The following is a 91,772-nucleotide window of genomic DNA, read 5'->3' as shown; positions in this document are numbered from 1 at the left end:
CGGCGGCGGCGTCCTCGACCTCCGCGGGCGTCGCCGGTCGTCCGCCCAGGGCCCGGATGCGCGCCTCCAGCACGCGAGCGGCCCGTTCGGAGCGTTCGGCGTCGGCGCGCAGCACGGCCATGAGGGCGGTCTTGCGGCGGCTGAGCTGTTCGATGTCGGAGCGGCGGTCGGTCTGGCTCGAGTCGAGGGTCAGCAGCCGCTCGGACGACAGGACCGCCAGTCGGCGCACGCGGGCGATCTCCTCCTGCTGGGCGACGACGGCCCGGGCGCGCTTTTCCAGCTCCGGCGCCATGGCCCGCATCAGGATGGCCGCGCGCACCGTATCCACGGCCCGGTCGGCGGGGATCAGCAGGGGCGGCGGCGGATCCCGGCTCATCATCTGTAGCCCCGACAGCAGACGCCCCTGTTTAGCCCGGGCGCGCGACAGGACGGCGACCAGCTCGGCCTCGCGACGGCTGAGTTGGTCCAGACGCGCGCGCTGGGCGGCCACCTGGGCGTCATCGGCGCTCTGGGCCTGCTGCAGGCCCGCCAGCCGTCGGTTCAGCTCGGCCAGTTCGCCCGCAGCCTCCAGAGCGTCGGCCCGCAAGCGCCGCGCCCGCACCAGTTCGTCGCGATACTCGGCCTGAAGACCCGGCAGTTCGGCGTTCGGCGCGGGTGTTCTCTGGCCCACGGCCGGGGTGGCCGCGAGCGCTGCGACGCCGCACAGGATCAGGAGCCGTTTCATTCAGTCGCGATGATAGGGCGATCCGGCCAGGATGGTCACGGCCCGATAGACCTGTTCGGCCAGCATGGCCCGCGCCAGGGCGTGTGGCCAGGTCTGGGGTCCGAAGGCCAGGGTCGACCGGGCCGCGTCCAGCACCGACTGATCCAGCCCGTCCGCCCCGCCGATGACGAAGACAAGCTTGCGCTCGCCGCGATCTCTCAGGGTCGCGATGTGATCGGCGAAGGCCCGGCTGCCATAGGTCTTGCCCCGCTCGTCGCAGGCGATCAGGTGTGCGCCCTCGGCGGCGGCCAGCAGCAACTCGGCCTCCGGCGCCTTGCCGGTCTTGCGCGGCTCGAGGTCGATCAGCTCCAGCGGACCGAGGCCGAGCGACCGCCCGGCCAAGGTCGCGCGCGAGGCGTAGTCGGCCGCCAGCGTGGCCTCGGGCCCGCGCCCGGGCTTGCCGATAGCGGCCACGGCCAGCTTCATGGGATCAGACGGCGGAGGGGGTGCGGTGGGCGCTGTCCACGGCCCAGATCTTCTCGATGTTGTAGAAGACGCGGACCTCGGGGCGGAACAGGTGGATGATGACGTCGCCGGCGTCGATCAGAACCCAGTCGCAGTGCGGCAGGCCCTCGACCTTGACCTTGCCCAGGCCGTGATCCTTGAGCGTGCGCAGCAGGTGATCGGCCAAGGCGCCGACGTGGCGGTGCGAGCGGCCCGAAGCCACGATCATGGTGTCGGCCATCGGGGATTTACCCTTCAGGTCGATCAGGACCATGTCGAGGGCCTTGTCGTCGTCCAGCTTCTTCAGAATGGCGTTTTCGAGATCGGTGGCGCCGACCGGCAGCGGGTCACGCGGACCATCGAAACCAGCGTCAGACTCACCGTCCTCGTCATGGAGGGCGACATAGGCGTCCTCTTCGTGGGCCGAATTGGAAACGGCTTCGTCTTGCGCGTCATACGCGGTCGAGGGGGTCAGCGGAGGGCTCCGAGGTGGTTACTAAAGCCCGCCTGTAGCACGGATCGCGTCTCAGGTCACCCGGCGCCCGTGTTCACGACTTCGCGTGACGGCCCGCCGCCCGGAGCGCCGTGGAGGAACTGCGGTTCAGGGGCGCGGTCAGATAGGTCCAGGCCGGCGCGCTCATCAGGGGCAGAAGCCGCGCCTCGGCCTCCGACACCCGCCAGGGACCGAAGCGACGCGCGGCCGGGGCCGAGCGGCTTTCCAGCATGGACCCGGGCCGGGCGAACACCGCCACCGGCATCATCCGCATGATGTCGGTCCAGCCCCGCCAGCGGTGGAAGGTCGCCAGATTGTCCGACCCCATCAGCCAGACGAAACGCACCCCGGGATGGCGGGCCTTGATCGCCCTCAGGGTGTCGACGGTCCAGGCCGTACCCATCCGGGTCTCGACGTCCGAGACGATCATCGACGGACCGCGCGCCCAGTCCCGGGCCGAGGCCATTCGGGCGTCCAGGGGCGCGGTCTCCTGACGCCCCTTCAGCGGGTTCTGCGGCGAGACCAGCCAGACCACCCGATCCAGCCCCAGCCGGTTCAGGGCCGTCTCCGCCACATGCAGATGGCCGTCATGCGCCGGATTGAAGGAGCCGCCGAACAGACCGACCGTCATCCCCGGTGCCAGGTCCAGCCCATCCCTCAGCGCCCCCGAACGGGGACCGGAGGCCTTGGGCGCGGGACCGGCGTGGAAGAAGGACAAGGCGGAACGCGCTCTGGACGGCTTATGCTCAGGGGTGCGCTAACACGCCGGAACGGCCTTGTCCTGACAATATTGGCGACAGGAAAGGTCGGTCACGGCGTCCAGGCGCCGGCCTGGTCGACCACGCGGCCATCGCTGTCGATCTCGCCGCGCGTCTTCCTGACCTCGGCCCAGGCGGCGCGCAGCAGTTCCGGTACGCCTTCGCCCGAGACGCCGGAGACCAGCATGGGGCGACGGCCGGCGACGGCCTCCAGCTCGGCGGCCTTGGCCTCGCGCGTCTCGGGATCCAGCGCGTCGATCTTGTTCAGGGCCAGGATCTCGACCTTTTCCGCCAGACCCTCGCCATAGGCGTCCAGCTCGCCGCGAATGATGCGATAGGCCTCGGCGACGTCGTCTTGGGTGCCGTCAATCAGATGGATCAGGGAGGCCGAGCGTTCGACGTGGCCCAGGAACCGCGTGCCGAGACCCGCGCCTTCACTGGCGCCCTCGATCAGGCCGGGGATGTCGGCGATGACGAACCGCTCGGACGGCGACAGGTCCACCATGCCGAGGTTGGGCGCCAGGGTGGTGAAGGGATAGTCGGCGATCTTGGGTCGGGCGGCCGACGCCGCCGCCAGGAAGGTCGACTTGCCCGCATTGGGCAGGCCCGCCAGGCCGATGTCGGCGATCAGTTTCAGCCGCAGCCAGATCCAGCGCTCCTGACCGTCCTGGCCCGGATTGGCGAAACGGGGCGCCTGGTTGACCGGCCCCTTGAAGCGGACATTGCCCCAGCCGCCGTTGCCGCCGCGCAGCAGGCATTCGATCTTGCCCGCCTCGTCCATGTCCAGCAGGACCGTCTCCTTGTCCTCGTCCAGCACCTGGGTGCCGACCGGGACCTTCAGCACCACGTCCTCGCCCTTGGCGCCGTGCATCTGGCGGCCCTGGCCGTGGTGGCCGGTCTGGGCCTTGAAATGCTGCTGATAGCGATAGTCGATCAGGGTGTTCAGCCCCTCGACCGCCTCGATCCAGACCGAGCCGCCCGTGCCGCCGTCGCCGCCGTCCGGCCCGCCGTTGGGAATGAACTTCTCGCGCCGGAACGAGACGGAGCCCGCCCCGCCGTTGCCGGAGCGGATATAGATCTTGGCCTGGTCGAGAAATTTCATCGGAGACTTTGTCAGGGCGCTAACGCGCGGCTCGCGGAGCCGTGCTGCTTGAGCGCTGGGCCTATACCCCAAGAGAGCGGCGATTTACAGGCGGGGTCGAACCGGCGCCGTTTACCCGCGCCTAAGCCTGTCGGGCGTAGGCTGGCGACATGTCCCCCGTGGCCTCGACCTCCACCGCCGCCCTGACCGGTTTCGCCGCCGTCGCGGACGCGCGCGCCGAGGCTCTGGAGAAGCGGCGCGAGGCCAAGCAGAAAGAGGCCGAACAGGCCATCGAGACGCTGAAACAGGCGCGCACCGCGGCCAAGGACGTCCAGAAGGAGATGGCGCGGCGCAAGCTGGAGCAGATCAAGCAGCGCATCGCCATGCTGAAGATGACGGCCTCGATGGACCCGGAAGGGACCGCCCGCCAGATCGCCGCCCTGTCGCGCGAGCTGTCTGCGGCGGTTAAGGCCTATGCGGGCGCAGCGGGCTCCGGCGGCGGCGGGGTCAGCGTCGATGCGAGTGCGGCGGCGGGAGCCCAGACGCTTGGGGCCGGGGCCTCAGCCGACGCAGCCGCCGGAGCCGAAGACGCCGTTGCCGGGGGAGAGCCTGTTCCGGCCGCCGAACCCGCCGTCGCGACTGACGGGGCCGAGACGCAGGAAGGCGTCGGTCAGGACGACAAGCCCGACACGGCCGCCGCCCGGGCCGCCGAACTCTATCGCCAGATCCAGTCCTCGCCCGAAGCCCAGGCCCGCGAACGCGACCGTGAGGCGAGGAAGGCCGAGGCGGCCGACGCCGAGGATTTCCTCAAACAGGCGCGCGACCTGGCCAAGGCGCTCAAGGATATCCTGCAAAAGGTCGCCGAGGCCGCGAAGGCCAAGGGCGAGAAGGGCCGCGAGGATGTCGAGGACGCGGAGAAGGCTCTGGGCCAGTTGACCCAGGACATCAACTTCGCCGCCGGCTCGATGCCCGCCGCCCCGGTCGCCCTGGCGGCCTGACCGTCTTTCACCTCTTCATCGCCGAAGGGCGATGGGGAGGTGAGCGTCAATCCGGGACGTTGGCGTCCAGTTCGTCCAGCCACACGCGCGCGTTGCCGTCGGACGGCGCACGCCAGTCGCCGCGCGGCGACAGCGAGCCGCCGGTCACCACCTTGGGCCCGTTGGGCAGAGCCGAGCGCTTGAACTGGCTGGTCTGGAAGAAGCGGATCAGGAACTTCCGCAGCCAGAACTTGATCGTCGCCAGATCGTATTCGACCTTCTCGTCGTCCGGCGTGTTGGCGGGCCATTCGCCCCTGGACGCATCGCCCCAGGCCTGATGGGCGAGGAAGGCCACCTTGGACGGCCTCAGGCCAAACCGGCTGATGTAGAACAGGAAGAAGTCGTTCAGGGCATAGGGACCGACGGTCCCCTCGGTCGACTGGATCTTGCCGTCCGCGCCGGCCGGGACCAGCTCGGGCGAAATCTCCGTGTCCAGAATGGCGTGCAGCACATCGGCGGCGGCGCCGTCATGTTCCCTGCCCGCCACCCAGCGGATCAGGTGCCGGATCAGGGTCTTCGCCACCCCGCCGTTGACGTTGTAGTGGCTCATGTGGTCGCCGACGCCATAGGTGGCCCAGCCCAGAGCCAGTTCCGACAGGTCGCCGGTGCCCAGCACAAAGCCGCCGTTCTGGTTGGCCAGGCGGAACAGATAGTCGGTGCGCAGGCCCGCCTGGACGTTCTCGAAGGTGATGTCGTGGACCGGCTGGCCGTCCGCGAACGGATGGCCGATGTCCTTCAGCATCTGTTCGGCGGCGGGCCGGATGTCGAGCTCAGCGCCGGTCACGCCCAGCGCCTTCATCAGGGCCCAGGCGTTGGACTTGGTGCCCTCCGACGTCGCGAAGCCGGGCATTGTATAGGCCAGGATATCGGTCCTCGGCATCTCCAGCCGGTCGAAGGCGCGGCAGGCGACCAGCAGGGCCTGGGTCGAATCCAGCCCGCCGGAGACGCCGATGACGATCTTCTTCGAGCCCGTCGATTTCAGGCGCCGCATCAGACCCTGGACTTGGATGTTGAACGCCTCGTAGCAGTCCTGATCCAGCCGGGCGGGGTCGTCGGGGACGAAGGGGAAGCGGTCGAGGGGGCGGAGCAGGGCGCCGGTCGCGGCGGCGTCCCGCGCCTCGAACGGCACGACGGTCGCCGCCTCGCCCTCGTTGCGGACGCATTCGGAGAAGGTGCCGTTGCGCAGACGGTCCAGACCGATCCGGTCCACATCCACGTCGGCGACCGTCAGGTGCGAGGTCAGGGCGAACCGCTCGCCCTCCGCCAGTTTCGCGCCCAGCTCATGGATCGTCGCCTGACCGTCCCAGGCCAGGTCGGTGGTGCTCTCGCCCCAGCCCGAGGCGGTGAAGACATAGGCCGCGATGGCGCGCGACGACTGGCTGGCGCTCAGCATGGCCCGCTCGTCCGCCTTGCCGATGACGATGTTCGACGCCGACAGGTTCAGCAGGATGCGCGCGCCCGCCAGCGCGGCCCGGGTCGAGGGCGGCTGGGGCGCCCAGAAGTCCTCGCAGATCTCGACGGCGAAGACGAAGCCCGGCCGGTTCACGGCCTCGAAGATGAGGCCGGGCGCGAAATCCACCGTCTCGCCGTTGATGACGACGCTGTCCTCGGTGCGGGCCGGGGCGGGAGCGAACCACCGCTTCTCGTAATATTCGCGGTAGTTGGGCAGATAGGTCTTGGGAACCACGCCCAGCACCTCGCCGCCGCCGATCACCACGGCGCAGTTGAACAGGGCGTCGCCGCTGCGGATCGGGGCCCCGATCACCGCCACCACGCCGGTCTCCTCCGTCACCGCCGCCAGACGGTCGATCTGCGCCTCGACCTCCTCCAGCAGGGCCGCCTGCATGTGCAGGTCGTCGATGGCGTAGGCGCTCAGCGACAGTTCGGGGAAGACGATCAGATCGACGCCCTGTTCGCCCGCCTTACGGATCAGGGCCTCATGCTCGGCAGCGTTGGCCCTGGGGTCGGCGATGTGGACCACCGGCGTCGCGGCGGCCACGCGCACGAAGCCGTGGGTGTGAGGGCTGAAGAAGGCGTGGGTCTCGGACATCTGTTCTTCCGCTCTGAATGTGCGGATTAGCACAGACGACGTGACCTTTCACACTCTGGTGTCTAAAGCCTGATCCCATGAGCGATACGCCCAAAAAAGGTTGGTTCCAGCGGCTGAGCGACGGCCTTTCGAAGTCGTCCAGACAGATGACCGATCAGGTCGTCTCCACCTTCGTCAAGGAGCCCCTCGGCGAAGAGGCTCTGGAGCGGCTGGAGGAGCATCTGCTGGAGAGCGATCTCGGCCCGGCGGCGACCGACCGGATCGTGAACCGCTTCCGCGACCTGCGTTTCGGCAAGGGCGCCGACGAGCGCGAGGTCAAGGAGGCTCTGGCCGAGGCCGTGGCGGCCGAACTGGCCCACCGTCAGGCGAGCTTCGATCCGCTGGGGCCCGAGGGCGTGGCCGGGGGGATCAAGCCCTTCGTGGTGCTGTTCGTCGGGGTCAACGGTTCGGGCAAGACGACGACGCTCGGCAAGATCGCCGCCGACCTGACCGGCAAGGGCGCCAGGGTCATGATCGTGGCGGCCGACACCTTCCGCGCCGCCGCCCGCGAGCAGCTGAAGGTCTGGTCCGAGCGCGCGGGCGCCCATTTCGAGAGCCGTCGCGACGGGGCCGACGCCGCCGGTCTGGCCTTCGACGCCTACACCAAGGCCCGGGCCGAGGGCTTCGACGTCGTCCTGATCGACACGGCCGGCCGGCTGCAGAACAAGTCCGCCCTGATGGACGAACTGCTGAAGATCGTGCGGGTGCTGAAGAAGATCGATCCGGAGGCCCCGCACGAGACCCTGCTGGTGCTGGACGCCACGGTGGGCCGCAACGCCCTGGAGCAGGAAAAGATCTTCGGGCGCACCGCCTTCGTCACCGGGGTGGTGATGACCAAGCTGGACGGCACGGCGCGCGGCGGGGTGCTGGTTCCGGTGGCCCAGGCGTCCGACGCCCCCCTGAAACTGATCGGCGTCGGCGAAGGCGTCGAGGATCTGCAACCGTTCGACGCCCGCGCCTTCGCCCGGTCGCTGGTCGGGCTGGAGGACTGACGTCATGGCCGAAGCGAACCGCAAGGGCTCCAACATCCGTCAGGCCGTGGATTTCGGCGCCCTGGTCGCCTTCATGGCCGCCTATGCGGTCAACCGGTTCGCGCGCGGACTGGACGGTCAGGAGGCCCTGCTTCAGGCGACCTGGGTGCTGATCGGCGCCTCGGCCATCGCCCTGATCGTCGGCTATGTCGTCGAGCGGCGGCTGGCGCCCCTGCCCCTGCTGACCGGCGGCTTCGCCCTGATCTTCGGGGTGCTGACCCTGGTGTTCCACGACCCGAACCTCTTGAAGATCAAGCTGTCGATCCAGAACGGCCTCTTGGCCGCCGTGCTGCTGGGTTCGCTGCCGCTGGGCAAATATCCGTTCAAATATCTGCTGGGCGAGGCCATCAAGATCACCGACCGGGGCTGGCGCGGCCTGACCCTGAGATACGGCCTCTATTTCGCGGCCGTCTGCATCGTGAACGAGATCATCTGGCGCACCCAGTCGGACGACACCTGGGTCGCCTTCCGGGGCGGCCTCTGGATCGCCTCGGCCGCCTTCGGCATCTGGCAGGTCTTCTTCATCATGAAGCACCTCATCAAGGACGAGGAGCCGGAGCCGGTCTCGCCGGACACCGGGCTCTAGGCCCGCGCGGGAACCGGGGACGCCGCCATGATCAGCCCGCTGTTCGTCTGGTCCCTGACACTGACCCGCCCGGACGGGCGTACCGAAACGGTGGAGGCGTCGATCGGGGCGCCCGAGTGGAGCGCGGTCCTCCCCGACTGTTGGTCCTGTTCCATCCTCGTCAAAGGGCGGTTCCAGCAGCCTTTGCCTGTTTTCGGCGCCACGGCGATCCAGGCCCTCGGTCTGGCGGTCGACCTGGTCCGGCAGGAACTTGGCGCTCTAGCGGCTACAGGCGCACTGACCGACACCGTGTCCGGTCAGGCGATCCTCGCGGAAATGCTCGACGAGGCAAGCTTGAGGCCGCGGTCCGCCCGCGAAGGGCCGCCTGTCGTCAAACCGTAAAGCCGGACTGATAACCCTCCGCACACGGCCTGAAGGCTTGGGGGATGCGACATGGTGAAGTCCGGCAAGGCGAAGAAGACGGGGCCCCTGGCCCAGTCGCCCAGCCATCTGATGCATCGCGCCCTGCAGCTGGCGCTCGACATCTACGCCGAGGAGGCCGGTTCCGACGGGCCGACCCAGCGCCAGTTCGCCGTCATGGAGGCCGTGGCCGCCAGGGAGGGCCTGACCCAGACCGATCTGGTCCGGGCCACCGGCATCGACCGATCGACCCTCGCGGATCTGGTGGCGCGGATGACGACCAAGGGCCTGCTGGCGCGCGAACGCTCGACCATCGACGCCCGGGCCAAGGCCGTGCGCCTGTCCCCGGAAGGGCTGGCCCTGCTGGAAGCGGCCCGCCCCCGCGTCGCCGCCGCCGACAAGCGAATCATGGCCCTGCTGCCCAAGAACCGGCGCGAGGGCTTCCTGGAGATGCTTTCGGACCTGGCTGTCACGGCCGATGCGGCGCCGGAGGCCGCCCGCGCCGAGGCCAAGCTGGCCAAGAAGGCCGCCAAGGAGGCCCGCAAGGCCGAGAAGGCGGCGCGCAAGGGCGGCGACCTGCCCAAGAAGGTCGCCAAGCTCAAGAAGGCGAAGGCTCCGAAGGCCGGGTTGCCGAAGACCGAACCGGCCGCAGCCGTCGAGCCTGAAACCGTCGACTGATCAGCTCGCGTCGCAGGCGGCCGTCAGCGCCGCTCGCGCCACGTCCGGCATGACCATGGGGAAGAAGTGGTTCCCGCCCGCCACGGTCTCGACCGAGCGGCGACGGCGCGCATCAGGGCCGACGCGGCACGGCGATCCGGTTTCGGCCTTCAGCACCCGGAGAGGCCGGTCCAGCCGGTCCAGAACCCGCCAGGGGTCATGGCCCTGGGCGATGTAGTTGGACACCTCCCACTCGGGCGTACAGGCCAGAACCAGGCCGCCCTCGGCCGTCTCGACCAGACCGTCCTCCAGATAGTCGGCGATCATGGCGTCGGGCCAGCCCTTGAAGGCGCCGCGCCCGCGATAGGCCGTCAGGGCCTGCTCCCGGTCGTCGAAGGTCCGGCGTCGCCTGGTCGCCGCCTTGACCATGGGAATGCGGGACGGCAGGTCGCGCAGGATCGGGAAGCGGAAGGCGAAGGCGGCGCCCCGGCTCCAGATCACCGGATCGAACAGCACCAGCCGCGACACCCGATCCGGCCGCTTTCCGGTCGCCAGCAGGCTGGACGTCCCGCCCATGGAATGGCCGGCCAGAACTACGGGCGGCCCCTCGATCGTGTCCAGCAGGGCGGCGAGGTCGTCGCCGAGATCGTCCCAGCCGCGCCGCCCCGCCGTCTGCACGGGCAATCGCGTCCGGCCGTGGCCGCGCAGGTCGGGCATCAGGATGCGGAAGCGCTGGGCAAGCGGCGCCATGACGGTGCGATAGGTCCGCGCGTTGAAGCCGTTGGCGTGGACGAAGACCAGATCGACCGGCCGATCCGGATCCCCCATCTCGATCAGGGCCATCTCTCCGCCGCGCGCGGGCAACGACAGGGTGCATCGTCTCGGCGCCGTCACGTCCGTCGTGGCGAAATCCGTCATGAAGGTCGGGCTCAGCTCGCCGCGCGGCAGGCGGGGCAGCGGCCGTGCCCTTCGATGGTCGTGCGTTCGAGCGCATAGCCGGCGGCGTCGGCGGCCACAGCGAAGGTCTGGCCCACCGGGGCGACGACCTCCTCGGTCGCGCCGCAGCAGTCGCAGATCAGGAAGGCGGCCGCATGGCCCCGGGCCCCGGCGCCGTCGGCGGCGGTGCAGGCGACGTAGGCGCTGATCGAGGCGATCCGGTGCGCCATCCCCTTGCGCTCCAGAAACTCCAGGGCGCGATAGACGGTCGGGGGCTTGGCGGCCTGACCGTCCGGGCCATAGCGGGCGATCAGGTCATAGGCCTTGACCGGCTCGCCCGCCGTCAGCAGCAGCTCCAGCACGCGGCGGCGCGGCGCGGTCATCCGGTCGCCGTCGGTCAGACACCTTTGTTCGGCGACGTCCAACGCCCGGCCGACGGCTTCGACGCCGGGCGGATGCTGATGATGTTCGTGACCGCAGGCCGTTCCCATGCCCCACAGCTAAGGGCTCCGGTCCGTCGCCGCAACTCGCATCCGCGCCGCCGCGTTTGCCGCCGTCGTCTGCATCGGCTATGGACCCCGGCTTTCATTTTTCAGAGGTCCTCTTCACCGAGCCTCTCTCACAGAGCCACGCGTCATGACCGACACCCCCCTGCCTTCCGAGTCCCCGCTGACCGGCAACGTCCTGTTCTACAGCCAGCCCGAGCCGATCACGATCGAGGCTCATGGCGATCTGGGCGTCAACGCCACCGACAACCCCTACGCCTTCATCGCCCAGTCGCATCTGGTGCCTCTGACGGTGACAGAGTTCGCTCCGGCGGCCCTGTCCTATCCGGTGATCTTCCTGGGCGACACCAAACAACCCGTGGCCGTCATGGGTCTGGGCGAAGGCCAGAACCTCTTCATCGACGCCGCCGGCGCCCTGCGCGGCGACTGCTACATCCCCGCCTACGCTCGTCGCTATCCGTTCGTGTTCGCCAACGACCAGGAACAGAACCGCATGATCCTGTGCATCGACCGCGCCGCGCCCTTCGTCGCCAAGGGCGGCGAGGTGCCGCTGTTCGTCAACGGCGAGCCCAGCGACTACGTCAACGCCGCCATGGAGTTCTGCAACAACTTCGAGGGCGAGCGTCAGCGCACCGAGTCCTTCGTCGCCCTGCTGAACGAACTGGACCTGTTCGACACGCGTGAGGCCGTCTTCACCCCGCGCGACGAACAGGGCAACCCGGGCCAGCCCCAGAAACTGGCCGAGTACCAGGCCGTGTCGGAAGACAAGCTGAAGGCCCTGTCGCCCGAGAAGCTGGCCGAGCTGCGCGACAACGGCGCCCTGGGCCAGATCTACGCCCACCTGCCCTCCCTGCTGGGCTGGGACGGCCTGATCGCCCTGGCCGTCCAACGCTCGAACGCCCCGGCCGGCAACGCCTGACCGAGGTCACGCCCCAAGGAAAAGGCCCCGCCGGCGACGGCGGGGCCTTTTTGTTTCAGTCCGGCAAGGGCTCCGGCGGCCTATCGCCGGGTGAACAGGGCTCGGGTCAGGCAGGAGAAGACCAGACGTCCGCCTTCGTCCAGCAGGTCGTGCTGGGCGATGACGATGCCCTTCTCGTCGCCCACGGGATCCTTGCCCATCACCGTCATCCGGGCGCGCAGGAGCTCGCCGGGCGGGGGGTTGCGCAGGAAACGCAGGCCATCGACGGCCAGGACCTTGGTCTGGGCCCAACCGGCGGCCTTCTCGGTCGCGAGGCGAGACCAGAGGGCATAGATCATGGCGTCCGGCGCCCCGTAGGCCGGATCCCAGCCCGGGGCGAACCGTTCGGCGAAGGCCTCCACCCCGGCCTCGTCCACCGCAATGGCGCCGAGCTGCAGCACCTGGCCGTTGTCGATGTCCTCGAAATGGACGTGCAGCGGGTCGCTCATCGACGGAAATCCTGAAAGACGCTTCAGGGCTCTTCTGACACGCGGACCAGCAGCTTGCCATCGTGATCGCCGGTGAACAGGCGATTCAGCGAGGTCACCGCGCCTTCCAGCCCGTTGTCGACGTGGACCTTCCACTTGACCTTGCCCTCGGCCAGCCAGGGGCCGAGCTCGGCGACCATCTCCTTGGCGCGGGGCGAATAGTCCATGACCAGGAAGCCCTGCATCGTCATCCGGTGGGTGATCAGGCGGCTGAGGTCGGGCGACGGCGGGCGCTTGGTGGCGTTATAGGCCGAGACCATGCCGCAAACAGCCATCCGCGCGTGGATGTTCAGCCGGTTCCAGACCGCCACCATGATATCGCCGCCGACATTCTCGAAGTTCAGGTCCACGCCGTTGGGCGCCAGCCGGTCCAGGGCCTCGCCGACGTCCTCGTTCTTGTAGTCGATGGCGGCGTCGAAACCGAGCTCGTCGGTCAGCCAGGCGCATTTGGCCGGGCCGCCGGCGATGCCGATGACATGGGCGCCCTTCTGTTTGGCGATCTGGCCCGCGATGGAGCCGACGGCGCCGGCGGCCGCCGAGATGACCATGACCTGACCCGGCTCGGGCCGCAGCACGTCGGTGACGCCGAAATAGGCGGTCATGCCGGTCATGCCGAGCACCGACATATTGGCCGTCAGCGGCAGGCCGGGCGCGCGGTGCACGCGGCTGGCGGCGGCGGCGGGGATGGCCGCCCGGTCCGACCAGCCTCCGGCGGCGGTGGTGACCAGATCGCCCGGCTGGAACCGGTCCGAGTTCGACTGCTCGACCACGCCCAAGGTCAGGCCGCGCATCACGGCGCCGAGCGCCACCGGCGGCAGATAGCCCTGGGAATCGTTCATCCAGGTGCGGTTGGTCGGGTCGAGCGAGAGATAGATGGTTCTGACCAGGATCTCGTCCGCGCCGGGGACCGGGACCGGGGTCTCCACCAGTTCCAGGTCGCCGTCCTGGATCAGGCCCTGCGGCCTCTGTCTCAGCACCCACTGGCGGTTGGTCGCGGCCATGATCGTCTCCCTGATGTCGGCGGTCGGAGGGCGTCCGCCGCGCGTCTCTTTTGAGAACCCAATCTGGCGCGTCTCCCTGCCAGTGTCGAGGCCGCCGACCGCCTCGCCACAGCCTCTTGTGCGGGATTTATGTTTTCGCAGTGCAGCATCGTGTATGATCGCCGTTCGCACACCGATCCGTGCGCCAGAAAACGGACCCATCCCCGGATGACCATGCTCTACGCCCTGCATGAACTGGCCTATACCTCCGCCCAACCCTGGCGGCTCGGCGCCCAGGCGGCGCGCCAGTTCTGGACCTCCCCGCTCAATCCCATGGCCGACACCGCCATCGGCCGCACCGCCTACGCCTCGGCCGAACTGTTCGAGAGCGTGACCCGTCGCTACGGCAAGCCCGACTGGGGCCTGGAGGTCGTCACCGTGGACGGCAAGCCGGTGCGCACGACCCAGCAGGTCGTTTGGCAGAGCCCCTGGGTCAAGCTGATCCGCTTCGCCCGCAACGTCGGCGATCTGAAACGGGCCGGAAAGCCGGTGGCGGCGCCCTCGGTCATGATCGTGGCGCCCCTGTCGGGCCACTACGCCACCCTTCTGCGCGGCACGGTCGAGGCCTTTATCCAGGACCACGACGTCTATGTCACCGATTGGACCAACGCCCGGCAGGTGCCGATGCTGGAGGGCCGGTTCGACTTCTATGACTATATCGACCACGTCCGGGACATGCTGGCCGTGATCGGGCCGCGCGCCCACGTCGTGGCTGTCTGCCAGCCCGGACCGCCGGTGCTCGCCGCCGCCGCCGTGATGGCGGCCGAGAACGACCCCAACCGTCCGGCCTCCATGACCTTCATGGGCTCGCCGATCGACGCCCGCCTGTCGCCGACGGTGACCAATGAACTGGCCGAGGAGAAGCCCTTCGCCTGGTTCAAGTCGAACATGATCCACACCGTGCCCTGGCCCTATCCGGGCTTCGGCCGGCGGGTCTATCCGGGCTTCGTCCAGCTCTACAGCTTCATGTCGATGAACGAGGAGCGGCACCGCGACGCCCACTTCGACTACTTCCGCCACCTGGTCGCCGGCGACGGCGACGGAGTCGAGAAGCACGAGGAATTCTACAACGAGTATCTGTCGGTCCTGGACCTGACCGAGGAATTCTACCTCCAGACCATCGATCTGGTGTTCCAGCAGCACGCCCTGGCCAAGGGGGAGTTGGTCCATCACGGCAAACCCGTCGACCTGTCGGCCATCACCGACATCGCCCTGTGCACCGTCGAGGGCGAGAAGGACGACATCTCCGGCGTCGGCCAGACCCAGGCCGCCCATGGCCTGTGCCCCAACATCCCCGACGACCAGCGCCTGCTCTATGTGCAGCCGGGCGTCGGCCACTACGGCGTCTTCAACGGCCGCCGCTTCCGCGAGGAGATTTATCCCCGCGTCACCGACTTCATCGCCAGGAATGAAAAGTCTGCTGTCCAAGAGCCCCGCGTATCAGCACGGTCAAAGACTGCCGCTTGAAGCCCTTCTGCCGGGGACGAGGGGCTCTCTGCGTCTGACGGTCAATCCGCGCGCCCGCCGCATCTCGATCCGCATCGATGCGCGGGCCGGAGAGGCCGTGGCCGTGGCCCCGCGTGAACGGCTGCTGGCCGACGCCGTGGCCTTCGCCCGGTCGCGCGCCGTCTGGATCGCCGAACGACTGGCGGCCCGGCCCGAGGGCACGCCGCTGGAGCCCGGCGGGACCATTCCCGTTCACGGCGTCCCGACGCGGCTGGAAGCCACCGGCACGACCGGCGCCGCGCGCCTGACCGAGGATGCGGACGGCCCGGTCATCCGCTCGGGCGGCGAGGGCGAGGCTTTTTCCCGCCGCGTCGAGAACCTGTTGAAACGGCTGGCGCGTCAGGCCCTGCTGGAGCGGACCGAGACCCATTTGAAGGCGCTGGGTCAGAGGCCGGTCCGCGTCTCCATGGTCGACACCCGTTCGCGCTGGGGCTCGTGCAGCCCGCACAACCGGTCGATCCGCTATTCCTGGCGGGTGATCCTGGCCCCGCCCGCCGTGCTCGACTATCTGGCCGCGCATGAGGTGGCCCATCTGGTCCATGCCGATCACAGTCCGGCCTACTGGAGCGTGGTTCACCGGCTGGTCGGGGATCACCGGCCGTTCCGGGCCTGGCTGAGGGCCCATGGACAGGCGCTGCACGCCGTGGGGCGTTAGGTTCAGCCCAGGACGAAGTTCAGGACGACGGTCCGTTCGCCTTCCACGCCCGGGGTCGCCACGCCGCGCCGGACAGCCCGCAGCGCCGCCGCGCCGAAGCCGTAGCCCGCAGGCGTTTCCTCGACCACGACGCAGTCGAGCGGCATGGCCTGCTCGAACCGGCACTTCAGGGTGACCCGGCCCCGTCGGATGTCCTCACTGAGCGCCCGCTCGGGATATTCGATCGGCGGCCGCCGGCTCCACTCGACGGGCGGCGGAGCGGACGGCTGCTGGACGGCGAGAACGGCAAGGGCGGCGGACAGGATCAGCATGTCGCCGATCTATCCGCCGCCCTCATCGACAGCAAGCTGAGCCCTGGCCTGAAGCCGGTGAGATCAGCCCTTGGCCCAGACGCCGAACGGATCGCTCCACGACAGACCCATGGCCTCGGCCACGGCCGGATAGGTGATCTCGCCCTTGAGAACGTTCAGGCCGCGCGCGAGGTGCGGATCCTTCTTCAGCGCCTCCAGACCATGGTCGGCCAAGGCCAGACCGAACGGCAGGGTGGCGTTGTTCAGGGCCTCGGACGAGGTGCGCGGCGCGGCGCCCGGCATGTTGGCGACGCAGTAGTGGACGACGCCGTCGACCGTATAGGTCGGGTCCTCGTGGGTGGTGGCGTGGCTGGTCTCGAAACAGCCGCCCTGGTCGATGGCCACGTCGACCAGAACCGAGCCGGGCTTCATCTTCTTGAGCATGTCCTTCTTGATCAGCTTGGGCGCCTCGGCGCCCGGGACCAGGACCGCGCCGATGACCACGTCGGCCTTCAGGGCCTCCTCCTCGATGGCGCCGATGGAGGAATAGCGGGTGATGACCCGGCCGCCGGTCAGTTCGTCGATATAGGCCATGCGCGGGATGGACCGCTCCAGCACCACCACCTCGGCGCCCAGACCCATGGCCATGCGCGCGGCGTTCAGGCCCACGACCCCGCCGCCCAGCACCAGAACCCGCGCCGGAGCCACGCCGGGAACGCCGCAGAACAAGAGGCCCATGCCACCGTTGTGCTTCAGCAGGGTCTCGGCGGCCGAGAAGACGGCGATCCGGCCGGCGACCTCGGACATGGGCGCCAGCAGCGGCAGGCCGCCGCGCGCGTCGGTCACCGTTTCATAGGCGACGGCGGCGCATTTCGAGGCCAGCAGGCCTTTGGTCTGCTCGGGGTCGGGCGCGAGGTGCAGGTAGGTGTAGAGGATCTGGTCCTCGCGCAGCATCTTCCACTCGACCTTCTGGGGCTCCTTGACCTTCACGATCATGTCGTTGGCCGCGAAGATGGAGGCGGCGTCGGCGACGATCTCGGCGCCCGCCCGCTTGAAGTCCTCGTCGGTGAAGCCGGCGCCGAGGCCCGCGCCCGTCTGGACCTGGACCGTGTGGCCGTGGGCGACGTATTCGCGCACCGCCGTGGGGGTCAGGCCGACCCGGTGTTCGTTGGTCTTGATTTCCTTGGGAACGCCGACACGCATCAGAGGTCTCCGGGCAGGCCCGGGCGGGACGCCGACGGGCGAGATGGCTGTTGGATTCGACTTCTAGCGACGATCAGAATGCAGGTTCCTGTTCATTTCCGCGACTGATCGCCGTAAATGTGCAGAAACCACCGCTGGATTGCCGAATGAAGACCGTTTCCGCCGTCACCTTAGACGCGACCGACCGAAAGATGCTTCGTGCGCTTCAGGCGGACGGGCGGATGAGCAATGCGGACCTGGCCCGGGCGGTCAATCTGTCGGAGAGCGCGTCGCTCCGCCGCCTGCGGGCGCTGGAGACGGCGGGGGTGATCAGCCGCTACGCCGCCATCATCAACGAACGGGCCGTGGGCCTGCCGATCAGCGTTTTCGTCACGGTCACCCTGTCCAGCCAGGCCGAGAGCGCCCTGACCGCCTTCGAGACGGCCATCGCCACCGTGCCGGAGGTGGTGGAATGCTATCTGATGACCGGCGGGTCGGACTATCTGCTGCGGCTGGTGGTGCGCGACGTGGATGACCTGGAGCGGGTTCACTCCCGCGAGCTGACGCGCATCCCCGGCGTCACGCGCGTCTCCTCCAGCGTGGCCATGCGGACGGTGGTCAAGCGGGGGGCGTTGCCGGTCTAGGCCTCAGACGTACATCCCCTCGCGCAGGTTGAGGCCGTGCTCGACCCAGGCCTTGAGGGCCGCGAGCATCTGGGACCAGCCCATGCAGTTGCCGAAGGCGGCCTTGAGCCCCATCTCGGTTTCGCGCCAGCCGCTCTCCTCAATGGTGACAAGGGTGCGGCTGTCGCCGTCAAGCGGCTCGAAGGTCATGACCACCGTGGTCATATAGGCGGCGCCCGCTGACGCCGCGCCCTCCTCCGGCGGGCCGTCGTTGGCCTCCCATTTCAGGACGATGCGCCGGTCCGGTTCGACCTCGACCACCTCGACCGGAAAGGCGCCGGGGAAGTCGGCGAAGTCCCACTGGACGGTCTTGCCCATCTCCAGCCGGCCGACAGCGCCGCCGGTGGTGAAATAGCCGGACAGCTTCGCCGGATCGGCCACCGCCTCGAACACCTCATGGACCGGGCGGGCGACGCGGGCGGACACCTTAAACTTCAAATCCATCGGCCTGTGCTCCTTGTTCCGCAGGCATAATGTTATATTCTTATAACATGTCAAGCGAGGCGAATCAGGACCGGGTGTTCAAGGCCCTGTCGGCGGGGGTGCGCCGCGCCCTGCTGGACGCCCTGAAGGATGCGCCGAAGACCACCGGGGCCCTGTGCGCCCAGTTCCAGCCGCTGGATCGCTGCACGGTCATGCAGCATCTGAAGGTGCTGGAGGGGGCCGACCTGATCATCGTCCAGCGTCAGGGGCGGGAGCGGTGGAACCACCTGAACCCCCTGCCCATCAAACAGGTCCACGACCGCTGGATCGGCCCGCATGCGGCGCGGGCCGTCGATCTGCTGGACCGGCTGAAGACGGATCTGGAAGCGGCGGACTGACGCCTGTTTGAGCGCCCCTATTTCAGGGCCAGGGTCACCTGTTTCACATCGACATACTCATCGATGCCGTGGATCGAGCCCTCGCGGCCGTAGCCGGACGACTTGACCCCGCCGAAGGGGGCGACGGCGGTGGAGATCAGGCCGGTGTTGATGCCGATCATCCCCGCCTCGATGTGGCGGCCGATCCGCATGGCCCGGTCGAGGTCGCGGGTGAACAGATAGGAGGCCAGGCCGAACTCCGAGTCATTGGCCTTATCCATCACCTCGGCCTCGGTCTCGAACGGGAAGACGGGGATCAGGGGGCCGAAGGTCTCCTCGCGGCGGAACAGTTCATCGTCCCCGCCGAGGGTCACGGTCGGCTGGAAGAAGCGGCCGCCCAGTTCATGGCGCGCCCCGCCGGTCAGGACCTGGCCACCGTCGGCCTTCACCTGAGCCAGATGCTTCTCGACCTTGTCGATGGCCTTGTCCTCGATCAGGGGGCCGACCTTGACCCCGGGCTCGAACGCCGGGCCGACCGGGATCTTCGCCACCTCGGCGGCCAGTTTCGTCGCGTACTCCTCGGCCACCGACGCCTCGACATAGACGCGGTTGGGACAGACGCAGGTCTGGCCCGAGTTGCGGAACTTGCCCTTGATGGTCTCGGCCACGGCCACGTCGATGTCGGCGTCGGCGAAGACGATCAGGGGCGCCGCCCCGCCCAGCTCCATCGACACCCGTTTCAGCGTCCCGGCCGACTGTTCGGCCAGAAGCCGCCCGATCGGGGTCGAGCCGGTGAAGGACAGCTTACGGATCAGGGGCGAAGCCGTCAGGACGCCGCCGATGGTCGCGGCGTCGCCGGTGACGACGCTGAGGGCTCCCTTGGGCAGGCCGGCCGCATAGGCCAGTTCGGCCAGAGCGATGGCGGTGAAGGGCGTCTGGCTGGCCGGCTTGACCACGGCGGTGCAGCCGGCGGCGAAGGCGGGGCCGAGCTTCCTCGTCAGCATGGCCGCCGGGAAGTTCCAGGGGGTGATCAGGGCGCAGGGCCCGACCGCCTGTCTGAAGGTCAGGATGACATGGCCGAGCGGACTGTCCTGGGTCTCGCCGATCAGCCGCTCCGCCTCGCCCGCGAACCATTTCAGGAACGAGTTGGCATAGGCGACCTCGCCCTTGGCCTCCTCGAAGGGCTTGCCGTTCTCCAGAGCCATCAGGGCGCCCAGCCCCTCGGTGTTGTCGTCGATCAGACGAGCCCATTCGCGCAGGAAGGCCGCGCGCTTGTGCGGGTCGGAGCGCGACCAGTCAGGGAAGGCCTCATGCGCGGCCTGAATGGCGCGCTCGGTCTCGGCGACGCCGAGGTCAGGGATGTGGCCGAGGACCTCGCCGGTCGCCGGATCGTCGACGGCGATCCCCTTGCCGGAGACCGGCACAGCCTCTCCCGCGATGAAGGCGTGCTGGCGCAGCAGCTTTAGTCCGGCGTCGCGGGCGGCGGTGTTCATCACAGTCTCCAATCTCCCTCCCCCGGAGTGGGGAGGGACGGCGGAGCGAAGCGGAGCCAGGGTGGGGAAGTCCGGGGCGCGTGCGGCATCACACATCCCCACCCGGATCGCTGCGCGATCGTCCCTCCCCATGAAGGGGAGGGAGAACCATAACGCCCTGCCCCCGCGTCAGGTCACGCAGAAAAATCAGTCGCCGATCGTGTCGAGGTCCCGGCCCATCGTTTCCGGCAGGAAGACGATGGCGCTGACGGCGGCCACGGCGGTGAAGGCGATGGCGTACCAGAGGCCGAAGTAGATATTCCCGGACCAGGCCACCAGGGCGAAGGAGGCGGCGGGCAGGAGGCCGCCGACCCAGCCCGTGCCGATATTGTAGGGCAGGCTCATGGCCGTATAGCGCACCCGCGTCGGGAAGAGCTCGACCAGAGCCGCCGCCTGGGGTCCGTAGAGGGCCGTCGCGGCGATGATGAAGATCATCAGCACCCCGAAGGTCGCCCACCAGTTCAGCCGCGCCGGATCGGCCTTCAGCGGATAGCCGGCCTCCGCCAGGGCCGCCTTGATGGAGGTCTCGACCCCTGCACGCGCGGCCTTAAGCTCGGCGGGCGCCAGGCTGCGCCCCTCGACCGAATCCACCTCGGCGCCGCCGATGCGAACCAGGGCGACGGAGCCGGGCTCGGCCGGCCGGTTCTCGTAGGAGACCCCGGCGTTGGACAGGACCGACTTCACGATGTCGCAGGACGAGGCGAAGGCCGCCTTGCCGACCGGATCGAACTGGACGGCGCAGGCGGCCGGGTCGGCGATCACCACCACCGGGGCTCGGGCCTGGGCCTCGGCCAGGGCTGGGTTGGCGGCGCGGGTCAGGGCGTGGAAACCGGGGAAGAAGGCCACCAGGGCCAGCACCATGCCGCCGATCATGACGGGCTTCCTGCCGATCCGGTCCGACAGCCAGCCGAAGAAGACATAGAATCCGGCCGAGGCGATGGTCACCGCCAGGATCAACTGGTCCACCGTGCCGACGTCCACCTTCAGCACCCGCTCCATGAAGAAGCGGGTGTAGAAATAGCCCGCGTACCAGACGGCCCCCTGGGCGAACATGATGCAGACCAGGGCGATCAGGACGAAGCGGCCGTTCTTCCAGGTCAGGAAGGCCTCGCGGAACGGGGCGCGGCGACCGGCGCCCTCGGCCTCCATCCGCTTGAAGGCGGGGCTCTCGTGCAGCTTGAGCCGGATCCACAGGGAGATGGCCAGAAGGCCGCCCGAGAGGATGAAGGGAATGCGCCAGCCCCAGGCGTCGAAGGCCTCGACTCCGACGATGGCGCGTACGCCCAGAATGACCGCCAGCGCCCCGATCAGGCCCAGCGCCGCGGTGGTGTTGATCCAGCTCGTCAGATAGCCGCGCGTCTTCGGCGGGCTGTGTTCGGCGACATAGATGGCCGCCCCGCCGTATTCGCCGCCGAGCGCGAAACCCTGCAGGATGCGCATGAAGAGCAGCAGGATCGGCGCGACGATGCCGATCTGGCCGTAGTCGGGCAAGAGGCCGATGGCCACGGTGGCTGCGCCCATCAGGATGATGGTGGCCAGGAAGGTCGCCTTTCGCCCGGTCCGGTCGCCGAACCAACCGAACACCAGGGCGCCGAGCGGCCTGACGACGAAGCCGACGCCGAAGGTCAAAAGGGCCAAGATATAGCCGGTCGCCTCGCCGACGTCGGCGTAGAAGTGCCGGGCTATGATCGTGGTCAGCGACCCGAAGATGAAGAAGTCGTACCACTCGAAGGCGGTGCCGGCGGCCGAGGCGGCGACGACGGTCCTGAGGGGGGGAGCCTCACCCTTGCCCGCTGTGCTCGCCATGTCATTCGCCCCCTGGATCGTTCTGCATCGTTCGACCCGTCTGCGCGGGCGTCAGCCCACCCTAGCGAGGCCGCTCCGGCTGCGAAAGCGGCAAACCGGACGACAAAAAGCCCCGCCGGACGAACCGGCGGGGCTTGATGGTCAGGCCTTGAGGCCGGATCAGTTGCCGGCTTCGCGGGCCGCTTCGCTGACGGCCGAGCCGGCGGCCTGGGTGTCCTTGCCGACGCCTTCGACGGTGTTGCAGGCGGCGGTGGTCAGGGCGGCGGCGGCGAACAGGAAAACGAGGGTCTTGCGCATGGGAATGCTCCAGGTCTGGTGAGAGGTCTGCGGGGCCCGGCGCTCACCGTCCCGCTTGTCCGACTAACGCGACGGGCCGAAGGCGGTTCCTCGGCCTGACCGTTTCGGCAGCGCATTTCCGCAAAGCGTTCAGCCGCGCAGGATCACATCGCCTGGATCGTCGGGGATGACGGCCTCGGGGGTGGCGAAGACCATGCGCGCGATGGAGCCGCCGTTCGGGCCTGCAACCAGTTCCGCCTCGCCCCTCAGCTGTTTGGCGAAGGCGCCCATCAGGGTTCGACCCACCCCGCCGCGCGCCAGGTCTTCGTCCGGTCCGGGGCCGTCGTCCTGGACCTCCAGCACGCTGCGGTCGCCGGACACCTTGAAACGCACCTCCAGCTTGCCGCCCCGCCCGGCGAAGGCGTGTTTCTGGGCGTTGGAGACGGCCTCGACCAGCCACAAGGCCAGGGGCGCCAGCTTGTCCGGATCGACGACCAGGCTGTCGGCCTCGACCGAGCTGTCGACCACCGGACCTCGCCCCATGTCCCCGGCCACCAGCTGGCCGACCAGATCGGTCAGGAAGTCACGGGCGTCGGCGTAGCGGATGTTCTCGGACTGGTAGAGGGTTCGGTAGATCAGGGCCAGGGCGGTGATGCGCTGGCGGGTGTCGCCGAGCGCCGCCTTGGCCGGGCCGTCGGTCAGCGACCGCTGCTGCATCGACAGCATGGAGGAGATGATCTGGAGATTGTTCTTCACCCGATGGTGGATCTCCCGCATCAGGGCGTCCTTCTCGTCCAGCGAGGCCAGGATGGTGGCGTCGCGAACGGAGATGTTTTCGCCGAGCTCGTCGAGGGTGTCGGCCAGGTTGCGGATCTCGGCGGGGGCGTGTCGGGCCTGAACCGGCCGCACGGAATAGCGGCCCCGCGCATAGATGGACGCGATCCGTTCCAGATAGACCAGCCACCGCACCACGATCCGCTCGGACACCAGCATGACGGCGGCGAAGGCGGTGAACCAGGCGGCCAAGGGCAGCAACAGGGCGCCGATCGGGTTGAGGCGCGCCCAGGACAAGAGGCCGGGCGCGGGCGCCGACAACAGGACATAGACGTCGCGGCCGGCCAGGGCGGCGCCGGCGTAGACCCTGTGCTGGCCGTTCGCATCATCGGCCTCGAACAGGGCCGAATCGCCGGTCCGCGCCCGCTCGACCCAGCCCTCGACCGGCTCGCCCCGGACGACGCTGAAGGCCTTGGGGTCCGTCGCGGTCAGGATCCGGCCCTGGGGATCGGTCAGGGCGGCCTCGGACCCGGCAGGCAGGGCCGGGTCCTGGACATCGGGCCTCAGGCTGGACAGGGGAATGAGGGCGACCATGGCCCCGTCGAAGCGTCCCATCGGCCGCTCTGAACGGGTCGCCACCACCACAGCCGGCTCCCTGACCTGGGCCGAGACCGAACGCGTCACCACCGAATCCTCGCCGGACCGAAGGCGCTGGAACCAGGGCCGCGAGCGGACCGCAGCCGGGTCGGACGGGGGCGCAGTGGCGGGCCGGGAGGTGCACAGGGTGTTGCCGTCCGCCGACATGCGGACCAGGGCGTCATACCCCTCCAGCCGATCGACGAGGGCCATCAGCCTCGGCGCGCAATAGGGGCCGACGGCCTCGGGACTGAGGGCCTCCAGCAGGACCGACGTGCTGTCCAGACGGGCCTTGGCCGAGGCCGCCGCCCGGCTGGCGGCCAGTTGCAGATCGGACTGGCGATCCGCCGCCTGACGCTGGAACTGGCTCTGGGTCTGGACGGCGCCGAGAAACAGGATGGGCGCCAGGGCGATGGCCATGGCCACGCCCAGACGGAAGCGAATGCCCTGGACCCGACGTGACCGATTGCGGCCCCGGCCGAGACCGCGCGACAGACGACGCAGGAAGCCGCCGCCGAGGCCCGCGGCCAGCCGTCGGGCGACCGCCATCCTCAGCCTTGCCGCAGGCCGGCGCTCAGACGGTCCGCATCCGCGAGGATGGAACGCATGGCGTCGCCCGCCGCCCGGCCGTCACGGCCGTAACCGCCCTTTTCAAGGGTGGCCTGCAGGGCCCGGCGGGCGCGGCTGACGCGGCTCTTGACCGTGCCGACGGCGCATTGACAGATCTCGGCCGCCTCTTCGTAGGCGAACCCGCCGGCGCCGACGAGGATCAGGGCTTCGCGCTGTTCCTCGGGCAGGGTGTTCAGCGCCTGACGCAGTTCGTCCAGCGCCACCGGGGCCTCGGGGTCGTCGACGGCGACCAGGGTGCGCTCTGCGGCTTCTTGGTCCAGCTGCGACATTCGCCAGGACCGGCGCTTCTCCGAATAGAACTGGTTGCGCAGGATCATGAAGGTCCAGGCCTTCATGTTGGTGCCCATCTGATAGGAGGCCCGAGCGTCCCAGGCCTTCATCAGGGCGTCCTGGGCCAGGTCGTCGGCGGCGGTGGCGTCGCCGGTCAGGGTGCGGGCGAAGGCGCGCATGTGGGGAATGAGGACGACCAGCTCACGCTTGAAGCGCGCGTCATCGGTCGAATCCGGCTTGGGCGCCGTGGAGGCAGAGCGCATCAGTCCTTGCCTTCTGGCGCGGCCGACGCATCGGCGCGACGCAGGATTTCCAGAAACTCGTCCGGCACGGGTTCGTTGACGACCTCATCGAACATGTGCCGCAGCTTGACGCCGATCGCCTGTTGTCGAAGGCGCGCTTCCTCGCTTCCGGCGGCGGGCTCCTGTGAAGCCGGGTCGCGCCGGGACGTCGGACCAGTTGAATCAATCATGTAAGCAGCCGCCACCCGAATGACGCGGTTCGCGCCGGAGAGCTTCCGACGTGTCCGCTTGTATGGGCCCAGAACGTCGCCTGCCGCACCCCGGTTCCCGGGCCATCATCAAAATATGGCCAAGGTTGCAGATTCTTTGGGAACCCGGGCCGGAACGCGACGTTTCCGGAATGCCAGCGCTGCCGTTCGCAGCGCCAGAATGAATTGTCGGGGAAAGACATAACATGAGCCTTCTGGCCAGACTCGCGCCTCACCTGCCCTATGTCCGCCGCTATGCGCGGGCGCTCACCGGGGATCAGGCGACGGGCGACAACTATGTGCGTGTCGCACTGGAAGCCCTCGCCGCCGGCGAGCTTCAGCTGTCCAGCGAGATGACCCCGCGCGTGGCCCTCTATCAGGTCTTCCACGCCATCTGGTCCACCTCGGGCGCCCAGCTGGAAGACGCCAGCGGCGGCGAGATCGGCCGCAACGACGCCTCCAACCGCCTGCTGCGCATCGCCCCGCGCTCGCGCCAGGCCTTCCTCCTGACGGCCCTGGAAGGCTTCACCGCCTCCGAGGCCGCCCAGATCCTGTCCGCGCCCGTGTCCGAGGTCGAGCGCCTTCTGGCCTCGGCCCAGGCCGAGATCGACGCCGAACTGGCCACCGACGTTCTCATCATCGAGGACGAGGCCATCATCTCGGCGGATATCGAGAGCCTGGTCCGCGACCTGGGCCACAATGTCAGCGGCACGGCCACCACCCACGAAGAAGCCGTGGAGGCCGTGAAGCAGCATCGTCCCGGTCTCGTCCTGGCCGATATCCAGCTGGCCGACGGCTCCTCGGGTATCGACGCGGTCAAGGACATTCTCAAACAGTTCGACGTGCCGGTGATCTTCATCACCGCCTTCCCCGAGCGCCTGCTGACCGGCGAGCGTCCCGAGCCCACCTTCCTGATCACCAAGCCCTTCCAGCCGGAAACGGTGAAGGCGGCGATCAGCCAGGCCCTGTTCTTCCATCCGTCGCGCCAGAAGGAAGCCGCCTGAGCCGCGACACAAAAACTTCGCCTGTGGCGGGAACGCCCGTCATGCGACGACGTTATTCATCTGCGGAGGCGACGACGCCCCCCGACTGAGACGGGCCCCTCGGAAACGAAGGCCTGTCTGTCGCCTCCGCGCCTCATTCTCGATGATGCGACCTTCCGGCGGACCCTCACAGGTCCGCCGTTTTTCTTAGCCAGTGTTCGGGTTTGGTGTCGGCCGGGCTATCCCGCGCAGCGGGCTCCGGTCTGGCGCGTGGGTTCACCACAGCGAGCACAGCGATTTCACAGCGCGCACGACGGGCTGGTGCGGCCTCGTCGTGTTCGTCGTGGCCCGCTGTGGGCGTTGTGATGAGGAACATTCAAAGCCCTGAGGCCCGCTGACGCGGGAGAGCTCGACCAACACCAGGCCGGCCTCTTACGCCGGCCTGGCGCCCGCCGGAGCGGCCCGGGCTGTTGTCAGTCCGCCGGCGCGGGTTCGTCGTGCGGTCCAGAGGCGTGGCGGCTCTGGCGACGCTCGACCGCCCAGGACACAAGCCACAGGGCCATGGCCCAGGCGGCGCCCACGCTCCATCCCGCGAAGACGTCCGACGCCCAGTGGGCGCCCAGATAGATGCGCGTCAGTCCCACGGTCACCGTCAGGAGCACGCCGACGCCCAGGGCGTAGGCCTTCAGGCGCCGCTGCGGAAAGGCCCGGCTCAGCATGACGCCGAGGGTCAGGTAGAAGACCGCCGACAAGAGGGCGTGGCCGGACGGGAAACTGGCGTTGATGGTCTCCACCGCCTGATAAATGGCCGGCGGGCGTTCGCGCTCGAACAGGGCCTTCAGCCCCTCGCTGAGGGCCACGCCGCCGGCGAGGCCGATCACCAGCAGCAGGGCCGACAGGCGCTTGCGCTGCAGGATCAGGAAGACGATGGCGATCACGGCGAACAGGCCCAGGACCGAGATGCCGCCGAGCGAGGTCAGGTCGGCCGCCGCCTCCTTCATCCACCAGGGCCCCCACGCGCGGCCCGGATCCTCGGGATAGGGGCGGAGAAACTGCAGGACGCTCCAGTCGAAGGCCTGGCCGTCGGCTTCGGTCATGTCGTCGGCCACCTCGACGAAGGTCATCACGCCCAGCGCCACGATGAACAGGGCGGCCAGGGCGGCGATCTCAGTGCGCGCTGCCGCCAGCAGACGGGCGGCAAGGGGTCGGGGCGTCAAGGCAGGGGGTGTGACAGGAGACATCCGGCCCAAACGGTCAAGCTGTCGCCCCGTTCCGACCTGCGACGATTCACGCCATCGTGATCGGGCCCGGCCGCTATCGAAACCGCCTGTCGCCGGGGCGTCATCTCTCGTTTGCGCCGCCGTCACGGGATTCGCCCACAGGGCCATCCCCGGTCTTCTGAGCGATTCGGTCGGAAAGTGATCGTCATGCCCGTTGCCGCCTCATCAACCATCTGCGCCCTATATGTGGACCGAGGGGGCGGTTCGACCACTAGATGCTGTGGTCAGGTCGCAACGGTTCACTTGCGCTACTGTTCAGGACAAAGACGATATGGCTGGCCTTGAGGCGTTCAAAACCACGGAATTCACTTCGCTTTCGGGCGAGACGGCGGCGGCGCGTCCGCACTTGTCGGTGGTGCGATCGCTGGAGCTTGACCGGTCGCGCGACGACCTGCTGACCGACTTCGGCAAGAAGACCCTGGAGGACCGCTATCTCCTGCCGGGCGAGTCGTACCAGGACATGTTCGCCCGCGTCGCCACGGCCTTCGCCGACGACCATGACCACGCCCAGCGCGTCTATGACTATATGTCGAAACTGTGGTTCATGCCCTCGACGCCGGTGCTGTCGAACGGCGGCGCGGACCGCGGCCTGCCCATCTCCTGCTTCCTGAACGCGGTGGGCGATTCCCTGGAGGGGATCCAGTCGGTGTGGAACGAGAACGTGGCCCTGGCCTCGAACGGGGGCGGCATCGGCACCTACTGGGGCGGGGTCCGCTCCATCGGCGAGAAGGTCAAGGGCGCCGGCCAGACCTCGGGCATCATCCCCTTCATCCGCGTGATGGACAGCCTGACCCTGGCGATCTCCCAGGGGTCGCTGCGTCGCGGCTCGGCGGCCGTCTATCTGGACGTCTATCACCCGGAGATCGAAGAGTTCCTGGAGATCCGCAAGACCTCGGGCGACTTCAACCGCAAGTCCCTGAACCTGCACCACGGCATCAACATCACCGACGAGTTCATGGAGGCGGTGAAGGCGGGCGGCACGTTCGACCTGAAGTCGCCCAAGAGCGGCGAGGTCCGCAAGACCGTCAACGCCCGCGACCTGTGGACCAAGATCCTCGACATCCGCATGCAGACGGGCGAGCCCTATCTGATCTTCTCCGACACGGTGAACCGGCAGATGCCGCAGCACCAGCGGGACCTGGGCCTGAAGGTCAAGCAGTCGAACCTGTGCTCGGAAATCATGCTGCACACGGGCCGCGACCATCTGGGCATCGACCGTACGGCGGTGTGCTGCCTGTCGTCGGTCAACGCCGAGAAGTTCATGGAATGGCGCGAGGATCCGCGCTTCATCGAGGACCTGATGCGGTTCCTCGACAATGTGCTCGAGGACTTCATCACCCGCGCCCCGCCGGAGATGAAGGCGGCCGTCTATTCCGCCAAGCGCGAGCGTTCGGTGGGTCTGGGCCTGATGGGCTTCCATTCCTTCCTGCAGATGCAGGGCGTGGCCTTTGAATCGGCCATGGCCAAGAGCTGGAACATGCGTCTGTTCAAGCACCTGCGTCGCGAGGCCGACAAGGCCAGCCGCCTGCTGGCCGAAGAGAAGGGCGCCTGCGAGGACGCGGCCGAGCGCGGCGTCATGGAGCGGTTTAGCCACAAGCTGGCCATCGCCCCGACCGCCTCGATCTCGATCATCTGCGGCGGGACCAGCGCCGGCATCGAGCCGATCCCGGCCAATATCTACACCCACAAGACCCTGTCGGGCTCGTTCGCGGTCAAGAACCCCTTCCTCGAAGAACTGCTGGCCTCCAAGGGGATGAACACCGACGAGACCTGGAACTCCATCCTCGAGCACGAGGGCTCGATCCAGCACCTGGACGGTCTGACCGAGGACGAGAAGTCGATCTACAAGACCGCCTTCGAGCTGGACCAGCGCTGGGTCATCGAACTGGCCGCCGACCGTTCGCCGGAAATCTGCCAGGCCCAGTCGGTCAACCTGTTCATCCCGGGCGACGTCAACAAGTGGGACCTGCACATGCTGCACTGGTCCGCGTGGGAGCGGGGGGTGAAGTCCCTCTACTATCTGCGCTCCAAGTCGGTTCAGCGCGCCGCCTTCGCCGGCGCCGAGGACAAGGCCGGGCAGGAAGAGAAGGATCCCAACCAGCCGGACCTCTTCAACATCGCCCGCACCGACTATGACGAGTGCCTGGCCTGCCAGTAGGCTGACGCCTCATCCAAAGTTCGAACGGCCCGGATGTCCGCATCCGGGCCGTTGTCGTCTCGGGAACCCGATCCTCGGCCGGCGCATTCGGAATGCGTCTGAAAAATGTCGTTGGCGTCCAGGCCGTTTCCGAGTCACGGTGGGCCCACGTTGACGGACTGAGAGGGGACCGTTGCACTCACCTGCGAGACATGCCCGCGCTGCGGCTCCCGGCCTGATGGTTCTGGGGTTGGCGGTCGTGTCGACGCCGGCGACGGTCGCCATGGCCCAGACGCCATCCGCCCCGATGACCGCTGAATGGGCGCGGGCCCAGGAGATGAACGCTCTCGCCGCCCGACGCGCCGCAGCTCGCGCGCCCGAACGGAATCGGGCGCAAAGCGCGACGACGCGGCTGAACACATCGGGCATGGCCGCCGGCGCCCTGTCGGATCGGGCCGCCTATCCGGCGCCGGTCGCGGATCGAGACGGGGCCGCAGGACCCACCTATTCAGCCGTCGCGATCGAGCCGGAGGCGGCTTTCGGTCCCGCCCTTGATTTCCGGGACGATGCACGCGGTCAGCGCGGCTTCGAGCCGGGCGGACTGGGCGCGGTCGCGGTGGTCGAACGGCGCGACATTTGGCGCGAGAACGGAAGCGTGTCGGACCGCGTCCGCCTGACCACGCGCGGCGGCCTGCGACGGGCCGACGGGGCGCCGGTCCCGCCGACCGCCCTGGACGCCGCCGGGTTCGACGTCGCCAGCTACGACGTCTCCTACACCCGGGGCTGGGAGGCGGCGCGGACCACCACCCGCTCGGGCCTGGCGGTCAGCCTGACCCCCCACGCGGGCGTCGGTGTGGGCGACAGCGGCGGCACGGCCGAGGCGGGCGCCACCCTGAAGATCGGACCCGACACCCTGGCCCCCGACGGCGCCGAGCGGTTCGGCGAGCGGGCGCGCTGGTATGTCTATGCGGCCGGCTCCGGCCGGGCCGTTGGCTACAACTTCGCTCGAACGCGCGACGGCGACTATGCGCGATCGGGCATGAGCCACGACGCCGGTTCCTTCCTCGGCGACGCCTCCGTCGGGGTGGCCTACCGCCGCGGCGACATGCAGGGCTCGTTCGGCGTCGTCTATCGCGAGATCAAGGCCGAGGGCCTACGCGGCGGCGAAGGTTTCGACCGCGATGTCACCGAGGGTCTCGTGGCGTTTCAACTGTCGATCAAGCCGAGGCGGTAAGGCAGAGGGTTCGGGGTTTGGGGTGTGGGGTGTGGGCGCTTGAAGGCGGCCCAGATCACACCCCACACCCCACGCCCCCTCAGAGCCAGCCCTTCCTCCGGAACCAGATCAGAGGCGCGATGCCCGACACGGCCATGGCGACTAAGGCGGCCGGGTAACCCCAGGTCTTGGCCAGCTCCGGCATGTGCTCGAAATTCATGCCATAGATCGAGGCGATCAGGGTCGGCGGCAAGATGGCGGCGGAGGCCACCGAAACGATCTTGATGATCGACGACTGCTCGATGTTGATCAGGCCCAGCGCCGCCGAGAGCTGGAAATTGATCGTCGCGGCCACGGCCTGGTTGTGGGCGATCAGGCTGGAGGCGTCGCCCGAGAGGGACTTCAGGTGGTCGCGGGCGTCCGTCACCGTCTCGATCCGCTCGTCGGGCGCCACATAGGCGAAGATGCGCGCCAGGCCCGACAGGCTCTGTTCGATCCGGGCGTTGGCCATATGGGCGCGGCCCAGCTTGGTGATCAGCTTTTCGAAGCCGACCGTTCGGCCGGTGGCGAAGATGTGGGAGGCGACAGCCTCGGCCTTTGCGGCATTGAAGGACAGGATGTCCGAGGCCCGGTCGATCACCGCCTCCATCAGGTGCAGGAACAGGCCCGGTCCGGTGGCGCACAGATCCGGCTCGCGCGCCATCCGCTCCAGCAGCAGGGCGAAGGGTTTGGGATCGAAATAGCGGATGGTGACCAGCGGACCCGCAGTCAGGACGAAGGTCACCGGGTCGAGGGTCGGCAGGTCGGAATCGCCGTTGTGAAGGATATCGGCGGTGACATAGGTGGCCCCGCCCTCGCGGTACAGGCGGCTGGACGCCTCCAGCTCGGCCATTTCCTCGCGCGTCGGGATCGACAGGCCCAGCACCCGCTCGACGGCGCGGTCCTCGTCCAAAGTCGGGGCCACCAAGTCGATCCAGAGGACGTCCGGTGTCAGGGTCCAGGTCGCCGGATCGACGTCCAGAACCTCGAAGGTCTGGGCTCCGGCGCGATAGAGATGGATCATGAGATCACGCGCTCCCGGCCCGTCGAGCCTGCCGGATCAGCGGGCGCCGGCGGCGGTTCCCACAGTGGCCGAAGCCATCTGACGGCCGACCTCGGCGCCGTCGCGAGCCCCTTTGTAGATGAAGCCGTAGGTCGGATAGACGGTGGTGCCCAGGTCATTGATCGGGTTGTACCAGACCTTGACCCGGCTCCAGTCATTGTTCGCCGAGACGTCCACCACGGTGACGTTCTCTTCGACCTTGCCGCGGCTGCCGCCCCAGTTGGCGTGGGTGATCTGGATGGCGCGGTCGGTGATGATGTCGGAGACCACGGCGACGTGGCCGCGCGACATGCGGCCTTCAGGGCGGAAGACCAGGACCGAGCCGGTCTCGGGCGCACGGCCGGTGCGGAACTTGTCCACGGCCTGACCCCACCAGGTCCAGGCGTCGCCGAAGATCTGGATGCCAGAGAACATGCGAGCGAACGTCACGCACTGCCAGTAGGGGGCGTCGGCCTGGGCGGGGGCGGGAGCCACCGCGAAAAACCCGATCGACGCGGCAACCACGGCTGCCGTGAGACGTTTTCTCATACTGTACTGTTTCCGACTGTTACGCCCGTGACAGGCTTAACCCATACGCGCCGCAGGTTGAAGAACCGATTTCACGACACCGATTGTGCGTCGCGAAGCTTCCTTGTGCGCTGCGGCGCGCGGTCGGCGAGGCGGCGTAGCGCCCGCCGGGCGGGGAATTCCACCAGGTGATAGGAGACGGCGGCCACGACCGGCAGGCCCGCCAGAATCGCCAACCACACGAAAAGTTGAAGCTGCTTGTCCGGGGCGTTCGTCAGCCTGGCCGCCAGATTCACCGCCAGCAACTGCCAGGGCACCAGCACCATATAGACCGAATAGCTGATCTCCCCGAGGTAGACGGCGGGCTTGGACGCCAGCAGGCCCGCCTTCGCATTGGGCAGGGAGGCCAGGCCGAGGATCAGCAGGCCGGACAGGGCGACCAGAACGCCGTCCCACAGGCTGAACGCCGCCGCCGCGATCATCAGCACGGCCGCCGCCGCCGAGATCAGGCCGGGCATCGGCAGGGGACGGTTGCGGAACATCAGATAGAGGGCGCAGCCATAGGCGAAACAGGGCACGATCCGAAGCGCACCCCAGGCGATGGTGGCCTCGGTCAGGTGGAAACCGGCCAGGCGCGGGAAGACCAGATAGAGGGCGGCCAGCAGGACCAGGGCGCCCACGATGGCGGCCAGGGGCCGGGCCCTCAGCCGCCAGGCGACGAAGGCGAAGACCGGGAACAGCAGATAGGCGAACCACTCCGCCGAGATCGACCAGGAGCGGTGGTTCCACGCCGATTCCGGCGCCAGACCCCAGGCGTGGGTCATGGTCAGGTTGGCCGGAAGCGACGACCAGCCGAGAATGCCCTCGTCGACCGCCATGCCCGCCGCCCCGGCGCCGAGGGCCAGGACGCCGACGCCGATCAGGGTCGCCAGATGCAGGGGATAGACCCGCGCGATCCGGGCCCAGAGGAAGCCCTTGTAGCTGAACCGCTTTTCCCCGGTCTGGGCCAGATAGACGTGGCACAGGATGAAGCCGGACAGGACGAAGAAGAGCTCGACCCCCAGATAGCCCTTGGCCACCAGCCCGGGCGTGCCCGTCACCGCCAGATGCGGCCACAGGGCATAGACCGCCACCCACATGGCGGCGATGAACCGCAGGGAGGTCAGGGACCGCAGATCGGTCGGGGCGCCGGACGCCTCCGTCAGATGCGAAGGCGAGGCGGAGCCGACGAGGGTCGCATACGGGGTCTGGGTCATGCCCGGACCCTAGCGCGTCACGCTTTGGGAACCGTTAAAGCCCGAAATCCGGGGTTAGATCAGGGTCTGGGGGCGGCGTCGAAGAAGGCCTGGCTGGCCGCACAGCCGTTGAAACTCTGGTCGCCCAGCTCGACCCGGGCGGTCAGGGGATAGGTGCGGTCGCTCATCCCGTCCGAACATTCGGTGGCGATCAGGGTTACGACCAGAAGCGTGCCGCCGGCCGTTTCGGTGCGCCAGACGGCCGTGGTGCCCTGCATCGCCGGGCCGGGATTGGCGGCGGTCTGGACGGCCTGGTCCACGCCGCTCCAGCTCAGGGCCTGGGGCGCGATCTCCAGCCCCCAGAAGGGCTCGGTGCCCACCGCCCGCAACGGCTGGTTCAGGTCGATCCCGGCCAGAACGGGCGGCGCCGCGACCTCGGCGGGCGGCCGGGAGTCATCGACGCCCTGCGAACAGGCGGCGAGCGCCAGAAGGCCGGCGGCGGCGAGAGCGATGACACGCATGACGGATCCTGAACCTCGAAACCGGATTACGCCCTGCAATGACGTGTCCGTGGGCGGGGGGTCAAGCCACGAGCCCGGTCGATACGGCGTTCCGCCCGGCGTCTGCGCCCCCTAGTCTGGCCGCATGGCGATTCGCGCGATCGAGGGCGAGGGGGAAGAGGCGGAGGCTCGCCCCGCCGTGTTCGAATTCTTCGCCGGCGGCGGCCTCGCGGGGATCGGGCTGGAGCGGGCCGGGTTCCGCACCGTCTTCGCCAACGACATCGACGCGGCCAAGGCGCGCAGCTTCCGCGCCAATCATCCGGACATCGCGATGCATCAGGGCGATGTCTGGGACCTGACCGCCGCAGACCTGCCCGGCGCACCGGCCCTCTGCTGGGCCTCGTCTCCCTGTCAGGACGTCAGCCTGGCGGGGGCGCGCGGCGGGTTGCAGGCGAAACGGTCCGGCGCCTTCTGGGGCTTCTGGCGGCTGGTCGAGGGGCTGGCGGCCGAAGGACGCGCGCCGCCGATCGTCGTCATCGAGAACGTCGCGGGCCTGCTGAGCTCGGCGGGCGGCGCCGACTTCGCCGCTGTCTGCACGGTCATGGCCCAGGCGGGCTATCGGGTCGGGGCGCTGGAGATCGACGCCGGACTGTGGCTGCCTCAGTCGCGGCCCCGGCTGTTCATCATCGCCATGAAGGGGCTGGAGGCGCCCGAGACCCCGGCGCCCGGCGGTCCCTTCCATTCGTCCCGGCTGGTCGCGTCCCATGCCGGACTGCCCGAGGCGACGAAGGCCGCCTGGGCCTGGTGGTCGTTGACGCCGCCGCCGCGCCGCAATCTCGACCTGTCTTCGCTCTTGATCCCGGACGTCGAGGCCGACTGGCTGGATGACGCCCAGACCGAGGCCCTGCTGTCCCTGACGGCGCCCCTGCACCGCGCCCGGCTGGATGCGGCCCTGGTCTCGGGCGAACGCCGCGTCGCCGCCGCCTTCCGCAGGGTTCGTGTCGAGAACGGCGTCAAGATCCAGAGGCTGGAGGTGCGGCTGGACGGGCTGGCGGGATGCCTGCGCACCCCCTCCGGCGGTTCGTCGCGGCAGTATGTGATGGTCATGCAGGACGGTCGCCTGCGCGCCCGCCGCCTGACCGGGCGGGAGGCGGCGCGGCTGATGGGGCTGGACGAGACCTACGTCCTGCCGAGCAGCGAAAGCGCGGCGTTGAAACTGATGGGCGACGCCGTCGCCGTGCCGGTGGTTCAAGCCCTGGGCGAACAGCTGTTCGCCCCCGCGCTGCGAGGGCGAACGAAGACGGCGGCCTGAACCCCTGTCAGCCTACTTCTGAACCCACTGGCCCGAGGCGTTGCGGTACCACTGACCGGCCGGGATGCGGGCCAGGAGCTGGCCCTCGAACATCCGGGCCCCGGCGACGTCGGCGGTCGTACCGGCCTGGGCGGCGCTGGAGGCGTAGGCGGCCCGGCGCGCGGCGTTGGTGGTCGAGACGGCCGATTGCAGGGCGGCGTCCGACGAGGCGGTGCGGAAGCCGAGATAGCCGTCGGCCTGTTCCCCCACCACGCCCGCAGCCTTGGCGGCGTCGATCTGGGCCTTCTGGGCGGCGGTCTGGGCCAGACCCGGGCTGGCCGCAGCGGCGATGGCCAGGGCGGCGGGGACGGCGATCATGAAATGACGAAGCGACATGGGTTTGATCCGATCCTTCAGGTCAGAACAGATTGGCAGGTTCAGAACAGATTGGGATTTTCGCGCAGCAGGTCCTGCAGCTCGCGATCCAGCTTGACGCGGATATCGGCGTCCAGCTTGGCGTAGATCTGGATGGGGGCGACCTCCAGCTTGATCGTCGGGGTGCAGGCGCCGAGCGGAAGCGCGGCCACGGCGCCCACGGCGGCCAGACCCAGCATCAGGCCACGACGGCCGACGGCGGGCTGATCGGGGGAAGGCTGAACGGTCATGAACGGTCTCCGCTTGGCGTCACTCAACATCTCTAGACCCATGGGATTAGGGACGCGACCGTGAACGGCGTCTGAACATCGAATTCCGCCGTCACGGCGCAGGCTCATCATCGGGCGGACGCCGCGCGGCCAGGATGTCGCTGACCAGTTCATTCAGGTTCAGGCTGGTGTCCAGCGTCAGGTCGATGCCGGTGTCCGAGGGCAGGGGCAGGTTGCGTTCGAGGAATTTGCGGCTGATCAGCTCGGCGATCGACAGGCGCAGCTCCTGCCGCTGGGGCGGATCGTGGCGGCCCTTGATGTGGAACAGCACCCCGACCCGGCCCGCATCCAGGCTGTTGACGTCGGCGGTCAGGCTGTCGAAGGCCAGATCCTGCATGGCCTGATAGGCCAGATCCTGAACCGTGCTGGGCGGGATGTCGGCGCCGCCGCCCGCCGCAGCCAGCCCGGTCAGGGCCTCGCGCTGGATCGACAGCCGGCCCGGCTGGACGGCGGTCAGATTGCCGGCCTGAATCTGAACTCCGGCCACCGGATCCCAGCGGAACGGCAGCCGGCCGGAGACCACCGCGTCCAGCTTGACCTTGTCGGCGAACCCGGCGCCGGCGATCAGTTCGCCCAGTTGGACGCGGTCCAGGGCGATGACGCCGTTGAACGCCTGTTTGCCGTCCAGCGGCACGCTGAGCGGCTCCAGCTTCAGGACGCCGCCCGCCGCCTCGATCTGCCCGCCCTCGACCTTCAGGGCCGCCTCGCCGAGGGTGAAGGTCAGGCCGAGCGCCGTCAGGGGCGTGACGGTTTCCAGCCTGTCCACCGTCAGGGTCTGGCCCTCGGCCGTGGTCAGGGGCGCCAGACTGGTGAAGTCGATCTGCCCCTTCAGGCCCTGGACCGGCCCGGCCGGGCTCTCGAAATCGATGCCGGGGATGACCAGTCGGCCGCTGGACGACCCGAGCGGAACCGCAGGATCCCAGTCGAACCGGCCGGTGAACCGCACCTGGCCCCGCACGGGCGACTGGATGGCCTCGACGACCAGGGGCGTCAGGTCGTGCGGCTGGAGCCCCGGTTCGTTGAAGACCAGGTCGCCGGTGTCGAAGCTGACGCCGCCCTTCTCGCTCGGCCCATCGTGATGCAGGGCGACGGTGGCCACCGGTTGGTCGCCCGACTTCACGCCAAAGGCGCCGGTCCAGGCGTCGTTCGCCAGGCTGGCGATCCCGGTCGCCGTCAGGGGATGGAAACGGCGCACGGCGGCCGTGTCGATCACCCGGGCCGAGGCGATGCGGGTCTGGACGCCGATCCCCTTCGCCGCGCCCGTCACCGCCAGAGACCCCTCGACGCCCTCGAACCGGGCCTCGAGGAAGGGGGCGTTGGCCGCGACTTCGCTCAGGGCTCCGTCGGCGCGCCAACCGCCCTCGCGGAGTTCGACCAGCGGTCTGTTGACCGGGCAGAGCGAGCCCTTGAGCGTATCGACGTCGTTCTCGCCCAGCTCCAGCCGCTCGACCGTGAAGGGGGTGCAGCCCGAGGCGACATAGGTGGTCACGCCCCGGTCCGAGACCAGCAGGCCGGACGTGTCGAGCACGATGCCCCGCGCCACGTCGAAGTCCAGCGCCGCCCGGGCCTTCAGCCGCGCCTCGAATCCGCCCGGCGTCAGCCGCCAGTCGGGGATGTCCACCGTCGCCTCGGGCAAGCCCTGACCGCGCGTGGCGACCAGCGACAGGGCGCCGCCGCCCAGATCGCCCGATCGCGCCGCATAGAGGGGGCGATCCGCGGGTCTCAGGGTCAGGACGCCGCCGTTGCCCGGCGTGATCCGCGCGGGCTGGGTCAGGACGACCTCGGTTCCCGCCGAGCCCGTCAGCAGACGCAGTCCCGGCAGGTCGACGGCGAAGTCGCCCAGGGCCCGCTTCATCGCCGCCATCTCGGCCACGTCGTCGGACGCGACCGCACCCAGCAGAGGCCAGGCGCCGCCCGAGGATTTCAGCGACAGGTCCGACCGGATCAGGAGGGCGCCCCGCGCCTGGGTCGCGTCCAGATCGGCCCGCCCCGTGACGCTCTTCAGGTTAAGGTCGCCGAAAGCGCCGCGCGTCGCGGTCAGTCCGAGGGGGCCGGTCGCCTCCCAATCGGCGTCGCGGCCGCCGACCTCCAGACGGGTGGCGTTGAGGGCCAGGCCATCAAGCTTCAGCTCGCCCGCTTCCGCCGAGGTCGCCGTCAGCGCCGCCGGCCCGGTCAGGCTCCAGGCCAGGCCGTCATTCCCTCGTGATACCTCGGTCCGCGCCTGGGTCGTGCTCAGCCTGACCCCCCGCGCGTCCAGCCCCGGGGCGTCCACTGCGGCGGCGGTCAGGGCAAGGCGGCTGTCGCCCTCGACGCCGAAGTCCTCGATCCAGCCGCGCGTCTGGCCGACGAAGCCGAGATCCAACGCCGCGTCCCGCAGGACCGCGCGCCCCGCCGACATCCGCCGCCCGTTCAGAACCGCGTCGATCCGGGCCTGTCCGTCGCCGCGCCGGGCCTTGAGGTCGGGATAGGGCAGGTCGCCGCTGAGACGTAGCGTCATCGCCTCTCCCCCCACGCCAGCCTCGCCCTTGCCTGCGGACAGAGCCTCGGCCGAGGCGTCCAGCGCCACCGTGACCCGGTCGCCGGTCGTCGCCAGATTGAGCCGGGCCGCCAGTCCGCGCGCGGAAATGTCGTCGCTCTTAAGGGCTGAGGCGGGCAGTTCGGCGTTCAGCCGCATCAGCTTGCCGTCGTTCACCTCGGCGTCCGCACGCACCTGCACCGCGCCATGGTCGGTGGCGAGGTTCAGCCGCCCGTCCTCGACCACCACGACCGGCCCCCGGCTGTCGGGGCGCGGCAGGGCGCCGGTGAATTCCTTCACCAGCGGATCGAGCGAACCGAGCGAGAATTTTCCATCAATGAAACTGGCCTGCATGACCGGCCGCACCAGCCGCACCCGGCCGGGCCGCACGCCTAGCCCGCCCTTCGACCAGGGCATGACCAGGGCGTAGTCCACCTCGACCTTCTCGACGACGACATCGGGGTTGTTCGGATCGCCGATGCGGATGCGGCCGGTGAAGCCGTCGATCTCCAGTCGCTCGACCGAGACCTCCGAGACGATGCCGCGCTGGTCCAACCAGCCGACCAGCACCGCCCGGGCCGCCGCCCGACGGTTCAGATAGAGGGCCGCCAGGGCGACCCCGACCAGCACCAGCACGACCAGAAGCCCGACGGCCGCACGATCACGCTTGCGCACGCGCTTGCGGACGGCGGAGCGCGCCGTGTCCGTGGCGGAGGCGGTCGTCTCGGGCTCGTCTGGGGGGCGGGTCACGCGGTCGCGGCGCACTTTCTGGGATCGGTTCGGCGCGAGAATAGAGCAAATCGTGACGCCAATGTGCGCGGTGACGCTTTTTCACTCCTCGAGCCCGGCGATCCGCGCACCGCCCGAGGCGTTAATCCTGTCCGCTCACCAATGTTAACCGTTTGTAACCGGTGTCTTCCCAAAATGAGAGCCGCACGCTATAGGCCGTCCTTCGCGCCGTCGGGGGACTGTCGGGTGCGAGCCTGAATACGAATGGTTTGGCGCCGGGGTCGGCGTCGTTACACCTTGAGGACACATGGCTCAGTTCGATCCGCGCCGTCAGCCGACCCGGTTCGCCCCCCACCTGCTGACAGCCGCTGCGGCCCTGTCGGTGGCTGTGCTGGCCGGACGGGTTTATCAACCCGCTGTCGCCGCCGAAGTTCCCGAACTGACCGCCGAACAACAAGCCTCACTGGAAGCCCGCGCCTTCGCGACCGCCGGAGCTCCCGCCGGACTGGAGACGCCCGAGGCCGTCGCCGTCCAGATCCGTCGCGGCGAAACCCTGGAACAGGCCATCCTGCGCACCGGCGTCTCGGCCCAGGACGCCCAGGCCGTGGTCGCCACCCTGGCCGACGCCAATCTCGGCGACCTGCGCGCGGGTCTTAAGTTCGAAACCGCCATCGCCCGTCCGCGTGGCGGCCTCGGCGACGCCAAGCTGATCGGTCTGACCATGCGCACCGGCCCGGCCAGCCAGGTCACCGTGTCGCGCAGCTTCGACGGCGCCCTCAAGCTCCGCGCCCTCGACGAGAAGGTCACCCACGAGACGGTCGTGGCGCGCGGCAAGGTCGGCGCGTCGCTCGCGGGTTCCGCCGGAGAGTTCGGCGCCACCGCCGCCATCATCCGCCGCGCGGCCCAGGCCCTGTCCGGCAAGCTGGACATCCGTCGCGACGTGCGCGGATCGGACGACTACACCCTGGTCTTCGACCGCTCGGTCACCGAGAACGGCCGCACCGTCGGCACCGGCGACCTGCAGTATGTCGAGATCCGGGGCCAGAGCTTCTATCGCTTCAAGCCCGCCGGGGCGCGCGACTACGCCTTCTTCGACGCCTCGGGCAAGAACATGCGCACCACCGCCATGCGGGCGCCCTTGGCCAGCTTCCGCCGCGTCTCCTCCGGCTTCGGCGTGCGGGTCCACCCCCTGTCCGGCTTCCGCAAGATGCACCAGGGGATGGACTATGCCGCGACCACCGGCACCCCGATCATCGCCCCAGCCGACGGCGTCGTCGTCGAGGCCCGGCGCTGGGGCGGCTACGGCAACTGGCTGCGCATCCGCCATTCCAACGGTCTGGAGACCGGCTACGGCCACCTGTCGCGCTATGGCTCGGGCATCCGGGCCGGCCAGCGCGTCAGCCAGGGTCAGGTCGTCGCCTACGTCGGTTCGACCGGCGCCTCGACCGGCCCGCACCTGCACTATGAGATCTGGCGCAACGGCCAGCGGATCAATCCGGCGGGCATCCGCACCTCCGAGGGCACCATTCTGGCGGGCGCCGACCTGGTCGCCTTCCGCGCCGAGAAGTCGCGCATCGACCGCATCATCGCCGCCGGCGGCGAGCGCCGTCAGGTGGCGGCGCCGGTGACCGCGACCAAGACCGCGTCGGCCGAAGGGCTGCGTCCCGCCCAGGGCTGACGATCGGCGGGGTTCTCAGCCCCGCGCCCGCATCGCCTCCACCGCATTGATCAGTCGCGTCAGGTCCGCCTCGCCGGACAGGCGATGGTCGCCACCCTCCACGAGGTCCAGCAGGACGTCGGCGCCGTGCAACCGCTCGATCAGCTCCATCTGATGCCGCCAGGGCACCACATCATCGGCCCGGCCCTGCAGGATGTGCACCGGCGTCGTGATCGGGATGGCGCCGTCCAGCAGCAACCAGTCGCGCGCCTCCTCGAACATCCGGCGGGTCAGGACATACTCACCCAGGCCTTCCTCGACCACGACCGTCTCGCCCTCGCGCAGGATCGCCTGCCGCTCATGATCGGCCAGACCCGGCCACATCAGACGTTCGGTGAAATCCTGGGCCGGGTTGACCAGCACCGTGCCCACGATCCGGTCGGGCCGCGCCAGGGCCAGTAACAGGGCGACCCAGCCGCCCATCGACGAGCCCACAGGAATGACCGGGCCCTCCAGAGAATCGATCAATCCGATGGCGTCCTCGCGCCACCGCCCGATGGTGGCCTGGCGCCAGTCGCCCGAGGACCGGCCGTGGGCGAAATGATCATAGCGGACGAAGGCCCAGCCCCGCTCACGCGCGGCGGCGTCGAGGGCCAGGGCCTTGGTCCCCTCCATGTCGGAGCGAAAGCCGCCGATCCAGACCACGGTCGGGCCGGCGCCCTCGACCCGTTTCAGGGCCAGGGTCTCGCCGTCGGGGCGGCGCACGTGTTCGATGTCGGTCATGGCCTCTTTTCGCACGTCCCTTCCCGATCCGTCATCCTCGGGCTTGACCCGACTTCGTCATCCTCGGGCTTGACCCGAGGATCGGACGTGCCGCACATCGGGCGACGAAGTCGGCCCGCCGACAGCCATCCCTGTCCCGCATCTTTCGCGCGGCGCCCTCGATCCTCGGGTCAAGCCCGAGGATGACGGAATGAGGTCCTCCGTTGTCCGCACCGAAAGTCCTGTTCGTCAGCTCCAACCGCATCGGCGACTGCGTCATCTCCTCGGGCGTGATCCGCGAGATCGGCCGCCAGTTGCCGGGCGCCGCGATCACCGTGGCCTGCGGCCGTCCGCCCGCCCCCTTCTTCCGTTCCGCCCCGGGCGTCGAGCGGGTCATCATTCTCGACAAGAAGAAGATGGCCGGCCACTGGTTCGACCTGTGGAAACAGGCGCGCTCGATCCGCTGGGACCTGGTCGTCGACATTCGCGGTTCGGCCCTGAGCTATCTGATCCCGGCGAAGCGGCGCGTGGTCTACAACCGCTCGTGGGAGACGGGCCTGCGCAAGGTCGAGATGGTTTCGCGCCTGATGGGGTCGGACACGCCGCTAGACCCTGAGATCTGGCTCGACGACCGGGCCCGGGCCGAGGCGGCAGCCGTCATCGACCCGCAACTCGCCGCCGGTCCCGGGCCGGGCCGGATCATCGCCTTGGCGCCCATCGCCCACCAACCCGGCAAGAGCTGGCCCGCCGACCGCTGGGGCGAGCTCGTGGCGCGCCTGATGGCCGATCCGCGCTTCGAGGGCTGGCGCTTCATGCCCGTCGGCGGCCCGGGCGACCGGCCGCCCGCGACGCCCGCGCTCGAAACGGCTGGGAATCGCGCCATCGATTTCGTCGGCAAGGGCGACATCCTGGCCTCCGCCGCCGCCATCGACCGCGCCGACCTGTTCGTCGGCAATGATTCCGGACTGATGCATGTGTCGGCGGCCTTGGGCCGGCCGACGCTGGGCCTGTTCGGCCCGACCGAATGGTGGCTCTACGGTCCCTGGGGGCCGAAGACGCGGACCGTCGCCTCCAACGAGACGCGCGGCGAGTTCGCCCCCATCGAGGCTCTGACGGTGGATCACGTCTTCGACGCCGTCCTGGCCCTGCACGACGACTTCATCGCGGGCGAGGGCCGTTAGGGCTCGATCAGCCTCGCCTTGATAAAACGGGCTTTCGGGCGCATATAGCGACCCTTGGGGAACGCGGCGCCAGACCGCGCGCGAACCCCTGCGACACGACAAGACCTCTTCGTCCACACAAGGAAACGACGCCCATTCGCCGTCCGATGAACCAGCCGCCCGTCAAGGACGGGCCGCCCATGAACCAAGACATCCGCGCGCCGCGCGTTCTGCTGATCGATCAGAACGGTGAAAAACAGGGCGTCATGCCGACGTCCGCCGCGCTGGAGGCCGCCGAGGAGGCGGGCCTGGACCTGGTTCAGATCGTGTCCACCTCCGAACCCCCGGTGGCCAAGATCCTCGACTACGGCAAGTTCCGTTTCCAGGAGCAGAAGAAGAAGGCCGAGCAGCGCAAGCGCCAGAAGGTCGTCGAGCTCAAGGAAATCAAGCTGCGTCCCAACATCGACACCCACGACTACGACGTGAAGGCCAAGGCCATGCATCGCTTCTTCGACGAGGGCGACAAGGTCAAGGTGACCCTGCGCTTCCGCGGCCGCGAGATGGCCCACCCGGAGCTGGGCATGAAGCTGCTCAACAAGGTCCAGGCCGATTTCGACGAAATCGCCAAGGTCGAATACGCCCCGCGTATGGAAGGCCGTCAGATGATCATGATCCTGGCGCCCAAATAGGCCCTCCTGAAGGGGTCGCTTCGCAACGCGCGCACGATCCGAACGCCCCGGTCCCGGCCGGGGCGTTTTTCGTTGTGGCTGAGAGCCGGGGCGCCGTTCAACGCCGCTCTTGACCCCGTCCGGTCCATGGGGTCCGTTTGGCCTCAGTAACCGCGGCCGAGGACCGTCCATGTCGTTTCGCCTTTTGCTGGCCGCGCTCACCCTGTCGCTCGGCTCAACGGCGGCGTTCGAGGCCGCAGCCCAGACGCCGTCGGCGCCCGCTCCGCCCCCGATCGAGGCCTACGGCGCCCTGCCGGCCCTGGAGATGACGGCCCTGTCGCCCGGCGGCGACCGGCTGGCCCGCGTCACCGTCACGGGCGAGGAGCGGATGATGATGGTCTCGCGTCTCGACACCGGCGAGATCCTGGCCGCCGCCCGCGTGGGCGAGACCAAGGTGCGCGACCTGGAATGGATCGACGACGAGCGCATCCTGATCACGGTGACGAAAACGGACTCCATCCCCGTCTTCGGCGTTCCGCGGTCGGAGTTCGCGTTCGGCCTCACCTTCGACGTCGCCAAACGGTCCACGCGCCGGGTGTTCGAGGCCACGCCGGGCATCGCCCCCATGCTGATGAGCACGCCGGAGATTCGCGACACGCCCCAGGGCGCCGCCGTCTTCGTGCGCGCCGTCTCCGTCGTGGGAACGCCGCGCGTCAGCCTCTACCGGATCGTTCCCGCCACCGGCTACGGCCATCTGGCCCACGAGATGCCCTATGAGATCGACGGCTATGTGCTGGACGCCGACGGGTCGGTGCTGGCCAAGTCCAACTATGACGACAACGGCAAGCGCTGGTCGCTGGTCCTGCGTCAGGGCTCCGGTTTCCGCACCGCCTGGATGACCGAAAGCGCCCTGGACATTCCCTCGTTGATGGGACTGGGAACCCGGCCGGGCACGGTGCTGGTCAACGCGGCCCGCCCCGATCTGGAGCCCGAAGGAACGCCGCCGGGGCTCTTGGTCTATGAGGTCGATGTCGCCACCGGCGAGTGGACGCGGCCGCCGTTTCAGGCCGAACCGGACCGGCTGATCTTCCATCCGTCCAGCCACCTGCTGATCGGGGCCATCCACAATGGCGACGAAGGGGCGGTCTATGAGTTTCTCGACACCGCCGCCGCCGCGCGCTGGGCGGCGATCCGCCGGGCCTTCCCGGGCAAGTCTCCGGCCCTGGCGTCCTGGAGCGACGATCTGCGCCAGGTCATCGTCCATACCGGAGGCGAGGGCAGCACCGGGGTCTATCAGCTGGTCGATTTCGCGCGTGGCCGCGCCGATATCGTCGGCGAGACCTATCCGGGCGTGGCGCCCGATCAGGTCGGTGCGGTCGAAGCTATCGAATACCCTGCCGCCGACGGCACGATGATCCACGGCTACCTGACCCTGCCGCCCGGGGTCGCCGATCCGAAGGGGCTGCCGCTGGTGGCCCTGCCGCACGGCGGGCCGGCCAGCCACGACAACGGCGGCTTCGACTGGTGGGCCCAGGCCCTGGCCTCGCGGGGCTATGCGGTGTTGCAGCCGAACTTCCGGGGCTCGACCGGCTATGGCGCCGCCTTCACCGAGGCCGGCTATGGCGAATGGGGCCGCAAGATGCAGACGGACGTCTCCGACGGCGTACGCTGGCTGGCCGAACGCGGAACCATCGACCCGAAACGCGTCTGCATCGTCGGCGCCAGCTATGGCGGATACGCCGCCCTCGCGGGGGTCACGGTCGAACAGGGGGTCTATCGGTGCGCCGTCTCCGTCGCCGGGGTGTCGGATCTGCGCCGCATGGTGGTGGGCGTCAGCCGCCGGGGCCGTCGCGACAGCGAGGCCGTCCGCTACTGGAACCGCTTCATGGGCGCCGAACGGCTCGGCGACCGGTCGCTGGACGAGCGCTCCCCCGCCAAGCTGGCCGCGCGCGCCGATGCGCCCATCCTCCTGATCCACGGCCGCGACGACACCGTCGTGCCGATCGAGCAGAGCCGCGTCATGTCCGACGCCTTGAAGGACGCCGGCAAGCACCACCGTCTCGTCGAACTGCTGGGCGAGGACCACTGGCTTTCGCGCGCCGAGACCCGCATCCGCATGCTTCAGGAAACCGTCCGGTTCCTGGAACTGCACAATCCGACGGACTGAGAACCATGCCGATGAAGCCGATCCGACGCCTGACGGGCGCCGTCGCCCTGGCTGTCGCCCTCCTGTCCGGCGCCAGCGCCGTCCTGGCCCAGACCGCCGCCCAAGCCCCCGTCGCCGGCTCGCCGCCGCCGCTTGAGGTCTATGGCGCTCTGCCGGCGACCGAGCTGGTGCAGTTGTCGCCCTCGGGGCGGCGGGTCGCCCTGATCACCGTCATCGGCGAGGAACGCCGCATCGTCCTGGTCGATCTGGCCGAAGGCAGGGCCCTGGGCAGCAGCGATATCGCCAAGGTCAAGGTCCGGGACATGGTCTGGATCGGCGAAGACCACGTCCTGATCGTCACCTCCACGATGGAGTCCCTGCCCGAACTGGGCATCATCCGGCGCGAACTCTCGCTCGGACAGATCTTCGATCCGGCCCGCCAGCGGATCACCGCCCTGCTCGGCGCCGACGGCGACCTGTTTCCCGCCATGATGGGCCCCGCCGAGGTCCTCACCACCGAGGCCGGACCGGGAATTTTCGTGCGCGCCCACTCGTTTCGCAGCGCGAGAGGGCTAAGCCTCTACCGCGTGGACCCGACCAGCGGCCGGGTGCGCCAGGCGGAGTATATGAGCCGGGACGTCGACGACTATATCCTCGATCCGTCCGGGCGGTCGGCGGCGACCAGCGAATATGACGAGGTCACCAAGGTCTGGAGCCTGCATCTGCGCCAGGGCGGCCAGCTCCGCGAGACCTGGCGCACGACCGCGCCGGTCGACACGCCCGGCCTGGTCGGCCTTGGGATGAACGGCGACAGCGTCATCGTCGCCGCCGACCGTCCCGACCTGAGCCGCGAAGGCCGCGAGGACGCGGAATACTTCAACGTCAATCTGGAAACCGGCGTCTGGCGGCCGGTGCGCTTCGAGTTCAAGCCGGACGCCCTTCTGTTCCATCCGGTCACGCGGCGCCTGATCGGGGCGACCCGGCTGGAGGACGCGGGGCGTCGCTACGCCTTCGCAGACCCCCAGGCGGGCGAGCTCTGGGCCAATATCGAGGCCTATTTCCCCAACGGCTCCCCCTCAATCGTCAGCTGGAGCGACGACCTGCGGTCGGCGGTGGTCTACACCAGCGGGCCGGGCGATCCCGGCGCCTATCACCTGCTCGATCTGGCGAACACCGCCCTCACCACCATCGGCCAGGCCTACGGCGCCATACCGGCGGATCAGGTGGCCCCGGTCGCCGTCCAGACCTACAAGGCCGCCGACGGACTGGATATCCACGGCTATCTGACCACGCCGCCGGGGCGGGAGGCCCGCAACCTGCCGCTGGTCGTGCTGCCCCATGGCGGCCCGGCCTCGCGCGACGTCAACGGCTTCGACTGGTGGGCCCAGGCCCTGGCCTCGCGCGGCTATGCGGTCCTTCAAGCCAACTTCAGGGGGTCGACCGGCTATGGCGACGCCTTCATGGAGGCGGGTTACGGCGAATGGGGCGGCAAGATGCAGACCGATCTGTCCGACGGGGTGCGGCATCTGGTCGAGCAGGGGGTCGTCGATCCCAAGCGCGTCTGCATCGTCGGCGCCAGCTATGGCGGTTACGCCGCCCTGGCCGGTCCGACGCTGGATCCGGGCGTCTATCGCTGCGCCGTCTCCGTGGCCGGGGTGTCGGACCTGCGCCGGATGATCGCCTATGCGGCGGGACGGGGCGAACGGCGCGACAACCAGGCCGTCCGCTACTGGAATCGGTTCATGGGCGGAGACGGTCCGGGCGACCGATCCCTGAACGCCCGCTCCCCGGCCCAACTGGCCGACCGGGCCGACGCCCCGATCCTGCTGATCCACGGCAAGGATGACACCGTGGTGCCGATCGATCAGAGCCGGATGATGGCGACCGCCCTGCGCCGCGCCGGAAAGCCTGTAGAGCTGATCGAACTGGACGGCGAGGATCACTGGCTGTCGCGCGGAGACACCCGCACGCGGATGCTGACCGAGACGGTGCGATTTCTTCAGGCCAACAACCCCCCGGACTGACGCGGCTGGGGCGCAAACCGTCTGCAGGCTTGCGTTTCCGCCCCGTTTCCCCTACTAGCCGCGCCTTCGCGTACCGGACCGCCGGGCGAACAGGCATGCCTGGGCGGTTCATGAACAACCAGCCACCACATCCCTCGGGCTCGAGCAGTCCACAGGACGGTAGCCCAAAAAGGAACTGAAATGCCGAAACTGAAGACGAAGTCGGGCGCCAAGAAGCGCTTCAAACTGACGGCGACGGGCAAGGTGAAAGCCGGCGTTGCGGGCAAGCGTCACCGCTTGATCAGCCACAACTCGAAGTACATCCGTCAGAACCGCGGCACCTCGGTCATGGCCGACGCCGACGCCAAGAAGATCAAGTCCTACATGCCCTACGCCTGATCGGCGCAAGGCAAATCGACGACATCTCACCGCACAGTTTGAACAAAGCCCCTCAAGCAGTGAGCGCCCGCGGCGCGAACGATAGGGGCCTTCCGAAGGAAGACTAATCATGGCTCGCGTCAAAAGGGGCGTCACGTCCCACGCCAAGCACAAGAAGGTTCTGGAGCAGGCCAAGGGCTTCTCCGGCCGCCGCAAGAACACCATCCGCACGGCCAAGGCCGCCGTGGACCGCGCCGGGCAATACGCCTATCGCGACCGTCGCACCAAGAAGCGCAACTTCCGCGCCCTGTGGATCCAGCGCATCAACGCCGCCGCCCGTCTGGAAGGCTTCACCTACTCCCAGTTCATCAACGGCCTGAACAAGGCCGGCATCGAACTGGACCGCAAGGTTCTGGCCGCCATCGCCGCTGACGGCGCCGGCTTCAAGGCCGTCGCCGACAAGGTCCGGGACGCGCTGAAAGCCGCCTGATCCGGGCGACTTGAACGATCAAAAGCCCCCCGGCCCGCGCCGGGGGGCTTTTTGCTTTGCGCCTTAACCGCTAGACGACGGCCTCCATGACCGATCTGCCCCAACTCGAACTCGACCTGATCAACGCCATCGGCTCGGCCGCCTCCGTGGCCGAACTGGAGGCCGTCCGCGTCTCGGCCCTCGGCAAGACCGGGGTCGTCTCCGGCCTGCTCAAGGGCATGGGGGCGATGAGCCCCGACGAGCGCCGCGAACAGGGCCCGATGATCAACGGCCTGCGCGACCGGGTCACGGCCGCCATCGCCGCGAGGAAGGCCGAGCTGGAGGCCGCCGAGCTGGACGCGCGGCTGTTGTCCGAAACGCTCGATCTCAGCCTGCCCGCCCGGCCGCGCCGCAAGGGCGGGGTCCATCCGACCATGCAGGTCATGGACGAGATGATCGCCGTCTTCGCCGACATGGGCTTCGCCGTGGCCGAGGGCCCGGACATCGAGGACGACTTCCACAACTTCACGGCGCTGAACTTCCCGCCCAAACATCCGGCGCGGGAGATGCACGACACCTTCTTCCTGAAGCCCGATCCGGAAACGGGCGAGCGCAAGGTTCTGCGCACCCACACCAGTCCGGTGCAGGTGCGGACCATGATGTCGCAGAAGCCCCCGATCCGGATCATCGCGCCGGGTCGGACCTTCCGTAAGGACTCGGACGCCACCCACACCCCGATGTTCCATCAGGTCGAGGGTCTGGTCATCGACCACGACATCCACATGGGCCATCTGAAGACGACGCTTCAGACCTTCATCGCCCGCTTCTTCGAGCTGGACGCGGTGGATGCGCGCTTCCGCCCCCACCACTTCCCCTTCACCGAACCCTCGGCCGAAATGGACATCCGTTGCGACCGCTCGGGCGGCCAGCTGAAGTTCAACACCGGCGACGACTGGCTGGAGATTCTCGGCTGCGGGATGGTCCATCCCAATGTCCTGCGCAACTGCGGCATCGACCCCGACGAATACCAGGGCTTCGCCTTCGGCATGGGGGTGGATCGTCTGGCCATGCTGAAATACGGCGTGCCCGACCTGCGCCCCATGTTCGAGGCCGACAGCCGCTGGCTGGCCCACTACGGCTTCTCGGCCTTCGCGGCCCCCAACCCGGCCTCCGGCCTGAGCTGATCCCATGACCGACACCCCCAGCACCATCGCCTTCCCGTCCCACGGCGCGGGTCCGATCTATCAGAAGGTCGACATCTGGATCCCGACCCTGATCGCCGAGGCCATGCGGCGCGGCGAGAACATGATCGTCGGCAAGACCTTCATCGACTGCCGGCTGGAAGGCCCGGCGGTCATCATTCCCGTCGGCGGTTGCCAGTTCGACGCCTGCGACATGGGCTTCTCGGGCGGCGACCCGCGCAACCTGCTCCTGTCGCCGGTCGGGCCCGACAAGGTGATCGGCGCCGTCGCCTTCAAGGACTGCACCTTCCTGCGCTGCAACTTCTTCGCCGTCGGCTTCACCGGCGCGCCGGAGTTCCTCCAGAACTTCGCCGACACCATCGGGGACCGCCCGGCGTGAAGTTCACCCTCTCCTGGCTGAAGAACCATCTGCAGACCGAGGCCGATGTCGCGGGCGTGGCCGAGGCCATGACCATGGCCGGGCTGGAGGTCGAGGAGATACACGACCCGGCCGCCGCCCTGGCTCCCTTCACCGTCGCCCGCATCGTCGAGGCGGTCCAGCATCCGAACGCCGACCGTCTGCGCGTCTGTCAGGTCGAGACCGTCGACGGGATGAAGGAGATCGTCTGCGGCGCGCCCAATGCGCGGCCCGGGCTGGTGACCATCTACGCCCCCATCGGCGCCTATGTGCCGGGCCTCGGCGTCACCCTGGTCGAGAAACCGGTGCGCGGGGTCGTCTCCAACGGCATGCTCTGTTCGGCCGCCGAGCTCGAACAGCCCGAGGGTCGCTATGGTCCCGACGACGGCATCATGGACTTGCCGGCCGATCTGCAGGTCGGGACCCCGGCGGCGGCCCTGTTCGGCGCCGATCCGGTCATCGATTTCGAGGTCACCCCCAACCGGCCCGACTGGCTGGGTGTGTCCGGCATCGCGCGCGATCTGGCGGCCGCGGGACTGGGCGAATTCCTCGACTATCGCATCGCCCCGGTGCGCGGCGGCTTCCCCTGCCCGATCTCCATCCGGCTGGAGGCGCCGGAACAGTGCCCGGTCTTCGCCGGTCGGCTGATCCGGGGCGTGAAGAACGGTCCCTCGCCCGACTGGCTGCAACGCCAGCTGACCGCCATCGGCCTGCGCTCGATCAACCGGCTGGTCGATGTCACCAACCTGATCGCCTACGACCGCGCCCGGCCCCTGCATGTCTATGACGCAGGCAAGCTGGTGGGTCAGACCATCGTCGCCCGCCCGGGTCAGGTCTCGTCGGAGACCGGCGAGCCCGAGCATCTGATCGCCTTGGACGGCAAGACCTATGCGGCTCACGCTTCCGTCTGCGTCATCGCCGACGCCGACGGCGAACGCCCCATCGGCCTGGGCGGCGTCATGGGCGGCGAGTCCACCGGCTGTTCGGACGAGACGACCGACGTCTTCGTCGAGAGCGCCTGGTTCGACCCGATCGTCACGGCCCAGACCGGCCGCGCCCTGAACATCTCGTCCGACGCCCAGTACCGTTTCGCCCGCACCGTCGATCCGGCCTCGGTCGTGCCGGGGCTGGAGCTGGCCACCCGGTTGATCCTCGACCTGTGCGGCGGCGAGCCGTCCGAGATCGTGGTCGCGGGCCAGGCGCCGGCGAACCCCGCGCCCTTCGCCTTCGACCCGGCCTATGTGAAGCGGCTGTCGGGCATGGACCTGACGCAGGACCGGATCGTCGAGATCCTGACCGCCCTCGGTTTCGACATCGCGGGGCGCGGCGATGACCGCTGGACCGTCACGCCGCCGTCCTGGCGTCGCGACGTCGAGGGCCCGGCCGATCTGGTCGAGGAGGTTGCGCGGATCGAAGGCTTCGACGCCCTGCCCGACACGCCCCTGCCGGATCAGGGCGCGCCGTCGCGCGGGGTGCTGAACCCGCGTCAGGGTCAGGTCCGCATCGCCCGTCGGGCGCTGGCGGCCATGGGCTACGCCGAGGCCGTCACCTGGTCCTTCACCAGCCGCGCCACGGCCGCCCTGTTCGGCGGCGGGGATGAGCGTCTGCATCTGGAGAACCCCATCGCGTCCGAACTGGACTGCATGCGGCCCTCCGCCCTGCCCAACCTGATCCAGGCGGCGGCGCGCAACGCCGCGCGCGGCCACGCCGACGTCGCCCTGTTCGAGATCGGCCCGATCTATCTGGGCGACGGGCCGAAGGATCAGCGCACCGTCATCGCGGGCCTGATCGCCCCCCACGCCCCGCGTCACTGGGCGGGGGCTGGCGAAGACCCCCTGTTCGGCCTCAAGGGCGACCTGATGGCCCTGCTGGGCGAGATCGGCGCCCCCCTGTCCGGCCTGCAGCTCGTTCAGGGCCAGAACCGAGACTGGTGGCATCCCGGCCGCTCGGCCCGGCTGCAGATGGGCCCCAAGGTCGTGGTCGCCGAATTCGGCGCCCTGCACCCGCGCGTGCTCAAGGCGCTCGACGCCGATGCGCCCATGCTGGCCTTCGAGATCGTGCTGGACGCCCTGCCCGAGCCGAAGTCGAAATCCAAGGCGCGCGGAAACGCCGACCTGCCGACCCTGATGCCGCTCAGCCGCGACTTCGCCTTCGTGGTCGAGGACAGCAAGCCTGCGGGTGATCTGGCACGCGCCGCCGCTTCGGCCGACAAGACCCTGATCGCCGACGTTCGCGTCTTCGACGTCTATCGTGGACCGGGCGTGGAGGAGGGCTTCAAATCCGTCGCCCTGGAGGTTGTCCTGCAGCCGCGGGAGACCACCCTGACCGAGGCCGAGATCGAAGCCGTATCGGGCAGGATCGTCGCCGCCATCGAGAAACTGGGCGCGAAGCTGCGGGGCTAGGGCTTTCGCCTCCCGTGCCGCCGTCATCCTCGGGCTCGACCCGAGGACCGGCGTTTCAGCGCACGTGCGACAGCCCGGGGCGCGCCGCTGTTTTCAGGCCGGCCCTCGGGACAAGCCCGAGGGTGACGGCCGGGGGACGGGTCTGCCCGTAATCCCCCGTTAACCTTGCCGCCCCAAGGCTGACTCAATGCCCGGCGAGGCTGGTTTCAGGCCCGCATCGACGGGCGACACGCTCTCTCGAGGCCAGACCATGCACCGTCGCCAACTGATCCGCACCGGCCTCGTCGCCGCCGCAGCCGCCGCGCCTCTGGGCCTGGGCGCCTGCGCCACGCGCGGCGCGGCCAACGACCCCGCCTATCCGGTGCGCAACGACGCCACCGCCCCGGCCTATACGTCCGAAGAGCTGATCGCCGCCGGGTCGCGGGAACTGGGCATCGCCGCCGAGGCCATGGGCGGCGCCATCGAACGCATCTTCGCCGATCAGGGCGACAGCCCCACCGCCTATATCGCGGGCGAGGAGGGCGCCGGCGCCGTCGGCGTCGGCCTGCGCTACGGCCGCGGCGCCCTGCACATGAAGGACGGCCAGCCGCCGCGCGAGGTCTTCTGGCAGGGCATCTCGATCGGCTGGGATGTCGGCGGCAACGCCAGCCGGGTCTTCACCCTCGTCTATGGCCTGTTCACCCCCGACGCCATCTATCGCCGCTATCCGGGGGTCGAGGGTTCGGCCTATCTGATCGCCGGCCTGGGCGTGAACTATCAGCGCGCCGACGGTATCGTCCTGGCCCCCGTCCGCACCGGCGTCGGCCTGCGTCTCGGCGCCAATGTCGGGACGATGGCCTACTCGCGGCAGCGGAATATCATTCCACTCTGACCTTTCCTTCTCCCGGCGGGAGAGGGTGGCCGCATAGCGGACGGATGAGGGGTTGGCGGGTCAGTCGGCGTGGGCCGTGGCGCGGGTGAAGACGCCGCTCCCTTTTAGACGCGAGCCCCTCACCCTTTCGCCTTGCCGATCGCTGCGCTCCCGGAGGCTCAAGCCCTCTCCCGCCGGGAGAGGGTCAGATCAGCGCTGCCAACCCTTCCCGATACGTCGGATACTTCGGCCGCCAGCCCAGCTCCGCCTTGGCGCGGGCGTTCGAGACGCGCTTGGAGTCCAGATAGAAGCGCCGCATGGCGTCGGAGACCGAGGGGTCGGTCCAGTCGACTTCGGGCGGGGCGGGCAGGCCCATGCGCGCCGCCGCCCATTCCATGACCACATCGGCCGGCGCCGGCTCGTCGTCGGCGAGGTTGTAGACGCCGCCGGGCCTCGGCCGGGCCATGGAGGCGAACAGGCCCGCGACCGCGTCCTCGACATGGATGCGGTTGAAGATTTGGCCGGGCTTCCTCACCAGCCGCGCCGTCCCGTCCCTGAGCCGATCCACGACCGAGCGACCGGGGCCGTAGATGGCCGGCAGGCGGAAGATCTGCACCGTCAGCCCCATGCCGCGCCCGGCGTCCAGCCAGTCGGCCTCGGCCTTGACCCGGCGCGCCCCCTCCAGAGAGGCCGCATGCAGGGCGTCGTCCTCGAAGGTCCAGCCGCCTGCCCGGTCGCCATACACGGCCGTGGACGAGACATAGCCGATCCAGTCCGGCCAGGCCTCGCCCAGCACCGACCCCAAGGATGATAGCCGGATCAGTCCCGGACAGCCCGCCGGCTGGGGCGGGGCGGTGACCAGTATGGCCGTCGCCCGTCGCACCGCCGCCGTCAGGGCCTCGGCGTCACCGGGATCGACGGCCTCGATGCCGTCAGCGGTCAGGGCCGCGCGTCGGTCGGGATCGCGCGAGGTCGCCAGAGCGCCCTCGCCGCGCCGGATCGCCTCAAGCGCCGCCGCCCGTCCCAGATAGCCGCCGCCGAAGACCAGCAGCATCAGCCGTGCACCACCCGCACCGGGGCCGGGGTCTTCTTCGCCTCCGCGATCGCCTCGGCCCTGTCGGCGTTCCAGGCGGAGACGCAGGGCACCCGGCTCAGGTCGGCGCGGTCGGCGTACTGGCGGGCGATCGCCGCCACGTCGTCCATCAGCCCTTCTGCCAGGGTGATGGGGTTGAGACCCAGATCACGGAACTGGTCGTTCGACACCACCAGTTCGTTCTCGTCGGCTTCCTGACGCGGATTGGCGACGTTGCGGACCTCCGCCCCGGTCAGGTCCGCCACCAGGGCCGCCAGATCGCGCACCCGGCGGCTTTCGGTCATCTGGTTCAGGATCTTGACCCGGTCGCCCCGCGCAGGCGGATTCTGCAGGGCCAGTTCGACGCAGCGCACCGTATCCTGGATATGGATGAAGGCCCGGGTCTGGCCGCCGCCGCCGTGCACCGTCAGGGGATAGCCGACCGCCGCCTGCATCAGGAAGCGGTTCAGCACGGTGCCGTAGTCGCCGTCATAGTCGAACCGGTTGATCAGCCGCTCGTCCATCCGCGTCTGTTCGGTCTGGGCGCCCCAGACGATGCCCTGGTGCAGGTCGGTGATCCTGAGGCGGTCGTTCTTCGCGTAGAACTGGAACAGCAGGGCGTCCTGGGTCTTGGTCATGTGGTAGATCGAGCCCGGGTTCGGCGGGAACAGGATCTCCTGCTCGGTCGGGCCGAAGTCGGTGTCCACCGTCACCTTAAGATAGCCCTCGGGGATCTTCAGTCCGGCGGTCGTATAGCCATAGACCCCCATGGTGCCCAGGTGGGCCAGATGAACGTCCCGCCCGCTCTCGACGATGGCGGCCAGGACGTGGTGGGTGGCGTTGAGGTTGTTGTCGACGGTGTAGAGCTTGTGCCGCGCCGACTTCATCGAATAGGGGGCCGCGCGCTGCTCGGCGAAATGGACGATGCTGTCGGGGACCTCGTCGCGGATCAGCTGGACCAGCCGCTCGAAATCCCGACCAAGGGTCAGGTTGACGAAGCCGATGCTGCGGCCCGTCAGTTCGCGCCAGGCAGCGATACGCTCGCCCATCGGCCGGATCGGGGTCAGGGACTGGACCTCCAGCTCGTTGTCGATGTTGCGCCGGCTCAGGTTGTCGACGATCACGACTTCCCACCCGCGCGCCGACAGATGCAGGGCCGTGGGCCAGCCGCAAAATCCGTCGCCGCCCAGAACCAGAACCTTCATCGCGTCGCCTTGTTCGCGTTTCGTCACCCGCCCTGCCTAGACTATGCGCGGGGCGGGGCAAAGCGTCGGCGGGTGACGCGACGACCCGTCGCCCCTATATCGGCCCCATGACCGAGGAACCGGACACGACCGCGAGCGCCCCCGCCTTCAACGCCGACGTGCCCCACGCCACGCCGGAGCGGCCGCTGAGCCCCGCCGCCCGCCGGGCTCTGGAAGAGGCCGCCGCTCGACGCGCCGTCGAGGCTGCGGTCGAGGCTCCGACCGAACACGGCGGTCCATCCGGCCCCGAACCCACCCGCTACGGCGACTGGGAGAAGAAGGGCCTGGCCGTCGATTTCTGATGGAGGGTTAGGCGACCGCCGTTCCCTCGCCCGATTTCGGCGCTACTGGCCTTTTCGCCGCTTCCCCTGTATGAGGCGCGCGCTCCCCGAAACACGCCCTTTTTCGAGCGGCCCCGCATCCGTACGGCCGCCTGTCCGCATTGAACGACACAAGAACCGACCATGAACCTTCGCAACGTCGCCATCATCGCCCACGTCGACCACGGCAAGACCACCCTGGTGGACCAGCTTCTGGCCCAGTCCGGCGTCTTCCGCGCCAATGAGGCCACGACCGAGCGGGCCATGGACTCCAACGACCAGGAAAAAGAGCGCGGCATCACCATCCTGGCCAAATGCACCTCGGTGCTGTGGAACGGCGAGGCGGGCGAGACCCGGATCAACATCATCGACACCCCCGGCCACGCCGACTTCGGCGGCGAGGTCGAGCGGATCCTGGGCATGGTGGACGGCTGCGTCATCCTGGTCGATGCCGAAGAGGGCGTCATGCCCCAGACCAAGTTCGTCCTGACCAAGGCCCTGAAGATGGGCCTGCGCCCCATCCTGTGCATCAATAAGGTCGACCGCGCCCACGCCGATCCCGACCGCGTCCACAACGAGGCCTTCGACCTGTTCGCCGCCATCGGCGCGACCGACGAACAGCTGGACTTCCCCCACATCTACGCCTCGGGCCGCGCGGGCTGGGCCACACTGGACCTGAACGAGCCGTCCGACACCCTGGCCCCCCTGTTCGACCTGATCGTGCGTCACGTGCCGCCGCCCAAGGTCGCCGAGAACAAGGACAAGCCGTTCCGCATGCTGAACGTGCTGATCGAGAGCGACCCTTTCCTGGGCCGGATCCTGACGGGCCGGATCGAGAGCGGCAAGGCCGTCCCCGGCATGGCCATTCACGCCCTGGACCGCGTCGGCAAGGAGATCGAGCGCGGCCGCTGCTCCTAGGTCCTGGCCTTCCGCGGCCGGAAGCGCCAGCCGCTGGACGAGGGTTCGGAAGCGGGGGACATCGTCGCCATCGCCGGCATGTCCAAGGCGACCGTGGCTGACACCCTGTGCGCCATGGAGGTCACCGAGCCCCTCGACGCCCAGCCCATCGACCCGCCGACCATCTCCATGACCGTCTCGGTCAACGACAGCCCGCTGGCCGGTCGCGAAGGCGACAAGGTCCAGTCGCGCGTCATCCGCGACCGCCTGCTGAAGGAGGCCGAGGCCAATGTCGCCATCCGCGTCACCACCACCGAAGGCGGCGACGCCTATGAGGTGGCCGGTCGCGGCGAACTGCAGCTCGGCGTCCTGATCGAGAACATGCGTCGCGAGGGCTTCGAGGTCTCCATCAGCCGCCCCCGCGTGGTCTTCCAGACCGGCGAGAACGGCGAGCGTCTGGAGCCGATCGAGGACGTCATGGTCGACGTGGACGACGAGTTCTCGGGCATCGTCATCGAGAAGCTGTCGGCTCGCAAGGCCGAGATGACCGACATGGGGCCCTCGGGCGCCGGCAAGACCCGCATCCAGCTGAAATGCCCGTCGCGCTCGCTGATCGGCTATCAGGGCGAGTTCCTGACCGACACGCGCGGCTCCGGCGTGCTGAACCGCGTGTTCAGCCACTATGAGGCGCACAAGGGGGAGATCGCCGGCCGTCTGAAGGGCGTGCTGATCTCCAACTCGGACGGTGAAACCGCGGCCTACGCCCTGTGGAACCTCGAGGAGCGCGGCGTCATGTTCGTCGGCGCCGGCGAGAAGACCTATCAGGGGATGATCATCGGCGAGAACAGCCGCTGGGACGACCTGGACGTCAATCCGATCAAGGGCAAGCAACTGACCAACGTCCGGGCCTCGGGCAAGGACGAGTCGGTTCGCCTGACCCCGCCCCGCGTCATGTCGCTGGAACAGGCCATCGCCTATATCGACGACGACGAACTGGTCGAGGTCACGCCCAAGTCGATCCGCCTGCGCAAGCAGGTGCTGAACCCGTCGTTCCGCAAGAAGCGCCAGCGCCCCGAATAGGGTCCGGCGCACCTCGCGACCGAAAGACAGGCCGTCTCCCGCCCGGGAGGCGGCCTTTTCGTTTCAGGTCAGGCTCGCTTCAGAGGGTCAGGCGAACAGGTCCGGCCGTTCGAGACGCAGCCGGGACAGAAGCACCAGGGTCTTCATGTCCGCAAGACCGCCCTTGTCGGCGAGCGCCGCCAGGTCGCCCAGACCCATCTCGACGACCTCGATCTCCTCGTGCTCGACCTCCAGCCCGCCGCCCTCGGCCACCCGGTCCGTCGCCGAACAGGTCGCCAGGAACAGGGTGAGGGTCTCGGTCGTGATGGCCGGACTGCTGAAGGCCCGCCCCAGAGGCGTCAGGACGCCCAGCCGCACCCCGATCTCCTCCAGCGCCTCGCGCCGCGCGGCGGTCTCCGCCGTCTCGCCCGCATCGATCATCCCGGCCGGCGCCTCCAGCAGGTGCGGCTCGACCTCGCCCGCCACCAGCGGCCCGCTGCGCAGCTGGCGCACCAGAAAGGCCGTCCGCCGCTCAGGATCATAGGGCAGGACCGAGACCGCGTGGCCGTGGTCCTCGACCTCGCGCGTGATGATCGCCCCGCCGTCCGTCTCGATCGCGGCCTTCATCAGCCGCGACCAGCCGCGATACAGGTCCTCCACAGCGATCAGCCTGGCCATCCGCGTCCTCCTGGCCGATCCGCTCGACCGGCCTTGATCGCCGGGATAGACGAGACCCGCCCCAGAAGGAATGCGGCGCCCATGATCGACAGACCCGCCGCCACGAACGCCGCCGCCCCCTTTCTGGCCGTGGGCGCCGCCATGATTTCGGTCCAGGTGGGGGCCGCCTTGGCCAAGGGGCTGTTTCCGCTCGTCGGCCCGGAGGGCGTCGCCGCCATCCGCGTCGGCCTGTCGGCCCTGATCCTGGGCCTGGCCTTTCGCCTGTGGCGACTGAGGCCCGACCGTTCGACCCTGACGGCCCTGATCGGCTACGGCGGCATGCTGGGGCTGATGAATATCCTGATCTACAAGGCTTTCGCCTACATCCCCATCGGCGTGGCCGTCTCCATCGAGGTCGTCGGCCCCCTGGCGGTCGCCAGCCTGGCCTCGCGCCGGCCGACGGATTTCGCCTGGATCGGCCTCGCCGTCGTCGGCCTGTGCCTTCTGCCGCTGAACGGCCGGACGGAGGGCCTGTCGATTCCCGGCGTCCTGTTCGCCCTGGGCGCCGGGGGCTGCTGGGGCCTCTACATCGTCTTCGGCGCCCGGGTCGCCCCGCTCGGGGCCGGACGCAGCGTGGCGGCGGGCATGGTCGTGGCCGCCCTCATCACCACGCCCCTGGGCCTGATCCACGCCGGGCCGGCCCTGTGGAGCCCGCCGGTTCTGGCGATCGGCGCCGTCGTCGCCCTGATGTCCAGCATGATCCCCTATCTTCTGGACATGTTCGCCATGGCCCGGATGCCGCGCCGGGTCTTCGGCGTCCTGCTCAGCGCCTCGCCCGCCGTGGCCGCCCTGGCCGGGTGGATCATCCTGAAGGAGGCCCTGACCCCGCTCCAGTGGACCGGCGTCGCCGCCATCGTCCTCGCCTGCGCCGGCGCGGCCTGGAGCGCACGTTCGACGACATCACCGCCGCCCGCCGCCTGACGCGGGGACGGCGACTACTTGTCTCGAGAAGCGCCTGGTGGAGCCGAGGGGAGGCCCCATCTTTATAGGGAAAACAACGACTTAGTTGACAGTTATTGCACCGTGTAGTGCACTCGTGTGTAGCAGTTCGGGGCTGCCTTGACCAGTCTGCTGAACCCTACCTTGGAGGTTTGCTGGGTTCCTTTCCTGAGAATCTTTCGCTTGATCGGAGGCTGTGGTGTTGGGTTTTTCAGCACCGGATCGTTGATCTTGGTCGTTAGATTTTGGGTTAGAGGTTGGATAGCTGAGCACTAAGCAAAGCTGCGCCATCACTCCCAGAAGCAGAGGAGCGAGGCGTTGGCTTCTTGATGCAGGGAGACAGTCGTTTACCGGGTCGCGTAGCTACATGGGGTGCGTTCTGTACCGTTCACGGGCTTGATGGAGGCCCGTTCAAACTCCTAGTCGCGCTGTGGCGCCCATACTTCTTTCGGCGACAGTAGGTGGCTGTCGATGACCGTCAGAGAGGATGTCAGGCTATTTTCCTTTGACGCGTATGAGACCCAGCCGGGACCGTCGTGTAGCGCCTCTATGCGAAGAGAGCCGTTAGGATATAGCTCGCTCCAAAAGGCTGCATATTTCTCACGTACGGCGTCGAAACCTTCCGCTGCAACCTGATCCTTTGGAAGCACGATTAAGCCGTGGAAGTGAGGATGATCATCCCATTTTTCGGGGCTTACCCGAAACCAAAGCCGTTCTCTCTCTGGTCTCTCATAGTAGCGCCCACCAAATCGATCTCTATCCACTAATCTGTGGAATTCTCTGATCGCTTCATATCCCTTATGTAAGCCGACGTTCTTTTGATTAAATACGATTGTTATCGCGCAAGCGCACTCGCCCATCCATGCGGCATAGGCCTTTTCTATAAGTTTTTTGTTCACTAACTGTATTTTTTTGTTCTAGTTCTTATTCAAAATTGTTGATACGAGACATCTATATACATGAAAATGACTGGATTGTCAAATTAATACTTGACGGGCGCATCCGACGCAGGAATTGCGCCTGTTAGGCGGGCTTATGGGCCGGAATGAACCAATAACCGGCCGGTTAGGTACAAAAAACCCCGGCACAAAGGCCGGGGCTAATCACTGGTCACCGACTGTCGTTTACCTTCGAGGCTATTCGGCAGCCTTAGCTTTTCGGCCTTTGGGGGCAGGCGTAGCGGCTTTGGCTTGGCGTCCCTTCGATCCCAGACCAATCGACTTTGCGAGTTCCGAACGTCTGGCGCTGTAAGCGGGATGGGTCATCGGATAGTCAGCAGGAAGGCCGAACGTCGCCTTGTAGGTCTCGGGCGTATAGCCGTTCGTAGACAGGTGGCGCTTCAGGCTCTTGTACGCTTTGCCGTCGATGAAGCTCGTCAGGCTCTCCGCACCAATTGACTTGCGGATTTCAGCTTTGGATTTGGCGTAGCTCTCAGCGGGTTCGGTTTCCGCCTCGGGCTGAGTGGTCAGGCTGGAGAGCGTGGCATAGGTCGTGCGGATCAGGCTCTGAAGCTCATCCGGCGACAGACGCGTATTGGTGTTTGAAACATAGGCGCTGACAAGTTCGATGGTGCCATCAAGGCTATCGTCGGATGCGCTGTAGATATCTTCGCTCATTGTCTCTCTTCCTGCTGAAGACCCTCGGATAATACGATCCTAGGCCGTTGCAATCATTGCACTGACAATTTCTCGCGGAGATCGTGGTTCAGAAATCGGCCCATCCTATTTTTCAGGGATTTTTTGTCGTGCTTACATTTCATGTGCGGAAGAGGGCGGCATCCAAGATCGCTGGAAGTCGGCAGTTAGGACTCATGTGGTCGCTTCCAACTCGCCACGATGGCGGCTAGCCTCCGCTAATCGACTGATAAGCGCTGGCAGAAAATGAAAAGCACCTTCCCCGGCCACCACAAGCTAACCGACGCCGAGACCGAGGAACTTTGGAACTCGGCTACTTTCGTGTTCGATGCTTCCACCCTATTGAATCTTTATAGATATCCAAAATCCGTCCAAGCCGACATGATCCAATTCATGTCGTCGGTAAAGGATCGCTTGTGGCTTCCCTACCATGCGGCATTGGAGTTCAATCGCTCTCGGCTCAAGGTTGTCGCTGGTCAGAAGAAGAAATTCGACGATATTAGAACGGCAGCCAGAGGATGGCAGAGCACCGTTCAAAGCGAAATGAACAAACTTCAGCTCAACCAAAACTACTCAGTGGTGGCCACGAAGGCTTTCTCTGACGCCGTTCAGGCGGCTGTTGAGTCGTTCAACTCTCAAGTGTCGTCTGTAGAAAACGATTACTTTGATGTACACGGCGAAGATTACATCCAACGAGAGCTCTTTGCTATATTTGAAGGTAGAATAGGGCCCAAGCCGGATCAGAAGATTATTGATGATGTGTCAGCATCGTACGAATATCGCATGAAATACAATATACCTCCCGGCAATAGGGACGAATCAAAAACTGAGTTGTTTTCGTATGCAGGAATTCATTAAGAATCTAAGTTGGGCGATCTGATTATATGGCAACAAATACTGGCCAACTTTAGCGACTCGGCATGCGATTGCGTGATTTTTATAACCGACGACAAGAAAGATGACTGGTGGCTCGTTGTTTCTGGAAAAACTATAGGGCCTAGAGCCGAGTTAGCTGAAGAAATATCAAGACTAGCGGGCGTAAAAAGGTTCAAAATGTATGACACATCTAGTGTATTGGCGAGCGCTCAGAGATATCTTCAAGCGGATATTGATGATCAGTCCATAAAATATGCAGCGGGCGTTTTGGACGAGATACATAGTGAGCTATTGAACCCAACTCCGATATCCAAAGATGCTGTGCAGTTCGCTGTTTATAGCTGGATATCAGAGAGCATTGGAGGAATAATTAATGGAGCGCCAAACCTAGAAGGGTATGGCATAAAAATAACAGAGAGCCACGGTGGAGACCTGTTTGTCGATGTTGAGTATATATACTCATCAGAACAATTACCCCTGCTGAAAAGTATGCTAATTAATTACGATCCGTTATTTGACAATTCTAATCCTCAGAGGCTGTTAGTTATTGTTGGAAACAGCGCCGCCATGTGCCAGTCACTAGTGGGAATGATGACAAGCATAGAGATCGAAAGAGGGCAGAGAGCGAACGTCGCTGTTGGGTATATGGACTTTTCAAATGTTTGGAGATTTGTACCTCTTCGCTTGTTTGGATAGTGGGGTTCAGAAACGATGCTTTGGCGATTGTCGACCTCATTAGCCTTTGCGAAGGTGCAACAGCGATCCCTTGCACGCTGCATCTAAATCGACCGTTTTCGATACACCACCGCAGGCCGTATCGTAAAATAGCTTGACCCCATTTTCGATACACCTAGAATTTCGATCTAGGTTTTCGATACAGGGAGCGAGCCAATGAGCCGTACATTCGCCTATTGCAGGGTCAGCACCGGCGACCAGACCACCGACAACCAGATTCAAGAGATTGCCTCTGCTGGCTTCGCAGTGGATGACCACCGGATCATATGTGAGACGATCTCAGGATCGGTAGCCGCCTATGAGCGTCCCCAGTTTGCCAAGCTGTCTGATCGGCTGGAGAAAGGTGACGTACTGATCGTCACCAAGCTGGATCGTCTAGGGCGAAATGCCATGGATGTCAGGGCTACCGTCGAAAGGCTGGCTACCTCGGGAGTAAGGGTTCACTGCTTGGCTCTAGGCGGGGTTGACCTGACAAGCGCAGCAGGTCGCATGACCATGGGTGTCATTGCTGCCGTTGCCGAGTTCGAGAGGGACCTCCTTGTCGAGCGTACCCAGTCCGGACTCCAGAGGGCGAAGGGTGAAGGTCGGAGGTTAGGCCGCCCGCCTCTCTTATCGGCGACCATGCTTGCGGGAATTCGCACCAAACGATCTGAGGGAGCTTCACTTGGAGACCTAGCCAAAGAGTACGGCGTCACTCGGTCGGCCATCCAACGTGCGGTTAAGAGCCAGGTTCAGCCATAGCGGCTGACCTCGTGACACGATGGTCAACTGACCCTACTGTCTCCATTCCGGCAAAGGAGTGCGTGATGATTGAAGGGTTTGATGAAGCTTCGTTCAGCGCGGAGCTCCCCCTCTATTTCACTCCGGCAAAGCCAATTTCTCGTCCAGAGCATTTATATGGGCGTGATGCGAAGCTGAGGGCGATTAGCCGCGCCCTAGGATCGCCGGGAAAGCACATCTTCATCTATGGAGATCGCGGCGTTGGGAAAACGTCTTTGGCAAAGACGGCATTCCAGCTCCACCGCCCCGCGTGCGAGGATGCACCGATAATCGTCTGTGAAAATGACTCGAAGTTTTTCGAACTCGTCGATGCCATGCGCCGTCAACTGGTCCTGACTGGGCAGGCGGCACAAGTTGGACAGCGCTCATCCCACGCTTTCCAGACCGACCCGATGCAAAACAGCGGCCTAGAACTACCCACATTGCGCAATATGAACGACGTTGTTGAAGTCCTACGCTCTATCGCTCCCAAGAGCGGTCAGCCTGCCGTCGTTATAGTTGACGAATTTGATCAATTGCCGGGCGACTCGGAGAAGAAAAACTTTGCCGACCTGATCAAGCAGCTTTCTGATCAGGACGTGAATATTAGACTTATTATTTGCGGCATCGGACGATCTCTTGAAGAGCTTATTGGAACACATTTATCGACAGATAGATACCTAGCTGCGGTTTCTCTTGACCAAATCCCCCACGATTCAAGGTGGAAAATAATTGAGGCGGCCTGCGAAAGGTTCGACGTTAAAATTGATCGAGACAGCATTATCCGCATCGGTCAAATTAGTGATGGCTTTCCCTACTATATACACCTGATGGGTGAGAAGATATTTTGGCAGGTTTTCGATGATCATGAAAATGTCAAAATCGTAAGCAAAGATCATTATAAAATGGGGATTCAATCCGCTATTGAAGAGTCTCAGACCTCTCTTAAGCAAGCTTATGAGCTCGCAACTCAAAAGCATAAACTTTCTGAAGACTATCAAGATGTTCTATGGTCCGTTGCCGACGGGACGCTAATGTCTAGGCAGGTGAGTGATATATTCCAAAATTCATACTTAGAAATAATGGATTCAATGAACTCTAGGAAGGCACTCTCTAAGGAGGCATTCTACCAGAGAATGAATAAGCTGAAGACGGAAAGTCACGGAAGAATTATAGTGGGAAACCAGCAGGGGTGGTACGGTTTTCGGGAGAATGTGGTCAGAGGATATGTAAGACTTCGCGCCGAACGTGCTGGCGTAAAGATCGGTATCGATCATATTCGGGGGTAAGATGGCTGACGGCACGATCCCAGTCTGGTTTCATACAGCCTTAGCAGTTGGCGCCATCGCCAGCCCCATTGCTGCATACCTTGTGGCAAGAAAAAATGTTTCCGCTGTAATTGAATCGGCGAACAAACAGATAAAATCTGCCCAGAAACTAGCAAGTGATCAAATAGTCGCATCCGTAATATCGGCTAACAGGCAGAAATGGTTGGATGCAGTCAGGGATGATATCTCTGAATTCGTATCTGAACTTCAGGCCCTTAGAGGCATTTCGGTGACTAGCGCGTCGTATCAGAAAGATAAATCTGACGTTGTTAAACGTCTCAGATTCTTGCACACGCGCATCCAACTGCGACTAAATCCCGATAAAGAAGACCAGAATGAAATTATAAAAGATATAGACCTAATTTTGGAAAATATCGGATCACCGGATGTTGACCAGAGGATCGATGCCTTAGTCCTAAAAGGTCAGACATTATTTAGGTCTGTATGGAAAAAGGTGAAGACTGGCAGCTAGTAATTACATCAATTTGTTGATAACTTATAAGATGCATTCCGCTCTACTTACTACCGACAATACGGCTAAATATTAACTTTGAATCCTCGTCGACCGCACTTATCAAATCGATAAATTCAATCACGTCGATCCTTCTCTCTCCGCGCTCTAATTTTGAAATGTAGGATTGGGGCTTGTTAAGGCGGGCCGCCAACTCAGCCTGCGTTAATCCCGCATCCACTCGGACGCGCTTCAGAACATCCAAAAGCTCGGCGTAGCGTTCGGTGTGTAGCGACTTCGTCATATGCGCCGTCCGTGTGAACGACGCTTTGCCTAAAACCCGATTTCGGATATCCCAGTATGGGTTATTTGGAGGGGTTCACATGTACGGTTTCATCATGACCGTTGCGACTATCGGGTTTTTGACGGGCTTAATCGGCTCTGGGCTCAGACTCCCGTTCTTCGGCAACAACCGGGGGATAGGGCTGGTGGTCTGCATCCTCTCCCTTGTGATTGGCGTCCCGCTCGCAAAGGCCGTTCGAACGCCTGCGCAGGTTGCTGAAGACGCTAGTACTGACGAACGTATCGCCGCTGCCGACGCGAGGGGAAAAGCGGTGGATGACGCTAGGAAGGGAAATGAGGGCTACTCTGACACGGCCGTCATCGCGGGTGCCAAGTCGGCAGTCCAGCGGAAGCTCGTTGATGATCGGTCTGCCCGCTTCAGGGACGTGACCGTTGTGGTTCAGGCTGGTGGCACCAAAGCCGTTTGCGGAGAGGTGAATTCCAAGAACCGTGCTGGGGGCTATGCCGGGTATCAGCGCTTCATCTCGGCTGGCACCGACGAACACACCTATCTTGAGGAACAGGTGCCGGACTTCGCTACAGCTTGGAATCAGGTCTGCGTGAGGTAGCGCTCTTGGTGGGGTGACCACCGTTGCAATCATTGCATTGGCGAACTTCCACAGCCCATTTCGGACCACCACCGAATCCATGTTCCTATTTTGTTCTTCCGCTTCTAGCTTCCTGCTTGGGTCGATTGAAGCAGGAGAGAGACATGGAACTGACAGACCCACATACTGCCAAGCTGCGTGAGCTAGCTCGATCCCTGATGAGTGAAGGTTCGGATTGGAAGGCAGGCGTTGGGGCCTTGATCCGGGAAGTTGAGGCCATAGAGCCGGGCTTCATCCAAAAGATTGCTGCGGGTGATCAGCTTCGTCGTTTGGGCTTGCGGGTACAGGATCGATGGTGAGCTAACCATTCAAGCTGGCGGCTCGATAGTCGGCAGGCCCGGGATTCGAATGCTGTTCATACCCTCAACAATTCGACGTCGGCTGAAGCCCAGACCGTAGCTTCCCGCAACACCCTTCGGCGAGTGCCCCATGATGGCCCGCTGAAGTTCCTCTGAGACGCCAGATTCCCGGCCAGCATCCTTCAAGGTGTGCCGGAACGAGTGATAGACCTTGCGTTGATCCGTCACGCCACAATCGGCCCTCAGATAGCCACTGAACCATTGTCCCCATTTGTGCGCTCGCTTGCCCGATTGATGGGCGGTCAGGCGGGGAAAGAGTTGGGTCTCGCCGCTAGCTCGAACAGTGTCGGCATACCTGAGAAGCCCCAGCCGCACCAACTCAGGGTGCACTGGGGTCGTGCGTTCACTGTCGTCGTTTTTAAGCGTTCTATTTGCATCAAGATCGGGAGCAAATTGGAAGAACCAAGCCGTCTGTGCCGTTCCGTCCTCTGCGTCATATCCAAGCTCAATTAGGTCGTTCACCCGCAACCCTGCGATCTCCTCAAGACGGGCACCTGAGAACAGAGCGATCAAGGGCAGCCAAAAGGCGGCTTCACCACGCCCCTGTAGCGGACGCTTCCCGTCTTTGTGGACCGGGCCATTAAACAGGCGCTGAAGGGCGGAGTCATCGAAGGGCACCCTAGCCTTCACCTTCGACTTTGGAGCCTTTACCCCATCGGCAGCCTTCTCAGTGATCAGGCGGTTCTCGTGCCCATAGTTGATCAGCGTCTTAAGGCGAGAGAGCTTGGTTTTCAGGTTGGCCGCTGAAATACCCTTCTCAACAAGCTTGTCTTTAAAGAGGATAACGTCGGATCGGGTGATTGATCCTGGCTCCTTTCCCACAAGCTCCAGAAACTGCATCGCTACCGATTCATGGGCTTTCCGGGTCTTGGCGGCGGGGGTCCTTTCGGCAGCCCATCTATGGACCAGCCTATCCCAAGTCAGGCCTTTGGCAGCGGAAGTGTCGGCACCTTCATCTGCGCGAGATGGCGTGGCTACGTAACCCGTCTCAGTCGCACTAGTCACACCTTCAAGACTTGCCTTCATCAGGTTGATGATTCCGGCAAAGCCAACAGTCCCAGAACGCTTATTCAGGCCGCGAGATTCTTCAACCGGCTCGACAGACTGCTTATTTGCTTGGCCGGACACGACACCAAGAGCCCTCCTCGCTTCATCGAACTCTCTGTTAAATCGGACCCATTCCAGCGCCAGACGCTTCTTCGCTTCTGGGTAGTCGGCAGTACCGAGACTCTTGGTAATCGCCTGTCGCCCGTAGCTCTCCACAAGGTCCTGAGGCACTCTCCGTATGACGTAGTATCGAGCACCACGACGTCGCAATCCGGTTGGCATGGGTTCCTCCGCATGTGTAGCATCCACGCGCATCAACCAGCCTCCAAGGTATTGATTTCGCCTGCTTATCCATCAAATCATATGCTTATGATCGGATGGTGGAGCCGAGGGGAGTCGAACCCCTGACCTCGTCATTGCGAACGACGCGCTCTACCAACTGAGCTACGGCCCCGTTTCCGGGCCCGCACGGATGTGCGGGATGCAGGCGAGCGCGGGACATAGGCGGGGCGGGGCGGGGCTGTCAACGGCCTCCGGCGGACAGGGCGAGGGTTCAGGCGCTTGCGCGGACCAATCGTCGCGCGCGCCGCCTGTCGCCATGGCCGAGGTTTTTCTCTAGAAGCCGGGGATCAACCGGAGCATTCGCCTTGGGCCTCGCCGTCGCCGCCATCAACTTCCTGTTCTTCGTCGCGGGCGCGCTCCTGCAGCTGCTGGTCTTCGCCATCATCATCAGCGCGATCCTGAGCTGGCTCTTCGCCTTCGACGTCGTCAACTACCGCAACCGGTTCGTGGCCGGGCTGGCCGACGCCCTGGACCGGATCACGGGGCCGATCCTGGCCCCGTTCCGCCGGATCATCCCGTCGCTGGGCGGCATCGACGTGACGCCGATCATCGTTCTGATCCTGATCTCGGGCATCCAGCGCATCCTGTTGCCCGCTGCGCACCAGGCGGCGCTCGGCTTCGCCTATATGTGAGCACGGCCGTCGCCGGCGCCCGACACGGAAGCCACAGTTTGGCCGATGATCCGATTCCAGCCTTGCGCCTGCGCCACAGCTTTCTAAGGTGCGGCGCTCTGTAAACGAGGCCGCACGGCAAACCGACCGCATGACCACGCCGACCGCATGACCAAGATCGCGACAGTCGCCATCATCGGCGCCGGCCAGATGGGCGTCGGCATCGCCCACGCCGTGGCCCTCGGCGGCTATCAGGTGCGTCTGTACGACATCGAGCCGGGTCGCCTGCCGATCGCCCTGGGCGAGATCGGCGCGAACCTGGCCCGTCAGATCGGCAAGGGAACCGTGACCCAGGCCGGGGCGGACGCGGCCCTGGCCCGCATCGCCACCGTTCAGACCCTGGCCGAGGCCGGGTCGGCCGATCTGGTCATCGAGGTCGCCGTCGAGGACGAGGCCGTCAAAAAGGCCCTCTATGCCGCCCTGACCCCGCATCTGGGCGCCGACACCCTGGTGGCCTCCAACACCTCCTCCATCTCCATCACCCGGCTGGCGGCGACGACCGACCGGCCGGACCGCTTCATCGGCCTGCATTTCATGAAGCCGGCGCCGGTCATGGGCCTGGTCGAGATCATCCGCGGCATCGCCACCTCGGCCGAGACCTATGAGACCGCCGTGGCCTTCGCCGAGAGCTTGGGCAAGACCACGACCAACGCCGAGGACTTCCCCGCCTTCATCGTCAACCGCATCCTCGTGCCGATGATGAACGAGGCCATCTTCACGCTCTATGAGGGCGTCGGCGACGTGGCCTCGATCGACAAGGCGTTGAAACTGGGCGCCAACCATCCGATGGGGCCGCTGGAGCTGGCCGACTTCATGGGGCTGGACGTCGTCCTGGCCATCATGAACGTACTGTACGACGGTCTCGCCGACAGCAAATACCGCCCCTGCCCCCTGCTGGTGAAATATGTCGAGGCCGGCTGGCTGGGCCGCAAGAGCGGGCGCGGCTTCTACGACTATTCCGGCCCCTTGCCGACACCGACGCGGTAGGCCGGTGAAGCTGCCCCGGTTCGATCGCCTCGAAGACATTCCCGGCCAGGTCCGCGTCCAGTGGCGGCGCGAGCCGACCGCCAAACTGCTCGCCGGTCTGGCCGCCGTCTGCTGGCCGCCCCTGATCCTGACCCTGGCGATCTGGCCGCCCAAGAACTGGCTGCCGGGGGGCGAGACCGACTGGCGGCTTCTGGTCCTGCTCATCGGCCTGATCGCGACGCCCCTGGGCCTCTGGTATCTGGGCCGGGAACGCGACCTGTCGGGTCGGCCCGCGACCCGTCTCGGCGTGGTCTGGCGCTTCATGCTCTATGGCGGCCTGCTGGCGGCGGGCCTGCAGATCCTGCTGGCCCTCATCCTGGTCGTCTTCGGCTGGTTCGAGGCCGGGGGCTTTTTCCAGGGTCTGGGCGCCACGGAGACGACCCTGCTGATCTATGGCGTCGGCGGGCTGCCGGTCGCCATTCTCGTGGGGGTCAGCTACGCCCTCTGGGCCGGGCTGTGCGTGGCCTTCATCGCCTTCCAGAAGTCTCCCGAGGCTGTCAACGACCGTCTCGGCCTGATGGGCGACCACCGCTAGACGCCCCCCGTCGTTGCCGCAACGGCCCGCATGGCTTATGCGGCGCGGCATGACCGACGCCTCCACGCCTGACACCTCCCTGGCCGAAACCCCCGCCGACGCCCGACCCGAGGCCCGCGCTCCGCGCGGCTTCGCCGACCGGCGCGGCCCCGAGGCCCTGTCCGAGCGCCGTATCGTCCAGACCCTGGCCCCCGTCTATGAGCGCTGGGGCTTCGAACCACTGGAGACGGGCGCGTTTGAGTACGCCGACGCCCTGGGCAAATTCCTGCCCGACGCCGACCGGCCGAACGAAGGGGTGTTCGCGCTTCAGGACGATGACGACCAGTGGATGGCCCTGCGCTACGACCTGACCGCGCCCCTGGCCCGCTACGCCGCCCAGAACTGGGAGACCCTGCCCAAGCCCTTCCGCCGCTACGCCTATGGGCCTGTGTGGAGGAACGAGAAGCCGGGCCCCGGCCGCTTCCGCGAGTTCTGGCAATGCGACGCCGACACCGTCGGTTCGGACCGGCCCGAGGCCGACGCCGAGATCGTGGCCATGGCGCTGGAGGGGCTCGACGCCCTCGGCCTCGGCGGCCAGGCCGTGGTCAAGATCGCCAGCCGCAAACTGGTCAACGGGGTGCTGGAGGCGGCCGGCGTCTCGGGCGCGGCCCAGACCCTGACGGTGCTGCGCGCCATCGACAAGCTGGACCGGCTGGGCTTGGAGGGGGTGACCCTGCTGCTGGGCGAGGGCCGGCTGGACGAGTCCGGCGACTTCACCAAGGGCGCCGGCCTGTCGCGCGCCGGGATCGACGCGGTTCTGGCCTTCCTGTCGGTGCCGTCCGAGGCCGAGCGGTCGGCCGTGCTGAACGCCCTCGATCCGGTGCTGGGCGGCACCCGCGCCGGGGCCGAGGGTCTGGCCGACCTTCAGAAGATCGACGCGGCCCTGACGGCCTTCGGCGTGGGGTCGGCGGCCCGTTTCGATCCGGCCGTGGTGCGGGGTCTGGAATACTATACCGGCGCGGTGTTCGAGTCCGAGCTTCTGGCCGACACCCGCGACGACAAGGGGCGGCCGGTCCGCTTCGGCTCGATCGTCGGCGGCGGCCGCTATGACGGACTGGTGGCCCGCTTCACCGGACAGGACGTGCCGGCCACCGGCGCCTCGTTCGGAGTGTCGCGCCTCGCCGCCGCCCTGCGCGCCGCCGGTCTGGACGGCGCGGAGGCCGCGCGCGGCCCGGTGGTGGTCATCGCATTCGACGACGCCGACATGCCCGCCTATATGGCCGCCGCCGCCGAGTTGCGCGCCTCAGGCGTCCGGGCCGAGGTCTATCTGGGTCGGGCGGGCATGAAGGCCCAGATGAAGTACGCCGACCGGCGGGGCGCTCCCGCCGCCGTCATGCTGGGCGGAAACGAGATCGCGGCCGGTCAGGTCACGATCAAGGATCTGGACGCCGGGCGTCAGGCCGCTGCCGGTCTGGCCGACAACGAGGCCTGGAAGGCCGCCCGCCCCGGCCAGCAGACCGTGACGCGCGGCGACCTGGTCAAGGTTGTCAGAGGCATTATCGAAGCTTCTTCGATAAAATAGATGACAGACACGTGACTTATCGACGTTCAGTCAGAAAACCGGCTGAATTGATGAGGGTCTCGGTTGACGCAAACCCGTCAAAGGGCGCATCTGAACTCACTCGAACGGCGCGGCGCTGAGGCGCAGCCGCCCGACGGAGGCGTTTCGGGGAGGAAACGTCCGCTCCTTAGAGAGCAAAAAGAAGCCCGCTGCGATGTATCCCCCGCAGCGGGCTTTTTTAATTCTTCGACAGTCGGCCCGCCCTTCGCGTGGCAAGATGAAACAGAGTGTGGCGTGCGCGCCCGACCTGGATTCCGCTTTCGACCCGTTGCGGACCTTAGTTCGCGCGTCGCGCCTGCTCGGACTTAACCGCGCGACGCTTCTTCAGGAACAGCTTTGAGAGAAGCGGTGACAGGGGCGTCGCTAATCTGCTCGTTACGCGCGCCGCTTCCTTCTCAAGCTCAGCGTCCGACAATCCGGAGAGACTTGCCTCGGACGGCATACCGCTACGATTTCGGGCTGAACGGGTCATTCAGCCATTGTGCACGGCTGAGTTCTGCTTTCCACCCATAGCCCAAAGTGGCGATGTCAGCCTTTCCATTCGCATGAGCGCCTCACGCCTTTGGTGAACACAAGAAAGGCCGGTGGATCGCTCCACCGGCCTTCCTTCATTCAGCGGGGGCCCGTCCCTACCAGATGCGGACGCGCTGGTCCGACGGCAGGTAGTAGTGGTCGCCTTCCTTGACGCCATAGGCGTCGTACCAGGCGTCGACGTTGCGCAGCGGGCCGATGACGCGGAACATGGCCGGGCTGTGCGGGTCGGTGGCGACCTGCTGCTTCAGGGCCTCGTCGCGCATCTTGGTGCGCCACACCTGGGCCCAGCCGAGGAAGAAGCGCTGGTCGCCGGTCAGACCGTCGAGCACCGGCGCGGGCTGGCCGTTCAGCGACAGGTGATAGGCTTCCAGTCCCACGGCCACGCCCGAGGCGTCGCCGATGTTCTCGCCCATGGTCAGGCCGCCCTGGACGTGGAAGCCCGGCAGGGGCTCATAGGCGTCGTATTGCGCGCCCAGACGCTTGGTCAGGGCCTCGAAATTGGCCTTGTCCTCGGCCGTCCACCAGTTGCGCAGCACGCCGTCGCCGTCGGACTTGGAGCCCTGGTCGTCGAAGCCGTGGCCGATCTCGTGCCCGATCACTCCGCCGATGCCGCCGTAGTTGACGGCCGGATCCGCCGTCGGGTCGAAGAAGGGCGGTTGCAGGATGGCGGCCGGGAAGACGATCTCGTTATTGGCCGAGTTATAGTAGGCGTTGACCGTCTGGGGCGTCATGCCCCACTCCGCCTTGTCCACCGGTTCGTTCAGGCGGTTGAGCTGGTAGTTCCACATGAACTCGCCCATCCGCTGGCCATTGCCGAACAGGTCGTCGGCGCGGATCTGCAGACCCGAATAGTCGCGCCACTTCTCCGGATAGCCGATCTTGACGGTGAACTTGCGCAGCTTCTCCTGGGCCGCCGCCTTGGTCTCGGCGCCCATCCAGCTCAGGTTGTCGATGCGGTGCGACAGGGCCGTGCGCAGGTTGGCGACCAGTTCCTCCATCTTGGCCTTGGATTCGGCCGGGAAGTACTGGGCGACATAGAGCCGGCCGGCCGCCTCGCCCAGCGCCCCTTCGGCGAAGGAGATGGCGCGTTTCTCGCGGGTGCGTTGCTCGGGCTGGCCGGACAGGTCACGCGACTTGAACTCCCACTGGGCGTCCGAGAACCGCTGCGACAGCAGGGCCGCCGCGTCGTCGGTCGTGTGGAAGGCCTGCCAGGCCTGCAGCAGGGCCACCGGCGTTTCGGCGTAGATGGCCGCGATCTTGGGCATGGCCGTGTCCTGGCGCACGATCAGGCGCGGGATCGAGCCCAGTTTGGCGGCGTCGAAATAGGCCTGCCAGTCGAAGCCCGGCGCGTCGGCGACCAGACGGGCGATGGTGTATTCGTTATAGGTGCGGTCGCGGTTGCGGTTCTCGATCGGGGTCCAGTGGGCCTCGGCGATCTTCGTCTCCAGCGCCACGATGGCGGCGGCGTTGCCCTCCGGGTCGTCCCAGCCGATCATGCCCAGCATGCGGGCGATATAGGCCTGGTACTTCTCCTTTTTGTCCGCGTAGCGGGCGTCCAGATAGTAGTCGCGGTTCGGCAGGCCGATGCCGCCCTGACCGGCCGAGACGGCGTACCGGTTCGGCGACTTCTGGTCGATGGTGATGCCGGTGCCGAAGAAGGACGAGCCCAGACGGCCCTGGGTCTGGCCCATGTAGGCGGCCATCTTCTCGTGGCTGTCGGCGGCCCGGATCGCGGCCAGATAGGGCTGCAGCGGCTGGGCGTCCAGCTGGTCGACGCGGGCCTGATCCATATAGGCGCGATAGGCGTCGGCGATCTTCTGCTCGTCCGACCCGGCGACCAGATCGGTGCGCGCCGCCAGACCCGTGACCAGGGCCTTCATCCGGTTGTCCGACAGCTGGCGCAGCATGGCGAACGAACCCCAGGACGTGCGGTCCGACGGAATGACCATGGCGTCGATGGCTCGGCCGTTGGCGTAACGGTTGAAGTCGTCGCCGGGCTTCACCGACGGATCGCCCCCCGCCAGGTCCACGCCCCAGCTTCCCAGCTTCGGCGCCTCCAGGCCCTGATAGGCGGAGCCGCCGGGCTCCGTGGCCTGGAACAGTTCGACCGTCGTGCAGGTCTCGTCGAGGCAGGCGTGGTCGTCGGCGTTGACGCCGAACAGGTCCAGGCCGTGGTCGTGGGCCAGGGCGGCGGCGGGCAAGAGCAGGGCGCCGAAGGCGACACCGATAAGCAGCTTCTTCATGCAGGGAATCCCGAGGCAATGCGGCCCGCGCACAGACGCCGCGGGTCATGACGGCGCGGACCCTACGCCTGACACGGGCGGTGTCGCCTAAATAAATTGTCATGTTCGGCTGATCGGCCTCGTCAGTCGCCCCCTGAACAGGCCACAATGCCGCAGGCGAAGCGAGGACTGGATGGCGGGCGGACACGGGGCGGGCGAGTTCAAGGACCTGGTGGTCTTTCTGGCGGCGGCCGGGGTGGTCGTGCCCCTGCTCAGCCGCTTCCGCATCAGTCCGGTGCTGGGCTTTCTCGCCGCCGGCGTCCTGCTGGGGCCTGACGGACTGAACCGGCTGGCCGGGGTCGCGCCCTGGCTCGGCTGGTTCACCATCGGCGACCGGACCCAGATCGCCCAGCTGTCCGAACTCGGCGTCGCCTTCCTGCTGTTCATGATCGGGCTGGAGCTGTCGTGGGAACGGCTCAAGTCCATGCGGCGACTGGTGTTCGGCTTCGGCCTGTCCCAGGTCGTGGTCTGCACGGTGGTGCTCGGGGCCCTGTTCATGCTCATGGGCCAGTCCCTGGCCGGCGCCGCGGTTCTGGGCATGGGGCTGGCCCTGTCCTCGACCGCCGTCGTCATGCCGGTCATGGCGGAGCAGGGGCGGCTGCGCGGCGCGGTCGGCCGATCGACCTTCTCGGTCCTTCTGGCCCAGGATCTGGCCGTCGCCCCCATCCTGATCACCGTCTCGGTTCTGGCCGGGGCGGCCCATCCGGGCGGGTTGCTGGAGCCGCAGGTTCTGGGGCGGGCCCTGTTCACCCTGGCCCCCGCCGCCATCGGCCTGGCCCTGATCGTCCTCTTGGGCCGCCGGGTGATGCGCCCGCTCTTCCGGTCCGTGGCCAAGAGCCAGAAACGCAGCGGCGGGGGCCAGGAACTGTTCGTCGCCCTCTGCCTCCTGCTGGTCGTGGGCGCGGGCCTCGCCGCCCAGGCGGCCGGCCTGTCGATGAGCATCGGCGCCCTGATCGCCGGCCTGCTGATCGCCGAAACCGAGTTCCGCCGCGAGGTCGAACTGAACATCGAACCCTTCAAGGGGCTGTTGCTCGGGGTCTTCTTCGTCGGCGTCGGCATCGGCCTGGACCTCGATGCGGTCGCCGCCCATCCTCTGGAGGTCGTGGGCGTCGCCCTGCTGATCACGGCGGTGAAGGCTGCAGTCATCTTCGGCCTGGCGCGCCTCTGGGGCCTCAGCGCCCGCACGGCCATCGAGACCGCCCTGGTGCTGGGCCCGGCGGGCGAGTTCGCCTTCGTGGTCCTGACCACCGGCATGGTCGAGGGGGTTGCGGCCCCCGGCTTCACCCAGGGCATATTGCTGTCGGCCACCCTCAGCATGTTCACCGTGCCCCTGATGGCCTGGCTGGGGCGCAAGATTTCCAAACCGTCGAACCGGACGCCGAGCGCCGCCCCCGACCTGCCCGCGCCCGTCGCCCATGAGGACGCGGTCATCATCGTCGGCTTCGGCCGGGTCGGGCGGCTGATCGGCGAGATGCTGACCCAACACGGCGTCGCCTTCATCGCCCTAGACACCGACGCCGCCGCCGTCGCCGCTGCGCGCAAGGACGGGCTCGACACCTATTACGGCGACGCCGGGCGGGTGGAGATGCTCCGGCTTTGCGGCCTCGAACACGCCCGCGCCCTGGTCGTGACCATGGACGCCCCGACCAAGGTGGACGAGGTGGTCGTCGCCGCCCGCAGCCTGCGTCAGGACATGCCGGTCATCGCCCGCGCCCGCGACGACCGCCATGCCGCGCGTCTTTATGCCCTGGGCGCCACCGACGCCGTGCCCGAGACGACCGAGGCCAGTCTGCAACTGGCCGAGAACGTCCTTGTCGATCTGGGCGTGCCCATGGGTCTGGTCCTGGCCTCGATCCACGAGAAGCGCGACGTCTTCCGCGCCATGTTCCAGGCTGCGGTGCCCGAAGATCGGCGGCATCGCCCGACACGCGCGCTGCGCGGCTCCGAGAGGCGCAGCCCGCCCGTCGGAACCTGAGCCGGGGCGTCGAACGGCGTCGTTCCGAATCGCCGACCAGTCGGTCGGATTAATCTTTGCGACCCATTTTCGTCATTCTTGCGTGATGAACAGCGCGCCTCCGGCGTCCGCCCCGCGCGTGGCAGGCCCGGGCGCCGTCCCTGTGACCGCTCCTCCCTCGCGGCCCTCCGACGACGATGAACCTTCTCCCGGCGGTCTTCCGTCCGATCAGATCGAGTAGAATCCTGTCCATGACCCAGATCGCAGCGACCCTTGAACAGCCGCGCATGAACCGTCGTCAGGCCGCCAAGGTGCGCACCCGCCAGAAGGTGCTCGACGCCGCCCGCGACCTGTTCGCCGAGCGCGGCTATGAGCCCGCCACCATCCGCGACATCGCCAAGGGCGCGGGCATGTCCACCGGCGCCGTCTTCGCCAACTTCCAGGACAAGGCCGAGCTGTTCGAGACCGTCCTGACCGAGGACATGAGCCAGCTGGCCGAGACGCTGAAGCGCGGCGCCGGCGAGGGTTCGGTGCGTGAACGCCTGACCGCCGCCCTGGCCGCCGGCTATCACGGCACCCTCGACCACCTGCCCCTGTTCCAGGCCATCGTGGCCCGGTCCTGGTTCCAGCCCCTGGCGGCCGAGCAGCGCGCCCGCGAATCCACCCGTCGTCTGACCGACGTCATCTCCGCCATCCTGCGCGACGGGGTGTCCAAGAGCGAGCTGTCCCAGGACGCCGACGTCGTCCTGCTGACCGAGATGGTCTGGGAGACCTACCTCTCCAACTATCGCCGCGCCGCCTATGACGGCTGGAGCGTCGAACAGCTGGCCGACCACGCCGGGCGCCAGATCGACGTCATCCTGGCCGGCGCCGTCACGCGCAAGTAGGGCGTCCGACACCGAACCCAATGAGGGGCCTCCGGCGACGGGGGCCCCTTTTTCGTCGTCCTCTTTCATTGGCGGTCCATCGGTCGGGGTCAGCGGGACAAAGGAGGTTCATCACAACGGCCACGGCGAAGTCACGACGAACACCACGAGGTCATGCCCCCGGCCTCCGCCGTGCCCGTTGGGAATCCGTCGTGTTCGCTGTAATGAACCCGTCCGCCAGGGCGCCGAAACCTAACCCCTCTGTCGCGGCTGCGACCGAATCGGCCGCGTTCAGCTCTTCCACCTCAGGGTCGTCGGCTGGATCGGATTGGCGAAGGCTCGGCCCTCGGCGCGGCTGTTCATCCATTCGCGCTTGAGCTGCTGATACCATTTGGCCTGTCTGTCGGCGTCGTCGATCCAGATCAGGGCCGGGTCGTAGCGCAGGCCCTCGTTCTGCAGATTCACCATCCCGCCGTCCTGCTTCAGGAAGGCGACCACCCCGGCCCTGAGGAAGGGCTTGGCGACGCCGAACACCCAGTGGTCGGACCAGAAGATCTGGGTGATCCGGGTCGAGGTTTCGGTCAGAGGGGTAAGGCAGGTCAGGGCCAGGACCTGTTTCCGGCCCACCTCGATATGCTCCCAGCGATAGCCGGGCAGGCGGAAGGTGATCTCAGTCGCCGGAGCCCCACCGAGGATCCTGTAGGCGCGGCTGTTCGACGACGGACTGTGCCGCACCATGGCCCAGCCGAAATCGACGGGAGCGAAGGCCTTGGCCTTTTCGTGCATCGAATGCTCGGACCGCCACCACCATTGCTGGTGCACATAGGGGCCGTGGGCGGGGTCCATCAGGCCGACGACGGCGTGGTCGATATGGCTGTCGAAGACCATGGATTCGACCAGCCGGGCATCGCCGCCGACGACGCCGGGGAAGACCGGCGGCGCATGGTCCGGCTCGGCGTCAGAGCGCGGGTCGGCCCGCATCCAGACGAAGACCATCCCCTGGCTCTCGGCGACCGGATAGGGCCGGACCCGGATGCGGCTGGCGTCGATCGCCTGATCCTCGACCAGGGAGGGAATGGCGGCGCAGACCCCGTCGGGGCGGAAGCGCCAGCCGTGGTAGCAGCATTCCACCGTCTCGCCCTCGCCCGGCTTGTTGACCAGCCGCCCGGCCGACAGGGGCGCGGCGCGGTGCGGACAGATGTCGCGCATGGCGAAGACCTGCCCCCCCTTCGTCCGGCCGATCAGGACGGGCTCGCCCATCAGTTCGTAGCGTTCCAGCGACCCCGGAGCGACGTCGCGGGCCAGGGCGACGAAATACCAGGCGTCGCGGACGAAGCCCTTGCCGAAGGGCGCCGGGGGCGCCTTGGCCGGGGCGGGAGAGGGCTGGACGGCGGCGTCTTCGGCGGCTTTCATGGCGTCTGTCTATCAAGAGACGCCGCCGCTGTCGCGAGGGCGCGACAGATGGCCAATAGAGTGCTTTACATTGCAAAGTAAATGCGTGTAAAAGCGCCGTCAGATCCCAGGGAGTTGTCTATGACCCGTCTCGTTCTCGCCGCCGCCCTCGCCCTTCTGGCCGCCCCCGCCGCAGCGATCGCTCAGGACGGGCATGCGAACCACGCCGCCCATGCGGCCCATGCCGCGCCCGCGGCCCAGACCTCGGCCCACGCCGATCACGGTCACCATCACGCCGACTTCAAATCCGACCGGCTGCACGTCCGGGTCGACGGCGACATGGACGGCCGCGACATCATCCTGATCCCGGGCCTGGGCTCCTCGCCCGAGGTCTGGCAGAGCACGGTCGATCACCTGACCGCCCAGGACGGCGTGGGCTGGCGCATCCACCGCATCCACGTCCAGGGCTTCGCCGGGGCCCCCGCCGAGGGCAACGCCCCGCCCGCCGGCGGCCATGCCCCCGTCGCCGCCCCGGTGGCCGAGGAAATCGCCCGCTACATCCGCGAGAAGGGCCTGACCAAGCCCATCGTCGTCGGCCATTCCATGGGCGGCACCATGGGGATGATGCTGGCCGCCCGTCACCCCGATCTGGTCGGCAAGCTGATGGTCGTGGACATGGTGCCCTTCATGGGGGCGATGTTCGGGGCCCCCGGCGTCACCGCCGAACAGGTCACGCCCACCGCCGATCAGGTCTGGACCGGCATGACCAGCGGCCCGGACGCCGAATACAACGCCCGCGCCGCCGCCTCGGTCACCGGCATGATCAACACCGAGAGCCTGCGCGCCGGGCCTCTGGAGGACGCCGCGACCAGCGACCGCGCGGTCTCGGCCTCGGCCTTCCGCGAACTGATCGTCACCGACCTGCGCCCCGAACTGCCGAAGATCACGGCGCCGGTCGAGGTGGTCTATGTGAAGTTCAACGACGCCCGGATGACGCCCGAGATCACCGACATGATCTATCGCGCCTCCTTCGCCAACCTGCCCGGCGCGACCCTGAAGCGGATCGACGACAGCGCCCACTTCATCATGCTGGACCAGCCCGCCGCCTTCTTCGCCGAGCTTGACGCCTTCATCGCGAAGTAGCCCCCCGAACGTGACGCCGCTTTAAGCCCGCCGCCCTGATTTCGGCGGAAAGCCGCTTCACGCTCCCGTGAAGTCTTCACCAAGCGTTCACCATCATGGGCGTTTCGATGAAGACGAACGCCCGCTAGAGAACGGCGGGCAGACACGAGGACGGCGATGGCGGCTCCGGGCTACGGCAATTCGAACGGCAGGCCCGGCAACGGCGGCGGCGCCGGCGGCGGCGGGAAGCCCCGGCGCACCGGACTGCAACGGTTCTTCTACTGGAGCGCCGTGCTGGCGGTTTGGGGCCTGATCTTCGTCGTGGTTTTCTTCGCCGTCTTCGCGCGCGGCCTGCCGGATACCTCCAGCCTCTACAATGTCGATCGCCAGCCCTCGATCACCTATCTGGACCGCAACGGCGCCCTGATCGCCACCCGAGGCACCCAGATGGCGCCGCCCGCCGATCTGGACAGCCTGCCCGACTATGTGCCCGCCGCCTTCATCGCCATCGAGGACCGGCGGTTCTGGTATCACCCCGGTTTCGACCCGATCGGCATGAGCCGGGCCATGGTGACCAACGTCCGGGCCGGACGGGTGGTCCAGGGCGGCTCGACCCTGACCCAGCAGCTGGCCAAGAACCTGTTCCTGACGCCCGACCAGAACCTGCGCCGCAAGGCTCAGGAGCTGATCCTGGCCGTCTGGCTGGAGCTGAAATTTTCCAAGAAGGAGATCCTGGCCCTCTATCTGAACCGGGTCTATTTCGGCGCCGGGGCCTACGGCATCGAGGCCGCCTCCCAGCGCTATTTCGACAAGCCGGCCAAGGACCTGACCGTGGGCGAGGCCGCCCTGCTGGCGGGCCTGTTGAAGGCCCCGTCCCGCTATTCGCCGGTGTCGGAATCCCAGCGCGCCGCCGGGCGCGCCACAGTGGTGCTGGATCAGATGGTCGAGACCGGCGTCATCACCCCGGCCCAGCGCGCCCAGGCCGTGGCCGAGCCGGTCCGCGTCTCTCGCACCCTGGCCAGCCAGCACGCCCAGTACTTCATCGACTGGCTGGACAAGCAGATCCGGGGCCTGGTCGGCGAACCGACCGAGGACATGGTCGTCGAGACCACCCTGGACCTGACCCTGCAAACGGCGGCCGAGCGGTCGGTCAACCGGATCCTGACCCGCGACGGGTCCAAGGGCGTCGAGCAGGCGGCCCTGGTGGCCCTGGACGGCGACGGCCGGGTGCGCGCCATGATCGGCGGCGCCTCCTACGCCGACAGCCAGTTCAACCGCGCCGTGGATGCTCGCCGTCAGGCCGGTTCGGCCTGGAAACCCTTCGTCTATCTGGCGGCGGTGGAGGCCGGCTATACGCCCGAGACCCCGGTCGTCGACCAGCCGGTCCAGATCGGCAACTGGTCGCCAAGGAACTATTCCGGCACCTTCGCCGGTCCCATGACCCTGGCCCAGGCCGTGGCCCAGTCGACCAACACCGTGGCGGCCTATGTCGCGGATCAGGTCGGGCGCGACAATGTCTCGCGCGCCGCGCGGCGCCTCGGCGTCACCAGCCGCATCGGGCTGGAGCCCGCCATGGCCCTGGGCGCGGTCGAGGTCTCGCCCATCGAGATGGCCACCGCCTATGACGCCTTCGCCAACGGAGGCCGCCGCGTCGAAGCTTCGGGCATCGAGCGCATCCGCACGCCCCAGGGCCGGATCATCTATCAGCGCGCGGCCCGGTCCGAGGCCGGCGGACAGGCGATCAACAACCCGTCCCTCTACTACATGAACCAGATGCTGCGCGGCGTGGTCACCAGCGGCACGGCGCGCTCGGCCGCTGTCGCCGGCTATGATCTGGCGGGCAAGACGGGCACCACCTCGGACTACAAGGACGCCTGGTTCGTCGGCTATACCGGCGGCTTCGTCACGGCCGTCTGGGTCGGCAAGGACTACAACACCGCCATGCGCGGCGTCACCGGCGGCGGCGCCCCCTCGGCCATCTGGAGAGGCTTCATGGAGGCCGCCCTGCCGCGCCTGGCGGTCCAGTCCATCCCCAACGGCCCGCCCATGCCCGAGGGCTGGACCCCGCCCACGCCGACCGTCATCGACCCTGTCGGCGACATGATCGGCGGGCTGGAAGACCCCTATGGCGGAACACCGGGCCAGCCGGTCGATCCAGACCAGGGCCAGCCCTATGTCCAGCCCTCCGGGCGTCCGATGCAGGGTTCCGGCCAGAACCCGGGCCAGTACTCGGGTCAGTATCCGGGCCAGACCGCCGCCCCGACGCGCGGACCCACGCCCCCGGCCCGCGTCCGCCCCGTCGATCCGCCGAACCAGAGGCCGGAGCCGGCCATGCCGCCCGAGAAGAAGTCGGACGCCCTGTTCTTCTGACGCCGCCTACTTCCGGTTCGCCCGACGCTTCATCAGCCGGTCGGCCACCGCCTCGGCGTGTTTCAGGGTAAAGGTCAGGGCCGCCGGCGACCCTCGCCGCGGCCCCACGCTGTCCGCGACCAGGGCGCCCCGCTGCCCCAGGGGCATGGCCGGGCCCGTGGTGGTGTCGATCGCCGTCTGATGCTCGATCTCGGCGTTGAGCTCGGCGCCCATCAGGATGATCTGCACCGAGATCCACATCCACAGCAGGAAGCCCATGAAGGCCGCGAGCGGGCCGTAGCTGTCGGTGCGGACGAAGGTCGTCAGATACCAGCTGAACAGGAAGGAGACGCTGACGCTCAGGGTCGCGGCGAACAGGGCCCCCGGCGTCAGCCAGCGCCAGCGCGCCCGGGCCCGGCACGGGCCGAAACGATAGATGACGGTCAGGGCCGCGACATAGCCGATGAACAGCACCGGCCATCTCAGCCAGTCGAACAGCCGGTATTCCTCGGTCAGGCCCAGCACCCCCAGCACCACCGGCACGCCGACGACGAGGGCCGCCGAGACCAGAACCGCCGCCAGCCCGGACAGGGTGAAGGCCAGGCAGATCAGATTGTACCGGACAATGCTGCGCTTCTCGACCTCGTGATAGGCGACGTTCAGGCCGTAGAAGAGGGTCTTGATGCCGTTGTTCGCCACCCACAGGGACAGGGCCAGGGTCCAGACCAGGGTGAAGGTCATCTCCCGCGTCGAATTCTCGGCCAGCCGCTGCATCTGCAGGCCGATGAACTCCGCCACATTGGCCGGCAGGAAGGCGTAGAGGAACTGCAGTCGCGACCAGGCGTCGCCCGGGTCGGCGAACAGGCCGTAGATGGTGACGAAGGCCGCCAGGGTCGGGAACATCGACAGCACGACGAAGAAGGTCACCCCCCCGGCGAAGAACCCGACCCGGTCGCCGAAATAGGCGGCTCCGGTGCGCCAGAGGATGTCGACCCAGCCCTTGTGCGGAATCTGCTCGGGCCGCTGGGCCAGCCGGCCTCGACCGGGGTCGCGCGCCTCATAGTCCTCGGGCGTCGGCTCGCGCGGCGGCAGGGGCTCGGGTCGCGGCCGACGCAGTTCGACCCCGACCTTGTGCCCCTGCGAGTACAGCAGATGCGCCGCCGCCGCCCCGGCCGCCAGCCCGCCGACGGCGGCGCCGACGAACTTCCAGACTGAAGACACGCCGCGCCCCGTCATGGTCGGCAGGCGTGCGAGGAAACGGGCGTTGGGTGCGGACATGACGGCAAAACGGTCACGCTTGGTCTCCGTTCCGGCGTGAGAGTTCGGCTTTTCCTAGGGTTTGCTCCCTCTCCCGGCCAGCACAAACGGACGGTCGCATCCGTCGCGGCGATTTGATAACCAGCCGCCATGACCGCCTCCGACAGTCCCGCCCCCACCCTGCTGACCGCCTGGAAGGCCGCCCAGGCCGTTCTGAAGACCGGCCGGATCGACAGTCCGTCCATCGACGCCCGCCTGTTGCTGGAGGCCGCGACGGGGGCCACGCGCATGGACATCCTCAGCGATCCGTACCGCGTCGTGACGCCGGAACAGCAGGCCCAGCTGGACGCCTATGTCGAGCGCCGCCTGCGCCGCGAACCCGTGTCGCGGATCCTCGGCCGCAAGGGCTTCTGGAAGATCATGCTGAACGTCACCCCCGACGTGCTCAGCCCCCGGCCGGACACCGAAACCCTGATCGACGTGGCCGTCCTGGCCCATGCGAAGAACGAGGCCTTCACCGTCGCCGACCTGGGCACGGGCTCTGGCGCCATCCTGTTGGCCATCCTGGCGGAGCGGCCGGCGGCGACCGGCGTCGGCACGGACATCTCGTTCGAGGCCATCGCCGTGGCCCGCGACAATGCCGCCGAGCTGGAGCTGGACAATCGCGCGACCTTCCTGCGCACCGAATGGGCGACCGGCTTCGCCGACCACAGCTTCGACCTGGTCGTGTCCAACCCGCCCTACATCCCGACCGACGACATCGCCGGGCTGGATCCCGAGGTGCGCGAGCACGACCCGATCCTGGCCCTCGACGGCGGGCCTGACGGCCTTCAGGCCTACCGCGACCTCGCGCCGGAGATCGCCCGGGTGCTCAAGCCCGACGGCGTCTTCGCCGTCGAGATCGGCTGGGATCAGGGCCCGCAGGTCAAGGCCCTGTTCGAGGCCCAGGGCTTCGCCGACGTGAAGATCGTCAAGGATCTCGGCGACCGCGACCGCGTCGTCACCAACGGCCTGGACCCGCGCGTCAATCCGATCCCGAAGGACTGATCGACAAATCCCGCTTGGAAACCGGCCCGAGCCGCGCTAAGGCTGGCTCGTCTCCCATTCAAACGCAATCGATTCAGGCTCGTGAGCCCGAACCTCGGCGTCTGGAACAGTGACGGTCGGCGCTTCACTCCTGCGCCGGCGGACCACAGGGCGACGCCAGGTTCCGACATATCGCACCGGGGATAGGCCCCGACCGACCGGAATGACGAAACGGGTCCAGCCTGTCCTCACGCGACGGGCGACCCTCACCAGCACGGTAAGCTCGCATGAGAGATTTCAAGGGCATGAAGCGTCAGCGCGGACGCAACCGGAACAAGACCGGCGGCGCCAACGCGAACAACGCCAACCCCAACCGCTCCTGGGACTCGCAAGGGCCCGAGAACATCAAGGTCCGGGGCAATGCCCAGACCGTCTATGAGCGCTATCTGCAGCTCGGCCGCGACGCCACGGCCTCGGGCGACCGGGTGCTGGCCGAGAACTATCTCCAGCACGCCGAACACTATTTCCGCGTCCTGCGCGCCCTCCAACCGGCCCGGCCGGTGTCGGAAATCGCCGCGCGCGAACTGTCCAACCAGGGCTTCGACATCGACTTCGAGGACGAATCCGGCGCCCAGGCCGCCGCCTTCCTCGCCGCCCAGCAGGCCGCTGAGCGCGCCCAGAACGGCGGAAACCACAGCGGCGAAGGCCGCGACGGGGACCAGACCGAGGGTCGCCGCGAATGGCGCGACCGTGACCAGAACCGGGATCGCGACCAGAACCGCGACAACTCGCAACGTGAAGGTCAGCAACGCGAGGCCCAGCCTCGTGAAGACCGCGAACCCCGCGCCGAGGGCGAAGAGGGTCAGGGCGGCCGCCGCGAGACCCGCCGCGAGCGCTGGGAGCGCCGCCGCGAGGAACGCAACCGCCGCTTCGAAGCCGAAGGCGGCGTGGGCGAGGCTCCGGAAGACCTGACGGCCGAGGCCGGCGAACAGTCGCGAGACGAGGCTCCGGCGCCTGTCGCCGAAGAGGCCGCGCCGCCTCGCAGCGAGCGTCCCCGCCGCGCCCGCATGCCCCGTGAAGGCGACGCCGACGACGCCCCGGCCGCTCTGCCCGGTTTCCTGACACGCTCGGCCACGCCCTCGGCCCCCGCCGAAGACGTTGCGCCGTCCGAAGAGACGCCGGCCCCAAAACGTCGCGCCCCGCGCCGCAAGCCGGAAGCCGCGGCGTCCGAAGACTGACCAAACAACTTCAGGTTTAATCTGAAATAAACCTAAGGGTTGCATCCTCTTTCTCGTCAGAATGGGGATGACCATGCACGGCCGAGAGTCAGAGATCGCCGATCCTGCCGGCGCAACGCCGGATCTGGGGCATGAATTCCGGACGCCGCTGAACGCCGTGATCGGCCTGTCCGAATCCCTTCTTTCCGACGCCGCCGAACCGCTGACGCCGGATCAGAGCCTGGCCCTGGCGGCCATAAGGGCTGCGGGACTGCGTCTGCTCGGTCTGGTCGAAACCGAGATCGATCGGGCGGATGCGATGGGCCCGGCGGCGAGTGTTCTGGAACGGGTCGACGTCGGCCGCGCCGCCCGGCATCTGTGCGAGACCCTGTGCGAGCGTCTGGCCGGCTTCGACGTGCGCCTGTGCGAACCCGACGCGGACCCCGACGCCTACGCCGCCGCCGACCCGGCCCTGGTGCGACGGTCCCTTCACGCCATGATCGCCCACATCCTGATGGAATGTCGGCCGGGCGCCGAGATCGTCCTGACCGTGCGCCGTGGCCGGGATTTCGTCGAGGCGGCCGTCGCCGGTCGCCAGCCCCGCACCCCGCATCGGCCGGGCGGCGACACCCGCCCCTTCTGCTCTCAGAGCGAACCGCGCAGCCGGCCGCTGGGTGGTCCGGGGCTCCCTGAGGCCCGCCGACTGGCCCTGGCCATGAACGGCCGGATCGAACGCGGACGCGCGCACGGGCCGCAGGCCGCGACCTGCGCCCCCGGCTTGGTCCTGCTCCTTCCGCCCTCGGTCCCCTCGCGCGCCGAGCCCCGCCCGGCGGCGGTGACGCGGCCCGGCTCCTGCCCCCGCCCCCGGCCGATCATCCTCTATGTCGAGGACCATCCGGCCAATGTCATGCTGATGCGGCGCGTCCTGTCGGCCCTCGGCGACTTCGACCTCTATGTCGGCGAGACCGGCCCTCTCGGCCTGACCATGGCGCAGGACATTCAGCCGGACCTGATCCTGCTCGACATCAATCTGCCCGGGCTCAACGGCTTTGACGTCATGGCGGCGCTGTCGCGGCATGAGGCGACCCGCGCCATCCCCGTCGTCGCCGTCACCGCCAACGCCTCCGTTGACGACCGACGGCGAGGCCGTTCGGCGGGTTTCGCCGGCTACCTGACCAAACCCCTCGACGTGCCCGCTCTGGCGGCGATCCTCAATCGGCTTCTCGGCGATGGAACGGCCGCCGGCCGCCGGCCGGCGCCCCCGCCCGATCCCGGCCGAATAGCGCGCCGCGCCTGAGTCTGAACCTGGACCCGGGCCGGGACCCGGGCCGCGATCTGGGCCTGAATCTGGGCCGCGTGACGAACCGACGGGTTTCATCTGGCGTCCATTTCGCTCTAGACTCCCCTGGCGGACCGGCTTCAGCGACAGGCCCGCCAGGGTGGTTCATGAATCTGGCTTCGTCTTTCTCGCGTCCGTCTCTCGCCCGACTGGCCCCGGCGTGCGGCGGCCTCCTGCTCCTGACGGCCTGCGCCACCGAGGCGCCGCCCCCTCCGCCGCCTCCGCCGACCGGCGGCGTGGCCGAGGCCATCCAGAGGCTGGACTGGCGCGGCATCATCACCTCCGTGGACCGCGATCGGTATCAGCGCCGCGACGCCGCCTGGTCCCTGGCGCTCGAACAGGCGCGGCGACAGCCGGGGTCGGGCGACCTCGACGCCCTCGGCGACCTCATCAAGCCGCGCGCCGCGCGCGGATCGGTCGCCCCTCCGCCGGGCGCCTATCGCTGCCGCACCGTCAAACTGGGCTCCCAGGGCGGGGAGGAGGGCCTCGGCTATGTCGTCTACGGCTGGTTCGCCTGCCGGATCGAACAGACCCCGCGCGGGCTGAAATTCTCCAAGCTGACCGGCTCCCAGCGCCCGTCCGGCCTGCTCTTCCCCGAGGACGACCGGCACATGCTGATGCTGGGCTCCATGGCCCTGGCCGCCGAGCCCGCAGCCAACTCCTACGGCCGCCGCCCCGACCGCGATCTGGTCGCCATTCTCGAGCGGATCGACGACCGGCGCTGGCGTCTCGTCCTCCCCTGGCCCCAGAACGAGTCCAACCTCGACCTGATCGAGCTAATCCCTGCCTAGACCGCCGTCTTCGGTCGCGGTCATCGGCGCCGGTCCGACCGGCCTCGCCGTCGCCCTGATGCTGGCCCGGCAGGGGCGGCGCGTGGTTGTGCATGAGCGGTTCGAGACCGCCGGTCCGGTCGGCGCCGGCTTCATGCTCCAGCCGACCGGCCTGCATGTGCTCGACCGGCTGGGCCTGACCGCCGAGGTCGAACGCTATGCCCAACCCCTGACCCACATCTTCGGGCGGGAGGCGCGACGCGGCCGGGTGGTGCTCGACATTTCCTACGCCGACCTCAAGACGCCACGCGCGTCGTTGGGCGTGCACCGCTCCGCCCTCTTCCACGTCCTCCACCGCGCCTGTCTGGCCGAGGGCGTCGTCTTCGAGACCGGGCGGGAGATCGTCGCCGTCTCCGACGGCCGCTTGACCGGGGCGAACGGCTGGACCAGCCCCGCCTTCGACCTCGTCATCGACGCCAGCGGCGCCCGTTCGCCCATCGCCAAAGCCCTCGGCGCCCGGCGTCAGGACCTGAACTGGTCGGGCCTCTGGGGCACGGTTCCCTGGCCGGGCGACCCGTTCGACGAGGGGGCGCTCGAGCAGGTCTATCGCGGGGCGTCGAAGATGATCGGGGTTTTGCCCTGTGGCGCCCGGCCGGTGGAATTCGGTGGAGGGCCTGAGAGGCTGGCGACCTTCTTCTGGAGTCTGAAGGGCGACGACCATCCGGCCTGGCGGGCGGCGGGGCTCGATCCCTGGAAGGCCGAGGTGCTGTCATTGTGGCCCGAGGTGGCGCCGATCCTCGACACCATCACCGATCCCGACAGCCTCACCCTGGCCCGCTACGGCCACCACACCCTGATCCGCCCGGCCGCCGACCGTCTGGCGGTGCTCGGCGACGCGGCCCATTCGACCAGTCCGCAGCTGGGGCAGGGGGTGAACATGGGTCTGCTCGACGCCCTGGCCCTGTCCGACGCGCTGGTGACCCATGCCGACCTGTCCGACGCCCTGAACGCCTACGCCGCCGCACGGCGCTGGCATGTGCGCCTCTACCAGGCCCTGTCGATCGGCTTCACCCCCTTCTATCAGGCCGACGGCGCCTTCCTGCCCTGGGTGCGCGACCACATCCTCGGCAAGGTCGCGCGCCTGCCCTTCGCCCCGCGCCTGCTGGCCGCGACGGTGTCGGGCCTGCTGCTCGACCCCCGGCGCTGAACACTGCGCTGAATCCTGGGGGCTGAACCCCGGCGAGGCCCCGGGCGTTGAACAGCGTCATCGTCAGGAGTTCCGATGCGACATCCTCTGATCCTCGCCGCCGCCGTCCTGCCCCTGTTGGCGGCCTGCGGCGATAACCGGCCGAACGCCCCCGCCGAGACCTCCCCGGCCGTCACCGAGCCTGCCCCCGGCGTGCCCGAGAACGCTTCGGCCGAGGCGGCGGCGACCGAAGCCGGCCAGACGGCGCCGACGCCCGCGCCCGGCGAACAGGGCGGAACCGACGACTGGCGCGCGGTCGCCACCGACGGCGACGCGGCCCGCCTGACCCGTCTGGACGACGCCTGGCGCGAGGCCCTGTCGGAGGCCCGGGCCGCCGGGTTCGGCGACGAACTCCGCACCCTCGGCGCCCTCGTCGATCCGAACGCCGGTCAGGCCGGCCGGCTCCAGCCCCCGCCCGGCGAATACCGCTGCCGCACCTTCAAGCTCGGCAAAATGGGTGAAACCGGCCTCGGCTACGTCGCCTATCCCGCCTTCCGCTGCCTGGTCGAACTGACGCCCGGCGGCGACCTGATCCTGTCGAAGATGACGGGATCGCAGCGCACGCGCGGCCTGATCTATCCGGACGGCGACCGCCGCCTCGTCTATCTCGGCGCCCAGGCCTGGGGCTCGGGCGAGACCGGCTTCCCCCTCTATGGCGAACAGCCCCAGCGCGACCAGATCGGCGTCGTCGAACGCATCGGCGACAACCGCTGGCGTCTTGTCCTGCCCTTTCCGAAGCAGGAATCGAAGCTGGACATTCTGGAGCTGGCCCGCTGACGGGTCAGGCCTGGACCCTCGTCAACCTCAGGTCCTGATAGTCGTAGCTGAAGTCGATGTCGGGGCTGACCCCCTTCATCGTGGCGGTCGCCGCGCCGTCGGGGTTCAGGGCGAAGGTGATGAACAGGTCCTCCTCCCGCTTGTCCGTGAACCGCGTCCGCATGGTCTCGCCGTCATAGGGCTCCAGCGGTCCCTTGAGCGCCGGGGTGCGGCTGAAGGCGAGCCAGAGGCCGGTCTTCGCATTGCGGCCCCTGCCGGTGGTGCGGGTCTCGATGGTGATGTCGCCGTACCAGGGGTCGCGCCAGGTTCCGGCATAGGCCTCCAGCGGGTGGGCGGGCGCGGCGCCTTGCGCCTGTTTCGCGTCGATCCCGGCGGCGGCGGCCAGCGACTTCTGCGTCCCCTCGGCCTCGAGCCGTTTCGAATCCGCGATCCAGTCGAAGTCCGCCTTGCCCATCACGATGTCGGCCAGGCCCGAGCGCAATGCGCGCAGCATCAAACTCTCCTCGGCGTTGGAGAAGATGGCGATCCCCGCCTTGCGTCCGGGGATCAGCAGGGTGGCCGAGATGCCGCCGGGCGAGCCGCCGCCGTGGCTGATCAACCGCTCGCCGCGATAGTCCTGAACCTGGAAACCCATCGCATAGGTCGATGCGATGGCCCGGCCGGGCAGGGCCGCCGTCGGGCCTTCGGACGAGGAGACGATGATGTTGGGCCGCCACATCTCGCGCGCGGCGGCCTCGGAGAACAGCCGCGTCCCGTCCGGCAGTTCGCCCATGGCGAGGCGCACCTTCATCCACTTGGCCCAGTCGACGGGCGAGGCGCAGAAGCCCCCGGCGGCCGCCGCCGCCTGCCAGTCCCAGATGCCGACGATGCTGTTGGCCAGCAGGGTCATCGGCCCCTGATAACGCAGCGGTGGCCCGACGCGGCCGTGCGGCAGGGCCGATTTCACCGGATCGGCGGCGCCCATCAGGGGCACGGTCTCCGTCATGCCGACCCGGTCGAGAATGCGGGTCTGGATGAACCGCTCCCATGGCATGCCCGAGACCCGGGCGATGATCTCGCCCGCCACCACGAACATCAGGTTGCAGTAGTGATAGGCGGCGCGGAAGCCGTCCGCGATCGGCACGTGCGGGACCGCCGCCATGATCTGGTCGCGCGTACGGTCCGAGTTGGGCCAGAACAACAGATCCCCGGCGCCGAGACCGAAGCCCGCCCGGTGGCTGAGCGTATCGCGCACCGTGATCCGGTCGCCGAACACCGGGACCGACAGGGTGAAGCCGGGGATGTGGGTCATCACCGGCTCCTCCCACTTCACCTTGCCCTCATCGACGTGGATGGCGAGGGCCGCAGCGGTGACGTTCTTGGTGTTCGACGCGATGGCGAACAGGGTGTGCTCGTCGGCCCGTGCGGCGTCACCCTGTTTCTTGACCCCATAGCCGCGCGTCAGCACGTCCCGCCCGTCGCGGACCACGGCGATGCCCAGGGCCGGCTGGTCCGGCCAGGCCGCCATCACCCGCTTCACATAGGCGTCCACCGCCTCGGCCAGGCTCGTGTCGTCATTCGCCGCCTGGATCGCCCAGGACGCCGAAGGCAGGGCGGCGGCGCCGGCAGAGGCGAACAGGGCGGAACGGCGGGTCAGGCGAAGCGACATGGGCGGTCTCCGAAACAACGGGCCCGAGGCTACAGTCCGCACCGCCCGCGCGCCAGTCACCGGGCTCGGCCTCCGCCAGGGTTCTCGGGAGCCCTTAGGCCACCCTATCGCCCGGACTATGAACCCGATTTAAGGACATGAAGAAGATGTAACTTTAGTCAAGCCTCCTTGACTGATAGTCAGCCACCCTTGACGGGCGCGATTGTGAGCGTCCGCGTACCGGGGATTTCGAGGCCATGACCTCTTCCAAGCTTCTTCTTCTGCTCGGCGTGGCCATAACCGCGCCCGCCGGCGCCGCCATGGCCCAGACCGCTCCGGCTCCGGCGCCCACGCCCACGCCCGCGCC

Annotated in this window: 85 protein-coding genes, 1 tRNA gene and 2 pseudogenes; 48 read left to right on the top strand and 40 right to left on the bottom strand. The window is 67.5% G+C overall.

Annotated elements, in window-relative coordinates:
* The 5 genes from ACT6QK_RS02160 to obgE form a co-directional block, all read right to left on the bottom strand.
* A partial coding sequence (locus ACT6QK_RS02160) for a murein hydrolase activator EnvC family protein (protein WP_444596180.1) occupies positions 1 to 724 on the bottom strand: 724 nt, incomplete at its 3' end.
* Entirely contained in the window at positions 725 to 1,189 is a 465-nt protein-coding gene (gene rlmH / locus ACT6QK_RS02155; RefSeq protein WP_444596179.1) for a 23S rRNA (pseudouridine(1915)-N(3))-methyltransferase RlmH, read from the bottom strand.
* A gap of 4 nt (positions 1,190 to 1,193) precedes the next feature.
* On the bottom strand, positions 1,194 to 1,682 hold the full coding sequence (gene rsfS, locus ACT6QK_RS02150) for a ribosome silencing factor (protein ID WP_444596185.1): 489 nt from the start codon (positions 1,680 to 1,682) through the stop codon (positions 1,194 to 1,196).
* 73 nt (positions 1,683 to 1,755) lie between these two features.
* Positions 1,756 to 2,418 (bottom strand): nicotinate-nucleotide adenylyltransferase, encoded by a 663-nt coding sequence (locus ACT6QK_RS02145; RefSeq protein ID WP_444596178.1) that lies wholly within the window; start codon positions 2,416 to 2,418, stop codon positions 1,756 to 1,758.
* 92 nt (positions 2,419 to 2,510) lie between these two features.
* Positions 2,511 to 3,560 carry a GTPase ObgE gene (gene obgE / locus ACT6QK_RS02140; RefSeq protein WP_444596177.1) on the bottom strand — a complete coding sequence of 350 codons (1,050 nt, stop codon included), beginning with the start codon at positions 3,558 to 3,560 and terminating at the stop codon, positions 2,511 to 2,513.
* 149 nt (positions 3,561 to 3,709) lie between these two features.
* Between obgE and ACT6QK_RS02135 the strand changes: the two genes are divergently transcribed.
* On the top strand, positions 3,710 to 4,537 hold the full coding sequence (locus ACT6QK_RS02135; RefSeq protein WP_444596176.1) for a hypothetical protein: 828 nt from the start codon (positions 3,710 to 3,712) through the stop codon (positions 4,535 to 4,537).
* 46 nt (positions 4,538 to 4,583) lie between these two features.
* Here ACT6QK_RS02135 and ACT6QK_RS02130 read toward each other — a convergent pair whose 3' ends face one another.
* Complete coding sequence (locus ACT6QK_RS02130) at positions 4,584 to 6,626, bottom strand: NAD(+) synthase (protein ID WP_444596175.1); 2,043 nt, start codon at positions 6,624 to 6,626, stop codon at positions 4,584 to 4,586.
* A gap of 77 nt (positions 6,627 to 6,703) precedes the next feature.
* Between ACT6QK_RS02130 and ftsY the strand changes: the two genes are divergently transcribed.
* The 4 genes from ftsY to ACT6QK_RS02110 are packed head-to-tail and all read left to right on the top strand — an operon-like array spanning position 6,704 to position 9,359.
* Complete coding sequence (gene ftsY / locus ACT6QK_RS02125) at positions 6,704 to 7,657, top strand: signal recognition particle-docking protein FtsY (RefSeq protein ID WP_444596174.1); 954 nt, start codon at positions 6,704 to 6,706, stop codon at positions 7,655 to 7,657.
* 4 nt (positions 7,658 to 7,661) lie between these two features.
* Complete coding sequence (locus ACT6QK_RS02120) at positions 7,662 to 8,282, top strand: inner membrane-spanning protein YciB (RefSeq protein WP_444596173.1); 621 nt, start codon at positions 7,662 to 7,664, stop codon at positions 8,280 to 8,282.
* A 27-nt stretch (positions 8,283 to 8,309) separates the two neighbouring features.
* A complete protein-coding gene (locus tag ACT6QK_RS02115; protein WP_444596172.1) occupies positions 8,310 to 8,663 on the top strand; it encodes a hypothetical protein in 354 nt (117 codons plus the stop codon).
* A 51-nt stretch (positions 8,664 to 8,714) separates the two neighbouring features.
* Entirely contained in the window at positions 8,715 to 9,359 is a 645-nt protein-coding gene (locus ACT6QK_RS02110; RefSeq protein WP_444596171.1) for a MarR family winged helix-turn-helix transcriptional regulator, read from the top strand.
* Here ACT6QK_RS02110 and ACT6QK_RS02105 read toward each other — a convergent pair whose 3' ends face one another.
* Positions 9,360 to 10,256, bottom strand: coding sequence for an alpha/beta fold hydrolase (locus tag ACT6QK_RS02105; protein ID WP_444596170.1), 897 nt, complete (start codon positions 10,254 to 10,256; stop codon positions 9,360 to 9,362).
* 11 nt (positions 10,257 to 10,267) lie between these two features.
* Entirely contained in the window at positions 10,268 to 10,765 is a 498-nt protein-coding gene (locus tag ACT6QK_RS02100; protein ID WP_444596169.1) for a Fur family transcriptional regulator, read from the bottom strand.
* 145 nt (positions 10,766 to 10,910) lie between these two features.
* On the opposite strand from ACT6QK_RS02100, the gene ACT6QK_RS02095 reads away from it, so the two are divergent.
* Positions 10,911 to 11,699 (top strand): SapC family protein, encoded by a 789-nt coding sequence (locus ACT6QK_RS02095; protein WP_444596168.1) that lies wholly within the window; start codon positions 10,911 to 10,913, stop codon positions 11,697 to 11,699.
* An 80-nt stretch (positions 11,700 to 11,779) separates the two neighbouring features.
* Here the strand turns inward: ACT6QK_RS02095 and ACT6QK_RS02090 are convergent, their stop codons facing one another.
* Positions 11,780 to 12,187, bottom strand: a complete 408-nt coding sequence (locus ACT6QK_RS02090; RefSeq protein WP_444596167.1) for a MaoC family dehydratase — start codon at positions 12,185 to 12,187, stop codon at positions 11,780 to 11,782.
* A gap of 23 nt (positions 12,188 to 12,210) precedes the next feature.
* Complete coding sequence (locus tag ACT6QK_RS02085) at positions 12,211 to 13,227, bottom strand: NADP-dependent oxidoreductase (RefSeq protein ID WP_444596166.1); 1,017 nt, start codon at positions 13,225 to 13,227, stop codon at positions 12,211 to 12,213.
* 213 nt (positions 13,228 to 13,440) lie between these two features.
* Between ACT6QK_RS02085 and ACT6QK_RS02080 the strand changes: the two genes are divergently transcribed.
* Positions 13,441 to 14,733, top strand: coding sequence for a polyhydroxyalkanoate depolymerase (locus ACT6QK_RS02080; RefSeq protein WP_444596184.1), 1,293 nt, complete (start codon positions 13,441 to 13,443; stop codon positions 14,731 to 14,733).
* Positions 14,675 to 15,427, top strand: a complete 753-nt coding sequence (locus ACT6QK_RS02075) for a M48 family metallopeptidase (RefSeq protein ID WP_444596165.1) — start codon at positions 14,675 to 14,677, stop codon at positions 15,425 to 15,427. Before ACT6QK_RS02080 ends, ACT6QK_RS02075 begins: the two co-directional genes overlap by 59 nt.
* Before the next feature lie 2 nt (positions 15,428 to 15,429).
* On the opposite strand, the gene ACT6QK_RS02070 is transcribed toward ACT6QK_RS02075, so the two are convergent.
* Together ACT6QK_RS02070 and ald are read right to left on the bottom strand one after the other, a co-directional pair.
* On the bottom strand, positions 15,430 to 15,738 hold the full coding sequence (locus tag ACT6QK_RS02070; protein WP_444596164.1) for a hypothetical protein: 309 nt from the start codon (positions 15,736 to 15,738) through the stop codon (positions 15,430 to 15,432).
* Positions 15,739 to 15,801: 63 nt separating this feature from the next.
* Positions 15,802 to 16,920, bottom strand: coding sequence for an alanine dehydrogenase (ald, locus tag ACT6QK_RS02065; protein ID WP_444596163.1), 1,119 nt, complete (start codon positions 16,918 to 16,920; stop codon positions 15,802 to 15,804).
* A gap of 146 nt (positions 16,921 to 17,066) precedes the next feature.
* Between ald and ACT6QK_RS02060 the strand changes: the two genes are divergently transcribed.
* On the top strand, positions 17,067 to 17,543 hold the full coding sequence (locus tag ACT6QK_RS02060) for an Lrp/AsnC family transcriptional regulator (protein ID WP_444596162.1): 477 nt from the start codon (positions 17,067 to 17,069) through the stop codon (positions 17,541 to 17,543).
* A 3-nt stretch (positions 17,544 to 17,546) separates the two neighbouring features.
* Here ACT6QK_RS02060 and ACT6QK_RS02055 read toward each other — a convergent pair whose 3' ends face one another.
* Positions 17,547 to 18,026 (bottom strand): SRPBCC family protein, encoded by a 480-nt coding sequence (locus ACT6QK_RS02055; RefSeq protein ID WP_444596161.1) that lies wholly within the window; start codon positions 18,024 to 18,026, stop codon positions 17,547 to 17,549.
* A gap of 47 nt (positions 18,027 to 18,073) precedes the next feature.
* Between ACT6QK_RS02055 and ACT6QK_RS02050 the strand changes: the two genes are divergently transcribed.
* Entirely contained in the window at positions 18,074 to 18,403 is a 330-nt protein-coding gene (locus ACT6QK_RS02050) for an ArsR/SmtB family transcription factor (protein ID WP_444596160.1), read from the top strand.
* A 17-nt stretch (positions 18,404 to 18,420) separates the two neighbouring features.
* Here ACT6QK_RS02050 and ACT6QK_RS02045 read toward each other — a convergent pair whose 3' ends face one another.
* The 6 genes from ACT6QK_RS02045 to nepR all read right to left on the bottom strand — a co-directional run bounded on the left by ACT6QK_RS02045 (position 18,421) and on the right by nepR (position 24,778).
* Entirely contained in the window at positions 18,421 to 19,875 is a 1,455-nt protein-coding gene (locus tag ACT6QK_RS02045; protein WP_444596159.1) for an NAD-dependent succinate-semialdehyde dehydrogenase, read from the bottom strand.
* A 186-nt stretch (positions 19,876 to 20,061) separates the two neighbouring features.
* Complete coding sequence (locus ACT6QK_RS02040; RefSeq protein ID WP_444596158.1) at positions 20,062 to 21,720, bottom strand: MFS transporter; 1,659 nt, start codon at positions 21,718 to 21,720, stop codon at positions 20,062 to 20,064.
* 159 nt (positions 21,721 to 21,879) lie between these two features.
* On the bottom strand, positions 21,880 to 22,017 hold the full coding sequence (locus tag ACT6QK_RS02035) for an entericidin A/B family lipoprotein (RefSeq protein ID WP_444596157.1): 138 nt from the start codon (positions 22,015 to 22,017) through the stop codon (positions 21,880 to 21,882).
* A 129-nt stretch (positions 22,018 to 22,146) separates the two neighbouring features.
* Positions 22,147 to 23,955: a sensor histidine kinase PhyK gene (gene phyK / locus ACT6QK_RS02030; protein WP_444596156.1), complete on the bottom strand. Its 1,809-nt coding sequence runs from the start codon at positions 23,953 to 23,955 to the stop codon at positions 22,147 to 22,149.
* A gap of 2 nt (positions 23,956 to 23,957) precedes the next feature.
* Positions 23,958 to 24,569, bottom strand: a complete 612-nt coding sequence (locus ACT6QK_RS02025) for a sigma-70 family RNA polymerase sigma factor (RefSeq protein ID WP_444596155.1) — start codon at positions 24,567 to 24,569, stop codon at positions 23,958 to 23,960.
* Complete coding sequence (gene nepR, locus ACT6QK_RS02020; protein WP_444596183.1) at positions 24,569 to 24,778, bottom strand: anti-sigma T factor NepR; 210 nt, start codon at positions 24,776 to 24,778, stop codon at positions 24,569 to 24,571. The genes ACT6QK_RS02025 and nepR overlap by 1 nt, the downstream gene beginning before the upstream one ends.
* 224 nt (positions 24,779 to 25,002) lie before the next feature.
* On the opposite strand from nepR, the gene phyR reads away from it, so the two are divergent.
* Positions 25,003 to 25,800: an anti-anti sigma factor/receiver protein PhyR gene (phyR, locus tag ACT6QK_RS02015; protein WP_444596154.1), complete on the top strand. Its 798-nt coding sequence runs from the start codon at positions 25,003 to 25,005 to the stop codon at positions 25,798 to 25,800.
* A gap of 452 nt (positions 25,801 to 26,252) precedes the next feature.
* Here the strand turns inward: phyR and ACT6QK_RS02010 are convergent, their stop codons facing one another.
* The gene (locus ACT6QK_RS02010) at positions 26,253 to 26,996 is read right to left on the bottom strand and encodes a phosphatase PAP2 family protein (RefSeq protein WP_444596153.1); all 744 of its coding nucleotides are present in this window, start codon (positions 26,994 to 26,996) and stop codon (positions 26,253 to 26,255) included.
* A gap of 334 nt (positions 26,997 to 27,330) precedes the next feature.
* Between ACT6QK_RS02010 and ACT6QK_RS02005 the strand changes: the two genes are divergently transcribed.
* Entirely contained in the window at positions 27,331 to 29,217 is a 1,887-nt protein-coding gene (locus ACT6QK_RS02005) for a ribonucleoside-diphosphate reductase subunit alpha (protein ID WP_444596152.1), read from the top strand.
* 238 nt (positions 29,218 to 29,455) lie between these two features.
* Complete coding sequence (locus tag ACT6QK_RS02000; protein ID WP_444596151.1) at positions 29,456 to 30,430, top strand: lipid A-modifier LpxR family protein; 975 nt, start codon at positions 29,456 to 29,458, stop codon at positions 30,428 to 30,430.
* 79 nt (positions 30,431 to 30,509) lie between these two features.
* On the opposite strand, the gene ACT6QK_RS01995 is transcribed toward ACT6QK_RS02000, so the two are convergent.
* The 4 genes from ACT6QK_RS01995 to ACT6QK_RS01980 form a co-directional block, all read right to left on the bottom strand.
* A complete protein-coding gene (locus tag ACT6QK_RS01995; RefSeq protein ID WP_444596150.1) occupies positions 30,510 to 31,472 on the bottom strand; it encodes a magnesium transporter CorA family protein in 963 nt (320 codons plus the stop codon).
* Positions 31,473 to 31,508: 36 nt separating this feature from the next.
* The gene (locus ACT6QK_RS01990; protein WP_444596149.1) at positions 31,509 to 31,985 is read right to left on the bottom strand and encodes a CHAP domain-containing protein; all 477 of its coding nucleotides are present in this window, start codon (positions 31,983 to 31,985) and stop codon (positions 31,509 to 31,511) included.
* 125 nt (positions 31,986 to 32,110) lie between these two features.
* Positions 32,111 to 33,274 (bottom strand): acyltransferase family protein, encoded by a 1,164-nt coding sequence (locus tag ACT6QK_RS01985; protein ID WP_444596148.1) that lies wholly within the window; start codon positions 33,272 to 33,274, stop codon positions 32,111 to 32,113.
* Between the two features lie 59 nt (positions 33,275 to 33,333).
* Positions 33,334 to 33,774, bottom strand: a complete 441-nt coding sequence (locus ACT6QK_RS01980) for a COG3650 family protein (RefSeq protein WP_444596147.1) — start codon at positions 33,772 to 33,774, stop codon at positions 33,334 to 33,336.
* A gap of 124 nt (positions 33,775 to 33,898) precedes the next feature.
* On the opposite strand from ACT6QK_RS01980, the gene ACT6QK_RS01975 reads away from it, so the two are divergent.
* Positions 33,899 to 35,065, top strand: a complete 1,167-nt coding sequence (locus ACT6QK_RS01975; RefSeq protein ID WP_444596146.1) for a DNA cytosine methyltransferase — start codon at positions 33,899 to 33,901, stop codon at positions 35,063 to 35,065.
* A 12-nt stretch (positions 35,066 to 35,077) separates the two neighbouring features.
* Here ACT6QK_RS01975 and ACT6QK_RS01970 read toward each other — a convergent pair whose 3' ends face one another.
* The 3 genes from ACT6QK_RS01970 to ACT6QK_RS01960 form a co-directional block, all read right to left on the bottom strand.
* Complete coding sequence (locus ACT6QK_RS01970; RefSeq protein WP_444596145.1) at positions 35,078 to 35,440, bottom strand: DUF1318 domain-containing protein; 363 nt, start codon at positions 35,438 to 35,440, stop codon at positions 35,078 to 35,080.
* Positions 35,441 to 35,481: 41 nt separating this feature from the next.
* Positions 35,482 to 35,709: a YnbE family lipoprotein gene (locus ACT6QK_RS01965; protein ID WP_444596144.1), complete on the bottom strand. Its 228-nt coding sequence runs from the start codon at positions 35,707 to 35,709 to the stop codon at positions 35,482 to 35,484.
* Between the two features lie 91 nt (positions 35,710 to 35,800).
* The gene (locus ACT6QK_RS01960; RefSeq protein ID WP_444596143.1) at positions 35,801 to 39,013 is read right to left on the bottom strand and encodes an intermembrane phospholipid transport protein YdbH family protein; all 3,213 of its coding nucleotides are present in this window, start codon (positions 39,011 to 39,013) and stop codon (positions 35,801 to 35,803) included.
* A gap of 286 nt (positions 39,014 to 39,299) precedes the next feature.
* On the opposite strand from ACT6QK_RS01960, the gene ACT6QK_RS01955 reads away from it, so the two are divergent.
* Complete coding sequence (locus ACT6QK_RS01955) at positions 39,300 to 40,670, top strand: peptidoglycan DD-metalloendopeptidase family protein (RefSeq protein WP_444596142.1); 1,371 nt, start codon at positions 39,300 to 39,302, stop codon at positions 40,668 to 40,670.
* A gap of 15 nt (positions 40,671 to 40,685) precedes the next feature.
* Here ACT6QK_RS01955 and ACT6QK_RS01950 read toward each other — a convergent pair whose 3' ends face one another.
* On the bottom strand, positions 40,686 to 41,432 hold the full coding sequence (locus ACT6QK_RS01950) for an alpha/beta fold hydrolase (RefSeq protein ID WP_444596141.1): 747 nt from the start codon (positions 41,430 to 41,432) through the stop codon (positions 40,686 to 40,688).
* 203 nt (positions 41,433 to 41,635) lie between these two features.
* On the opposite strand from ACT6QK_RS01950, the gene ACT6QK_RS01945 reads away from it, so the two are divergent.
* From ACT6QK_RS01945 to ACT6QK_RS01900, 10 genes are all read left to right on the top strand, one after another.
* Positions 41,636 to 42,592 carry a glycosyltransferase family 9 protein gene (locus tag ACT6QK_RS01945; RefSeq protein WP_444596140.1) on the top strand — a complete coding sequence of 319 codons (957 nt, stop codon included), beginning with the start codon at positions 41,636 to 41,638 and terminating at the stop codon, positions 42,590 to 42,592.
* A gap of 146 nt (positions 42,593 to 42,738) precedes the next feature.
* Positions 42,739 to 43,260, top strand: a complete 522-nt coding sequence (gene infC, locus ACT6QK_RS01940; RefSeq protein ID WP_444596139.1) for a translation initiation factor IF-3 — start codon at positions 42,739 to 42,741, stop codon at positions 43,258 to 43,260.
* A 169-nt stretch (positions 43,261 to 43,429) separates the two neighbouring features.
* Positions 43,430 to 45,406 carry an alpha/beta hydrolase family protein gene (locus ACT6QK_RS01935; RefSeq protein WP_444596138.1) on the top strand — a complete coding sequence of 659 codons (1,977 nt, stop codon included), beginning with the start codon at positions 43,430 to 43,432 and terminating at the stop codon, positions 45,404 to 45,406.
* An 11-nt stretch (positions 45,407 to 45,417) separates the two neighbouring features.
* Positions 45,418 to 47,409: an alpha/beta hydrolase family protein gene (locus ACT6QK_RS01930; protein ID WP_444596137.1), complete on the top strand. Its 1,992-nt coding sequence runs from the start codon at positions 45,418 to 45,420 to the stop codon at positions 47,407 to 47,409.
* A gap of 180 nt (positions 47,410 to 47,589) precedes the next feature.
* Complete coding sequence (gene rpmI, locus ACT6QK_RS01925; RefSeq protein WP_029416075.1) at positions 47,590 to 47,787, top strand: 50S ribosomal protein L35; 198 nt, start codon at positions 47,590 to 47,592, stop codon at positions 47,785 to 47,787.
* A 109-nt stretch (positions 47,788 to 47,896) separates the two neighbouring features.
* Positions 47,897 to 48,256 carry a 50S ribosomal protein L20 gene (rplT, locus tag ACT6QK_RS01920; protein WP_444596136.1) on the top strand — a complete coding sequence of 120 codons (360 nt, stop codon included), beginning with the start codon at positions 47,897 to 47,899 and terminating at the stop codon, positions 48,254 to 48,256.
* Positions 48,257 to 48,342: 86 nt separating this feature from the next.
* Positions 48,343 to 49,419, top strand: coding sequence for a phenylalanine--tRNA ligase subunit alpha (gene pheS, locus ACT6QK_RS01915; protein WP_444596135.1), 1,077 nt, complete (start codon positions 48,343 to 48,345; stop codon positions 49,417 to 49,419).
* A 4-nt stretch (positions 49,420 to 49,423) separates the two neighbouring features.
* Positions 49,424 to 49,816, top strand: coding sequence for a hypothetical protein (locus ACT6QK_RS01910; RefSeq protein ID WP_444596134.1), 393 nt, complete (start codon positions 49,424 to 49,426; stop codon positions 49,814 to 49,816).
* Positions 49,813 to 52,236: a phenylalanine--tRNA ligase subunit beta gene (gene pheT / locus ACT6QK_RS01905; protein WP_444596133.1), complete on the top strand. Its 2,424-nt coding sequence runs from the start codon at positions 49,813 to 49,815 to the stop codon at positions 52,234 to 52,236. The genes ACT6QK_RS01910 and pheT overlap by 4 nt, the downstream gene beginning before the upstream one ends.
* Positions 52,237 to 52,486: 250 nt before the next feature.
* Entirely contained in the window at positions 52,487 to 53,107 is a 621-nt protein-coding gene (locus ACT6QK_RS01900) for a DUF1134 domain-containing protein (protein ID WP_444596132.1), read from the top strand.
* Positions 53,108 to 53,291: 184 nt separating this feature from the next.
* Here the strand turns inward: ACT6QK_RS01900 and ACT6QK_RS01895 are convergent, their stop codons facing one another.
* Both ACT6QK_RS01895 and ACT6QK_RS01890 read right to left on the bottom strand, forming a co-directional pair.
* Positions 53,292 to 54,143 (bottom strand): SDR family NAD(P)-dependent oxidoreductase, encoded by an 852-nt coding sequence (locus ACT6QK_RS01895; RefSeq protein WP_444596182.1) that lies wholly within the window; start codon positions 54,141 to 54,143, stop codon positions 53,292 to 53,294.
* Positions 54,140 to 55,390: an NAD-dependent epimerase/dehydratase family protein gene (locus ACT6QK_RS01890; RefSeq protein ID WP_444596131.1), complete on the bottom strand. Its 1,251-nt coding sequence runs from the start codon at positions 55,388 to 55,390 to the stop codon at positions 54,140 to 54,142. Before ACT6QK_RS01890 ends, ACT6QK_RS01895 begins: the two co-directional genes overlap by 4 nt.
* 80 nt (positions 55,391 to 55,470) lie before the next feature.
* Between ACT6QK_RS01890 and ACT6QK_RS01885 the strand changes: the two genes are divergently transcribed.
* Together ACT6QK_RS01885 and typA are read left to right on the top strand one after the other, a co-directional pair.
* Positions 55,471 to 55,704 (top strand): DUF1674 domain-containing protein, encoded by a 234-nt coding sequence (locus ACT6QK_RS01885; RefSeq protein WP_444596130.1) that lies wholly within the window; start codon positions 55,471 to 55,473, stop codon positions 55,702 to 55,704.
* Between the two features lie 162 nt (positions 55,705 to 55,866).
* Positions 55,867 to 57,699: pseudogene (gene typA / locus ACT6QK_RS01880) on the top strand (translational GTPase TypA).
* An 87-nt stretch (positions 57,700 to 57,786) separates the two neighbouring features.
* Here typA and ACT6QK_RS01875 read toward each other — a convergent pair.
* On the bottom strand, positions 57,787 to 58,356 hold the full coding sequence (locus ACT6QK_RS01875) for an NUDIX domain-containing protein (protein ID WP_444596129.1): 570 nt from the start codon (positions 58,354 to 58,356) through the stop codon (positions 57,787 to 57,789).
* A gap of 81 nt (positions 58,357 to 58,437) precedes the next feature.
* On the opposite strand from ACT6QK_RS01875, the gene ACT6QK_RS01870 reads away from it, so the two are divergent.
* A complete protein-coding gene (locus tag ACT6QK_RS01870; protein WP_444596128.1) occupies positions 58,438 to 59,316 on the top strand; it encodes an EamA family transporter in 879 nt (292 codons plus the stop codon).
* A 437-nt stretch (positions 59,317 to 59,753) separates the two neighbouring features.
* Here the strand turns inward: ACT6QK_RS01870 and ACT6QK_RS01865 are convergent, their stop codons facing one another.
* Positions 59,754 to 60,233, bottom strand: coding sequence for a hypothetical protein (locus tag ACT6QK_RS01865; protein WP_444596127.1), 480 nt, complete (start codon positions 60,231 to 60,233; stop codon positions 59,754 to 59,756).
* A 237-nt stretch (positions 60,234 to 60,470) separates the two neighbouring features.
* On the bottom strand, positions 60,471 to 60,950 hold the full coding sequence (locus ACT6QK_RS01860) for a MucR family transcriptional regulator (protein ID WP_444596126.1): 480 nt from the start codon (positions 60,948 to 60,950) through the stop codon (positions 60,471 to 60,473).
* A 264-nt stretch (positions 60,951 to 61,214) separates the two neighbouring features.
* On the opposite strand from ACT6QK_RS01860, the pseudogene ACT6QK_RS01855 reads away from it, so the two are divergent.
* The 4 genes and pseudogenes from ACT6QK_RS01855 (at position 61,215) to ACT6QK_RS01840 (ending at position 65,138) form a co-directional block, all read left to right on the top strand.
* Positions 61,215 to 62,540, top strand: a pseudogene (locus ACT6QK_RS01855) (PIN-like domain-containing protein).
* 195 nt (positions 62,541 to 62,735) lie between these two features.
* Positions 62,736 to 63,320 (top strand): recombinase family protein, encoded by a 585-nt coding sequence (locus tag ACT6QK_RS01850; RefSeq protein ID WP_444596125.1) that lies wholly within the window; start codon positions 62,736 to 62,738, stop codon positions 63,318 to 63,320.
* Between the two features lie 65 nt (positions 63,321 to 63,385).
* Positions 63,386 to 64,627, top strand: coding sequence for an AAA family ATPase (locus ACT6QK_RS01845; RefSeq protein WP_444596124.1), 1,242 nt, complete (start codon positions 63,386 to 63,388; stop codon positions 64,625 to 64,627).
* A gap of 1 nt (position 64,628) precedes the next feature.
* Positions 64,629 to 65,138 (top strand): hypothetical protein, encoded by a 510-nt coding sequence (locus tag ACT6QK_RS01840; protein WP_444596123.1) that lies wholly within the window; start codon positions 64,629 to 64,631, stop codon positions 65,136 to 65,138.
* A gap of 43 nt (positions 65,139 to 65,181) precedes the next feature.
* Here the strand turns inward: ACT6QK_RS01840 and ACT6QK_RS01835 are convergent, their stop codons facing one another.
* Positions 65,182 to 65,421, bottom strand: a complete 240-nt coding sequence (locus ACT6QK_RS01835) for a helix-turn-helix domain-containing protein (protein ID WP_444596122.1) — start codon at positions 65,419 to 65,421, stop codon at positions 65,182 to 65,184.
* Between the two features lie 79 nt (positions 65,422 to 65,500).
* On the opposite strand from ACT6QK_RS01835, the gene ACT6QK_RS01830 reads away from it, so the two are divergent.
* A complete protein-coding gene (locus tag ACT6QK_RS01830; RefSeq protein WP_444596121.1) occupies positions 65,501 to 66,028 on the top strand; it encodes a hypothetical protein in 528 nt (175 codons plus the stop codon).
* A gap of 143 nt (positions 66,029 to 66,171) precedes the next feature.
* Positions 66,172 to 66,366 carry a hypothetical protein gene (locus tag ACT6QK_RS01825; protein WP_444596120.1) on the top strand — a complete coding sequence of 65 codons (195 nt, stop codon included), beginning with the start codon at positions 66,172 to 66,174 and terminating at the stop codon, positions 66,364 to 66,366.
* 9 nt (positions 66,367 to 66,375) lie between these two features.
* On the opposite strand, the gene ACT6QK_RS01820 is transcribed toward ACT6QK_RS01825, so the two are convergent.
* A complete protein-coding gene (locus ACT6QK_RS01820) occupies positions 66,376 to 67,755 on the bottom strand; it encodes a DUF6538 domain-containing protein (RefSeq protein ID WP_444596119.1) in 1,380 nt (459 codons plus the stop codon).
* A gap of 96 nt (positions 67,756 to 67,851) precedes the next feature.
* Positions 67,852 to 67,927 (bottom strand) — tRNA-Ala (locus ACT6QK_RS01815).
* Between the two features lie 193 nt (positions 67,928 to 68,120).
* Between ACT6QK_RS01815 and ACT6QK_RS01810 the strand changes: the two genes are divergently transcribed.
* From ACT6QK_RS01810 to hisS, 4 genes are all read left to right on the top strand, one after another.
* On the top strand, positions 68,121 to 68,447 hold the full coding sequence (locus tag ACT6QK_RS01810) for a YggT family protein (RefSeq protein ID WP_444596118.1): 327 nt from the start codon (positions 68,121 to 68,123) through the stop codon (positions 68,445 to 68,447).
* A gap of 147 nt (positions 68,448 to 68,594) precedes the next feature.
* Positions 68,595 to 69,473 carry a 3-hydroxybutyryl-CoA dehydrogenase gene (locus ACT6QK_RS01805; RefSeq protein WP_444596117.1) on the top strand — a complete coding sequence of 293 codons (879 nt, stop codon included), beginning with the start codon at positions 68,595 to 68,597 and terminating at the stop codon, positions 69,471 to 69,473.
* Positions 69,474 to 69,477: 4 nt separating this feature from the next.
* The gene (locus ACT6QK_RS01800) at positions 69,478 to 70,047 is read left to right on the top strand and encodes a phthalate transporter (protein WP_444596116.1); all 570 of its coding nucleotides are present in this window, start codon (positions 69,478 to 69,480) and stop codon (positions 70,045 to 70,047) included.
* A 49-nt stretch (positions 70,048 to 70,096) separates the two neighbouring features.
* Positions 70,097 to 71,608: a histidine--tRNA ligase gene (gene hisS / locus ACT6QK_RS01795; RefSeq protein ID WP_444596115.1), complete on the top strand. Its 1,512-nt coding sequence runs from the start codon at positions 70,097 to 70,099 to the stop codon at positions 71,606 to 71,608.
* Positions 71,609 to 72,276: 668 nt separating this feature from the next.
* Here the strand turns inward: hisS and ACT6QK_RS01790 are convergent.
* Positions 72,277 to 74,424, bottom strand: a complete 2,148-nt coding sequence (locus ACT6QK_RS01790) for a M13 family metallopeptidase (RefSeq protein WP_444596114.1) — start codon at positions 74,422 to 74,424, stop codon at positions 72,277 to 72,279.
* Positions 74,425 to 74,596: 172 nt separating this feature from the next.
* Here ACT6QK_RS01790 and ACT6QK_RS01785 point away from each other — a divergent pair, with 172 nt between their 5' ends.
* Positions 74,597 to 76,438: a cation:proton antiporter domain-containing protein gene (locus tag ACT6QK_RS01785; RefSeq protein ID WP_444596113.1), complete on the top strand. Its 1,842-nt coding sequence runs from the start codon at positions 74,597 to 74,599 to the stop codon at positions 76,436 to 76,438.
* A gap of 230 nt (positions 76,439 to 76,668) precedes the next feature.
* Entirely contained in the window at positions 76,669 to 77,304 is a 636-nt protein-coding gene (locus tag ACT6QK_RS01780; protein WP_444596112.1) for a TetR/AcrR family transcriptional regulator, read from the top strand.
* 270 nt (positions 77,305 to 77,574) lie between these two features.
* Here the strand turns inward: ACT6QK_RS01780 and ACT6QK_RS01775 are convergent, their stop codons facing one another.
* Complete coding sequence (locus ACT6QK_RS01775; RefSeq protein ID WP_444596111.1) at positions 77,575 to 78,696, bottom strand: Rieske 2Fe-2S domain-containing protein; 1,122 nt, start codon at positions 78,694 to 78,696, stop codon at positions 77,575 to 77,577.
* Positions 78,697 to 78,816: 120 nt separating this feature from the next.
* Here ACT6QK_RS01775 and ACT6QK_RS01770 point away from each other — a divergent pair, with 120 nt between their 5' ends.
* The gene (locus tag ACT6QK_RS01770; protein ID WP_444596110.1) at positions 78,817 to 79,818 is read left to right on the top strand and encodes an alpha/beta fold hydrolase; all 1,002 of its coding nucleotides are present in this window, start codon (positions 78,817 to 78,819) and stop codon (positions 79,816 to 79,818) included.
* Between the two features lie 156 nt (positions 79,819 to 79,974).
* The gene (locus ACT6QK_RS01765; RefSeq protein WP_444596109.1) at positions 79,975 to 82,167 is read left to right on the top strand and encodes a PBP1A family penicillin-binding protein; all 2,193 of its coding nucleotides are present in this window, start codon (positions 79,975 to 79,977) and stop codon (positions 82,165 to 82,167) included.
* 6 nt (positions 82,168 to 82,173) lie between these two features.
* Here the strand turns inward: ACT6QK_RS01765 and ACT6QK_RS01760 are convergent, their stop codons facing one another.
* The gene (locus tag ACT6QK_RS01760) at positions 82,174 to 83,424 is read right to left on the bottom strand and encodes a YihY/virulence factor BrkB family protein (protein WP_444596108.1); all 1,251 of its coding nucleotides are present in this window, start codon (positions 83,422 to 83,424) and stop codon (positions 82,174 to 82,176) included.
* A gap of 129 nt (positions 83,425 to 83,553) precedes the next feature.
* On the opposite strand from ACT6QK_RS01760, the gene prmC reads away from it, so the two are divergent.
* The 6 genes from prmC to ACT6QK_RS01730 all read left to right on the top strand — a co-directional run bounded on the left by prmC (position 83,554) and on the right by ACT6QK_RS01730 (position 89,778).
* Positions 83,554 to 84,450 (top strand): peptide chain release factor N(5)-glutamine methyltransferase, encoded by an 897-nt coding sequence (prmC, locus tag ACT6QK_RS01755; RefSeq protein ID WP_444596107.1) that lies wholly within the window; start codon positions 83,554 to 83,556, stop codon positions 84,448 to 84,450.
* Between the two features lie 266 nt (positions 84,451 to 84,716).
* On the top strand, positions 84,717 to 85,667 hold the full coding sequence (locus ACT6QK_RS01750; RefSeq protein WP_444596106.1) for a DUF4167 domain-containing protein: 951 nt from the start codon (positions 84,717 to 84,719) through the stop codon (positions 85,665 to 85,667).
* 73 nt (positions 85,668 to 85,740) lie between these two features.
* Positions 85,741 to 86,943, top strand: a complete 1,203-nt coding sequence (locus ACT6QK_RS01745) for an ATP-binding response regulator (protein WP_444596105.1) — start codon at positions 85,741 to 85,743, stop codon at positions 86,941 to 86,943.
* A 149-nt stretch (positions 86,944 to 87,092) separates the two neighbouring features.
* A complete protein-coding gene (locus tag ACT6QK_RS01740) occupies positions 87,093 to 87,776 on the top strand; it encodes a DUF4893 domain-containing protein (protein WP_444596104.1) in 684 nt (227 codons plus the stop codon).
* The gene (locus tag ACT6QK_RS01735) at positions 87,769 to 88,962 is read left to right on the top strand and encodes an FAD-dependent oxidoreductase (protein WP_444596181.1); all 1,194 of its coding nucleotides are present in this window, start codon (positions 87,769 to 87,771) and stop codon (positions 88,960 to 88,962) included. The genes ACT6QK_RS01740 and ACT6QK_RS01735 overlap by 8 nt, the downstream gene beginning before the upstream one ends.
* A 75-nt stretch (positions 88,963 to 89,037) precedes the next feature.
* A complete protein-coding gene (locus ACT6QK_RS01730; RefSeq protein ID WP_444596103.1) occupies positions 89,038 to 89,778 on the top strand; it encodes a DUF4893 domain-containing protein in 741 nt (246 codons plus the stop codon).
* Positions 89,779 to 89,782: 4 nt separating this feature from the next.
* On the opposite strand, the gene ACT6QK_RS01725 is transcribed toward ACT6QK_RS01730, so the two are convergent.
* On the bottom strand, positions 89,783 to 91,426 hold the full coding sequence (locus ACT6QK_RS01725) for a serine hydrolase (protein WP_444596102.1): 1,644 nt from the start codon (positions 91,424 to 91,426) through the stop codon (positions 89,783 to 89,785).
* Positions 91,427 to 91,772: the final 346 nt, after the last annotated feature.

The sequence above is a fragment of the Brevundimonas sp. genome (assembly GCF_052436175.1).
Lineage (GTDB): Bacteria > Pseudomonadota > Alphaproteobacteria > Caulobacterales > Caulobacteraceae > Brevundimonas.
This window is presented reverse-complemented; position numbering and strand designations above follow the sequence as displayed.

Excerpts from the sequence above, each read along its gene's own strand:
- ACT6QK_RS02100 (WP_444596169.1), bottom strand. The coding sequence starts at position 10,765 with ATGGGAACGGCCTGCGGTCACGAACATCATCAGCATCCGCCCGGCGTC.
- rplT (WP_444596136.1), top strand. The coding sequence starts at position 47,897 with ATGGCTCGCGTCAAAAGGGGCGTCACGTCCCACGCCAAGCACAAGAAG.
- ACT6QK_RS02075 (WP_444596165.1), top strand. The coding sequence starts at position 14,675 with ATGAAAAGTCTGCTGTCCAAGAGCCCCGCGTATCAGCACGGTCAAAGA.
- ACT6QK_RS02085 (WP_444596166.1), bottom strand. The coding sequence starts at position 13,227 with ATGGCCGCGACCAACCGCCAGTGGGTGCTGAGACAGAGGCCGCAGGGC.
- ACT6QK_RS01980 (WP_444596147.1), bottom strand. The coding sequence starts at position 33,774 with ATGCGTGTCATCGCTCTCGCCGCCGCCGGCCTTCTGGCGCTCGCCGCC.
- ACT6QK_RS01930 (WP_444596137.1), top strand. The coding sequence starts at position 45,418 with ATGAAGCCGATCCGACGCCTGACGGGCGCCGTCGCCCTGGCTGTCGCC.
- ACT6QK_RS01870 (WP_444596128.1), top strand. The coding sequence starts at position 58,438 with ATGATCGACAGACCCGCCGCCACGAACGCCGCCGCCCCCTTTCTGGCC.
- phyK (WP_444596156.1), bottom strand. The coding sequence starts at position 23,955 with ATGGCGGTCGCCCGACGGCTGGCCGCGGGCCTCGGCGGCGGCTTCCTG.
- ACT6QK_RS02110 (WP_444596171.1), top strand. The coding sequence starts at position 8,715 with ATGGTGAAGTCCGGCAAGGCGAAGAAGACGGGGCCCCTGGCCCAGTCG.
- ACT6QK_RS01860 (WP_444596126.1), bottom strand. The coding sequence starts at position 60,950 with ATGAGCGAAGATATCTACAGCGCATCCGACGATAGCCTTGATGGCACC.
- ACT6QK_RS01965 (WP_444596144.1), bottom strand. The coding sequence starts at position 35,709 with ATGACCGTTCAGCCTTCCCCCGATCAGCCCGCCGTCGGCCGTCGTGGC.
- ACT6QK_RS02095 (WP_444596168.1), top strand. The coding sequence starts at position 10,911 with ATGACCGACACCCCCCTGCCTTCCGAGTCCCCGCTGACCGGCAACGTC.
- ACT6QK_RS01820 (WP_444596119.1), bottom strand. The coding sequence starts at position 67,755 with ATGCCAACCGGATTGCGACGTCGTGGTGCTCGATACTACGTCATACGG.
- ACT6QK_RS02135 (WP_444596176.1), top strand. The coding sequence starts at position 3,710 with ATGTCCCCCGTGGCCTCGACCTCCACCGCCGCCCTGACCGGTTTCGCC.
- ACT6QK_RS02080 (WP_444596184.1), top strand. The coding sequence starts at position 13,441 with ATGCTCTACGCCCTGCATGAACTGGCCTATACCTCCGCCCAACCCTGG.
- ACT6QK_RS01845 (WP_444596124.1), top strand. The coding sequence starts at position 63,386 with ATGATTGAAGGGTTTGATGAAGCTTCGTTCAGCGCGGAGCTCCCCCTC.
- ACT6QK_RS01740 (WP_444596104.1), top strand. The coding sequence starts at position 87,093 with ATGAATCTGGCTTCGTCTTTCTCGCGTCCGTCTCTCGCCCGACTGGCC.
- ACT6QK_RS01885 (WP_444596130.1), top strand. The coding sequence starts at position 55,471 with ATGACCGAGGAACCGGACACGACCGCGAGCGCCCCCGCCTTCAACGCC.
- ACT6QK_RS01840 (WP_444596123.1), top strand. The coding sequence starts at position 64,629 with ATGGCTGACGGCACGATCCCAGTCTGGTTTCATACAGCCTTAGCAGTT.
- ACT6QK_RS01805 (WP_444596117.1), top strand. The coding sequence starts at position 68,595 with ATGACCAAGATCGCGACAGTCGCCATCATCGGCGCCGGCCAGATGGGC.
- ACT6QK_RS02055 (WP_444596161.1), bottom strand. The coding sequence starts at position 18,026 with ATGGATTTGAAGTTTAAGGTGTCCGCCCGCGTCGCCCGCCCGGTCCAT.
- ACT6QK_RS01975 (WP_444596146.1), top strand. The coding sequence starts at position 33,899 with ATGGCGATTCGCGCGATCGAGGGCGAGGGGGAAGAGGCGGAGGCTCGC.
- ACT6QK_RS01970 (WP_444596145.1), bottom strand. The coding sequence starts at position 35,440 with ATGTCGCTTCGTCATTTCATGATCGCCGTCCCCGCCGCCCTGGCCATC.
- ACT6QK_RS01830 (WP_444596121.1), top strand. The coding sequence starts at position 65,501 with ATGTACGGTTTCATCATGACCGTTGCGACTATCGGGTTTTTGACGGGC.
- ACT6QK_RS02105 (WP_444596170.1), bottom strand. The coding sequence starts at position 10,256 with ATGACGGATTTCGCCACGACGGACGTGACGGCGCCGAGACGATGCACC.
- obgE (WP_444596177.1), bottom strand. The coding sequence starts at position 3,560 with ATGAAATTTCTCGACCAGGCCAAGATCTATATCCGCTCCGGCAACGGC.
- ACT6QK_RS01730 (WP_444596103.1), top strand. The coding sequence starts at position 89,038 with ATGCGACATCCTCTGATCCTCGCCGCCGCCGTCCTGCCCCTGTTGGCG.
- ACT6QK_RS01780 (WP_444596112.1), top strand. The coding sequence starts at position 76,669 with ATGACCCAGATCGCAGCGACCCTTGAACAGCCGCGCATGAACCGTCGT.
- ACT6QK_RS01910 (WP_444596134.1), top strand. The coding sequence starts at position 49,424 with ATGACCGACACCCCCAGCACCATCGCCTTCCCGTCCCACGGCGCGGGT.
- rlmH (WP_444596179.1), bottom strand. The coding sequence starts at position 1,189 with ATGAAGCTGGCCGTGGCCGCTATCGGCAAGCCCGGGCGCGGGCCCGAG.
- hisS (WP_444596115.1), top strand. The coding sequence starts at position 70,097 with ATGACCGACGCCTCCACGCCTGACACCTCCCTGGCCGAAACCCCCGCC.
- ACT6QK_RS01770 (WP_444596110.1), top strand. The coding sequence starts at position 78,817 with ATGACCCGTCTCGTTCTCGCCGCCGCCCTCGCCCTTCTGGCCGCCCCC.
- ACT6QK_RS01760 (WP_444596108.1), bottom strand. The coding sequence starts at position 83,424 with ATGTCCGCACCCAACGCCCGTTTCCTCGCACGCCTGCCGACCATGACG.
- ACT6QK_RS01835 (WP_444596122.1), bottom strand. The coding sequence starts at position 65,421 with ATGACGAAGTCGCTACACACCGAACGCTACGCCGAGCTTTTGGATGTT.
- ACT6QK_RS01790 (WP_444596114.1), bottom strand. The coding sequence starts at position 74,424 with ATGAAGAAGCTGCTTATCGGTGTCGCCTTCGGCGCCCTGCTCTTGCCC.
- ACT6QK_RS01950 (WP_444596141.1), bottom strand. The coding sequence starts at position 41,432 with ATGACCGACATCGAACACGTGCGCCGCCCCGACGGCGAGACCCTGGCC.
- ACT6QK_RS01935 (WP_444596138.1), top strand. The coding sequence starts at position 43,430 with ATGTCGTTTCGCCTTTTGCTGGCCGCGCTCACCCTGTCGCTCGGCTCA.
- ACT6QK_RS02130 (WP_444596175.1), bottom strand. The coding sequence starts at position 6,626 with ATGTCCGAGACCCACGCCTTCTTCAGCCCTCACACCCACGGCTTCGTG.
- phyR (WP_444596154.1), top strand. The coding sequence starts at position 25,003 with ATGAGCCTTCTGGCCAGACTCGCGCCTCACCTGCCCTATGTCCGCCGC.
- ACT6QK_RS01785 (WP_444596113.1), top strand. The coding sequence starts at position 74,597 with ATGGCGGGCGGACACGGGGCGGGCGAGTTCAAGGACCTGGTGGTCTTT.
- infC (WP_444596139.1), top strand. The coding sequence starts at position 42,739 with ATGAACCAGCCGCCCGTCAAGGACGGGCCGCCCATGAACCAAGACATC.
- ACT6QK_RS02060 (WP_444596162.1), top strand. The coding sequence starts at position 17,067 with ATGAAGACCGTTTCCGCCGTCACCTTAGACGCGACCGACCGAAAGATG.
- ACT6QK_RS01745 (WP_444596105.1), top strand. The coding sequence starts at position 85,741 with ATGCACGGCCGAGAGTCAGAGATCGCCGATCCTGCCGGCGCAACGCCG.
- ACT6QK_RS01875 (WP_444596129.1), bottom strand. The coding sequence starts at position 58,356 with ATGGCCAGGCTGATCGCTGTGGAGGACCTGTATCGCGGCTGGTCGCGG.
- ACT6QK_RS01750 (WP_444596106.1), top strand. The coding sequence starts at position 84,717 with ATGAGAGATTTCAAGGGCATGAAGCGTCAGCGCGGACGCAACCGGAAC.
- ald (WP_444596163.1), bottom strand. The coding sequence starts at position 16,920 with ATGCGTGTCGGCGTTCCCAAGGAAATCAAGACCAACGAACACCGGGTC.
- ACT6QK_RS02045 (WP_444596159.1), bottom strand. The coding sequence starts at position 19,875 with ATGAACACCGCCGCCCGCGACGCCGGACTAAAGCTGCTGCGCCAGCAC.
- ACT6QK_RS02025 (WP_444596155.1), bottom strand. The coding sequence starts at position 24,569 with ATGCGCTCTGCCTCCACGGCGCCCAAGCCGGATTCGACCGATGACGCG.
- ACT6QK_RS02070 (WP_444596164.1), bottom strand. The coding sequence starts at position 15,738 with ATGCTGATCCTGTCCGCCGCCCTTGCCGTTCTCGCCGTCCAGCAGCCG.
- ACT6QK_RS02090 (WP_444596167.1), bottom strand. The coding sequence starts at position 12,187 with ATGAGCGACCCGCTGCACGTCCATTTCGAGGACATCGACAACGGCCAG.
- prmC (WP_444596107.1), top strand. The coding sequence starts at position 83,554 with ATGACCGCCTCCGACAGTCCCGCCCCCACCCTGCTGACCGCCTGGAAG.
- pheS (WP_444596135.1), top strand. The coding sequence starts at position 48,343 with ATGACCGATCTGCCCCAACTCGAACTCGACCTGATCAACGCCATCGGC.
- ACT6QK_RS02035 (WP_444596157.1), bottom strand. The coding sequence starts at position 22,017 with ATGCGCAAGACCCTCGTTTTCCTGTTCGCCGCCGCCGCCCTGACCACC.
- ACT6QK_RS02040 (WP_444596158.1), bottom strand. The coding sequence starts at position 21,720 with ATGGCGAGCACAGCGGGCAAGGGTGAGGCTCCCCCCCTCAGGACCGTC.
- ACT6QK_RS02120 (WP_444596173.1), top strand. The coding sequence starts at position 7,662 with ATGGCCGAAGCGAACCGCAAGGGCTCCAACATCCGTCAGGCCGTGGAT.
- ACT6QK_RS01850 (WP_444596125.1), top strand. The coding sequence starts at position 62,736 with ATGAGCCGTACATTCGCCTATTGCAGGGTCAGCACCGGCGACCAGACC.
- ACT6QK_RS01775 (WP_444596111.1), bottom strand. The coding sequence starts at position 78,696 with ATGAAAGCCGCCGAAGACGCCGCCGTCCAGCCCTCTCCCGCCCCGGCC.
- ACT6QK_RS01995 (WP_444596150.1), bottom strand. The coding sequence starts at position 31,472 with ATGATCCATCTCTATCGCGCCGGAGCCCAGACCTTCGAGGTTCTGGAC.
- ACT6QK_RS02005 (WP_444596152.1), top strand. The coding sequence starts at position 27,331 with ATGGCTGGCCTTGAGGCGTTCAAAACCACGGAATTCACTTCGCTTTCG.
- ACT6QK_RS01900 (WP_444596132.1), top strand. The coding sequence starts at position 52,487 with ATGCACCGTCGCCAACTGATCCGCACCGGCCTCGTCGCCGCCGCAGCC.
- ACT6QK_RS01955 (WP_444596142.1), top strand. The coding sequence starts at position 39,300 with ATGGCTCAGTTCGATCCGCGCCGTCAGCCGACCCGGTTCGCCCCCCAC.
- nepR (WP_444596183.1), bottom strand. The coding sequence starts at position 24,778 with ATGATTGATTCAACTGGTCCGACGTCCCGGCGCGACCCGGCTTCACAG.
- ACT6QK_RS01825 (WP_444596120.1), top strand. The coding sequence starts at position 66,172 with ATGGAACTGACAGACCCACATACTGCCAAGCTGCGTGAGCTAGCTCGA.
- ACT6QK_RS01985 (WP_444596148.1), bottom strand. The coding sequence starts at position 33,274 with ATGACCCAGACCCCGTATGCGACCCTCGTCGGCTCCGCCTCGCCTTCG.
- ACT6QK_RS02050 (WP_444596160.1), top strand. The coding sequence starts at position 18,074 with ATGTCAAGCGAGGCGAATCAGGACCGGGTGTTCAAGGCCCTGTCGGCG.
- rpmI (WP_029416075.1), top strand. The coding sequence starts at position 47,590 with ATGCCGAAACTGAAGACGAAGTCGGGCGCCAAGAAGCGCTTCAAACTG.
- ACT6QK_RS01725 (WP_444596102.1), bottom strand. The coding sequence starts at position 91,426 with ATGTCGCTTCGCCTGACCCGCCGTTCCGCCCTGTTCGCCTCTGCCGGC.
- ftsY (WP_444596174.1), top strand. The coding sequence starts at position 6,704 with ATGAGCGATACGCCCAAAAAAGGTTGGTTCCAGCGGCTGAGCGACGGC.
- ACT6QK_RS01765 (WP_444596109.1), top strand. The coding sequence starts at position 79,975 with ATGGCGGCTCCGGGCTACGGCAATTCGAACGGCAGGCCCGGCAACGGC.
- ACT6QK_RS02115 (WP_444596172.1), top strand. The coding sequence starts at position 8,310 with ATGATCAGCCCGCTGTTCGTCTGGTCCCTGACACTGACCCGCCCGGAC.